Here is a 112986-nt window from a genome sequence, read left to right on the forward strand (position 1 = left end):
CGGCGAGCCGGCCGCCGCGCCCCGGGGTGGAAATGAGGCGCGGCGAGGGCCGCTCAGCTCACTTCGCTGACATCGTGCCGAGACAAGGACAGGGCCAAGGCCTGCGCCGGCTGCGAGGCGTGCTGCGCATGCGTGACGTGCGCCAGGTGCTGCACCGGCTGGACCAGCGACAGCGACGAGGGCAAGGGCGACGGCAGCGGGCCCAGCGCCTGCGGCGCGCGTGACGCCGGGGCGTCGAGCATGATCTGCGCGGCCGGCGTCTCGGCGCGGTTCGAGCGGCTCGACGGCGATTCGATGAACACGCGCGACCAGTCGATCCGCTCGGCCATGTGCAACTGCTTCATCAGCACCGCGTGAATCTGCTCCCAGGCGCCCGCCTGCTGCCAGTCGCGCAGGCGGCGCCAGCAGCTCATGCCCGAGCCATAGCCGAGCTCCTGCGGCAGCTGCCCCCAGGGGATGCCCGATTCGAGCACGAACAGGATCCCCGCCATCACGGAACGGTCGTCCAGCGGCTTGCGGCCCGGGTAGCGCGTGCGGCGCGGCTTGGCCGGCGGCAGCAGGGGCTGGATCATGGACCACAGCGTGTCGTCGAGCATCGGTGTCGTATCGGCAGTCATCTCAACCTCGTCTTCATAGGACGGCGCGGCGGGACTGACCGGCGTCGTCGTTTTATTGGCCCTGGATCGGTGTCGGACAGCCGCCTGGATTCACAATCGACTCGACCGAATACCGCTTTCACGGGACCTATTAAAACGATCCGTCATGCCGTTGTCTGTCCTGTAATTCCGGTCCAGACGGAAGATCGCCGCGCCGCGACCAGCGGCACATGAAGTTGCGACGCAGCAATCCGGTCCCGCGCCGAACGCCTGACGGTCATGTCGGGCTTGCCGATGACGCGCTCCGGGAACGCATTTTGCGACGCAGCATGAGCGATGCTCGGGCCGCCTCCTCCTCAACACGCCGACTTGCCCGCCGTCCCCCTTCCTCGCGCCTTGCCGCCCTTTCGAGCGCGCCGGCCGGTACCCGCGGCGGCTTCCCGACGGCCCAGGCCTCGATCCCGCGCCGCCCGCCGCCCTGCCCTGGCGCCCCGCCGCGCGGCTTCGCGAGGCGAACCGACGCCCGCCGCCCATGCCGGCGCCCCGCGCCCCTGTGCGAAAATGCCTGCATCCCAGCCTGGAGTGCTCATGGCAGCCCCGATCCCCACCGTTTCAGACACGAACGGCGCCGATTGCGCGCGAGAACCCATCCATATCCCCGGCGGCATCCAGCCGCACGGATTCCTGCTGTCGATCGACGCCGAAGGCACGGTCCTGCAGGCCAGCGAGAACGCCGTCGAGCTGGTCGGCGGCGCGCCCGAGGCGCTGCCCGGCCTACCGCTGGCGCGCTTCGTCGGCGAGAGCTGGGCCGCCACCATCGTCGCCGCGCTGCGCGAGCACGACACCAACGGCCTGCCGCTCTACCTGGGCTCGATGGACGATCCGCGCCGCGACGCGCCGCGTAAGTCGCCGTTCGCGATCGTGGTGCACCGCCACGACGACATCTCGATCGTCGAATTCGAGCCGGCACGCGGCACCATCGACGTGTTCTCGTCGATGTACCCGCTGGTGCGCACCTTCATCAACCGCCTGCAGGAAGTGCAGACCACCGCCGACCTGGCCGAGCTGGCCGCCGACGAGGTGCACCGGATCACCGGCTTCGGCCGCACCCTGGTCTACAACTTCGACGACGACGGCAACGGCCACGTGATCGCCGAGCGCATCGATCCCGGCTACGCCTCCTACGCGGACCAGCACTTCCCGGCTTCCGACATTCCCGCCCAGGCCCGCGCGCTCTACATGCGCAACCGGATCCGCCTGATCGCCGACGCCAACTACCGGCCGGTGCGGCTGGTGCCGCCGCGCCATCCCGCCACCCAGCGCCCCACCGACCTGACCTACGCCTCGCTGCGCAGCATCTCGCCGGTGCACGTGCAGTACATGAAGAACATGGGCACGCTGGCCTCGATGTCGATGTCGATCATGGTGAGGGGCAAGCTCTGGGGGCTGATCTCCTGCCACCACGACACGGCGCGCGTGCCGCCCTTCGAGGTGCGCACCGCCTGCGAGCACATCGCCCAGGTGCTGTCGCTGCAGATCGAGGCCAAGGAGGATCACGCCGACGCGGAGCAGCGCCTGCACCTGCGCCAACTGCTGGCACGGCTGCTGGCCTCGATGGCCGACACCGAGAGCTTCGTCGACGCGCTGGCGGCCGATCCGGTCGACCTGCTGCGCCTGACCCACGCCTCGGGCGTGGCGATCGTGTTCGAGGGCCGCGTGGTGCTGGCCGGCGTCACGCCGCCCGAGGCGCAGGTGGGCCAGCTGGTGAAGTGGCTCGACACGCAGATCGAGGAGGTGTTCTGGACCGACAACCTGGCGCGCGACGTGCCGGTGCTGGAGGCCAGTCCGGATTACTCGGGCGCGCTGGCGGTATCGATCTCGCGGCTGTTCCGCAACTACATCGTCTGGTTCCGGCCCGAGATGGTGAAGACCATCAAGTGGGCCGGCGACCCGCGCGAGAAGCTCGCGCCGCTGGCGGACTCGCTCTCGCCGCGCAAGAGCTTCGAGGTCTGGACCGATATCGTGCGCGGCTACTCGCCGCCGTGGCGGCCGGCCGAACGCGAGATCGCGCTGGAGTTCCGCACGGCCTTGCTCGGCATCGTGCTGCGCCGCGCCGAGGAGCTGGCCGAGCTGGCGCTCGAGCTGGGCCGCGCCAACCAGGAGCTGGAGGGCTTCTCCTACACGGTCTCGCACGACCTGCGCGCGCCGCTGCGCCATATCGTCGGCTTCGCCGACCTGCTGCGCGAGATGGAGATGCCTAACCTGTCCGAGCGCGGCCGCCACTTCGTCGAGCGCATCGTCAATTCCGCACGCCTGGGCGGCAAGCTGGTGGACGACCTGCTGGCCTTCTCGCGCATGGGCCGCTCGGCGCTGCGCCCGCAGAAGATCGAGCTGAACGCGATGGTCCAGGCACTGATCGCCGACGAGAGCAAGGAACTCGGCGAGCGCCGCATCGAATGGCAGGTCGGCGAACTCGGCGCGGTGATGGCCGACCCGGTCCTGATCCATCTGGTACTGCGTAACTTGGTCGAGAACGCTGTAAAATTCTCCGCCTCCCGACCCGTGGCGCACATCGAAATCGGACGCCGCGACGGCGAGCGCGAGCTGGCCGGCCAGGACGTGTTCTTCGTGCGCGACGACGGCGTGGGCTTTGACATGCGCTACGTGGACAAATTATTCGGCGTGTTCCAGCGGCTCCATCACGTCGAGGAATTCGACGGCACAGGCATCGGTCTTGCTTCAGTGAAACGGATCGTCGAGCGGCACGGCGGAAAAGTCTGGGCCGAAGGCGGGCTCGACCGCGGCGCGACGATCTGGTTTACGCTGCCGCGCGTGTTCGCCGGGGCGGCGGTGGAACTCGAGGAAAGCTCGAACAGCGCGGCGGCCCGGCTGGAGGCGCTGGCGCCAGGGCGCGGTTCGCGCTCGGTGCCCAAGCAGGCCAAATGAGCCGCCGCATTCATGCGGCACCCGTCGACGACGAAAGAACCGGCAATTCAAGCAATGGAGCGAGTGTGTTAAGACCGATCCTTCTGGTGGAAGACAATCCTGACGACATCGAACTGACCTTGATCGCGCTCGAGAAGACGCGACTGGCGAATCCGGTGGTGTCGGTGCGGGACGGCGAGGAGGCACTCGACTTCCTGCGCCGCCAAGGCAAGTGGGCGGAGCGCGTGGACCAGAATCCGGCGGTGATCCTGCTCGACAAGAAGCTGCCGAAGATCGACGGCCACGAGGTGCTCAAGAGCGTGCGCGCCGACGAAAGCCTGCGCCATATCCCGGTGGTGATGCTGACCTCCTCGCGCGAGGAGAAGGACCTGCTGCGCAGCTACGACCTGGGCGTCAACGCCTATGTCGTGAAGCCGGTCGCGTTCGACGATTTCATGGCCGCGATCAGCGATCTCGGCATGTTCTGGGCGGTGCTGAACGAACCGCCGCCCTACCAGCGCTGAGCACGGGGTACCGAGCCGTGGCGGACACGCCGCCGGCGCCCCGCTCCCAGCCCTCTTGCCCTTGCCCCGCCCTCAGCGATAGACGGGCAGGCGCACCCGGAAGGTCGCGCCGTGGCCTGGGCCCTCGCTCTCCGCGACGATCTCGCCACCCTGCCGCTCCAACAGGTTCCTCGCCAGCCACAGCCCCAGGCCGAGCCCCGCCACGCGTCCCTCGCCATCGGCGGCCGATTGCTGGAAGCGCTCGAACACGCGCTCCAGCATGCTCGGATCGATGCCGCGACCGGTATCGCGCACCACCAGCTCGACCTGCTCGCCGACCGTCTCGATCGATACCTCGATGCTGCCCTGCGGCGTGAACTTCACCGCGTTCGACAGCAGGTTCCAGACGATCTGCTTGATGCGATGCTCGTCGGCCATCACCGGCGCCGGGCGCAGGCGCTCGGCGATCAGCGCCAGGCCCTTGGCCTCGGCGATCACCCGCATGTCCTCGATCACGATGCCGGCCAGCGCGCCCAGGTCGACCGGCCGGGGCAGCACCGAGAGCTTGCCGGTGACGATCGCGCCGCTGTCGAGCAAGTCGTCCACCATGTGGGCGAGCTGGCGCCCGTTGCGGTTGATCACCTCGCCGGCGCGCGTGACCAGGGCCGGCTCGGGCGAGCGGCGCATCAGCTCGCACCAGCTCAGGATCGCGTTGAGCGGCGAGCGCAGCTCGTGGCTGACGGTGGCGATGAAGTGATCCATCGCGGTGGCCAGGCGCTCGCTTTCCTCGCGCGCGCGCTTCTCGGCGGCGGCGGTCGCCTGTGTCTCGAGCTCGGACTGCTTGCGCGCGGTGATGTCGAGCGTGAAGCCGAGCACGCTGCTGAGCGCGCCGCTGGCGTGGTAGCGGCCCACCCCACGCACCAGGATCCAGCGCGCCGTGCCGTCCTGCCAGCCGACCCGGAAATCGACCTCGAACTGGCCGCGCGCGTCCAGCGCCTGCTCCATCGCCTCGCGCAGCCGCGCGCGATCGCCGGGATGGACGATCTCGCCGAACCAAAGCTCGCGCGTGAGCGCCTCGTCGACCGCCAGGCCGAGATTGGTGCGGCACTGGTCGGTGCAGTCGATGCGGCCGCTATGCGGATCGAGCTGCCAGGCGCCGACCTGCGAGAAGGCCATCGCGATCTCGAACTGCTCCTGCTGCTCGCGCAACTGGGCGCGCGCCTCGTCGGCCACCACCTGGCGCAATTGCGCCTGCGAACGCAGCTTGGCGCGCTCGCGCTGGTCGCGTTCGTATTCGGCCACGTGGTCGGTGGCCTCGCTGACCAGGATCGCGATCGCGCCGGCCAGCGTCGGGTCGGCCGAATCGAGCGGGGTGGTCTTGATGCGCCAGTAGCGCGGCATCGGCGCGAGCGCGCCGTCGTCGTGCGCCACCGGCATCTCGTAGCGGAACACCGGCGACCAGGCCGACTCGCGGCGCAGCGGCCCGCGCAGCGCCTCGTCCAGCCATTCGCGGCGCGCCGCGCGCTGGGCCTGGGCACCGAACTGGTTGATGTCCTGCACGCGGATGCCGAGCACCGCCTCGAGCGGCACGTCGAGCAGCTCCAGGTAGCGGCGGTTGGCCAGCAGCACCTCGTGCCGCGCGTTGACGATCAGGTAGGCGTCGGGCAGGCAGTCGAAGACGGCCGCCGCCGCGCGCGTCGCCTCGGAGGCGGCATCGCTCGCGCGCACGACGGGCGAGCCGGCGCGCGACGCGGAGGGGTCGAGGTGGAACTCGTCCATGTCGGGCGGCACGCCTCAGCCGGCCCGGCCGGCGGCGGCCGATCGATCGGCACCGCCCGCGCCGCCGGGCTCGCGGCAGGCACGGGCCAGCGCGACCAAACGGTCGAACGCGTCGACGGCGCCGCGACAGGCGGCGTCGATCTCGTCCGGCCCGATGACCTCGGCCGCCAGGCAGCGCACGAAGGCCTTCCAGCGCGCCGACAGGCCGTTGCGGCCGCTCGCCAGGAAACCGAGCGGATGCGGCGCGAGACGCTCGTGCAGCTGCTGGTACAGCACCGCGCCGCCCATCTGCGAGCCCTCGATCACGTAGCTCGCGCCCCAGCGATAGGCGCGATCGGCATCGGCGGGCCACCACGGCGCGAGCGACGCGGGCCCGGCCGGCACGGCATCGCGCGGCGCGGCGGCCAGGTCGGCGTCGATCAGCGCGCGCCGGTCGACCGGCGGCACGGCCGCCGCGTGCGCGGCGAGGCCGTCGCCGCGTGCGGCCAGCCAGGGCTCGAGCGGCGCCAGCCAGGCACGCAGCACCAGCAGGTGGGAAAGGTAATCGGAAAGCGTGGGGGACGGCGCCGCGAGCGGCATCAGGCCGTGCAGCAGCTCATGCTGCTCGCCGGTGGCCTCGCGCAGCCGCGCCAGCACCGGCGGCGTGGCCTGCGTGGCGGGCGCTGCCGCGCGCCCGGCCATGGAGGTGGACGGCGACGCCTCGTGGGCATCGGCCGGTCGAATCTCGTCCAGCATCGGAATGGGTTCCTCGGTTGGCTCCGCCGCGCGCGGCAGGAAGGCGGCGGATCGTGCCGGAGCGGCGCCGGATCGAGTCGGCACCGCCAGCAGTTCCGCGACTATCGCATGACAGCGGCATCGGCGCACGCATTTTGATGCACTACCCGCCGCTCTCAGCCGGGCACTTCGCCGAGCCGGCGCCGGATCATGCCGTGCAGCGTATCAAAGGACAGCGGCTTGCGCGCGGTCTCGACCTGGTCGCCCGGCGGCACCGGAATCTCGACCGCCGCGCTGCAGAGGATCACCGGGATCCGCCGCCAGCCGTGATCGCTCGCCAGCGCGGCACACAGCTCGGCGCCCGTCATCACCGGCATCATGTAGTCGGTCACGATCAGGTCCGGCATGGTTTCCCTCACGCGGTCGAGCGCGATCGCGCCGTTCGACGCCGTGATCACCGCATAGCCGCACTGCTCCAGCAGCAGACGCCAGACGGTCAGCATGTCGAACTCGTCGTCCACGATCAGGATGGTCTTCATCAGCAGCTAGCCGTCCGTCATCGGCCGATGCAGCATGGTCGTCAGCCCTTGCGCCGACAGCAGCCCCGACGCGCCGATCGCATTCGGCGTGACGTCGAGCCCGTCGGACTTGATGATCAGTTCGCGCAGCGAGGTGTCGTGCGCGCTCTCGCGCTGCTTGACCACCGACACCATGCGACGCAGGCGGCCATCGGCTTCCACGTAGCGCAGCAGGATCAGGTTCTCGGTCAGCGCCGACAGGCGCATGCCCTTGCCGTGCGAGGGATCCGCGTAGAGCGGCAGTTCCTCGGTCAGCATGGTGGTGATGCCCGAGTCGCGCAGCGCATGCGTGAAGGCATTGAGGAACAGCCCGAAACGCGCGGGCCGCAGTGCCGAGTCGCGGAAGCCCTCCATGCCGTCGATCACCAGCCGCGAGGCGCCGAGCCGGCGGATCAGCGCGAGCGTGGTGGCGGCCAGCTCGTCCACCTCGAGCTCGACGGCCGGCTGCCACTGCATGGTGAGACGGCCGTCGGCGAAGCCCTCGCGCAGCCGGATGCCGACCGCCTCGGCCTTGCCGATCAGGCGCTGCGGCGATTCGTAGAAGCCCAGGTAGACCACCTTCTCGCCGCGCGCGATGCCGGCCTGCAGGAACTGCAGCGCGAGCAGGGTCTTGCCAACCCCGGCCGGCCCGATCACGGTGGTGGTCGAGCCGCGCACGAAGCCGCCGCCGATCAGGTGATCGAGGTGCGGCAGGCCGGTGTCGAGCCGCTGGCGCAGGTCGCGCTCGTCCTCGAGGTTGGCGTAGCGCGCCTCCAGGCGCGGGTACATGGCGTGGCCGCTGGCGGTGATGCGGAAGAAGTGCTTGCCGAGCAGATGGTTGCGCGCGCGCATCTTGTGGACCTCGATCTCGCGCGCGCGGCGCATGCCGTCGCTGTAGCGGTTCAGCTCGATCAGGCCGTCCACCAGGGTGTGCTCGGGATGCGGCTCGTTGCCCGACAGCGGCGCGAGCAGCAGCGTGGTGCAGTCCATCGCCGCCACCAGCGCGTTGAGCTCGTGGATGAACTTCGACAGCGAGAGCTCGGTCTCGCTGAATTCGCGCGCGCTGCGGAAGCCGTCGATGATCAATAGGCCCGGGCGGTAATTCGCCAGGCTCGCGGCGATCAGCTTCAGGAAGCCGTCCAGGCCGTCCTTCATCAGCTCGTGGTAGCCGGACACGAACATCATCTGCTGCGCCACGGCGGACTGGTCGAAGAACTCGAGCCCGCGCAGGTGGCCCAGCAGCTTGTCGTGCGATTCGGCGATCAGCGTCATGTAGAGCACGCGCTCGCCCTGGCGCACGCGGTGAAAGCCGATCTGGCTCGACAGGATGGTCTTGCCCGCGCCGGCCATGCCCTCGATCAGGTAGAGGCCGCCGCGGACGAACCCCCCGCCGAGGATCTCGTCGAGACCCGGCACGCCCGTCTCCACGTTGTCGGGCAGCCGCGCTTCGGACGGCGAGCTCGGCTTCGGGTCGGGCGCCGGATGTTGGGGCGCGGAGTCTTCCTGGGTCATGTTCAGTCGTTCAGATGTCGGTGGCCGGTCCCGGCGGACCGGGCGCAATGCCGTCCATGACGGGCGGCTCGGTTTTCGCGATTCTAACGTGAGCGACCGACGGCGCCCCGCATATCGTCACGACAAATCATGGTGAAACGGAGCAAATGCCGGGCCCGCTCGTGGCGGCGAGGAGGAAGGAGGCGGTGGATGCGCGCGGCGCATGCATGGCGACGCGCGGACGGGCCATGGGCGGGCCATATCACACCGCCCGCGCATGCCTTCGAGGCCGTGACGCGACCGAAGGCGCGCGCACCGCCGTGTGCCGGGCACGGCGGGCCGCGAAGGCGCGAGGCTCAGGCGGCGGCCATCACCGCGGCGACCTGCGGCAGCCGGACCATCTTGGTCCAGACCGGCAGCGGCATCGCCTCGATCACCGCGGTGGCCACCGCGCGGGCCGCCTCGATGCTCGGCTCGAGGATGCGCCGCAGGCCGCGCCCGGTCTCGACGTCCGAGACGGTGTAGCGCGGATGGCTGTCCGGCGCGAACAGCGGCGAGCGATGCACGGCCCAGGTCCGGCCGCGACACTCGAAGGGCGTGCCGATGGTCTCGATCCAGCTGCCGTTCAGGGCGAGATGGAAAACGATGCCGTCGACGCGGCGCGGGGCGTCCGGCCGTGGGCCGGACATCGGCGTTTTTTCATACATGGACGAACCTCGAATCGGAAAGCGGTGCAGGGCCGGCCGCGCCCGCGAGCGGGCCGGACGATGCGTTTTTTTCAATGCGATTGCAGAAACCGGGGCACCTCAGGCGGCCTGCGACCGCTGCGCCGGAATCGGCGAGCGCCCGGTGAAGACGTGGTGGTGCAGCTCCGCCTGGGCATCGGCGTAGCGATGCGCGGGCAGCGCGACCAGGCGCGCGTCGTAGTCGGTCACGATGCGCTCCAGGTCGCCGCGCTCGTGCTCGTGCAGCAATACCGGCGCGCCTTCGCTAAGGCGCGCATAACACTGCTCGAGCGTGCGCTCGGCACGCGAGAACAACGCCTGGTCGGCCTCGCCTGCCTGCGACGGCGCGCGCAGCAGGTAGGCGAGCTGGATCGTGCTGAGCAGCAGCGCCAATTGCTCCGGGCTCGCCCGGGCCGCGCGCAGCGAAGCCAGCGCGAGATGGTGGCGCAACTGCATCCGCCGCTGGTAGTCGGCCGGCAGCGGCAGCAATTGCGCCTTGCTCAGTTGACGTCGTTTCATGCCGCCCGCTCCTCAGGCCGCGCGCCGGCCGGGCGCGACCGCCAGCGTGGCGATGCGCGCGGCCAGTGCGATCACCGTGTTGGCCGCGCCGGTCTCGAACGGCGTCAGGCGCAGCCTGGCCGCCTGCAGCTCGGCGATCGACACCAGCCCGTGCACGTTCACGTAGGCGGCCACCACCGCCCACATCTCCGTGTCGGCCCAGGCGTCGGCGGGCAGGTTCAGGGCCATCAGGCCGGCCGCGACCAGCGCGCGGTAGTCGCGCTCCTCGCGCACCGGCGCGATCGAAAGCGGCAGGCTGATCTCGAAGCCGGCGCGCGCGAGCGCCGCCAGCGTGTCTTGTGCGGTCTGGGTCGGAATCATCATCGGATGTCCTGCGGAATCAGGGGAGCCCCGGCCGGGCCGGACGAGGCATCGAAAGTACGGCCGAGGGGCGAGACCACGGCTTCAGGCCGGCGGCCTCACGGTCAGGTACACCCAGCCCAGGTAGGCGCCGGTCGCCCCACCCGTGACCAGCAGCGTGGCCAGCGTCCAGGACACCACCGAGCCGGCGAACCACGCCTGGTAGGCGCCCCAGGCCGACAGCACGTACAGCAGCGCCGCGTAGACCACCGCGCGCATCAGCCGGACCATCGTCTGCGCGCGGCGCACCGGGCCGTCGAGCGGGCTGCGCACCGCCACGCGAAGCGCATCCCACATCGACCAGCAGACCATCGCGAACAGCGCGACGACCACCAACCTGACGAATTGAATCTCGTTCATTGGTCTTTTCCTTGTTGTAAAAATTACAATTCAAGCCAGCACCCTGGTAAATCGGCATGTCGCATGCCGGCTGTCGAAGCGCTTCCCGCTTGGCACGGCGGGCGATCGTCTTCGATCGGCGCAGGGAATGGGCAAGAATCGGGCCAGCCCCGGGGACGGCTCGCTGGCAAGGAAAACGGAGGAGGTCGGCGGCCCGGGCGAGGGAGAACGGCAGGTGAGGAGACGCGCGACGGGCGCCGTCGTCCCGCCCTTGAAAAACCGCTTGCCTGCCGCCGCCGTCAGCACATATGATGCACGTCATATTATGAGCATCATATGAACTCGCCGGATGAACCCGATGAAGAAATCAGCCCATAGCCTGCGCAAGGAAGCCTCGCGCGAGCGGATCCTCGAGGTCGGCAGCCGCGCGGTGCGGCGCGCCGGTTTCCACGGCGTCGGCATCGCGGACGTGATGAAGGAAGCCGGCCTCACCCACGGCGGCTTCTACGCCCACTTCGCCTCGCGCGACGCGCTGCTGTGCGCGGCCGTCGAGCACGCCGCCGCCGACAGCCTGGTGACCATGGACGCGCATGCGGCGCGGCTGGTGGCGGCCGGCCTGAGCCCGTTCCAGGCAATGGTCGAAACCTACCTGTATCCCGGCGTGATTGGCGATCGCGAGCGCGGCTGCGCGATGGCCGCGCTGGCCTCCGAGATACCGGTGCAATCGGACGAAGTGGTGGAGGCCTCGCGCGAGGTGGCGCGCCGGCTCCAGCGCCATGTGCTGCGGGCGCTGCCGCCCGGCTACCCGGACGACACCGCCTGGTCGATCACCGGCACCATGCTCGGCGCGCTGCAACTGGCACGCATGCTCGGCGACAACGAGGAAGGCCGCGCCGTGCTGGCGGCCGCCAAACGCGAACTGCTGGCGCGCTACGCGCCGGCCTGAGCGCCCGCCCCGGCCGGCCTGGATCGCCACCGGGGCTTTTTTCCGATCCGAAATATGACGATCGTCATATCAACTCAAGGCGCGCTGCGCGCAAGGATGCTTCCATGAAACTCGAAGGTTCCGTCGTTTTCATCACCGGGGCGAATCGCGGCCTCGGCCTCGAACTCGCGAAACAGGCGCTGGCGCGCGGCGCCGCCAAGGTCTACGCGGCCGCGCGCGACCCGGCCACGGTGACCCTGCCCGGCGTGATCCCGATCCAGCTCGACGTGACCCGGCCGGAACAGGCCGAGGCCGCCGCGCGGGAATGCGGCGACGTCACCGTGCTGATCAACAACGCCGGGATCGGCCGGCTCGGCAGCCTGCTGTCCGACGAGGGTTTGCCGGTGCTGCGCGAGCAGCTCGAGACCAACCTGATCGGCGTGCTGAACGTGACGCGCGCCTTCGCCGGCGTGCTCGGCCGCAACGGCGGCGGCGCGCTGCTCAACATGCTGTCGATCCTGAGCTGGGCGAACACGCCGATGATCGCCGGCTACGGCGTCAGCAAGGCGGCCGCCTGGTCGCTGACCAATGGCCTGCGCCACGAACTGCGCGCGCAGGGCACCCAGGTCACGGGCTTCCATGCCGGCTACGTCGACACCGACATGATTCGCCAGTTCGACGTGCCGAAGGCGCGCCCCGAGGACGTGATCCGCACCACGCTCGACGCGCTCGAGGCCGGCGAGGAAGAGGTGCTGGTGGACGAGCCGACGCGCCAGGTCAAGCAGGCGTTGTCGGGCGGCGTCTACCTGAAGGACGTGCTGGCCGGCTGATCCGGCGCTTCCGGCACGACCAGCGGCAGGCGTCGGGCGACACCTGCCGCTGCCGGCCATCCGGGCCGGGCGCCGCGCTTGCGCGCCTGCCCCGCCCCATTCTTCCCGGCGCGATATCGAAGCGCGCCAAACCTGCCGCGCCCACCCGGGCGCCCCCGGCCTTCTCCCGCCTTCGCGGCACCCTCGCCGCGCCTTGACGTTTTTTTCACTCCCGCCCCTGGAATATTCGCGTCGATCCGGTGTTACTCCGGATGCGGCCCGCCATGGCGGCGCCGCACACCACACGCGGCACCGACAAAACAACGATATCCACCCCATGAAAGCGATCTATTCGGAACTGAAGCGCGTCCAGATGCGGCCCACCGCGGCGCGCGTGGCGGTTCTCAAGCTGTTCCACGACGAGCCGGCCGCGCACTACACGGTCGACCAAGTGTTCCAGGCGCTCAGCGGCGAGATGAACTACAGCCTGTCGAGCATCTACCGGGCGCTGGCCAACCTGCAGGAAGCCTCGCTGATCGTCGGCTCCTCGGTCGGCTCGGCCAAGCTGGTCTACGAGCTCAATCGCGGCGAGCAGCACATCCACCTGGTCTGCACGCGCTGCGAGACGATCCGCGACCTGCGCGATCCCGAGTTCGAGCGCCAGCAGGCAAGGCTCGCGGCCGCGCACGGCTTCCATTACCAGGCGTATCGGCATGTGCTGTTCGGGGTCTGCGCCGACTGCGAGTCGGCGCCGAACGCTGCCGTGCATTGAGGGGCCGGCCCGGCCTCGCGGGCGGCAACCGGCTCGAGCGCGCCCGCGGCACCAAGGGGCGCCGGGCGTCTCGATCTAGCTGCCGCTCAGGGTACGCAGCTCGCCGCTGAACAAGCCCTTGAGCGTACGCAGCAGCAAGCCGGCGATGACCAGGCTGGTCACGCCCAGCAGCAGCCAGGCGACGCCGTTCGTGAAAGCGCCAGGGCTGGCGCCGGCGTAGCGCAGCGCGCAGATCGCGGAGGCGGCCAGCGGAAAGCTGACCGCCCACCAGGACACGCGAAACGGGCAGCAGGCCGCCAGATGGCGCATCTGCCCGGCCAGCACGGCGAGCATGAACAGGCTCAGCATGTAGAGGGCGGTGGCGAACAGGTCGTGCTGGCCGGTCACGGTCGTGTAGGCCGAGTAACCGACCGCGAACGGCGCGACCAGGATCATCAGCGAAGGACGCATCGCGTCGGGCATCGGCGCCTCGAACAGCAGGCGCGAGAAGATCAGCGTGAACAGCGGGATCGCGAAGAACAGCCCGACCGCCAGGGCGAACACGCCGAGCCCCGAGGCGGCGGGCAGGCCCAGCGCCGGCATCGCCAGCGGCAGGTCGAGCAGCCCGACCACGGGAATGATCCAGGCCGGCGTGGCGTGGGCGGCGTGCTGGCGGTCGCTCATCCAGCGGCCGACGATATGCCAGGCGAACAGCATCATGCCGGCCGCCCCCACCACCCACATGCCGAACGCGAGCGCGCGATCGAGGCGCACCAGCACGATGGGCAGCAGCAAGAGGCTGATCCAGACGGTGCCGAACAAGCTGCCGGCCACCGGATGTCGAAACTCCGTCATCACGGCGGCCCGGGCGCTCAGGCATTTCCAGCCGTAACCGAGCAGCAGCGCGATGAACACCACGATCGCGACGAACCCGACGAGATCGGCGATCGCCCCCGGCACGCCGTACAGGCGGGCGGCCTCGCGCCAGACGACGGCGAGCCCGACCAGGCCCATCACCGAGCCGAACAGGCTCACCGGCAGGTAGTCGAGCTGCGAGGGCGACTTGAGTACCTGGCTTGCTGTGTCTCCCATGGCTTGCCTTTGTCGTATCGAGTGAAGATGCGGGACCGCGCCGGCCTGGCGCGGCCGGCGTCATTCGAACTCTACCGGGGAAGGATGACAGGCGAAACCGTGTCGCGCGGCGCCGGGGCTTCGCTTGGCGCCTCAGGCCTCGTGACCGACCTCGGCCACCAGCATGTAACCCTCGTTGCGTACGGTGCGGATCAGCATGGCGCGGCGGGCATCGTCGCCGAGCGTCTGGCGCAGCCGGCTCACGCACACGTCGATCGAGCGATCGAGCGGCGTGAGCCCCTTGTCGAACACGCGGTCGAGCAGGAATTCGCGCGACAGCGGCCGGTTCGGATGATCGAGCAGGGTGCGCAGGGTGCGGTAGTCCGAGCCGCCGAGCGAGACCACCACGCCCTCGGGCGACAGCAGCTGCTTCATGCGCGTATCGAGCCGCCAGCCGGCGAAGCCGATCCAGGCGCTGGCCTCGCCGCCGCGCGCGCCGCCGCCCGGCACGGCGCGCGTGCGGCGCAGCACCACCTTGATCTTGGCGACCAGCTCGCGCGGGTCGAAGGGCTTGGGCAGGTAGTCGTCGGCGCCCATCTCGAGCCCGAGGATCCGGTCGAGCAGGCCGCCGCGCGCGGACAGGATGATGATCGGCACGCCCTGCTCGCGACGCAGGTCGCGCGTGAGGTCCAGGCCGTCCTCGCCGTCGAGCATCAGGTCCAGCACCACCAGGTCGATGCTGGCGCGCCGCAGGATCTGCTTCATCTGGGCACCGTCGGCGGCCACCTGGACCTGGTAGCCCATCTCGCGCAGGTAGTCCTGCAGCAGTTGCCGGATGTGAGGGTCGTCGTCGACGACCAGGATGTGATCCATCGCCATGTTCGGGGGAAGGCACCTGCTGGAAAAGCGCCGGTATCGCGCCAACGCAATCCATTACAAAAAGGCCCGGCGTCAACACAACGCCATTACAAACGGCCTTTAGAGTCTCGCGCTGTAAATAAAAATCGTTCGTGTTTCGCGAATATATCACGCCATTTTTGCCGCTCGCGAGGCGACAGCGGCGCGTTTCGCGACGCCCGCGCAAGCGGCTCGCGCGGCGGTTCCGACCACGCGGACGAGACGCCCAGGCCGGCACGCGGCCCCCTTTTCCTTCCGACGACAGACATCGATGAAGCAGACGACTTTCGCAGTCGCCGCGTGCGCGGCCCTGAGCACCTGCGGCGCCTATGCGCAGAGCAGCGTTTCGCTGTACGGAGTGATCGACGCCGGGCTGGTCTATACCAGCAACGCGGCCGGCAGCAAGCAGTTCCAGGCCGCCAGCGGCACGGTGACCGGCAGCCACTGGGGCATCGCCGGCCGCGAGGACCTGGGCGGCGGCACTGCGGCGATCTTCGCGCTCGAGAACGGCTTCAGCGTGATGAACGGTTCGCTGCGCCAGGGCGGGCGCCTGTTCGGCTACCAGTCGTGGGCGGGCCTGGCCAATCGCGACGCCGGCACGCTGACGGTGGGCCGCCAGTACGACTCGGTGGTCGACTATCTCGCGCCGCTGAGCTTCACCGGCCATCATCCGGGCGGCAACAACCTGTCGGCGCATCCCTACGACAACGACAACCTGAACAACTCGTTTCGCGTCAACAACGCGATCAAGTACGCGAGCCCGGATTTCCACGGCCTGACGTTCGGCACGCTCTACGCGTTCTCGAACGAGGCCGGCGGTTTCGACGACAACCGGCTCTACAGCGCCGGCGCCTCCTACCACCAGGGGCCGCTGACGGTGGCGGCCGGCTACCTGCAGGCCAACAACGGCGGCAGCGCCAACACCAACGGCGCGATCACGCTGACCGAGCGCAGCTTCGTCGCCGCCCGGCAGCGCACCTACGGCGCGGGGCTGAACTATCGTATGGGGCCGGCCCTGCTGGGCATGGTCTGGACCCGCACGCAACTGGGCGGGCTGAACACCATCAACGGCGCGAACGGCCTGAACCTGGCGCAGAACGGCCAGGGCGCAAGCTTCAGCAACTACGAGCTGAACGCCGGCTACCTGCTGACGCCCTACCTCAACCTGAACGGCGAATACACCTACACGCAGGGCAGCATCTCGAACGCGACGGGCGGCCATCGTCCGCATTGGCACGAGGTGTCGCTGCAGGCCGACTACCTGCTGTCGAAGACCACCGATCTGTATGCCCAGGTCAGCTACCAGCGCATCAGCGCGGACGGCTCGGGCCTGGGCGCCGACGTCAGCGGCCAGACGCCGTCGAGCACCAGCCAGCAGACGGTGGCCGGCATCGGCATGCGCCACAAGTTCTGAACGCGCACCGGGCAAAGAGGGTGCCGGGCACACGAGATGCCCGGCGTCTCAGGTTCCGGCGATGCCGGGCGGCATCGCGCTCGATGGCCGGCTTGGGTCGCCGGCTCTCTTCATGGCCCGCTTTCGCGACCGGCGCGCCTAGCGCCCGGCCGCCGCCACCACGTCCTCGCCCGCCAGCGTCGCGTCGAGCGCGAGCTTCAGGCGCCGCACGCCCTCGCGGATATCGCCGGGCGCGGGCGCCGCGAACGACAGGCGCAGCGCGCAGGGATCGACACCGTCCTCGTAGAACGCGCGCCCCGGCACGAAGATCACGTTCTGCGCGATCGCCTGCTTGAGCAGCGCCGCCGATTCCGCGCCGCCGATGCGCGCCCAGACGAACAAGCCGCCCTCCGGACGATGGAAATCGATCGCGTCGCCCAGCGCGGCCTCCAGCCCGTCGCAGAGCGCATCGCACTTGTCGCGATAGGCCGCGGCGATCACCGGCAGATGCCGCTCCAGCGCGCCCTCGGCCAGGTACTCGGCGGCGATCGCCTGGGTCCACGGCGAGCTGCACAGGTCGACGGTCTGCTTGGCGATGGTGCAGCGCCGGGCGATCTCGGCCGGCGCGACGGTCCAGCCCACCCGCAGCCCCGGCGCGACGATCTTCGACAGGCTGGCGAAATGCACCACCCAGTCGCGCGAGCCCGGCACCTGGTCCGACAGCGCCAGCATCGAGGGCACCGGCTCGCCGGCGAAGCGCAGGTCCGCGTAGGGATCGTCCTCGACGATCACGAAGCGATGCCGCGCCGCCAGCGCGAGCAGCGCCAGGCGCCGTTCGCGCGTGAGCGTGGCGCCGGTCGGGTTGGCGAAGGTCGGCACCGTGTAGAGCAGCTTGGGCCGCGCCACGCGCCCCGAATCGAGCAGTTCGGCCAGCGCCTCGACATCCAGCCCCGCGCCGTCGGTCGGCAGCGTGACGATGCGCGCCTGCGCCAGGCGCAGCGCGGCCAGCGTGGCCGGATAGGCGGGCTGCTCGGTCAGCACCAGATCGCCCGGCGCCACCAGCACGCGCAGCAGCAGGTCGAGCCCCTGCTGCGAGCCGGTGGTCACCACCAGTTCCTCGGGCCGGCAGGACGCGCCGCGCGAGGCCAGCCGCGCGGCCAGCGCCTCCTTCAGCTCGGGCAGCCCGTCGGTGGGCCCGTATTGCAGGCAGCGCACCGGTTTGGCATAGGCACGCTGCGCGGCGCGCTCCAGCCCCTCGGTATCGAACAGCCCGGCGGCCGGATAACCGCCCGCGAACGAGATCATCCCCGGCAGGCCGAGATAGCGGAACAGCTCGCGGATCGGCGAGCCGGCCGGTTCGCGAAACGGGGCGGTGAAGTCATACATGGACGGGCCCTCCCTCAGACCACGTTCTTCTCGACGATCGGCCGATTTTCCAGCACGCGCGTCCAGTCGAGCTCGGACAGATCCAGCGTGGTGTAGCGGCCGTGCAGGATCAGCTCGCTGACGCCGCGCCCGGTGGCCGGCCCCTGCTGCAGCCCGTGGCCGCTGAAGCCGTTGGCGAAGATGCAGTTCTCGACCTCGGGGTGGTAGCCGATGATCGCGTTGTGGTCGAACACGTTGTACTCGTAGTAGCCCGACCAGCAGTTCTCGACGCGCAGCGCCTCGAAACCCGGCACGCGATGCGCGAGCGTCGGCCAGATCACCTCGTCGAACAGCGCGTGGTCGACCTCGTCGAGCGGCAGGTCGTCGGGATCGCGATCGGGCGCGGGCGAGGTGCCGCACAGATAGGTGCGCCCCTCGGGACGGAAGTAGACGCCGCTCGGGTCGATCAGCAGCGGGCAGCGTTCCAGCCGCGCCGGCGAGGACACGTTGAAGATGCTGCGGCGGCGCGCGAACACCGGGATCTCGACGCCGGCCAGCTCGGCGATGCGGCGCGCCCAGGCGCCGGCCGCGTTGACCACGGTATCGCAGGCATGGCGCTCGCCGTCGGCGCTCACCACGTGGGTGATGCGCCGCCCCTCGCGCACCAGGTCCACCGCCTCGCTGGCCAGGTAGCGCGCGCCGAGCGACTGCGCCTTCTTGCGCAGCGCCTGCACCAGCCCGTAGCCGTCGAACCAGCCCTCGCCGCGCTCGCCGTAGCAGCCCGCGGCGAGATCCTCGACGTTGAGCCAGGGAAAGCCGGCGGCCAGCGCCTCGCGCTCCAGGTAGCGGATCTGCGCGCCCTCGGCCAGTTGCAGCGCGTGGTTCTCGCGCAGCGTGGCCTCGCCCGCCGGCGTGGCGAGGAACAGGTAGCCGCCCTCGTGCAGGTCAATCGAGGGCCGCGCGCCGTCGATCGCCAGCCGCTCGCCCAGCTCGCGCAGGAACTCGATGCCGAACAGCGACATGCGGATCGACAGCGGCGTGGAGAACTGCTGGCGGATCGAGGCCGCCGACAGCGCCGAGGACGAGCGCGCGTAGGTCGGATCGCGCTCGATCACGGTCACCGCGACGCTCGGGTCGGCGGCCCGCAGGAAGTACGCGACCGCGCTGCCGATCACGCCGCCGCCGATGATGACGATCCGGGAACTCATGCCGCGCTCCGTTCAGCCGATGTTGAAGTCGATGCCCTGCGCGAGCGGCAGCGCCGACGAGTAGTTGACGGTGTTGGTGGCGCGGCGCATGTAGGCCTTCCACGCATCCGAGCCCGACTCGCGGCCGCCGCCGGTTTCCTTCTCGCCGCCGAAGGCGCCGCCGATCTCGGCGCCGCTCGGCCCGATATTGACGTTGGCGATGCCGCAATCGCTGCCGGCCGAGGACAGGAAGCGCTCGCTCTCGCGCATGTCGGTGGTGAACACGCAGGACGACAGGCCGTGCGAGGCGGCGTTGTTGGCCGCGATCGCGTCCTCGAAGCGCTGGTACTTCAGCACGTAGAGGATCGGCGCGAAGGTTTCGGTCAGCACCACGGCCGTCTGCGCGGGCATCTCGACGATCGCCGGGCGCACGTAGAAGCCGCCCTCGCTGCCCGCCACCGCGTGGCGCTCGCCGCCGGTGACCTTGCCGCCTTCCCGGCGCGCCTGCTCCAGCGCCGACTGCATGCGGTCGAAGGAGCGGCTGTCGATCAGCGGGCCCATCAGGGTGCCGGCTTCCAGCGGGTTGCCGATGCGCACCTTGGCGTACAGCGTCTTGAGCTTCTCGACGGTCTCGTCGTAGATGCTCTCGTGCACGAACAGGCGGCGCAGCGTGGTGCAGCGCTGGCCCGCGGTGCCGACCGCCGAGAACAGGATGCCGCGCAGCGCGAGCTCCATGTTGGCGGTGTTCGAGACGATGCCGGCGTTGTTGCCGCCCAGCTCCAGCAGCGAGCGGCCGAAGCGGCGCGCCACCTCGACGCCGACCGTGCGACCCATCTCGGTGCTGCCGGTGGCGCTGACGATGTTCGAGCGCGGATCGGCCACCAGCTTGGCGCCGATCTCGCGGCCGCCGTTGATCACGGCGGCCAGGCCGGCCGGCGCGTCGCCGAATTCGCGCAGCGCCTCGAGCAGGATCTGGTGGGTGGCCAGCGCGGTGAGCGGGGTCTTCTCGGAAGGCTTCCAGATCACCGCGTTGCCGCACACCAGCGCCAGCGCCGCGTTCCAGGACCACACCGCGGCCGGGAAGTTGAAGGCCGAGATCACCGTGCACACGCCCAGCGGATGCCAGGTCTCGGCCATCCGGTGGCCGGGGCGCTCCGAGGCGATCGTCAAGCCGTAGAGCTGGCGCGACAGGCCGACCGCGAAATCGCAGATGTCGATCATCTCCTGCACCTCGCCCAGCCCTTCCTGCAGGATCTTGCCGGCCTCCAGCGTGATCAGCGCGCCGAGCGCCTGCTTCTTCTCGCGCAGCTTGTTGCCGAGGATCCGCACCAGCTCGCCGCGACGCGGCGCCGGTACTTCGCGCCAGGCCAGGAAGGCCTGCTGGGCGGCGACCAGGGCCGCGTCGACCTCGGCCTCGCCCTGGGTCGCCACGCGGGCGATCAGCTGGCCGTCGATCGGCGAATGCACGGCGAGTTCGCCGCCCTGGACGAGATGGTCGATACCGAGTTCGGAAAGGATGCTTGCTGCGTTCACGTTGCCACCTCTGGATTGGGGAATGCGGAAAAGGGATTCATGGGGCCGCGTCGCCGCGGGCGCGGCGGCCCCTCGACGCGATGGTCGCCGAGCCGCCGGCGCCCGCCGCGCCTCGGACCGAGGCGCGCCATGCGGCGCACCGGATCGTCATCGGCCAGCAGCGTCATTCGACGCTCTGGCGCGTGGTGACGGGTACCCAGGCCGCGCGCTTCACTTCGTAGAGCGTCGAGCTGGGCTGCTTCAGGTCGCCGTTCGGCATGAAGGCGATGGTGCCGGTGATGCCGTCGTAGCGGGTGCTCTTGAGCGCCGCGTTGTAGACCGCCGGCGCGGTGCTGTTGGCCTTCTGCATGGCGCGGATCGCGATCCAGGCGGCGTCGTAGGCGAACGGCGCGTAGGCCAGCATGTCCACGCCGTACTTGCGGCGGAAGTCGGTCGCGAAGGTCTTGCCGCGCGCGAGGCGCTCGAGCGGCTGGCCGTATTCCCAGACCGAGGCGCCCTCGCCGGCCGGGCCCGCCAGCTTGATGAAGTTCGCGTTCATCACGCCGCCGCCGGCCAGGAACTGCGCGCGCATGCCGAGCTGGCGCATCCGCTTGACCAGCATCGCGGCCTGCGCGTCGAGCCCGCCGAAGAACACCAGGTCGGCATTGGTGCTCTTGATGCGGGTAAGCTGGGCGCTGAAGTCGACCGCCTTGTCCGACACGAATTCGCGCGTCACCACCGTGCCGCCGTTGGCCTTGACGGCCTTCTCGAACTGGTCGGCCTCGCCCTGGCCGAAGGCGGTGCGATCGTCGATGATCGCGATGCGTTTTGCCTTGGTGACGACGGCGGCGTATTCGCCCGCGTTGCCGGCGTTCTGGATGTCGTTGGCGATCACGCGATAGACGGTGTCGAGCCCGGCGCGCGTGATGTCGGGATTGGTGGCGGCGGGCGTGAGCATCGGAATGCCGGCCTTCGCGTAGATCTTCGAGGCCGGCAGCGTGGTGCCGGAGTTGAAGTGGCCCACCACCGCGGCCACGTGATCGTCCACCAGTTGCTGGGCGACCTGCACGCCAACGCGCGGGTCGCCCTGGTCGTCCTGCGAATCGACCACGAACTTCACCGGCTTGCCGCCGATCATCGGGTGCCCGGCATTGGCCTCGTCCACCGCCATCCGCACGCCGCTCTCGATGTCCTTGCCGTAGGCGGCGGCGCTGCCGGTCAGCGGGCTGGCCACGCCGATCTTGACGATTTCCTGCGCCAGCGCGGCCCCGGAAGCGCCCGCGGCACAGGCGAGCACGAGGGCGGACAGCACGGCGCGGCGGGCGAATCTCGGCGGGAATCTCATGGGACGCTTCCTTCGGGAACGGGAATCGGGGGCGCCGCCGGGGCGCCGGGGCGCCGGGGCGCAGTCTCGGCGGCGGACTTGCGGGTGCTGCCGGTGAGTCGGGGTCTTCCTGCTTGGGCCCGGCACGCCCGAGGCGTGCCGGCGGAACATGGGTCGATGGTGGCCGGCGCGGCCCGGCGGGCGCGCCGATTGTCGGCAGCCGAAAACGGCGGATCAAACGACTTCCACGCACCACCTCTTGCGCTTTGCTCATCAAGCCCGGCACGGCAAGGCGCGCCGGGCCGCGCGGCCGGCTCAGCAGCCCGCGCTGGCGGTCATCTTGAAGATGCCCTGGGCGTTGCCGGCGTCGAAACGCAGGTCGAGCTTCCATTGGTGCGTCGCGCGGTCGAACTCGCGCTTGCGCGTGATGAATTCGTAGAACGAGCCCGGCACGCTGCGCGAGATGACGCGCCCCTCGGCGGTGCGGAACTGGCGCTCCACGATGTCGGCGCGATAGGCGGTCTGGAACACCCGGCCCGAGCGCGAGCGCTCGACTTCCGGCTTCATGGGCCGGCCCTTGGCCTTCTCGGCCTCGGCCAGCGCGAACACGTCGGCGACGCGGTCGGTGGCGTGGTTGAAGGCATTGCCCTCGGTGGCGATCCAGGCCATCTCGGCCGATTCGGCCAGCATCAGTTCGTAGTCGTCGACGCTCGGCACCTCGTGCTGGCGCGCGAAGGCACCGACGATCGCCGGCAGCAGCCGGTGCGCGGCCTCGAGCGGCAGCGTGCCGTCGCGTTCCAGCTCCCAGAGCAGGCCGAGCGCCTCGGGCGTGAGCGGGTCGCGCGAGGTGCGCAGCACGCGGCTGACCGCCTGCTGGAATTCGGTCGAGAAGCGCTCGGGATGCAGTTCGCTGACGAAGAACTGCGCGATGTCGTCGGGCGCATCCTCGTGGGCGTAGGCGCGGCCGGTCATGCCGAGCTTGTCGAGCGGGTAGCGGCCGTTCAGGCGGAAGCCCAGCGGGCGCAGGATCCGCGCGAAGGCGGCCTCGCCCGGCGGCAGCGCGCCGGTCTCGCTCCAGCGCACGGTGCGCAGCGCGCCATGGTCGAAGAACACCGAGCCGCCGGCCGCGATCGCCTCGCGCGTGTAGTCGCGACCGTTCGGCGAGCGCGCCAGCAGGTCCTCGAACAGCGCCATGTTCATCGCCTGCGCCAGCTCGGCGCGCGTGACCGTGCCGGCTTCCCAGTCCGCCAGCAGCGGCGGCAGGTTCAGCGTGGCGAACAGGGCGTCGGTCTTCTGCTCGCCGAGCAGGGTGGTCAACAGGGCTTGCAGGTTCGAATTGCGCATCGGGGATCTCGTCGGAGTATCTGGGGGCACGGCCTCGCCGCGCGGGTGCGTCATGGGCTGGCTTGCTCCGGACGCATTATTCGAAATGGCCGCGGCCGGCGTAAAGCGAGATAAAATTGCCACTTGATGCGTTTTCGGAATCAACATGCGCAAATTCAAGATCCCGAACATGGGCGCGCTGCTGGCCTTCGAGGCGGCGGCCCGCCACCAGAGCTTCACCTACGCGGCGCGCGAGCTGTTCCTGACGGAAAGCGCGATCTCGCGGCAGATCGCGACGCTGGAGGCCAGCCTCGGCGTGCGCCTGTTCGTGCGCGCCAAGCAGCGCGTGGTGCTCACGCGCGCGGGCCGGCTCTACAGCACCCAGGTGCGGCGCGCGCTGGAGAACCTCGACCGCGACACGCTGTCGATCATCGCGCATGGCAGCGGCGGCAGCTACCTGGAGCTGGCGGTGCTGCCGACCTTCGCCTCGCAGTGGCTGATCCCGCGCCTGAAGGATTTCTACGCGCGATGTCCCGAGGTGCGGGTCAACATGGGCGCGCGCACCGGCATCTTCTCCTTCGAGGAATCGCACTTCGAGGCCGCCATCCATTACGGCAAGCCGACCTGGCCCGGCGCCGCGGCCGACTACCTGTTCGGCGAGGAGGTGGTGCCGGTGTGCGCGCCGGCGCTGCTGGGGAAGGCGGCGCGCAAGCCGCACGAGCTGCTGGCCTATCCGCTGCTGCACTCCACCACGCGGCCCGACGGCTGGTCGCGCTGGTTCGGCGCGCTCGGCGTGGAGGACCACGGCACCATGCAGGGCGATCGCTACGAGCTGCACACCATGCTGATCAGCGCGGCGGCGGCCGGGCTCGGTATCGCGCTGGTGCCGAAGTTCTTCGTCGACGGGCGCGAGGCGCAGCTGGGCGTGGTGGTGCCCTACGCGGTGCCGGCCGCCGCGCGCGAGGCGATGCGCGACGACGCGGCCTATTACCTCGTCTACCCGACCGAGCTGAGCCACAGCAAGCCGCTGGAGGCGTTCCGCGAATGGCTGCTGGGGCAGGCGCGCGAGTATGCCGAGGCGCAGCAATGAAGGGGGGCGATCGGCCGTGATCCTGAATCTTTCCCCGACCACCCTGGACGACGCCGAGGCGCTGGTGGCGATCCGCATCGCGGCGATGCGCGAGAGCCTGGAAGCGCTCGGCCGCTTCGATCCACGGCGGGCGCGCGAGCGCTTCCTGGCCGGCTTCACGCCGGCCGATTGCCGCTTCGTCGAGGCCGACGGCGTGCGCGCCGGCTTCGTGCTGCTGCGTCGCCAGACGCGGCCCTGGCTGCTCGACCACCTCTATATCGAGCCGGCCATGCAGGGCCGGGGCATCGGCGCGGCCGTGCTGGCGGCGATCTTCGCCGAGGCCGACGCGCAAGCCGCGCCGATCCGCGTGGGCGCGCTGCGCGGCAGCGCCTCGAACCGCTTCTACCAGCGGCACGGCTTCGTGCGGACCGACGAGGCCGAATGGGATATCCACTACCTGCGCGAGCCGCGCGACGGCCCGCGCAGCTGATCAGGCCGCCGCCCCCTCCACCACCCGGAACCACGACACGGCCGCGTGCAGGCTCTCGCTCTGCCGCTCCAGCGAGGCCGAGCTGGCCGAGGCCGATTCGACCAGGGCCGCGTTGTGGGCCGTGCTCGCCTCCATCTGCACCACGCTGGCATTGACCAGCTCGATACCCGCCGACTGCTCGCGCGAGGCCAGGCTGATGTCGGCCATGATGGCGTTGACGCTGCGCACCGCGCCGAGGATCTCGTCCATGGTCGCGCCGGCCTGGCCGACCAGCGCGCTGCCCTCGCCGACGTTCGTGCTGGAGGCCGAGATCAGCTCCTTGATCTCCTTGGCCGCCGCGGCCGAGCGCTGCGCGAGCTGGCGCACCTCGCTGGCCACCACCGCGAAGCCGCGGCCCTGGTCGCCGGCGCGGGCCGCCTCGACCGCCGCGTTGAGGGCGAGGATGTTGGTCTGGAACGCGATGCTCTCGATCACCCCGACGATGCCGACGATGCGCGTCGAGCTGTCGGCGATCGCGTCCATGGTGCGCACCACGCGGCGCACCACCTCGCCGCCACGGGTGGCGATCTCGGAGGCGCGCGTGGCCAGCGCGCTGGCGTCGTGCGCGTTGTCGGCGTTCTGGCGCACCGTCGCCGTCAACTGTTCCATGCTGGCCGCGGCCTGCTGCAGCGAGGAGGCCTGCTGGCCCGCGCGCGCCGACAGGTCGCGATTGCCGCCGGCGATGTCGCGCGCGTCGAGCCGGATCGCGTCGGTGCCCTCGCGCACCTTGCCGACCACCCCGGCCACGTGGCCGCGCATCTCGTCGAGCGCGGCCAGCAGCCGGTCCATCTCGTTGCCCCGGCCGATCTCGATGCGCCCGGTCAGGTCGCCCGCCGCGATCCTGGCGAAGTGGCCCACGGCCGCGTCGATCGGCCCGACGATCGCGCGCGCCAGGCCGCGATGCGCGATGAAGCCGGCCACCAGCGCCACCAGCGCGGCGATGCCGAAACCCGCCAGCGTCATGTCGAAGCGCCGCGCGGCCTGCTCGAAGCGGGCGCGCTGGCGCTCGACCTGGAAGGCCTCGAGCGCGGTGAGCGCCTGCTGGTACTCGTCGAACCAGGCGCTGGGCATGTCGCGCTGGGTGCCGAGGAAATCGACCAGGTTGTCGCTGTCGAGCTGCTTGAGGCCCTTGGCGAAGGCCTGCGACAGCAGCCGGTCGCGCCGGGCCAGCATGGTGTCCAGCAAGGTCTTCTCGGCCGCGTCGGGCGCGTGCAGGGCGCGATAGGCGTCGAGCTCGCGATTGCTCTCGTCGAGCAGCGCATGCAGGCGGCGGATTTCGTCGCCGGCCGGCTTGCCCGCGCTGATGATCTGCTCGACGTTGCCCAGGCCCACGCGCAGCATCAGCATGCGCTCGGAGCTGGTCTTGAGGTGCACCACCGAGGCGGTGTCGTCGCGGTACATCGCGTCGAGCGCGCCATTGCTCTTGACGAGCGAGAACGCGGCCGCCGCGATCACCAGCATCAGCAGCGCGGTACAACCGGCAATCGTGGCGGCGAGCCCGCCGCGGATCGTGAGGGTTCGGGACATGGTCGGCATCGAGGAATCGGACGGAACGGCGGCCTGGGCGAGCCGCGAACGCCGGCCGTGCCGGCAACGCGCCTCATGCCGGACTAACGGAATCGCCGATTTTTGACTTTTGCCGCGAAGCGACGGCAACCCGTCCAATTGCGCCATGCGGCGCGCCGCCGGCTTGCCCGGCGCGTGCGCGCCGCCACCTCCGCCACCTCCGCCACCTCCGCCACCTCCGTCACCTCCGCCGCCTCGTGGGGTCGTCGCCTCGCCGTCGGCCGCGAACTCCTCGAGCGAGACGCGGTGAGGCGGGCACGCCGTTTGCCGAACGCGTCGCGCGAGGCGGCACCCCATGCCGTCCGCCCGCGCACGCAATATACGCGCACATATGGCGCCGCATCCACGCAGGACTCGTCGAGCCCGTCGCGGCAAGCCCGGCAGCCGTCGGCCCGCGCTGCGGTGGAAAGCGTCCATGATCGTCGATCGCGCCGGCACGCATTGATGAGTTTTCCTCTACGAGGCTTGAAGCAAATCGGGACGGTCGCGAGGCCGCCAAAGGCGGTTTAATGAGCATCGCGCGCGATCCGTCGTGCGCGCCCCCGCTCCCCTCAATACGCCTCGATACGGTAATCCGCCCATGACCACCGACTCCCGACCGACCGCCCACGACCCCGGCAACGCCGCCGCCCCGGCCGGCGCCGGCGTCCCCGAGCGCCCCGCCATCTCGCGCCGCCGCTTCCTGCAGGCCGGCGCCTCCGGCGTGGCCACCGTCGGCAGCGGCGGCTGGCTCGCCAGCGCGGCCGCCGCCGAGCCCCAGCCGGCCATCGAGACGCCCGCGCCCGCAGCCGCCCCCTCCGAGACGAACGCGCCGAACCTGCGCTTCAGCGTGAACGGCGTGGCGCGCGAGCTGCACGTGGCGCCGAACGCGATCCTGCTCGACGTGCTGCGCGACTCCCTGCAACTGACCGGCACCAAGAAGGGCTGCGACCACGGCCAATGCGGCGCCTGCACGGTGCACGTGAACGGCGTGTCGGTGAATTCCTGCCTGTCGCTCGCGCTGATGCACGAGGGCGACGAGGTGACCACCGTCGAGGGGCTGGAGCGCGACGGACGCCTGCATCCGGTCCAGCAGGCCTTCTGGGAACACGACGCCTACCAGTGCGGCTATTGCACGGCCGGCCAGATGATGAGCGCGGTGGCGGTGCTGCGCGACGCGCGGATCCCCGCCGACGACCATTCGCTGCGCGAGGCGATGAGCGGCAACATCTGCCGCTGCGGCGCCTACCGCAACATCGTGGCGGCGATCCAGGACGCCCGCGCCAAGGGCGGGAGGCAGATCTGATGCGCAACTTCGACTACGTCCGCGCCGACTCGGTCGCCAATGCGATCGCCGCCCGCGCGCAGGAACAGACCGTCTACCTGGCGGGCGGCACCACCCTGCTCGACCTGATGAAGCTCGACGTGATGCGCCCGGCGCGCGTGGTGGACATCCACAAGCTCGCGCTCGACCGCATCGAGGCGCTGCCCGACGGGCGCATGCGGATCGGCGCGATGTTGAGCAACACCGAGCTGGCGCGCGACGAGCGGATCCGCCAGGCCTACCCGGTGCTGTCGCAGGCGCTGCTGTCGGGCGCGAGCACCCAGCTGCGCAACAAGGCGACCACCGCCGGCAACGTGATGCAGCGCGTGCGCTGCGGCTACTTCCGCGACGGCGTCTCGCCCTGCAACAAGCGCGAGCCCGGCTCGGGCTGCGCCGCGATCGGCGGGCTGAACCGCAACGTCCACGCGGTGCTGGGCGGCAGCGAGCATTGCATCGCCGCGCATCCGTCCGACATGTGCGTGGCGATCGCCGCGATCGGCGCGCAAGTCCACGTGCGCGGCCCGCAAGGCGAGCGCGAAATCGACTTCCTCGATTTCCACCTGCTGCCCGGCGCCACGCCCTGGCGCGAGCACGCGCTGGAGGACGGCGAGCTGATCACCCACCTCACGCTCGACGCGCCGCTGGCCGGCGGCCGCGGCGCCTACCTGAAGCTGCGCGACCGCGCCTCCTACCAGTTCGCGCTGGCATCCTGCGCGGCGATCGTGGTGATGAACGGCGGCACCATCGAGCGCGCCCGGCTCGCGCTGGGCGGGGTCGGCACCCGGCCCTGGCGCGCGCATGCCGCCGAGGCTTCGCTGGCCGGCCAGCCGGCCACGCTCGACAGCTTCGCGCGGGCCGCCGCGCTGGCGCTGGAAGGCGCGCGCTCCTACGGCCAGAACGGCTTCAAGATCGCGCTCGGCCAGCAGGCCGTGGTGCGCAACCTGCAGACCCTCACCGCCTGAGCGCGCCATGCCCACCTCGAACCGATTCCCCCTTTCCTCCCGGAGCCCCGCATGAGCGAGACCCTCGTGGGCCAGCCGGTCAAGCGCGTCGATGGGCGCCTGAAACTGACCGGCGCCGCGCGCTACGCGGCCGACCAGCATCCCGCCGGCATGGTGCACGCCTATGGCGTGTTCAGCACCATCGCCAGCGGCCGCATCCAGCACATCGACACGCGCGAGGCGCGGCGCGTGCCGGGCGTGATCGACATCCTCCATCACGAGCATGTGCCGCGCCTGTATCGCCCGAAGAAAAGCCCGATCGCGATCCCGACCATCCTGCGCGCCACCATCACCGACGAATCGCGGCTGCCCTTCGAGGACGCCACCGTCAACTACGCCGGCCAGTTCGTGGCGCTGGTGATCGCCGATACCTTCGAGCATGCGCGCGAGGCCGCGATGCGCGTGGCGGTGAGTTATGCCCAGCAGCCGGCGGTGGCCACGCTCGACCAGGGCCTCGCGCGCAACGGCACGCACGACGGCGGCCGCGGCCATGCTCGCGGCGAGCCGGAACCCGCCTTCGAGGCCGCCGCCTACCGGGTCGACCTCACCTATCGCACGCCCGTCGAGACCCACAACCCGATGGAGCTGCACGCCACCGTGGCCAGTTGGGAAGACGGCCGCCTGCATGTCTACGAGGCCTCGCAGGGCGTGACCGTGCATCGCAACACGCTGGCCAGCGTGTTCGGGCTGACGCCCGAGCAGGTCACCGTGGAGGCGCCCTTCATCGGCTCGGGTTTCGGCGGCAAGCTGTTCATGTGGCCGCATTCGGTGGCGGCCAGCGCCGCCTCGCTGGCGGTGGGCCGCCCCGTCAAGCTGCTGGTGCCGCGCGCGCAGATGTTCACGGCCACCGGCCATCGCCCCGAGACGAAGCAGCGGCTGCGCCTGTCGGCCGACGCCAGCGGCAAGCTCACTTCGCTGCGCCACGAGTCGATCAACAGCACCGCCATGACCGATTCCTTCACCGAGAACTGCGGCGGCGTCTCGCGCGTGCTCTATTCCTGTCCGAACGTGCTGGTGAGCCACCAGACCACGCGCGTCAACCACGGCTGCGCCACCTCGATGCGCGCGCCCGGCGCGGCGCCGGGCCTGTTCGCGCTGGAATCGGCGATCGACGAGCTGGCGCTGGCCGCCGGCCAGGACCCGCTCGCGTTCCGCCTGGCCAACCTCTCGACCCAGGACGAGGCGGCCGGGCTGCCCTGGTCGAGCAACCACCTGCCGGAGGCGATCAACACGGCCGCCGAGCGCTTCGGCTGGGCACGCCGCAACCCGGCAGCCGGCTCGATGCGCGAGGGGCGCGAGCGGATCGGCTATGGCATGGCCGCCTGCAACTGGGAGGCCTACCGCACGCCGGCCGAGGCGCGCGTGCAGCTGGGCAGCGACGGTAGCGCGCTGGTCACCTGCGCGATCCAGGACATCGGCACCGGCACCTACACGATTGCCGCGCAGATCGTCTCGGAGCTGAGCGGCCTGCCGATCGAGCGGATCCAGGTGCGGCTCGGCAGTTCCGCGTTCCCCGCCGCGCCGATGTCGGGCGGCTCCTGGGCCACCGCGAGCGTCTCGCCGGCGATCGCCGAAGCCACCCGCAACGCGATCGCCCAGCTCAAGCAGATTGCCGTGGCCGAGGGCGCGCCGTTCGCCGGCGCCAAGCCCGAGGCGCTGCGCTTCGAGCAGGGCGAGCTGAGCGACGGCAAGCGCCGCGTCGCCTTCGACGCGCTGCTCAAGTCGCGGCGCCTGGCCAACGCGGAAGGTTTCTCCAGCACCTCGGCGGGGCCGGCCGGCAAGTTCTCGTTCCGCTCCTTCGGCGTGCATTTCGTGGAGGTACGCTGGGACCCGGGCATCTCGCACCTGCGGGTGGCGCGCGTGGTCAGCGCGATCGACGTGGGCCGCGTGATGAACCCGCTGACGGCGCGCAACCAGGTGGAAGGCGCGATCGTGATGGGCATCGGCATGGCGCTGCTCGAGGCCACCGAATACGATCCGCGCACCGGCCTGCCCGGCAACAACAACTACGCCGAATACACGGTGCCGGTGCATGCCGACCAGCCCGAGATCGAGGTGATCTTCCTCGATCACCCGGACCTGGCCTTGAACGAATTCGGCGCGCGCGGGGTGGGCGAGATCGGCATCACGGGGCTGGCGGCGGCGGTGGCGAACGCGGTGCATCACGCCACCGGGCAGCGCGTGCGCGAGCTGCCGATCACGCTCGACAAGCTGATCGATCCGGCCGCGCCGGTCTTCGCCTGAGCCGGCGGGCGGCGCGCCTTCAGGCCGGCGAGGTACTGCCCGGCGCCGCCGCCCCCAGCGCCTCGAGCGCGTCGCCGAGCCGCTCGGCGAAAGCCCGCGCCACCGCGCCGAGCGCCTCGCTCTCCAGCGCCGCGATCGCCACGCTGAAACCCTGCGCGGGGCGGAACGGCCGCATCACCAACCCCTCGCCGGCACAGGCGCTCGCGATCAGGCGGCTCACGATGGTCACGCCGATGCCGCGCTGGGCCATCGCGCAGGCGACGCTGACCGAATGCACCTCGGCCGCCACGGCCTGGCTGATACGGGCCTCGCGGAAGGCCGCGTCGACGTTGTGGCGCATCGGGCTCTGCCGCCACAGCAGCACCATCGGCACGCCGTCGAGATCGCGCGGACCGACCATCTCCAGCGCCGCCAGCGCGTGATCGCCCGGCATCACGCAGACCGCCTCGCTGTCGAAGCGGCGCAGCGCCGTCAATCCCGGCATCGGGCTCGGCAGCCGCACGATCGCCAGATCGACCTCGCGGCTGCGCAGCGCCTCCTCGGCCGCCGCGTAGGTGCCGGAAAACACCTCCAGCACCGCCTCGCCATGCTCGGCGTAGAAGCGCCCCAGCACCTCGGGCAGCAGCGACTGCGCCAGCGTGTTCGGCACCATCACGCGCACCAGCTTGCGCTGCGTGCCGGCCAGCCTCAGTTGCTGCGCGTGCCGCTCCAGGTAGCGCGCCGCATCGAGGACCGCGCCCGCGTCCCCCACCAGCGCCTCGGCCTCGCGCGTCGGCGTGAGGCGCCCCTGTTCGCGCTGGAACAGGGTCAGGCCGAGATCCTCCTCCAGTTGGGCGAGCAGCCGGCTGACCGCCGACTGCGACAGGCCGAGCCGCTGCGCGGCGGCCGTGGTGGTGTGCAGCGCCGATACCGCCGCGAATGCTTCGAGCTGTTTCAGGTTCATCGCAGGTTCTGCATAGACGTATGCCGATCGCGCATAGGCTTGCGAGCGCCATATTGACGCCGAATCATCCCATCGACGACCGGCACCGGGAACGGACCGGCCTTCGCATTCTCAACATTCGAGGTTCGACACGCAATGACGGCTTTCATCCTCCGCCGCATCGTCCAGAGCGCCGGCGTGCTGCTGCTCACGTCGGTGCTGGTGTTCTGCGGCGTGTACGCGATCGGCGACCCGATCGCGATCCTGGTCCCGGCCGACGCCAGCCCCGCCGAGATCGCCGAGGCCACGCGCGCGCTGGGCCTGGACCAGCCGCTCTGGCATCAATACCTGCATTTCGTGGCGCGCGCCCTGCATGGCGACCTGGGCCGCTCCTTCGTGTTCGACGAACCCTCGATTCGTCTGATCTTCGAGCGCCTGCCCGCCACCCTCGAACTGGGCTTCGTCGCGCTGGTGCTGGCGCTCGGCATCGGCCTGCCGCTCGGGCTGCTGGCGGGGCTGCGGGCCGGCTCGCGCTTCGACCGCTGCGTGATGTCGGGCTCGATCCTCGGCTTCAGCCTGCCGAACTTCTGGCAGGGCATCATGCTGGTGCTGGTGTTCTCGGTCACGCTCGGCTGGCTGCCCTCGGCCGGCCGCGGCGCGCTGGGCGACTGGTTCGGCATCCATACCAGCCTCGCCACCCGCGACGGCCTGTTGCATCTGCTGCTGCCGGCGCTGAACCTGTCCCTGTTCAAGATGTCGCTGGTCACGCGGCTCACGCGCGCCGGGGTGCGCGAGACGCTGCCGCTCGACTACGTGAAGTTCGCCCGCGCCAAGGGGCTGCCGGCGCGCCGCGTGATCGGCGTGCACGTGCTGAAGAACATCCTGATCCCGATCGTCACCGTGGTGGGCATGGAGCTCGGCTCGCTGATCGCGTTCGCCACCGTCACCGAGACGATCTTCGCCTGGCCCGGGGTCGGCAAGCTGATCATCGACAGCATCACGCGGCTCGACCGGCCGGTGATCGTCGCCTACCTGCTGATCGTGGTGAGCCTGTTTACGCTGCTGAACCTGGCCGTCGACATCATCCAGTCCCTGCTCGATCCGCGCGTGCGGCTGGAGGCGGCATGAGCGCCCGCATGAGCCGCCTTACGCCGTCGAACCCGCGCGCGCGCCGGCTGCCGCGCCTCGACCCGCATACCGCGCTCGGCCGCGTCGCGCGCCGGCTGGCGGGCTCGCCCGGCAACGCCGCCGCGGTGCTGGTGCTGGCCGCCCTGGTCGCGATCGCCCTGCTCGCGCCCTGGATCGCCCCGCAGAACCCCTACGACCTGGCGCAACTGAGCGTGGTCGATGCGCGGCTGCCGCCGCTCGCGCGCGGCGCGAGCGGGCATCTCTACCTGCTCGGCAGCGACGCGCTCGGCCGCGACATGTTGGCGGCCATGATGTACGGGCTGCGCATCAGCCTCGGCGTGGGCCTGGTGGCCGGTGCCTTCGCGATGGCGCTGGGCACCACGCTGGGGCTCTGCGCGGCCTACTTCGGCCGCTTCGTCGACGCGCTGGTGATGCGCACCGTCGACCTGCTGCTCGGCTTCCCGACCATCCTGGTGGCCCTGATGGTGCTGGCCGTGCTGGGCCAGGGCGTCGACAAGGTGGTGCTGGCGCTGGTCACGGTGCAATGGGCCTACTTCGCCCGCACCGTGCGCGCGGTGGCCGCCGTCGAGCGCCGCAAGGAATACATGGAGGCCGCGCGCTGCCTCGGGCTAGGCCATCGCCGCATGCTGTTCGGCCATCTGCTGCCGAACTGCCTGCCGCCGGTGATCGTGATCGCCCTGGTGCAGGTGGCCTCGGCGATCTCGGCCGAGGCCACCCTCAGCTTCCTCGGCATCGGCCTGCCCGTCACGCGTCCCTCGCTCGGCCTGCTGATCGCCAACGGCTTCCAGCAACTGCTGGCCGGCAACTACTGGATCAGCGTGCTGCCCGGCCTGCTGCTGCTCGCGCTGGTGTTCAGCATGAACGTGGTGGGCGACAGCGTGCGCGAAGCCCTCAACCCGCGTCTGCGGAAATAGGATCGACATGACGACGCCCACCCTATCGGTGCAGCATCTGCGCACCCACTTCCTCACCGGCGCCGGCATCGCGCGCGCGGTCGACGACGTCAGCTTCGAGGTCGCGCCGGGCGAGGTGCTCGGCCTGGTCGGCGAGTCCGGCTCCGGCAAGTCGATCACCGGCTTCTCGGTGCTCGGCCTGGTCGATGCGCCGGGCCGCATCGTCGGCGGCAAGGTGCTGTTCAACGGCCGCGACCTCACCACGCTCGACCCCGAGGCGCTGCGCCGGCTGCGGGGCAATCGCATCGCGATGATCTTCCAGGACCCGATGATGACGCTGAACCCGGTGCTGCGCATCGACACGCAGATGATCGAATCGGTGCGCGCGCACGCGCCGGTGTCGAGGGCCGCCGCGCGCGAACGGGCCCGCGAGGCGCTGGCGCGCGTGGGTATCCCCGCGCCCGACGAGCGCCTGTCGGCCTACCCGCATCAATTGTCGGGCGGCATGCGCCAGCGCGTGGCGATCGCCATCGCGCTGCTGCACGAGCCGGAGCTGATCATCGCCGACGAGCCCACCACCGCGCTCGACGTGACGATCCAGGCCCAGATCCTGAACCAGATGCAGCAGCTCTGCGCGCGCACCCGCACCGCGATGGTCTGGGTCAGCCACGACCTGGCCGTGGTCGCCGGGCTGGCCGATCGCATCTGCGTGATGTACGCGGGGCGCATCGTCGAGACCGGCAGCGTCGACGCGATCCTCGACCGCCCGCGCCATCCCTACACGGCCGGCCTGATCGCCTCGCTGCCCGAACAGGCGCGGCGCGGCGAGCCGCTCAAGCCGATCCCCGGCATCGCGCCGAACCTGCTCGCGCTGCCGCCCGGCTGCGCGTTCGCACCCCGCTGCACGCGCGCCACCGAGCAGTGCCGCCGCGTCGAACCGCCGGTCGCCGCCGAACAGGACCACAGCTGGCGATGTTTTCATCCACGCCATGGAGCCCCGCAATGAGCCTCTCCCCCGAATCCAAGCCGCTGCTGGAAGCACGGCAACTGACGCGCCGCTTCAGCCGGCGCACCGGCGCGCTGCAGCGACTCGCCGGCCGGCTCGGCCTGAGGCCCGACACGCCGGTGGTCCATGCCGTCGACGGCGTCGACCTGACGATCCGGCGCGGCGAGATACTGGGCCTGGTCGGCGAATCGGGCTGCGGGAAGTCGACGCTCGGGCGCATGCTGGCCGGCATCGTGCCGCCCTCCGAAGGCAGCATCCGCGTGCACGAGGCGGACGGCGCCGCGCCGCGGGACGGCGCGCGGCGCCTGGCCACCCAGTTGATCTTCCAGGACCCGCTCTCCTCGCTGAACCCGCGCAAGCGCGTGCGCGACATCATCGGCGAGGCGCCGCTGGTGCATGGCCTGGTCGATCGCGCCGGCCAGCAAGCCTACGTGGTCGAGATGATGGAGCGGGTCGGCCTCAACCCCGATTTCCGCGATCGCTTCCCGCACCAGTTCTCGGGCGGCCAGCGCCAGCGCATCGGCATCGGCCGCGCGCTGGCGGTCGATCCGGACTTCCTGATCTGCGACGAGTCGATCGCCGCGCTCGACGTCTCGATCCAGGCGCAGATCATCAACCTGTTCCTGCGCCTGCGCGACGAACTCGGCCTGACCTACCTGTTCATCAGCCACGATCTCGGCGTGGTCGAACACCTGAGCGATCGCGTCGCGATCATGTACCTGGGGCGCGTGGTGGAAACCGCGCCGAGCGTCGAATTGTTCGCGCGTCCGCTTCATCCGTACACCATCGCCCTGCTCGGCCAGGTGCCGCGCCTGTCGAACCGGCGCCAGCGATTCGAGGCGATACGCGGCGAGATTCCCTCGCCGCTCGCGCCGCCCGAAGGCTGCCACTTCCATCCGCGCTGCCCGCATGCGAATGCGCGCTGCCGCAGCGAGCGGCCCATGCTGCGCGAGACCGGCGCCGGGCACTGGAGCGCCTGCCACCTGGTGGAGGCGGCATGATGCGCGCGCGTTTCTCGCGGCACGCGCCGCGCGCGATCGCCGCGGCGCTGGCGGCCGCCTTCGCGATCACCTGCCCGGCCGCGCCCGCCGCCACCGCCGCCGCGCCGATGCGCGAGATCACCCTGGCGCTGGCCTCGGAGCCCGCCTCGCTGGACCCGCTGTTCTCGCGCACGCAGAACAACATGCAGGCAGCCGAGAACATGTTCGAGCGGCTGATCTCGCAGGACGCCAACCTGCAGGTAAGGCCGGGACTCGCGCAATCGTGGCGCAATCTCGACGCCACCACCTGGGAGTTCCACCTGCGCGCGGGCGTGCGTTTCTCCGACGGCTCGCCGCTGAGCGCCGACGACGTCGCCTGGTCGCTGCGACGCGCGGGCCACGTGCCGAACAGCCCCGCGCCGTTCTCGGGCGCGGTGGCCAATATCGCGCGCATCGAGGTGGTCGATCCGCTCACGCTGCGCATCGTGACCAAAACGCCGTCGCCGGCCTTCGTCGAACAGGTCGGGCTGGTCTACATCGAATCGCGCCGCGCCGGCGAAGGCCACCCGAGCGCCGATTATCGCCAGCCCGCGGTGGCGGTCGGCACCGGCCCGTATCGCCTGGTGCGCTGGACGCCCGGCGACCGGCTGGTGCTGGAGCGCAACCCCTATTACTGGGGCAGGCGCCCCGACTTCGATCGCGCCACGCTGCGCTATGTCGCCAACGACGCGGCACGGCTCTCGGCGCTGATCTCGGGATCGGTCGACCTGATCGACAACGTGCCGCCCGTCACGCTCGATCGATTGCGCCATACGCACGGCCTGCAGTTGTTCTCGGGACCCTCGGCGCGCCTGGTCTACCTCGCGCTGGACGGCTCGCGCGCGCAATCGCCGTTCGTGCACGTGGCCGCCGGCACGCAGGCCGCCGCCAATCCGCTGCGCGACGTGCGGGTGCGCGAGGCGATCTCCAAGATGATCGACCGCGACGCGATCGCTCGGCACCTGCTGGGCGGCGCCGCGCTGCCGGCCGCGCAGATCGTGCCGCCCGGCATCGGCGGCTACGACCCGCACCTGGTGCCCGACGCGCCCGATCCCGCGGGTGCGCGAAGGCTGCTGGCCGAGGCGGGCTATCCCCATGGCTTCCGGCTCACGCTGCACTCGTCGAACGACCGCTTCACCAGCGACGGCGATCTCGGCCAGGTGCTCGGCCAGATGCTGGCGCGCGGCGGCATCCAGGTCGACGACGTGATCACCCAGCCCTACAACGTCTATGCCGGCGCCGCCGCGAAACGTGCCTACAGCGCCTTCGTGTTCAGCTTCGGCAATACCACCAGCGACTCGGCGATCGCGCTCACCAACGTGATCGCCAGCCATTCGAGCGCGGCCGGCACCGGCGCCTTCAATCGCACGCGCTACAGCAACCCGCGCGTCGACGCGCTGCTGCAGGCGGCGGCGCGCAGCTTCGACGTCGCCGCGCGCAACCGGCTGCTGGCCGAGGCCGCCGACCTGGCCTTCCGCGACTACGCGATCGTGCCGCTCTACTTTCCCGTCGCCTATTGGGCGGCGCGCGACGACCTGATCTTCCGCCCGAACCAGTCCGAACGCACTTCGCTGCTCTACGTAGAGACCCGACCATGACGTTTCCCGTTTCCCGCCACGCCGCCGATGTTCCGGCACCGACGCCGGCGCGTCCGGCCGCCGTTTTCCACGACGGCCTGCCCGACCTCAGGGTGCCGATGCGCGACGGCGTGCGCCTCGCCACCGACGTGTACTTCCCACCCGGCTATCGCCGGGAAGTCGATCCGCCGCTGCCGACCATCCTCGAACGCACGCCTTATGGCAAGACCGCGATCTCGCGCGCCGAGATCCATCGCGGCGCGCCGCCGATGACGCGCATCGAGGTGGCCCGCTACTTCGCCGCGCGCGGTTATGCGGTGGTGATGCAGGATTGCCGCGGCCGCTACGATTCGGAGGGGCGCTTCGAGAAATACCTGGCCGAAGGCCCCGACGGCTTCGACACGATGGCCTGGATCGCCGCCCAGCCCTGGTCCGATGGCCGGGTCGGCACCATGGGCCTGTCCTATGCCGCGCACACGCAGTTGGCGGCCGCCTGCCTGAACCCGCCCGCGCTGACCTGCATGGCGCTGGACTCGGGCGGCTTCGCGAACGGCTATCACTGCGGCATCCGCCAGGGCGGCGCGTTCGAGCTGAAGCAGGCGACCTGGGCCTTCAACCGTGCCCGCAACAGCGCGGCCGCCGATGCCGACCCCCTGGTGGCCAGCACGTTGGCCGGCCACGACCTGCGCGACTGGTTCGCGCGCATGCCATGGCGCCCCGGCCATTCGCCGCTCGCGCGCGTGCCCGAATACGAGACCTATCTGTTCGAGCAATGGACGCACGACGTCTACGACGATTACTGGCGGCAGCCGGGCATCTGCGCCGAGCACTTCTACGACACGATGCGGCGCGTGCCGGCGATCTGGATGTCGAGCTGGTACGACGCCTATGTGCGCAGCACGCTCGCGAACTTCCAGGCGCTGTCGGACGACCCGGCCGCGCCCGCCTACCTGATCATGGGGCCCTGGCTGCACGGCGACCGCAATGTCCGCTACAGCGGCGATGTCGATTTCGGCGCGCATGCGGCGATCGACGGCGAGCTGGCCGACGACTGGCTGGCGCTGCGCGCGCGCTGGTTCGATCGCTGGCTGAAACCCGCCACCGCCGCGGCACTCACGCCCGATATCGCCGCCGAGCCGGTGGCACGCATCTTCGTGATGGGCGGCGGCAGCGGCCGCCGCAACGCCGAGGGGCGCATGTCGCACGGCGGCCGCTGGATCGGCTCGCCGGCCTGGCCGCTGCCCGGCACGCAGGAGCGCCCCTTCTATCTGTGCGCGGACGGCCGCCTCAGCGACGACCCCGCCGCCGCCCAGGCGCAGCCGACCTCCGTCGCCTACGCCTTCGATCCGGCCCGGCCGGTGCCGACCATCGGCGGCGCGCTGACCTCCGGGGCCCCGGTGTTCGATGGCGGCGCCTTCGATCAGCGCGAGCTGCCCGGATTCTTCGGCGTGCGCGAGCTCGGCATGCCGCTGGCGGCGCGGCCCGACGTGCTGGTGTTCCAGACGCCGCCGCTCGATCACGACCTGGCCGTGATCGGGCCGATCCGGGTGCGGCTGTGGATCTCGAGCGATGCGCCCGACACCGACTTCACCGCCAAGCTGATCGATGTCTGCCCGCCCAACGAAGACTATCCCGACGGTTATGCGATGAACCTGACCGACGGCATCTTCCGCTGCCGCTTCCATGCCTCGTGGGAAGCGCCCGCCACGCTCGAGCCTGGCCGCGTCTACGAGATCGAGATCGAGCCCTTCGCCACCGCGAACCGCTTCGCCCGCGGCCACCGGATCCGCGTCGACATCTCCAGCAGCAACTTCCCGCACTTCGACGTGAACCCGAATAGCGGCGAGGCGCCCGCGCTGGCCCGCGCGCCGCGCGTGGCCGTCAACCGCGTCTGGTTCGGCGCCGGCACGCCCTCGCAGATCGTGCTGCCGATCGTCGATACCGACCGACTCGACGCCCTCGCCCTGCCGCCATACAAGGCAGATAGCAGCCGCGCCTGAGCGGCCGGGCTTTCCACTTCCCCCCGGGCCCAGGCCGCGCGGCACGCGCGGTGCCTGGCGGGAAACCGTCGCCTTTATTTCGCATCACTGATCAATACGAAGAACAAGAGATTTCGTCAACCGTAGTGCCTATTCGTGCAGACAGCAGGGGAACCCACCATGAAAGCAGCAGCATCGCGTACCATCCGCATCGCGGCCGGCAGCGTCGGCATCGGCCTCGCCGCCGGCGCCGCCCAGGCGCAATCGAGCGTCACCTTGTACGGCATCGTCGACGGCGGCTTCACCTACACCAGCAACCAGGGCGGCCACGCCAACTACCAGTCCACCGCGGGCAGCGAGCAAGGCTCGCGCTGGGGTTTGCTGGGCAGCGAGGACCTGGGCGGCGGCAACAAGGCCATCTTCCGCCTCGAGAACGGCTTCAACCTGCAGACCGGCACGGCCAGCGCGAACGGGCGGATCTTCGGTCGCCAGGCCTGGGTCGGCATCGCCACGGCCCGCTACGGCACCCTGACACTGGGCCGCCAATACAACGCCTCGCAGGATTCGCTGGAACCGCTGCAGGTCGCCACCGATACCGTGCAGTACGCGACCCACCCCTTCGATACCGACGACATCAACAACAGCTTCCGCACCGACAACGCGATCAAGTACGTCACGCCCAGCCTCTACGGCCTGCAGATCAACACCATGTACGCGCTGTCGGGCAATGCCGGGGCCTTCACGACCAATCGCTCCTACAGCGTGGGGGCGACCTGGTCGGGCGGCCCGTGGCGGCTCGGCGCCGCCTACGTGGTGCTCGACCACCCGGCCACCGACACCACCGGCGCGATCCCGTCGGACAACTACTTCAGCTTCCTCAAGGGCATCACCTACCAGCGCATCTGGGGAGCGGGCGGGCTCTACGATCTCGGCAACGCCACCTTCGGGCTGCTCTATACCAACACGCGCTTCGAGCTGACGCCGGCCAGCCAGTATCAGACCTACGAGAATGCCGAGGCCAGCCTGCGCTACCGCCTCACGCCGGCCCTGCACGCGGCGATCGCCGAGACCTACACGAACGTGTCCACCAACGGCAAGGTCGGGTCGTGGCACTACTGGCAGACCACGGCGGCGCTGCAGTATTTCCTCTCGAAGCGCACCGATATCTACGTCGACCTGCTCTACCAGCACGCCACCAACGCGCTCGCGCAGATCGAGGGCGCCAGCGGCGCGTCGAGCGGCCCCTCGCAGTTGCTGGTCGTGACCGGCATTCGCCACAAGTTCTGAGCGCTCGGCGGCACGCCTTCAGGCCGGTGTGCCGCCCGTCAGGCCGATCACGAAATCGAGGAAGGCGCGCGTGCGCGCCGGCAGGTGCTGGCGCGACGGGTAATAGGCATACAGCGGGAAACGTTCGTCGGCCCAGTCGGGGAACAGGTTGACCAACTGACCGGCGGCGATCATCGGCTCGACCGCGAAGGCCAGCATCTGCGCCACGCCGAGGCCCGCCACGCAAGCGCGCACATGCGCGGCCGGATCGTTCACGGTGAGCCGGCCGCGCGCCTCCACCACCAGGTGCCGGCGCTTGCGCCGGAACTCCCAGCGATAGGGGCGCCCCGTCTCGGGATTGCGGAACTCGATCACGCGATGGCCCTCGCCGGCCAGGTCCTCGGGCCGCAGCGGCCGGCCGTGGCGCGCCAGGTAGGCGGGCGCGGCCACCGTCACCACGCCGGTGTCGAACAGCTTGCGCGCGACCAGGGTGGAGGCCTTGGGCTCGCCGAACTGGATCGCCAGGTCGAAACCCTCCAGCACCAGGTCGCCGACCGTATCGCGCGCGATGACCTCGACGTCCAGCCCGGGATGCGCGGCCATGAAGCGCTCGAGCGGCGCGCCCAGCACCAGCCCGTAGCAGACCGGATCGAGGTTGACGCGCAGCCGGCCGCGCACCACCGCTGCGTCGCCGGCGGCCGCCGCGGCCGCCTCCTCCAGGCCCGCCAGGTGCGGCATGACCTGCTCGTAGAAACGGCGCCCCTCGTCGGTCAGCGAGACCGAGCGCGTGGTGCGATTAAACAGGCGGATCTTCAAACGCTTCTCGAGCCGGGCGATGGCGCGGCTGACGCCGGGCGGCGTCATGCCGATCACCTCGGAGGCGGCCGCGAAGGTGCCGGTGTCGACCACGGCCGCGAACACGCTGATTCCGCCGGACAGGTTCTCGTGACGCGATGGCATCGGGGTGGACCGGCGCAGGCCGGGCGTGAGGGAGGATGGCGCAAAGGTATCACGAGCCGAAGGCCGCCGATCGATGACGCCGTGTCATCAATGCCCTGACCCGGCGGGCCTGGGTCGCGCGCGAGCGAGCCCGCACAATGCGCCTCATTCCCGGCCGGGCCCGGGTCACCGAGGGGCGCCGGCATCGGCTCGCGCCCCACTGCGAGAAGGAATTCCCCATGTATGCGATCACCGGCATCACCGGCAAGGTGGGCGGCGCGCTCGGCCGCCAGTTGCTGAGCGAGGGCCGCCCGGTGCGGGCCGTGGTGCGCGACGCCGGCCGCGCCGGCGACTGGGCCGCGCGCGGCTGCGAGATCGCCACCGCCGGGATGGACGACGCACCCGCGCTGGCCGCCGCCTTCGAGAACGCGCGCGCGGTGTTCGTGCTGCCGCCGTCCGACTTCGATCCCGAGCCGGGTTTTCCGAAGGCGCGCCGCATCATCGACGCGGTGGTGGCGGCGCTGCGCGCGGCGCGGCCCGAGCGCGTGCTGTGCCTGAGCACCATCGGCGCGCAGGCCGGCGAGATGAACCTGCTCACGCAGCGCGGGCTGATGGAGCAAGCGCTGCGCGAGCTGCCGATGCCGGTCACGCTGCTGCGGCCCGGCTGGTTCATCGAGAACGCCAGCCGCGACATCGAATCGGCGCGCGAGCACGGCCTGATCGCCAGCTTCCTGCAACCGCTGGCGCGCCCCGTGCCGATGAATGCCACCGCCGACGTCGGGCGCGTGGCGGCGCGGCTGATCCAGGAAAGCTGGCAGGGCCTGCGCGTGGTCGAGATGGAAGGGCCGCGCCGCCTGAGCCCGCACGACCTCGCCGCGGCCTTCTCGCGCGTGCTCGGCAAGCCGGTGCAGGCCGAGGCGGTGGACCGGCGTGCCTGGGACACGCTGTTCCGCGCGCAAGGCATGCGCCATCCGCTGCCGCGCATGCGCATGCTCGACGGCTTCAACGAAGGCTGGATCGACTACGAGTGCACCCACGGGCCGATCCTGAAGGGCGAGGTGGAGGTCGACGCGGTGCTGCGCGAGTTGATCGCGCGGGCAGGGTGAGGCGCCGGCAGGGGGCCAGCCGAACGCCTTGACGACGGGTCAGGCCGCTCGATGACCGTGCTGCATCGCCGCCGGCACGGTCGCCGCCGCCTCGGCGCGCTGGACCACGTCGTCCGCCTCCGCCTCCTCCCGCGCCCCTTCCTCCATCAACACCCCCTCCCACTTCGCCACCGCCGCCGAGGCCACCGCGTTGCCGATCACGTTGGTGGCGGTGCGCCCCATGTCGAGGAAGTGATCCACGCCCATCACCAGCAGCAGGCCCGCCTCGGGAATATCGAACTGGCCCAGGGTGGCCGCGATCACCACCAGCGAGGCGCGCGGCACCGCCGCCATGCCCTTGCTGGTCAGCATCAGGATCGCCAGCATCGACACCTGCTGCGCGAAGGACAGGTGCACGCCGTAAGCCTGCGCGATGAACAGCGTGGCGAAGGTGCAATACATCATGGTGCCGTCGAGATTGAAGGAATAGCCGATCGGCAGCACGAAGCTGGCGATGCGCTTGGGCACGCCGAAGCGCTCCAGTTGCTCCAGCGTCTTCGGGTAGGCCGATTCGCTGCTGGCGGTGCTGAAGCCGAGCAGCATCGGCACGCGCATGTGCCGGATCAGCGCGAACACGCGACGGCCCAGCAGGGCCCCGCCGGCCAGCACCAGCAGCAGCCAGAGCAGCAGCAGGCCGCCGTAGAACTCGCCCATGAAGCGTCCGTAGGTGAGCAGCACCGACAAGCCGCGCGAGGACACCACGTTCGCGATCGCGCCGAATACGGCGATCGGCGCCAGCGCCATCACGTAGCCCGTCACCTTCAGCATCACCTGCGCCACCTCGTCGAGCAGGCGCACCACCAGCGCGCCCTTGTCGCCGAGCGCCGTGAGCCCGGCGCTGAAGAACGCGGCGAACACCACGATCTGCAGGATCTCGTTGCCGGACATCGCCTGCACGATGCTGCTCGGCACCAGGTGCGCCACGAACTGGTTCAGCGACAGCGCGCCGGCATTGAGCCCCGAGCTCGCGTTGGCCGGCGGCAGCGGCAGCCCCAGCACGGCGCCGGGCTTCAGCCAGTTCGCCAGGCACGCGCCCAGCACCAGCGACAGGAAACCGGCCGCCATGAACCAGCCGAGCGTGCGCAGGCCGATGCGGCCGGCGGTGCGCACGTCGCCGATGCGGGTGATGCCGGTCACCAGCGTGCAGAACACCAGCGGCGCGATGATCATCTTGATCAGCCGCAGGAACACATCGGCGAGCAGCGAGAAATAGCCGCCGAAGCGAGCGGCCTGGTCGGCCGGCAAACCGGCATGGCAGGCATAACCGGCGGCGATGCCGAGCAGCATGCCGGCCACGATGCGGGCGGTGAGCGGAAACTTCATGAGGAACTCCTGGGCGTTCGCGGGCGAACGCGGGTAGCAAGGCGGCCGGCTCAATGTCCTGAAACGAGCCGCGTGTAGGCGAGACAGGCCACCGCCGCATCCTGCAGCGCGATGCCGACGGCCTTGTAGATGACGATGTCCTCGGCGTCCCCGGCGCGGCGCTCGCCGGCCGCGATCACAGTCGACAGGTCGACCAGCGGCCGGCGCTCGACCAGCTCGCGCGGCGGCAGCAGCAGGTCGCCGGTTTCGAGCGGCGTCTGGCGGGTCCAGTCGACCACCAGCCGCGAGGCGCGTTGCAGCGAGGCATCGTCGATCTCGCGCTGGTCCGGCCGCGTCGCGCCGATGCTGGCGACGAAGGCGCCGGGCCGCAGCCAGTCGCCGCGAAGCACCGGCTCGGATGCGCGCGTGGCGAGCACCACGATGTCCGCCGCGGCGGCTTCGCGCGCCTCGACCACGCGCGTCCCGATCCCGTGGCCGGCGGCGATCTCGTCGGCCAGCGCGCGAGCACTTGCCTCGTCCGGGCTATGGATGCGCAGCTCGCGCAAGCCCGGCCGCGCCGCGAAGGCCAGCGCATGCGCGCGAGCCTGGATGCCGCTGCCGAACAGCCCGAGGCTGGCGCTGCCCGGGCGCGCGAGGTGCTCGGCGGCCAGCAGCGTGGTGGCCGAGGTACGGAAGCCGGTGATCGAATCGCCTTCGAGCAGCGCCACGAGTTCGCCGTCGTCGAGCGAGAACAGCGCGATGTAGAAACGGAAACGGCCGTCGATGGTCGTGTAGAGCTTGCTGGCCGCCAGCCGCGCGGAGCCGAGCATCGCGCTCATCGCGCTGAACTTCAGGTCGGCCAGGCCGATCCGCGCGCGCGGCTGCACGCTGGCGCCGCCGTTCGCCATCTCGAGGTAGGCCCGGCGGATCGCCGCGACCGAGGAAGGGATATCGAGGCAGCCGGCCACCTGGGCATTGGTATAGGTCCTCATGCGCGCGGCTCCAGCGTGGTCGGCTCCACCGCGCCGCTGATCCAGCAGCCCGCCTCGGGATTGCCCGGCTCGCGCAGGGCCACGCCGATGCTCGACGGCCGCCCCATCGCCACGCCCTGGCGGATCGTGATCGCCGTCTCGCCGGCCGGCAGCAGGCCGTGGTGCAGCGCGCCATACAGGCTCGCCGCCGCCGCGATGCCGGTGGCGGCGTCCTCGGGATAACCGGAGCCGCGCGGGAACTGCCGCGCCTGCAGGACCAGCGGCCGGGCCGCTTCGATCGCGAAGGGATAGAGTCCCGTCGATCCGAGCGCGTCGCACAAGGCGCGCACCGCGTCGAGCCTGGGCGCGATCGCATGGAGCCGCTCGACCGAACGGATCGGCACCAGCGTCTTGGTGCGGCTGGTGCGGGCGTTGACGATGCCATGCGGGCCGAGCGCGTCGGCATCGAGGCGCAGCACCTCGCGGATCGCCTCGAGCAGGCCCGCATCCTCGACCGGCTGCACGCTGCCGCGCGGCTGGCTCACGTCGATACGTCGCGCCGCTTCGTCGTAACGCAGCTCGACCACGCCGCTCAGCGTCTCGACGCGGGCCGTCGCGCCGGTCCAGCGGCCGGTCTCGCGCAGCAGCCACATCGCGCCGAGCGTGGCATGCCCGCACATCTCCATCTCGTGCTCGGGCACGAAGAAGCGCAGCCGGCACAGGTTGCGAGGATCCTCAGGCATGCAGACGAAGGCGCTTTCGTGACCATAACGCGCCGCCACCGCCTTCATGGCCTCGGCCGGCAGCGTATCGGCATCGAGCACCACGGGTGCCGGGTTGCCGCCGCCGGCACCGGCCGGGAACACGCTGAGGAAATGCGGCCGCGGATCGCCGCGATCGTTCGCGACGCCCGCCGACGCGAACAGGACTCCAACAAGACTCATGGACTGGCTCCCACGTAAAAGTGGCGCCAGCATGCCGAAGCACAAAAAAACGGTCGCGCCCGATCGGGCCAGGCATCGAGCACGATCGGGCCAGCCGCGCGCCGCGCCTGTCGCGCGGGGGCCGCGCCGCCCCGGCGTTTTCCCTGTGCCGAGCGAGCGGCCCGCTCATTTCACGAATCCGCCGCCGGCTTCGTGCCAGGCGGCCGCGCATCCTCGCGAGCGTTTCAAAAACCTGTTTGGAGCGGGCGCGCGGTTGATTTCCAGGCAGCCCGTCATCCAGAATCCTCGCGACGGGTTCGAGACGCCCGCCCGAGAAGAACCCCATATTCCGGCCAATTCGTTCCCGTTTCGATGCAATCGATCGCTTTGCAGTCCTGTTGAAACTACATAAACGAAACAAACTCACAGAGGGACTTCTCGCATGTCATCCAAACTCTCCCTGGCCGCCGCCGCGGCCGTGTCCTGCCTGCTGGGCCTGGCCGCGTCGCCGGCCAGCGCCGGGCCGGCCACCGTTTCCGATCCGTTCTACACCTATACCGGCAACACGCCCCTGGCATCGATTCCGGCCGGCACGGTGCTCAAGACGCGCGAGGTCACCTATCACGTGGCCGGCATCCCGACCGCGCTGAAGGCCGAGCAATTGCTGTATCGAACCAACAACGCGCAGAACCAGCCGGTGGTCAACGTCACCTCGGTGATCCGCAGCCAGGTCAGCAACGGCCACGCCATCTCCTACCAGTCGGCCTACGACTCGCTGAACCCCTACGACGAACCCTCGCAGGTGATCGCCGGCGATCGCGACATCACCAAGTTCGTCAATCTCGGCACCCTGATCTACAGCGCCGAATCGATCCCGCTCTCGGCGCTGCTGCTGCTCGGCTACAACGTGATCGTGCCCGATACGCAAGGCCAGACCGCCGACTTCGCGGCCGGCCCCGAATACGGCATGACCACGCTCGACTCGATCCGCGCGGCGCTCAATACCTCGTCCACCGGCCTCACGCCCGCGAGCAAGGTGGCGATGATCGGCTATTCCGGCGGCGCGATCGCCACCAACTGGGCCGCGCAACTGGCGCCGAGCTACGCGCCCGACGTCAACAAGCAGCTGGTGGGCGCGGCCGAGGGCGGCGTGCTGGTCGACCCCGCCCACAACCTCAAGTACGTGGACGGCAGCATCGTCTGGGGCGGCGTGGCCGCGGCCGCGCTGGCGGGGCTCTCTAGAGGCTTCGGCTTCGACCTGACGCCCTACCTGAGCGATACCGGCGTGGCCGTGTTCAAGGACATCCAGAGCCAGTCGCTCGCCTACATCCTGCCGAGGTACACGGGCCTGCGCTGGAAGACCCTGTTCAAGCCGCAATACGCGAACGACATCAACAGCATCCCGGTGTACGTGACCTACGCCAACAAGGTGAACGCGGGGCTGGCCCCCTCGCCGACCATCCCGATGTACATCGGCCAGGGCACCATCGGCATCGTGGACGGCACCTTCAGCCTGCAGGTGGGCGACGGCGTGATGCTGGCCCACGACGTGCGCGCCCTGGCGCAGAAGTTCTGCGCGAGCGGCACGCCGGTGGTCCATGTCGAATATCCGCTCGACCATTTCGGCTCGGTCGCGACCTGGGCCGCCGGCATGCTGCCCTGGCTCTACGATCGCTTCGCCGGCAAGCCCGCGCCGAGCACCTGCGCGCTGACGGCCCTGCTGCCGAGCAGCTCGCTGGCGCCGGAAACGCAGCACTGAGCGACGCGGCACGCACGCCGACAACAAAAAAACGCTGTCACCCAGGGGCGATCCGCCGTCGCGGATCGCCTTCTTCATTTTCCGTCACCGTCCCCGTCCGCCCGCTCCGCCGTCACGACCGAATGCCATAATCGAGCCTGCCCGACATTCAAGAAGACGTCCCCGGAGAATTTCCATGCAGAACCTCGACAACCCCTCGCACGACCGCGAGGTCGGCGTCGCCGACGCGACCCAGGACACCACGCGCATCGACGACGTGCGCATCGGCGCGGTGCGCCCGCTGATCTCGCCGGCGCTGCTGCAGGACGAGCTGCCGGTGCCGCAGGCCACGCAAACCCTGGTCGAGGACACCCGCAAGGCGATCAGCGACATCCTGCACGGCCGCGACGACCGCCTGCTGCTGGTGGTGGGCCCCTGCTCGATCCACGATCACGACCAGGCGCTCGACTACGCGCGCCGCCTGAAGGCCGCCGCCGACACGCTGAAGGACGAGCTGCTGATCACCATGCGCGTCTACTTCGAGAAGCCGCGCACCACGGTGGGCTGGAAGGGCTACATCAACGATCCGCGCCTGGACGGCAGCTTCCGCATCAACGAAGGGCTGCGCGCGGCGCGCCACCTGCTGCTCGACATCAACGCGCTGGGCCTGCCGGCCGCCACCGAGTTCCTCGACCTGCTGAGCCCGCAGTACATCGCCGACCTGATCGCGTGGGGCGCGATCGGCGCGCGCACCACCGAGAGCCAGAGCCATCGCCAGCTCGCCTCGGGCCTGAGCTGCCCGATCGGCTTCAAGAACGGCACCGACGGCGGCGTGCAGGTGGCCTCGGACGCGATCGTGGCCGCGGCCTCCAGGCATGCCTTCATGGGGATGACGAAGATGGGCATGGCCGCGATCTTCGAGACGCGCGGCAACGACGACGCGCACGTGATCCTGCGCGGCGGCAAGAACGGCCCGAACTACGACGCCGAACACGTCGAGGCCTGCTGCGCGGTGCTGCGCAAGGCCGGCCTGCGCGAACAGGTGATGGTGGACTGCTCGCACGCGAACTCGAACAAGTCGCACGAGCGGCAGATCGAGGTCGCGCAGGACCTGGCGGGGCAGCTCGCGCGGGGCGAGCAGCGCATCGTCGGCGTGATGGTCGAGAGCCATCTGGAGGCCGGGCGCCAGGACCTGAAGCCGGGCGTGCCGCTCAAGCGCGGCGTGTCGATCACCGACGCCTGCCTGAGCTGGGCGCAAACCGAGCCGGTGCTGGAAGTGCTGGCCGATGCCGTGCGCCGGCGGCGCGCGCATTCGCGCCAGGCCTGAGCGCGGAGGCGGCGGCATGGCGCGGCGGTAGTCGGACGAATCGGCTGCCGCTGGCGCGCTCGCGGTTGCCTGCCGCCGGCCGGCGAGCACCGCGCCGCCAGCCGGCGGCAGGCAGCGGCAAGCAGCGCACCGCCCTGAATTTCGACGCCGGCGCGACGCGCCTTATACTGGCCGCTCGATCCGCGTGCCGGCCCCCGCCGCGCGAAGCATCGCATGGCGTGCGCCGCGCCTGGTCCGGCGCGTCAGGAATCGCATCATGAAGCACTATCCCACCGCCTCCCGTCATCTCTCGGACGACCGCGTCGCCGACGTCCGGCACGTATCGGTCGGCGGCTATCGCACCGAGCCGCACGCGCACGACGAGGAATACATGTTCCTGCTGCCGCGCGCCGGCCAGTTGATCCTCAATGTCGAATCAAACGCGGCGCCGCTGCGCGTCGCGCCGAAATCCTTCGTGGTGGTCCCGCCGCATCGCCTGCACGACACCCACGGCTACCGGCCCCAGCAGGAACACGTGGCGGTCTACGTGGCCCGCGATTTCGTGGCCCATTGCGAGCGCAAGGCGCGGCGCGCGCTGTCCTGCGCGCGGATCTCGGTCTGGTCCGCGCCGCTGCCGCTGCTCGACGCCGTGCGCGTGGCCGCCGGCACCGGCCAGGCCGGCGGCGGCGGCGAGCTGGCCGCCTATCGCGCCGAGCTGGCCGCCCAGATGGCGGCGGCCGCCTGCGTGGAAGCCGGCCTCGCCTCGGCGCCGCTGCCGCCCGGCAGCGCCGACGCGCATCGCGAGCTGGTGCGCGACATCCTTGCCTTCCTCGACGCGACGCTCGACCAGCCGGTCGGGCTCGACCGCATCGCCTACGAGTTCGGGCTGTCGCGCCGCACGCTCACGCGCATCTTCCGCGACACGACCGGCGAATCGGTGGTCGACTACCAGTCGCGCCGACGCGTCGAGCAGGCGCGGGCGCTGCTGCGCGCGCCCAACATGACGGTGGTGGCCGCGGCCGCCGCGGTCGGGCTGGAGTCGCCCTCCTACCTGGCCCGGCTGTTCCGGAAACACGGCTACGCGCCGCCGCGCCGCATCAAGGGTTGAACGCCCGCTTCCCCCGCCGCCCTCGCCGTTTCCTTCAGACGAAATCGCCGCCCGGCGCGGCATCCGTCGCTATTAGCCACGTTTATCGATTCGATAATCGGCAGATAGTTTTCATTATGGCGGCCGCCCTTTAGACTCCGTGAAAACCCTGATCCGCGCGCCGTTCGATCCGGCGCGCTTCGTTTGGACGTGTCCCGCGGTTTCGGCGCGACGCCTCGGCAGACCGATGGCGAAGCCGGCCGCGCTAACCGTCACCTGACCGAGAGGCAAGAGCATGACCGCTTTGTTTACCCCGTTCCGCCTGAAGGACGTCGAGCTGCGCAACCGCATCGCGGTGCCGCCGATGTGCCAGTACAGCGCCGTCGACGGCTTCGTCAACGACTGGCACCTGGCGCACTACACGAGCCTGGCGCGCGGCGGCGCCGGCCTGGTGATCGTCGAGGCCACCGCGGTGTCGCCGGAAGGCCGCATCACGCCGGGCTGCACGGGCCTCTGGGACGATGCGCAGATCACCGGGCTGGCGCGCATCGCAGCCGCGATCAAGGCGGCCGGCGCGGTGCCGGGCATCCAGATCGCGCATGCGGGCCGCAAGGCGAGCGCGAACCGTCCCTGGGAAGGCGACGACCATATCGCCAACGACGCGCCGGGCGGCTGGCAGACCATTTCGCCGTCGGCCTCGGCCTTCGGCAAGCACCTGCCGAAGGTGCCGCAGGCCATGACGCACGAGGACATCGCGCGCGTGCGCGGCGATTTCGCGGCCGCGGCGCGCCGGGCCCGCGAGGCGGGTTTCGAATGGCTGGAGCTGCACTTCGCGCATGGCTACCTGGCGCAGAGCTTCTTCTCGCCGCACGCGAACCAGCGCAGCGACGAATACGGCGGCGACTGGACGCGACGCAGCCGCTTCCTGCTGGAAACGCTGGCCGACGTGCGCGCGGCATGGCCGGAGAACCTGCCTCTGACGGCGCGCTTCGGCGTGATCGAATACGACGGCGACGATGCGGCCACGCTCGATGCGTCGATTCGCCTGGCGGGCGACCTGAAGCGCGGTGGGCTCGACATGCTGAGCGTCAGCGTGGGCTTCTCGACGCCCGACGCGCAGATTCCCTGGGGCCCGGGCTTCCTCGCGCCGATCGCGGCGCAGGTCAAGCAGGCAACCGGGCTGCCGGTCGCCTCGGCCTGGGGCATCGACGATCCGAAGGTGGCCAATCGCACCGTCGAACAAGGCCAGCTCGACCTGGTGATGGTCGGGCGCGCGCACCTGGCCGATCCGCACTGGCCGTATTTCGCGGCCAAGAAGCTGGGCGTGGAGCGGCCCTCGTGGGTACTGCCGGCGCCGTATGCGCATTGGCTGGAGCGTTACGCGGTGGCGACGGGGGATTGAGCGGGCTGGATCGCTTCGGCGGCCGGGATGGCGGAAATATCTTCGCTGCCGTCCCGACCGCCGTCGTGCGCCGCGGCGATCACGATCGCCGCTTTTTCGGCCAGGAACCCACCACCACCGGCGCCGGCAATTGATCGACCGCCGGCGCCTCGATGTCGCGCGCGTGGATCAGCTCGCTATCCTGCTCGGTGATCGCCGGATAGGCCTTGCGCGAGTGGAACAGCTCGACGCGTCGCGGATCGCGCTGCAGATCGAGGTTCAGCGAGAAGGTGTCGAGCTGCGTCGTGCCGGTGATTTCCTTGTCGGGAATCAGCGCGTAGTCGACCGAACCATCGGCATGGCAGGAAACGACACCTCTCGAAACACGCGGGCGCCGCCCCGCCCCATTCCCCCCGGGAATGACTCCTATCACCGCCACCCGTCTTCTTCGCCCGCCCCCGCGCTCGCATCATTCGCTCACCAACCCACCCAACAGGAGCGAATCATGAGCCACTTCCCCGCCTACACCATCGACACCGCCCCGGCCGCTTCCAGGGCCACGCTCGAAGCCACGAAAAAGGCCTTCGGCTTCCTGCCTAACCTGCAGGCGCACATGGCCGAATCCCCCGAACTGCTGGCCGGCTATTCCGCGCTCTGGGACCTGTTCTCGAAGAGCACGCTGACGCCGCAGGAGCAGCAGGTGGTCTACCTCAGCGCGAACTTCGAGAACGACTGCCACTACTGCATGGCGGGCCACAGCACACTGGCGAAGATGGTCGGCATGACGCCCGAATCGATCGCCGCGCTGCGTGCCGGCACCGCCCTGCCCGAGGCGAAGCTGGAGGCGCTGCACCGCTTCGCCACGCTGGTGGTGCGCGAGCGCGGCTTCGTGCCCGAGGCCGACGTCGAAGCCTTCCTGGCCGCCGGCTACACGCGCCAGAACGTGCTCGAGGTGATCCTCGGCGTGGCCACCAAGGTGATGAGCAACTACACGAACCATGTGGTGCACACCGAATACGACGCCTTCATGAAGGGCAACGAGTGGACCAAGCCCGCCCAGGCCGTCGCCGCGTGAGCCGCGAAAAACCATGTAGCAGCCGGCGCACGCAACAGGCAGGCCGCGCCGGCCGACGCGCTCTTTCGATCATTCCCCAGGAGTCCATCATGTCCCTGCAACAGAAACTCGACGCCTTCAAGGCAGACTTCCGCGCCGGCAAGCCGCCCTACAACGCGCCCGCGGAAATCCACCCGATCATGGAGCGCGCCACCGCCGAGCTGATCGCCAGCGGCCAGGCCGGCCGCGCGGTCCAGGCCGGCGATCGCGCGCCGCAATTCACGCTGCGCGACCAGGACGGCAAGCTGGTGTCCTCGGCCGACTTGCTGGCCCAGGGCCCGCTGGTCATCACCTTCTATCGCGGCGTCTGGTGCCCTTACTGCAACCTCGAGCTGCAGGCGCTCGACGCGGCGCTGCCGCAACTGCGCGAATACGGCGCGCGGCTGGTCGCGATCTCGCCGCAGACGCCGGTCAACAGCCGCAAGTCGGTGCGCGACAACCAGCTCGACTTCCCGGTGCTGAGCGACCCGAAGGGCGAGGTCGGCGCCGCCTTCGGCCTGCGCTTCGCACTGCCCGACTATCTCGTCGAGCTCTACAGGAAGCTGAAGAACGACCTGCCGGTGACCAACGACGATCCGTCATGGACGCTGCCGATGCCGGCGCGCTACGTGATCGGCCAGGATGGCGTGGTGCTCTACTCGGAGGTCAATCCCGACTACACGCGTCGTCCCGAGCCGGAAGACCTGTTCCCGGTGCTGGAACGCGCCCGCGCCGCACGCTAAACGCCTATCCTCCCTACATCCCTCACCACTGGAGCCGATTCATGTCACAACGCAGCTTCCTCGTCACCGGCGCCTCGAAGGGCATCGGCCTCGCGTTGAGCCGGCGCCTCGCGCGGGCCGGCCATCGCGTGGTCGGGCTGGCGCGCGGCCAGGCGGCCGATTTCCCCGGCGAACTGATCAGCGTCGATCTCGGCGACGCCGGCGCGACCGATGCCGCGCTGCGCGCGCTGCTCGCGCGCCAGGCCTTCGACGGCGTGGTCAACAACGTGGGGCTGGTGAAGCCGCAGCGGCTCGGCGCGGTCGAGCTCGCGACGCTCGACGAGGTGTTCTCGGTCAACCTGCATCCCGCCGTGCAGACCGTGCAGGCGCTGCTTCCGGGCATGCGCGAGCGCGGCTGGGGGCGGGTGGTCAACGTGTCGAGCCTGACGATCCTCGGCATCGCCGAGCGCACCGCCTACGCGGCGGCCAAGGCGGCCCTGGTCAGCTTCGCGCGCTCCTGGGCGCTCGAGTTGGCCGATACGGGCATCACCGTGAACGCGGTGGCGCCGGGGCCGACCGAGACGGAACTGTTCCGCGCCAACAACCCGCCCGGCAGCGAGGGCGAGCGCCGCTACCTGTCGGGCGTGCCGATGGGCCGCTTCGGCCAAGCCGACGAGATCGCGGCGGCGATCGCCTTCCTGCTGTCCGAGGATGCCGGCTTCATCACCGGCCAGACGCTGTTCGTCGACGGCGGCGCCTCGATCGGCCGGCGCGCGTTCTAGGCGGCGCAGGGAGTCGCGGGGCCGGCTGCGCCGCCGTTCAGCGCGGCGCGACCGGCTCGCCGGCCAGCACTTCCTCGACGAAGGCCACGAAGGCCCGCGCCTTCGAGGTCACCAGCCGGCCCGAGGGAAACACCGCCCAGAGGTCCACCGGCGGCAGCGCCCAATCCGTCAGCACCGCGCGCACGGTGCCGTTCGCCAGCTCGGGCCCGAACATCCATTCCGACGCCACCGCCAGCCCCATGTGGGCGAGCACGGCGGTGCGCATGCCCTCGGCCGCGCTAACCCGCACGCGCCCCGACACGGCCACCGTCACCTCGGTGCCGTCGCGCCGGAACGACCAGGATTCGCCGCCGCCGCGCTGCGAGTAGACGATCGCCTGGTGACGGCTCAGCTCGGCCGGCGTGAGCGGCGTGCCGGCCTCGGCCAGGTACTCGGGCGTGGCCACCACCAGCCGCCGGCTGCTGGCGATCGGATGCGCCGTCATCGAGGAATCGTCGAGCCGCCCCATGCGCAGCGCCACGTCCACGCCTTCTTCCAGCAGGTCGATCGCGCGGTCGTCGAGGATGATGTCGAGCTGCAGGTCGGGATGGCGGTCGACGAAGGTCTTGAGCGCGGGCAGCACGTGCAGCCGCGCGAAGGTCACGGCGGCGCCCACCCGCAGCCGGCCCGACAGCCCCGCCGACGATTCGCGCACCGCCTGCTCGGCCTGGTCGGCCTCCTCGATGGCGAGCCGCGCATGTTCGTAGAAACGCTGGCCGGCGTCGGTCGGCGTCAGGCCGCGCGTCGAGCGCAGCAGCAGCCTCGCGCCCAGATGGGCCTCGAGCTGGGCGACGGACTTCGAGACGGCGGGCTGCCCGAGCTTCAGGCGCCGCGCGGCGGCCGAGAACGAGCCCGCCTCGACCACCGCCACAAAGGTTTCCATCGCTGCCATGCGGTCCATCGTCCCTTCCCCCAATGATTCGAGCCGATGCATCGGCGCCGGGCAGCAGTCTAGCGCGCGTGGGCCGCAGGAAGATATCGCCCGGCTCCCGGCCCACGCGATCGCATGCCGTCGCGCCCCGGTATTTGTCGAGCGCGCGGCGGCCGGCTTATGCCGATTTCGTCAGCGAGGCAGTTCCGGCCAGGACGATGCCGCGCCGCCTGGACCAATCAAGGCAACGCACCGTCCAATCCATTTCATCAGTCGCCGAATTAAAGGAAAATCACCTATGCAGTTGGAATCAAAATCAAATAAATCGAAGGAAAGTCCATCCGCTTAAATCGCGCGCACGCCCGCCGGGCGCGCTCGCACGGATTGCCGGCAAGCCGCGGCGACGGCCGCCCGGCCGGGAACGGTTCCTGAGCCAGACTCATCCCAGCCCCTTTTCAAACCTGCTATTCCTGACAGTGCCGGAACGGCGGGATACCCGACTGATCTCATCAAGTCAGCTATCAAATTGATGTAGATACTGCAATTGGTGTTTATAATCCCAGAATAATTTTTCATTTAGTTGAGCAATTGCCGGAATTGCACCGAGATTTATTCATGCAACGTCAACAAAGCGGCCGTTAGACTCGTCTGCGCATGTCGAGCGACATGCATGCATGAGGCGCAGTCATCCCGCAGGCGAGTCTTCGGATCCGAAACCGCCGCGCGATTTTCGAACCAACGGCCGCGTTTGCTGACTTAAATGTATGGACGGATGGCGTTCGCGCCGCGGGCTTCGGCGGGGTTCCGAAGCCGGGCCGGGCGGCGTCGGCGGGTCGGGAGAGCGGCCCGCGAGGCGCCAGGCAGGATGCCCGGGCCGGATTCGGCCCGGCGGCGGCCGTGACGAAACCGGTGCATCATCGTTGTCAGATTAGTAAGCCGGCGGCCCGAGCGCGCCGGCACTAGGCGAGAGCAATCAACTTACGTCAGAGTCAGAGCCACATGTCGAGCCCGAACAAATACTCCGCGCTGCCGTCCTTGCGGGCCCTACGCTACTTCGTGAGCGTAGGCCGGCACCGCAGCATCAAGACGGCCGCCGAGGAAATCCACGTCACGCCCTCGGCGATCAGCCAGCAGATCGTCAAGCTCGAGGAAGAACTGGGCGTCAGCCTGCTGCAACGTTCGCCGCGCGGCATCGACATCACCCCGCACGGCATCCGCTACCTGCAGGAGCTGCAGCAGGTGTTCGACCTGATCCTGCGCGCCACGGACCGCCTGCGCAGCAACGCCAACCATACCGACATCGTCACGGTCAGCTGCGCGCACAGCTTCGCGATGCAATGGCTGGTGCCGCGCCTGTCGGAGCTCGCGCGCGTGGCGCCCGGCGTCGACCTGCGCATCAGCACCACCAACCGCTACGCGGCCTTCGTCGACGACCAGATCGATTTCGCGGTGCGCCACGGCGCGGGCCGCTACCAGGGCCTCAAGTCCGAGCTGCTGCTCGACGATCCGCTCTACCCGATCTGCAACCCGCGCCTGATCGAGCAGGCCGGGCCGTTCCAGTCCTTCCAGGACCTCGGCCGCGTCACCCTGCTGCACGACGAGCGGCACAAGGAATGGCTGGCCTGGCTCGACCGCTACCAGGTGGGCGGCGTGCGCGGCGATCGCGGCACCATGTTCATCGACTCGAACGGCGTGATCCACGCGGCGCTGGCCTGCCACGGCGTGGCGCTGGCCCGCAAGTCGATCATCGCCTCGGAGCTGGCCGACGGGCGCCTGACAATCCTGTTCGACGCACCGATCACCCCCGAATACGCCTACTACCTGGTCTACCCGGAGCAGACGCTCGACAACCCGAGCGCGCGCGTGTTCCGCCAATGGCTGATGGAAGCGGTGAAGAATCCGCGCCCCGCCGAGCAGCCGGTGGTCCAGCTCAGCGCCGCGGCCGACTGAGGCCGCCGGCACGCGGCATCGTCGGTAGCCGGCCTCGCCGGGACGCCGTGCCAGGCCGGACATCGGGCCGGACGTCAGACCGAACACCAGGCCGCACATCAAGCCGAGCGTTTGCCGGTCAGCACCGACAGCTTGAGCACGCCGCTCGCCAGCATGGTGCCGAGGATCACCACCGCGCAGCCGAGGAACATGGTGGGCGTGATCGCCTCGCCGAGGAACAGCGAGCCCCACACCAGGCCGAAGATCGGCACCAGGAAGGTGACCGAGACCGCGCGCGCCGGCCCGGCGGTCGAGATCAGGTGGAAGTAGATGATGTAGGCGATGCCGGTGCAGGCCACGCCGAGCGCGATCACCGAGCCCCAGGCCAGCGCCGAGACGGGATGCGCGGGCCAGTACAGGAACATGAAGGGCAGCAGCACGATGGCCGCGCCGATCATGCTGCCGGTGGCGATCGCCAGCGAATCGACGCCGACCAGGAATTTCTTGGTGGCGTTGGCCGAGATGCCGTACAACAGGGTCGCGCCGAGCACGGCGAGCGGCGCAATCGCGCCGGCGCCGAACGAGCCGCCGCCCGTCAGGTCCTTCCAGACCAGGATCAGCACCCCCGCGAAACCGATGAACAGGCCCGCCACGCGCAGCCCGCTCAGGCGGTCGCCGATCCACAGGAAGGCGACGATGGCGGCCCACAGCGGCGTGGTCGCGTTGATCACCGAGGTGATCCCGGCCGGCAGCGTCAGCTCGGCATAGGCGAACAGGCAGAACGGCAGCGCCTGATTCAGCACCCCGATCACGAACAGCGGCAGCAGCTTGCCGGACATGCGGTGGAAACCGCGCCGGGAGGCCAGCACGATCGCGAGGAACACCGCCGCGATCAGGATCCGCACCGCCATCAGCGGCACCGGCCCGAACTCGGGCGCGCCGACGCGAATGAACAGGAAGGAGGCGCCCCAGAGGGCGGCGAGCGTCAACAACAGCGTGAAATTACGGGCGTTCATGTCTTGGCTTGGGGAGGGTGGCCGGCAAACGTTTGTGTAGGAAGGAAAATCAGGGCCGTGCCTCGGCGGGTTCGCCGCGAATCCTGGCGGGATCGGTGTTCGCGCCGCAGACGATCACGGCGACGCGCTCGTCGCGCGCCGGCACGTAGCGTCCCGACAGCAGCGCGGCGAAGGCGGTCGCGCCGCCCGGCTCGGCCACCAGCCGCAGCTCGCGCCAGAAGGCGCGCTGCGCGGCGACGATCTCGGCATCCTCGACCGTCAGCATGCGCGCCACGCGCGGCGCGATCACATTGAAGGTATGGCGGCCGGCGCGGCGCGCGCCGAGCGAATCGGCGGCCACGCCGCCGACCGTCACGTCCACCGGCTCACCCGCCTCGAGCGCGGCACCCACCGCGCGCGCCGTGACCGGCTCGACGCCGATCACGCGGGTGGCCGTGCCGGCATACCAGGCGCATACGCCGGCCAGCAGGCTGCCGCCGCCCGCAGCAACCAGCACAGTGTCGGGCGCGCCGGCCTGCTGGTCGAGTTCGAGCGCGACCGTGCCCTGCCCCTCGATCAACTCGGGTTCGTCGAAGGCGTGGATGGACAGCGCGCCGGTCTCGCGCGCATGCCGCTCGCTGGCGGCCAGCGCCTCGCCGTAGTTGGCACCGCTCACCATCACCTCGCCGCCGAGCTCGCGGATCTGCCGCAGCTTTTCCGGCGGCGTCAGCGTCGGCACGAACACCTGGGCGGCAAAGCCGAGCGTGCTGGCCGCATGCGCGACCGCGATGCCGTGGTTGCCGCCCGAAGCCGCCACCACGGTGCGCGAGCCGTTCACGTCGCCGCGCGCGAGCAGGCGATTGAATACGCCGCGCGGCTTGTAGGAGCCGGTGTGCTGGCAGGTCTCGAGCTTCAGCGCGAGGTCGAAATCGAAGCCGAAGCTGCCGGCGGCCAACTGCAGCACCGGCGTGCGCCGCACGCGCGCGGCGATGCGCGCATGGGCGGCCGCGATGCGCGCGCGCCAGTCGCCGAGCGGCGCCGGATCGTAGAGGGCGAGACCTTGGTCCCGCCCGGCGCCACGCTTCATGTCCATCGCCTGCTTCTCCTTGCCCTCAGGCACTTTCGTCGGCCAGCACGCGGCCGGTCACGCCGGCCAGCGCCGCGCGCAGCACGCGCAGGCCGCCGCTCAGCACGGACTCGCGCCAATCGTCGCGCGGCACGTCGAAGAACGCGCGCAGGGCGGCACGCGCCCGCGCGGCGGCCGGCGAATCGCCATAGGGATCGTTGCGCCAGGCCACCGCCTCGGCGCGCAGCGCAGCCACCGCGTCCGGCACCGGGTGGGTGCCGAACTCGAGCGCGATCGAGGTCAGCGAGCGGCCGAACAGCCAGCGCCGCCAGGCATCGTAGAGCGTGCCGTCGAGGTCGTTCGAGACCGCGCCGCCGGCGCGCGGCGCGCCGAGCGCCGGCCCGAACCAGGCCTGGGCGCGCGCCAGCGCGGCCGAGCCCGGCAGGTCGAACGATACCGGCTGCCCCTCGCCGTAAGGCCCGAGCCCGGTGTGCAGGTCGACCAGCGCGATATCGGCGGCATGGCCGAGGTTCTCGCGCACCAGCTCGCCGATCAGCCGCGCGCTCCAGGTCGCCTCGTTGCCGCCGTAGAACAGCCCGTCCGGATGTCGATACTGGCCGCGCGAGAGCGCTTCCTGGAACGCGGCGATACCGTGGCGCCCGGTGAAGTCGCGCAGTGACGCGTCGGCGCGCACGCGCGCCACCGGATCGTCGTCGCCGGTCAGCAGGGCGTCGTGCAGCGCGTCGTAGCCGTCGTTGCTCGGGCGCGCCGCATTCCAGTCGATGAAGTTGCGGTTCAGGTCGACGTTGTCCTCGTTGACGCGCCGATGCCAGGCGAAGCCGAACGGATTGAGCGCATGCACCAGCATCACCGCCGCGTCGCAAGGCAGCTCGCCCGCGTCCTCGCCGGCCAGCCAGGCGCACTGGATCGCCGAGCCCGCGTAACCCTCCACGCCATGCGTGCCCGATACCACCACCAGCACGCGCGAGGCGGCGGCCGGCCCGAGCCAGGCCACGTCGGTGGTCAGCGTGACGCCGTCCGGACCGCGCGCGGGGTTGCGCACCTGGGCGAGCCGCGCGCCGCGACGCGCCGCCGCCTCGCGAAAGCGCGCGCGCGCCGCCTCGTAGCTGTCGGAGAACATCTCGCCGGCCTTCATCACGCCGCCAGTTCGATGCCCGTGGCGCGATGCCAGTCGACCGTCAGGCCGAGCGAGCTCATCTCGCTGTCGAAGCGCGCCACCGCGCGCTCGCGGAAGTCGGGGTAGAGCACGCCGTGACGGATGCCGGTATCGAGCAGCCCGGAGATGTCGCGCCAGAGGTAGGGATGGATATGGTCGCGATACCAGTCGCAATGGACCTGGGCGCGCACGCGCTCCTCCGGGTTCTCCTCGAACATGCGCTCCAGCACCTTCTTGCCAAAGGCGAGATGGGTCGCTTCCTCGCGCGCGATCTGGCGGAACGAGGGGAAGATGTCGGGACGCGTCTCGCTCATCTCGGCCAGTTCCTCCATCGCGAGCACGCCCTCGGCATAGACGTTCAGGCCGATCAGCACCTCGAGCTCGTCATCGCTCTCGAACAGCTTGTCGAAGCGGTTGTCGATGTCCTTCAGGCGATAGCGCTCGATCAGCGCGTCGTCCCATTGCAGGCCCAGGTGGCGCACGCCTTCCTTGAAGAAGTTCGAGTGGGAGACCTCGTCGTGCGCGTGATGCACCAGGTAGAACTTCTCGCGCAGGTCGTCGCGGCGCGGGATCCACTTCGCGCACAGGTCGATGATCTCGAGCTCGGAGAAGTAGAAGTTGACGTTGACCGTCAGGATCAGGTCGAGCAGTTCCTGGCCGCCCTGGTCGAGAATTTTCTTGTAGAGTTCCATGCGTCAATCTCCTTGGCCGCGCTTGAGCAGGTAGCGGGCAAAGCGTGACTTGTCGGCACGCAGCGCCTGGGTGGTGATGTCGAGCAGCGAGCAGAGCAGCGCCACGCTGGGCGTCTCGCTGGCAAGCTCGCTGTCGTGAAACGATGCGCCGAGCCGCTGGGCGCCCATCTGCAGGAAGGCGTGCAGGGGGCTTTCGCGACTGTCGGAAAAGGCGTCGATGACCAGCGTGGTGTTGAAGCCGCCGACCAGGTAGCGCTTGACCACGGCCTTGAACAACAGTCCCGACAGGCCATACGGCGCGCTGTCGAAACGACGCCGGCGCCAGGCGGGATCGACGATCAGCCGCTGCGGCTCGACCAGTTGCGTATAGCGCTTGAGCGGGCCGAGCGGGAAGAACCGCTCGATCGGCAGGCCGACGCGCGAATCGCCCACCACGCGCACCGTCGCGATCATGATTTCCGCCGCGCCGGCGTGCTGCCGGACGAACACCGCCAGATAGTCGCCGCTGGCGTGATAGTCGTCCTCCACGGCATGCACGTCGTCCTCGACCTCGAGCAAGCCGCGCTCGGCGCCGTAGACGCGTTGCCACAAACCACCCACTTCGTGCATCGACTGCGGATCGTCGCGATCCAGCGTGCGTACCGTGAACTGCGGGAAGGCATCGGATGGCGCCAGCCCGGGGGGGGCCCAGGCTGGCGCAAGCGCTTCCACGACGGTCGATTCATCTTCCGGCATAGGCAGTACTCTCGTTTTCCGAGGGCTGGCGCCGCTCGGGTTCTCTCAGGTTCGGAGGCTGGTGCCCCTCGCTCTTGCCGCGGGTTTTGCCCGTCGGCGCTCTCTCAGGTTCAGGGGCTTTTCGCCCTCTCGGGGGCTTTTCGCCCCTCGTTGCTGTCGCGTCGGGATCGTGATCCCTCGGCTTCCTCGGAATGCGGGAGTCATGGCTCCCTGGCTGTTATTCGGTACCACGCAATGGATGCACGGCGATCGCATGCGCTCGCGCTGGGGCCGGCGGCACGTGCCGGCCCGGGTGCCGCGCCGCGATCAGCGGTATTCGACGTAGTGGAGCGAGTCGTCCCACATGCGCTTGTAGAAGGTTCCCGCCACGTAGGAGGCATGTGCCATCCAGCGCACTTCCTCCTCGTTGAGCGGCGAACGATCGATGATGTCCCACAGCTCGACCACGTGTTCCTTGTCGGTCTCGCCGTGCGAGAAGAAGAAGCTCAGGTTCTCGTGCTTGAGCGGCGTCTTTTCCAGCACCAGCTTGCCGAACCAGGCGCCGTAGCGCTGGCCGATCCCTTCCAGCACGATCGAGCTGGCCAGGCGCGTGCCCGGCATATGCAGCGCGTTGTGCACGTTGAAGGCCACGTAGGCCATCGCCGAGGGTTGCGGCAGCAGCGTCTTCGGATCCGGGCCCTGGTAGCCGGTGGAATAGAGATCGTCGAGGATCCACTTGTAGTGCGGGATTTCCTCGTGCGCATGCGCCACCAGGTATTCGCGCAGTTCGGTCAGGCGCGTCGGGCAATTGGCGGCGGCCGCCGCGAACGACATCGAGCCCTGGTAGATCTGGTAGAACAACGTCAGCAGCAGGTGCTGGTAATCGGTCACGCTCCACTTGCCCGCGTCGAGCGCGCTGAACACACGGTTGCCGGCGAATTCCTCGATCGCCCGGTTCGCCGCCTGACGAACCGCCTTGTAATCGACTGACACCAATCGCGACTCCGCTTGCTTGAAGGTTCATCCACCGGCGGGCTGGGGCCCGCGCCGGGCGGCTTTCGTTTCGTCTCGATTGTCAATCGTCTCGCGAATCGAAAAGAATCGGAAGGTCGATTAATAAATCGATATAAATCTGACGTCGGAGGGCAGATTACCAATGCGAAACAAAGGGAACAAGCTAGATTTTTTTCGGCAGCTTTAGATTGGCTAAAGCTCGATTGCCGCGTGCCGGTGCGGCGCCGGCCCGGCACCATACGCCGGAGATGTCCGTCTGGCGGGGCGCGGCGGCCGGCGCACCGGTCAATGGCACCGGTACCGGCGATGGATGCGAAGAATCGGCCTCGAATCCGATTTAATCAATGAATAAGCCGCTTGTTTCAAGCTTGAAAGCTGCGATCGCAGAGAAAGACAAGCGCTGGAATTGGTTTCAGGCCGGATATCATTAAAATATTTTTCGGCATTATGCAAAGAATCGCTTTGATGGCGCAAGTGGCGATCCGCGATTGCCGCGCGGCGAGCATCGACGCCGGCCGGCATTCATCACTTCGAACTGCTGATCCAGCATGCGGGCCGCGCGGCAGCGCTCGATATCGAGGATCGCGAGATGCCGGGCCGGCACGATCGACACCGATCGATCGGCAAGCGCTCGCGAACGAGACGCCGGGCGGGCGGGAAAAATCCGCCCGGGCAGCACGAGGACGACCCGGCGGCCTCGCCTCGTCCATCGCCCCGCCGCTGCCGCGATCGCCTCGATCCGTGCCGCAACCGGCACGCGTCAACCCCGAACGTAATCGTCCGTAATCTGATTCTTTGCTTTTCTCGCGAAAAATTACAGGCTCGATTTGATTCGCGCCCCGGCCTAAACAACTTTCAAAAATCACACCACGATCATTAACAATAGCTTTCCATTTCGACATCTTTCCTCATACTCCACGCCGCGCTCGATCGCCCTGCCCGGCGCCCACCGAGGCGATCGTCCCATGCGACGGCCCCTGGAAATCCGAAAAAACCCCTGGAAATTCAGCATCACCGAGCGTTTTCCGCGCCCGCCACGGTACCCGCGGCCGCCCTCATCGATACCGGAAGCCTCATCGCCACAATGGAAAGCACTTCGTAATAAGCCGCATCTTCACATCATTTCAAACCTTACGATCCATATGATGGTTTTATTGCTTTTTTATTAAAAAATGGCCGAATAGTCAGAATTCCCCGGCGATCCCTGTCACGAAAACGTAAATAGCCCGCTCCAATAATTCGCCCCGACAAAAAGTTCACGGATCGGCTTTCGTGAGAACGCAAGAAGAACTCATCAACCCACAGGGACCCCAAAATGTCGGTTAGTTCAAAGCTACGCATTCCCCTCCTGCTGACCTCGATCGCGGCAGCCAGCATGCTGGTTGCCTGCGGCGGCGACGATGATTCGTCCTCCGCATCGAACGGCAACGGCGGCACCACCACCTCGACCAAGACGCTCACCGGCACCGTGGCCGCCTCGGCCCTCGTGCCGGGCGGCACCACCGGCGACCCGGTCATCAAGGCCGGCTACTACGCCGGCGCCACGGTGTGCCTCGACGTCAACGGCAACGGCAAGTGCGATGGCAGCGACCCGGTCGCCACCACCGACGCCAAGGGCCAGTTCACGCTGAAGGTCGCATCGAACGCCACCGGCCAACTGCTCGCCGACATCAGCACCAAGGCCACCAACACGGCCGCCGGCAGCGCCGTGGCCAGCCACCTGGTGCTGCGCGCCTCCGCCGCCCAGGTCGCCGACCAAGGCGCGAACATCGTCATCAGCCCGATGTCGAGCGAAGTGCAGCGCCTGGTCGAAGCCAACAACAGCAACTACGCCACCGAGAAGGCCAACCTCGCCACGCGCCTGAGCGGCGCCGGCGTGGCCAACGCGGCCTCGTCCGTCACGGTCCCGGCCGCCGACGTGCTCGCCGACGCCGGCAAGCTCTCGGGCGCCGAGCAGGCCGCGATCCTCTACGAGGACAACGCGCTGAGCAACCGCTACACCTACGCGACCACCAAGATCGATCGCGGCGACCTGTACCCGGACAACCTCGCGATTGCCGGCGGCGATCCCTCGCTGGCGAAGCTGCAGGGCATCAGCTCGGCCACGCTCGTGACGCCGACCCAGACGCAGGCGCCGATCACCTTCGCGCAGGCCCAGCAGGCCGCCTTCAACGTGGAAGGCATCCCGCGCTACGACGCCGTGTTCATCCTGATGCTCGAGAACCGCTCGATCGGGACCACCACGGGCGGCACGATCGGTATCGAAGGCTCGGGCGACGCGCCGTACATCGCCGGCAACCTCGACTTCAACACCGGCAAGTGGAACCAGGCGACCACCTACTACTCGACCGGCAACCCGTCCGAGCCGAACTACACGGCACTGGGCGGCGCGGACGACTGGGGCATCACCGACGACAACTGGTGGGGCTGCGGCGTCGACACGTCCTCGCTGACGGACGCCGCGTTCAAGGGCGGCACGGCATCGGACGGCCAGCCGCTGGTGGCGACGCCGGCCGGCACGCCGACCCAGACGAGCGCCTTGTCCAGCTTCGGCACCTGTCCTGCCGGCACGACGACGGCTGCGCACAACATCACGGCACCGAACCTGTTCACGCTGCTGACGAACTCGGGCCTGACCTGGCGTACCTACAGCGAGTCGATGAACCCGGGCCAGGACGTGCGTACCGACAGCATCGCCGACGCGGCGGTGGTGGCCGGCTACAACGGCGCGGCAGGCACCACGACCGCCGGCATCACCAGCCCGGCGATCGCGATGCCGAGCTCGCTGTACAAGACCAAGCACCACCCGGGCATGGCCTACCAGACCGCGCGTTCGCTGCCGGACTTCTTCGCCAGCAACCGCACGCTCTTCGGCACGCAGTACGCCAGCGCGATCCAGAACACCTCGGTGTACCCGGTCCCGCAGAACTACAACTTCGACCAGTTCAGCACCGACCTGGCGAACGGCGACGTGGGCGCGATCAACTTCATCGTGCCCGACCAGTGCGACGACATGCACGGCACGGGCAACGACCCGACCTGCAAGGGCGACAACCTGGTCAAGCGCGGCGACTCGTACGTCCAGCAGGTGGTGAGCAAGATCCAGGCATCGCCGATCTGGAACAACCCGAAGCGCCACGTGGCGATCGTCGTGATGTTCGACGAAGGCGAAGGCAGCTCGACCTCGTGCTGCGGCTGGAACCCGTCGCAGACCAGCAAGGCCGAGCCGCTCACGTTCGCCAACGGCACGTACACGCCGACGGTGACCACGGTCTACAACCACGGCAACCACGGCCACGGCAACTCGATCTTCGGCGTGATCACCAACCATGGTCCGCAGGGTATCCAGGATAGCGACGCGTACAGCCACTTCTCGCTGGTCCGCACGATGCAGGACATGTTCCAGCTCGCCGACCCGGCACCGGGCCAGGAGTTCACCTACCTCGCCCGCGCGAAGTACACGGAGAGCTTCATCGCGCAGAACATCCTGAACCTGCCGGAACTGGCAAGCAGCGCCGATACGCACTTCGACTCGGTCCGTCCGATGAACCATGCGTACATCACGCCTGCCGGCTACACGCAGAAGCTCAATCCGGCCGACATCATCGGCACGCAGGAAGCGAATCGCCAGCCGGGTCCGGACAAGACCCAGACCAACATCTGGGCGATCCAGTAAGTCCCGCGTCCGCGGGGAGGGGCCGGCCCGAACGGGCGGCCCCTCCCCGCTCCGAACGCTTGCGTAGTGAAGCCGGGCAGGCCCTTGGGCACGCCCGGCGATTTCGTTGATGACCCTGTCCGGCCACCCGGCACCGCGCCTCGCGCGACCGGCCGCGCCGAACGACAAACCGAATGCCTGACCAGAAGAAGATAACCGCCATGCGCACGCTATCTCTTGCATTGATCTGTGTACTTACCGCGCTGTTGGCTGCCTGCGGCGACGACTCGTCCGGCGGCGGCGCCTCCGGCTCGTCGGGCGCCTCGGCGCCGGCCGGCGGCAGCAGCGCCGCGGCCTCGACGCTGAGCCCCAAGGCGCAGCTCGGCGAGAAGATCTTCTTCGACAAGACCCTGTCGGGCAACAAGAACATGGCCTGCGCGAGCTGCCACGACCCGGCCTATGCCTACGGGCCGCCGAACAGCCTGTCGGTGCAGCTCGGCTCCGATCCGTCGCAGGCCGGCGTGCGCGCGGTGCCCTCGCTGCGCTACAAGTCGATGACGCCGCCCTACAACGACAATGCCGACAACCCGGACGGCGTCACGCAGAACGCGCCCGGCGGCGGCTTCATGTGGGACGGCCGCGCCACCTCGCTGGCGACCCAGGCGGGCCTGCCCCTGCTGAACCCGATCGAGATGAACAACAGCTCGCCGGACGCGGTGGTGAAGGCCGTGCAGAACGGCGCCTATGCCGCGCTGTTCCAGCAGGTCTACGGCAACGCGGTGTTCGGCGACACCACCAACGCCTTCAACGCGATCGGCGACGCGCTGCAGCAGTACCAGAACGAGGACGAATCCTTCGCGCCCTACTCGAGCAAGTTCGACCTCTACATCGGCAACAAGATCGGCGGCACGCTGACCGCCGCCGAGACGCGCGGCCTGCAACTGTTCAACGACACCAGCAAGGGCGCCGGCTGCGCGGCCTGCCACTACGTGGGCGCGAACTTCAACGGCTCGACCGGGCTGATGACGGACTTCACCTACCAGGCGATCGGCGCGCCGCGCAACGACACCTCGATCCCCGGCAACCCGAATCCGATCCCGGCCGACGCGGACGCGAGCTTCTTCGACATGGGCCTCTGCGGCCCCTACGCGACGCTGCACGTGCCCGGCACGGCATCGAGCGGCGCCGGCCCCGATTCGTTCACCGGCGTGAACGTGCCGGACCCGTATTGCGGCCGCTTCAAGGTGCCGACGCTGCGCAACGTGGCCACCCGCAACGCCTTCTTCCACAACGGCGTGTTCCACTCGCTGGTGCAGGTGGTGAACTTCTACAACACGCGCGATACCAACCCCGAGTACTGGTACCCGGCCACCGGCGGCACCGGCGCGCCCTCCAGCAACCCGAGCTTCGCGCTGCAGCCGACCTACCTCGCCGGCGCCACCGTCAACCGCTTCAACGACCTGCCGGCCGACTATCGCGGCAACATCGACGAGGAGCTGCCGATGGGCCAGGGCCAGACCGACGCGGGCGGCACCACCGCCGCCGACGGCGCCCAGGCGCGTAGCTTCCACTCGGCGCCGCAGCTCTCGCAGAAGGACATCGCCGACCTGGTCTGCTTCATGAAGACGCTCAGCGACGGCTACCAGGCGCCGGCCACCGCGCCGAGCTCCGGCGACTGCGTGAACTGAGCACCTCCTGTCGCCCGGCCCGCCCGCTCGATGCGCGGCGGGCCGGGCCGTTTTTCCCGACTTTCCGAACCGCTTGCCACTCATGATCCAACGTCTTTCCGCCGCCCTGCTCGCCGTGATGCTGTCCACCGCCGTCCACGCCAGCCCCAGCCCCCAGGACGCCAGCCGCGAGAACTTCACGGCCGCCGTCAACGACTTCCTCGCCAAGCGCGGCCACCTCTGCCTGGGCAAGTACGACTGGCCGATCTACGTGACCGACGAGGACAAGGCCGGCCACAGCGCCGATTCGCTGCAACTGCCGGTGCTCGAGAAGCTCGGCATCGTGACGGGCAAGGACATGCTGGTGGACGGCCACGACCAGGGCAAGAAGCTGGTCGCGCATGCACGCCAGTACCAGTTGACGGCCGAAGGCCAGAAGTACTACCTGCACATTCCGGAAGTGACCGCGACCGCGATGACGCGCGTCACGCACCCGGCCGATTTCTGCGTGGCCACGCTCACGCTCGACAAGGTGGTGGGTTGGGAGAAGCCGGTGCAGCGCAACGGCGAGACCATGACCTCGGTGCTCTACACCTACAGGATCGATCCGGCGCCGTTCGCGAAGAACCCGGATTTCCTGCGCGTCTACCCGATGGTGCAGCGCGTGATCGAAGGCCAGGGCACGCAGCAGTTGCGTGAAGGCATGCATCTCACGCCGAAGGGCTGGGTCGCCGACGAGATCTTCCAGCGCTGAAGCCGGCCCCGCGGCGGCGGCAAGGCGGGCCAGCGCGCCCGCCTCCCGCTCCTGCACGCGCGGCCCGAGCCTGCCGCGCGAGGCTGGCGGCGCAGGCGCCGCCTTACTTCATGCCCGGCTCGGCCGCGTCGATGCGGGGCACGAAGCGCCGCGTGCGGATCCACTTGGTGGCCACCCACTTGTCGCCCGAACCGATCGGCGAACTCGCATGCAGCGAGGCCGGGTCGGAACGCCCGCTGCCGTTGCCGTACTCGAAATAGAAGGCCTGGCCGCGCCGCGGCACCACCGAGCAGCCGACCTGCGGAAACAGCGTCTCGCCGCCGCTCTCGACATCGTTCAGGTACATCAGCAGGGTGCCGACGCGCTGCCCGCTGCGCGCGATCGATTCGGCATTGGCCGGGTTGCCCGGCACGAGGTAGTCGACGTGCGGCGTCGATTCGGCGCCGGCCTCGTAATGCAGCATCTGCAGGCCCTCGCCGTTCTCGACCGGGAAGCCGGTCAGCGCGGCGATGCGCTGCTCGATGCGCGAGATCAGCGGAGTTTCGCCGAGGCGGAAGAACATGCCGTCGCTGCTGCGATGGCCGGCCACGATGTTGCGGCCGGTGACCGGATCGACCACCGTCGAGCGGTTCAGGCGCGGGCGCGCCAGCTCGATCAACTGCCTGCATTCGCCCGCGCTGAGGAAACCGTCGAGCAGCACCGCGGCGGGCCGTTGCAGGCGCAACAGCACGCGTGTCTCGTGCTGGCCGAGCCGGATCAGCGGCCCGGCCGGCACCCGTAGCGCGGCGGGCTCGTAGCCGGCCCGCGCGCCGCCCACCTCCAGCTTGTCCGCGGGCAGCGGCGTGCCGTACATCAGCGCGGCGGTGACCGCCTCGACCATCGCGGCCGCCACCTCGGGCGCGCTCTGGTGCCCGACCAGCTCCTTGACGAGCGCCTGCGCGTCGACACCGCGCGTCAGGTTCTGCAGGATCCAGTCGCGCACCGGCGCGGGAAAATCAACCGTGATCGACATCGTCGGAAGGGGCGAGGGCTCGCCCGTAAAAAGTGTCGAGATTACGACAGCTTGTTGTCACGACGATGACGGCGGCACGGCCCGGGCCGCTCAGGCGAAGCGCTTCACTTCCTCGCGCCATTGATGCTGCTGGCGCCAGCCGAGCAGGCGCTTGAGCTTCTCGTTGCTCAGCAGCGTCTCGAACTCGCCGATCGGCCGCTTGACCGGCACGCCGGGGTAATAGCGCTCCAGCAGCACGCGGCTCGGCAGGTCCGAGGACACGTCGTCGGCCGCCACGTTCATGATCTCGAAGCCGAGCCCGTCGGTCTCGATCGCGAGCCGGCAGGCCTCGGCCAGGTCGCGCCCGTCGATATAGCTCCAGGCGATGCGCTTGCGCAGCGCCGGGTCCTTCAGCCAGCCCGGGAATTTCGCGTAGTCCTCGGGGTCGAGCACGTTGCCGATCCGGAAGCAGTAAATGTCGGCGCCGGTGCGTGCCTGGAAGGCCTTGGCGGTCACCTCGTTGACCACCTTCGAGGTCGCGTAGCTGTCCATCGGATCGACGGGGTAATCTTCGTCCAGCGGGAAATAGGCCGGATCGCGGTGGCGATGGGCGAACACCACGCCGTAGGTGGTCTCGCTGGAGGCCAGGATCACCTTGCGGATCCCCAGCTTCGCGGCCGCGTCGAGGATGTTGTAGGTGCCCATCACGTTGATGCGGTACACCTCGTTGTCGGGGGTCACCATGATGCGGGGGATCGCGGCGAAGTGGACGATCGCGTCGATCGGCTTCGGCTCCAGGTCATCGGCGAACTCCACCGGCGCCGTGCTCGAGGCCAGCGCGTTGAACACCTGGCCGGCATCGGTGATGTCGGTGATCAGCGTGCGCGCGGTGCGCTTGGCCATCGGCACGCGATCCAGGTTCATCACCTCATGGCCGTGCTCGACCAGGTTCTCGACCACCCATTTCCCGGCCAGGCCGCTGCCGCCGGTCACTATCACGCGCTTCGTCATCTGATGCTCTCCTTCAGATCGGGGTCACATGGCGAGCGCCCACGCGTTCGCCGCTTCGCCAATCTTAGCGACGGAAGCCGCCGCGAATCTGTGACGTCCGTCATAGCCCGGCCCGGCTTGTCGGGATCGTGCGCGGCCTGGCACGCGTCTGGCGGCGCTCGCCTCCGGGACAACCCCGATCCGCTTGTATGACGGGCGTCACAGTTTCCCGTTCGGACCTGCTCGTATGCTTGCCGCATCGACGAACGACAGCCGTGCACGATCCAGGAGACCCGCGTTGAAAGCCATTCCCAGCCACCTCGACACCCATCGCGAAGCGCGCCTGCCGGCCCTGCTGCGCGCCTGCCTCGGGGTGCGCGAATTCAACATCCTCGCGGTGCTGATCGCGGTCGGCGTGCTGATCAGCCTGTTCTCGCCGTACTTCCTCACCACCAACAACCTGATGGGCGTGTTCCGCTCCTTCTCGCTCACGGCCATCATGGCGATCGGCATGATGCTGGTGATCGTGACGGGCGGCATCGACCTGTCGGTCGGCTCGGTGATGGGGCTGTCCTCGCTGGTCACCGCGCTGGCCTTCCAGCACGGCCTGGGCAGCCTCGCGGCGGTGGCGGCGGGACTGGTGACGGGCATGCTGGCCGGCGCCGTGAACGGCCTGCTGGTGACGCGCATCGAGCTGCCGCCCTTCATCGCCACGCTCGGCACGCTCAGCATCGGCCGCGGCCTGATGTACATCATCACCAAGGGCGTGCCGGTCACGCCGGACGTGCCCGACGGCTTCACCTTCCTCGGCCAGGGCTACCTCGGCTTCATTCCGTTCCCGGTGATCGTGATGGCCGCGCTGGCCGCCTGCTTCGCCGTGATCATGCGCCGGACCCGCTTCGGCCGGCACGTCTACGCCACCGGCGGCAACGAGACGGCCGCGCACCTGAGCGGCGTGCGCACGCGGCGCGTCAAGTTCCTGGTCTACCTGCTGTCGGGCACCATCGCCGCGCTGGCCGGCGTGATCAGCTTCTCGCGCTTCGTGTCGGCCGAGCCGGCCGCCGGCTTCGGCGCCGAGCTCGACGTGATCGCGGCCGCCGCGATCGGCGGCGCCAGCCTGTCGGGCGGCATCGGCAGCGTGGAAGGCGCGGTGATCGGCGCCGCGCTGGCCGGCATCATCGCCAACGGCGTGGTGCTGCTCAACATCGATACCTACGCACAACAAACCATCACCGGCTGCGTGATCCTGATCGCGGTCAGCATCGATATCTGGCGGCTGCGCCGCAAGGCGCGATGAGTTCGGTCGCGCATCCCTGAACGTCCCTTCCCTCCTTCTCGACACACCATGAGCAAATCCGGTCTGCTTCGCACCACCCTGGCCAAGGGCCTGGGCATCCTCCTCGCGGCTTCCGCGCTGGGCGGCCTGGCCGCGCAGGCGGCCGCGGCCAAGGATGCGAAATCCATCTCGATCGCCGTGATCCCGAAGGTCGCCGTGCCCTTCTTCGACGACTGCAACACCGGCGCCAAGGGCGCGGCCGACAAGCTCGGCGTGCAGTACCAGTGGGTGGTGCCGCAGAACACCCAGGGCTCGACCCAGGTGCGCATCATCGAGGACCTGATGGCGCGCCACGTCGACGGCATCGCGATCTCGGTGAACGAGCCGAAGTCGGTCGAGAGCGTGATCCGCCAGGCGCAGCGCAACGGCATCAAGGTGCTGACCTACGATTCGGATTCGCCCAACAGCGGGCGCTCGATGTACATCGGCACCAGCAATGTCGCGGCCGGCGCGACCATGGCGGCCACCATGGCGCGCGCGATCGGCAGCAGCGGCGAGGTGGCGATCATCACCGGCCAGCTCGGCGCCGTGAACCTCAACGAGCGCATCGCCGGCATCAAGCAGGAGTTGGCCAAGTATCCCGGCATCAGGATCGTCGAGACGCAGGGCACCGACGACGATCTCGCGCGCGGCGTCTCGGTGGTCGAGACCACGCTGCGCGCCCATCCGCAGCTGAAAGGCATCTTCGGCGTCAGCCAGGTGGGCGGCCCGGCCGTCGCCAAGGTGCTGGCCACGCGCGAGTTCGGCGCGCAGAAGGGCAAGCTCGAGGTACTGGCCTTCGACGACCTGCCCGATACCGTCAAGGGCGTGAAGGATGGCCTGATCCAGGGGATCATCGTGCAGCGGCCGGTGACCATGGGCCGCCTCGCGGTCGAGCACCTGTATGCGCAGATACAAGGCACCGAGGCCGGCGCCAAGGACATCGACACGGGCGTGACGGTGGTGACCAGGGACAACCTCGGCAGCTACAGCAAATGAGCCCGATGCGAGCTCACGGGCAGCCGGGAAACACGAGGCACGCGGCGCGGGCGGCGGCCCGTGCCCGCCGCGAGCGCCTGGCGCGAGGCAGCCGATGACACCCTACCTCGAAGTCAGCCGGATCTCGAAGACCTTCCCCGGCGTGCGCGCGCTCGACCAGGTGAGCCTGCACGTCTCGCGCGGCGAGGTGCTGGCGCTGGCCGGGGAGAACGGCGCCGGCAAGAGCACCCTGATGAAGATCCTGACCGGCGTGCTGCAGCCCGACGCGGGCGGCACGATCGCCGTCGAGGGCCGCCCGGTGGTGCTGGCCGACAGCCATCATGCGCGCGCGCTGGGCATCGGCATCATCTACCAGGAGCTGTCGGTGGTCGACAACCTGAGCATCGCCGAGAACATCTTCCTCGCCCGCGAACCGCTCAACCGCCTCGGCTTCGTCGATCGCGCGCGCATGAACCGCGAGGCGCGCGAGCTGCTGGCCGGCATCGGCATGACGATCGACCCGCGCCGGCTGGTGGGCGAGCTCAGCGTGGGCCAGAAGCAGATGGTGGAGATCGCCAAGGCCGTGTCCTGCCAGCCCCGCATCCTGATCATGGACGAGCCCACCGCCTCGCTGAGCCATCACGAGACGCGCCTGCTGCTCGAGCTGATCGCCAGGCTGCGCGCGCGGGAGATCGGCGTCGTCTACATCTCGCACCGGCTCGAGGAACTGTTCGAGCTGGCCGATCGCGTCACCGTGCTGCGCGACGGCAGCACGGTGGCCGACGCGCCGATGGCCGCGGTGGACCGGGCCTGGCTGGTGCGCAAGATGGTGGATCGCGAGCTGGACGAGCTCTACGCGAAATCGGCCTCGCACGCGACGCGCGAGGTGGTGCTCGAGGTCGAAGGCCTGTCGATGCGTTCGCGCAAGGGCGCGCCCGGCTGGGTGCGCGACGTGTCGTTTCGCGTGCATCGCGGCGAGATCCTCGGCATCGCCGGGCTGGTGGGCGCCGGGCGCACCGAGATCATGGAGATGATCTTCGGCATGCGCCCCGCCTCGGGCGAGGTTCGCGTGGCGGGCAGGCCCGTCGCGATCCGCGGCCCGCACGACGCGATCGCGCACGGCATCGGCTTCGCCACCGAGGATCGCAAGGGCCAGGGCCTGGTGGCCGGCATGAGCATCCGCGAGAACTTCAGCCTCACGCATCTCGAATCCTATTCGCCCTGGCAGTTCGTCAGGCATGCCGAGGAAGCGCGACGCTGCCGCGAGTTCGTGCGCGAGCTCGGCGTGAAGACGCCGTCGATCGAGCAGAAGGTAATCAACCTGAGCGGCGGCAACCAGCAGAAGGTGGTGCTGGCGAAATGGCTCGCGCGCCAGCCGCGCCTGTTGATCGTCGACGAGCCCACGCGCGGCATCGACATCGGCGCCAAGGCCGAGGTGCACGCCTTGCTGACGCGCCTGGCCGAACAGGGGGTGGCGATCATCGCGATCTCCTCGGACCTGCAGGAAGTGCTGGCCATCAGCGACCGGATCCTGGTGGTGCGCGAAGGCCGCGTGACCGGCGATTTCGCGCGCGACGAGGCCAGCCAGGAACGGGTGATGGCGGCCGCCACGGCCTGAGCCACGCACTCCGCATATCGACCATTCAAGGGAATCGCAGACAACATGACCACCATCGTCGTCATCCACACCGGCCCCGTCACGGTGCAGCCGCTCAAGGACCAGTTCAGGCAGCAGCTTCCCGACGCGCGCATGATCAACATCGTCGACGACAGCCTGCTCAACGACGTGCGCGCCGCCGGCCACCTGACGCCGGCCGTCACCGCGCGCCTCTATACCTACATGGCGAACGCCCAGGCCATGGGCGCCGACTACATCCTGAACGCCTGCTCCTCGGTGGGCGAGGCGGTGGACGTGCTGCGCGGCATGATCGACACGCCGATCGCGAAGATCGACGAGGCGATGGCCGACGAGGCCAGCCGCATCGGGCCGCGCATCGGCGTGCTGGCCACCGTGCCGACCACGCTCGAGCCGACCGTGCGCCTGATCCGCAAGAAGGCGCAGCAGGCCGCGCGCGAGGCGCGGGTGGTGGAACGCGTCGCGGAAGCCGCCTTCGAGGCGCTGCTGGCAGGCGACACCGTGGGCCACGACGCGATCCTCAAGCAGACCATCCTGGAACTGGCCGAGCAGGTGGACGTGATCGTGCTCGCGCAGGTGTCGATGGCGCGGCTGCAGCCTTCGCTCGGCACGCTGCGCGTGCCGGTGCTGTCCAGCGCCGCGAGCGGCGTGGCGGCGCTCAGGCAGGCGCTGGCCGGGCGCGAACGCGCCTCAAGCGTTGGCTGAGGTGGGCTTGATCTCGTCGCGATAGGCCGGCTTCGCCAGCGCGGCGCCGGCCGCGACCGGCGGCATGGCCGGCAGGTCCAGCTCGGGCAGGTGGCGCGAGACGAACAGCGGCGTGAGCACGATCTTGCGCTGGTGCGTGTCGACCAGGCCCTCGGCCTTCAGGTCGCTCAGGTGCCGGTTGACCGACTCGCGCGAGGTGCCGATGAAGTCCGCCAGCTTGTCCTGCGCGATCGGCAGGTCGATCAGCAGCGCGCCGCCGCTGCCCTCGTGGACGAAGGGGCTGCCGATCTGGCCGGCGAACATCGACAGGATGTTGACCAGGCGCTTGCGCACGTCGTGCAGCGAGAGGTTTTCGATCAGGCGCTGCGCCTCCTGCCAGCGCTGGTGGTGGCTGCGCAGCACGAAGCGGCTGATCACCGGGTAGCGATCGAGCAGGTCGCGGAAGTTCGCCTTGTTGATGTAGCAGATCCGGCAATCGGTGAGCGTCTGCGCGTAGTGCGAATAGCCGGCTTCGTTGAGCACGTCGCCGTCGCCGAAGATCATGCCGGCCTTGATGAAGGACAGCGTGATCTCCTGGCCGTCCTCGGTGATGCGGTAGAGCCGCAGGTGGCCGACCTTGAGCAGGTAGACGTAGTCGCTGCGTTCGTCGGGACGATAGACCACGGCGTTCTTGCGCAGCGCCCGATGATCGCTGAACGCGGGCATCACGTCTTCCAGGCAATTCTTTTCAATCAGCGAGAGAAGCTCGCTCTTTCCGACGAACCACATCGCATGTCTCCTTTCATGAGCGTCGTGTTCCCGACGCATGTCCTCATCGAATCCGGCGCGGCCCCGGCAAGCGATCGGGGGGCGGATCGGCGCGCCTCGCACCGGCCGGGCCAGCGGGGCTAGCGTAGCAAGAACAACGGCCCGCGCGCCAGCTTCGCATGAGATCGCAGTCACGCGCGGCGCGGACGGCGCGGGGCGGCGAACTGACAGCCTGTAAGTGTCGGACCACGCTGCCGGGCCATGACGCATGATGCGCCACGCCGCGAATTCCGGCAGGCTCGCCGGATCGCCGCCATGCGGCGCCGCCGGTTCAGGCCGTGCCGCGCGCGTAGCGGCCCAGTCCCTCGGCCAGCGCCGTGAACACCGCCATGCAGCGCGCGCTGCGCCGCAGGTCCTCGTGCATCGCCACCCAGGTGTCCAGCGTCAGCGAGATCGTGCGCGGCAGCAGGCGCACCAGCTCGGGATCGCGCGCGCCCAGCGCCACCTGGCACAGGCCGATGCCGAAGCCGGCGCGGATCGCCGCCAGTTGCGCGAGATCGCTGTCGGTGCGCAGCGCGAAATCCTCACGCGTGAGCGGCGCGATGCGGTGGCTGAGGGAACGCACGAAGGCCGTCTCGCGATCGAAGCCGATCAGCGTGTGGCGCGACAGCTCGGCCATCGTGCGCGGCGTGCCGTGCCGCGCGAGGTAGGCCCGGTGCGCATGCAGGCCGATCTCGATGCTGCCGGCGCGGCGCACCAGCAGCGCGGCCTGCTCCGGCCGGAACATGCGCACGGCGACGTCGGCCTCGCGGTGCAGCAGGTCGTCGACGCGGTTCGACAGCATCAGCTCGATGCGCAGCGCCGGATGCGCCTCGCGCAGCGCGGCCAGCATCGGCGGCAGCACCTCGACGCTCACCACCTCGCTGGCGGTGATCCGCACCGTGCCGCGCACGCCGTCGCCATGGCCGCTCGCGGCACGCCGCAGCGCGGCCGCCGAGGCGGCGATGGCCGCCGCGTGCGGCTGCAGCTCGCGCGCGGCGTCGGTGGGCGCGTAGCCGTCCACCGAGCGCGTGAACAGCGTGAGGCCCAGCGCGGCCTCCAAGCTCTCGACATGGCGGCCGACGGTGGGCTGGGCGAGGCCCATCGCGCGCCCCGCCGCCGACAGCGAGCCGGTGTCGAGCACCTGCAGGAAGCTGCGGTACCACTCCCAGTTGGGCTCGCGGCTTGCCGCCGGGGCCACTTCAGCGTCGCTCATGATATGCATTTATGTATGGATGAGCCACGATATTAGCCAATTTTCATTTAGGCGCGGGAAGACCACACTGCAAGGCATCGAAGGCGGCAGCGGGCCGCCGACAACAAGGAGCCTCGATATGTCGAAAATCGCCCTGTTCGGCGCCGCCGGCGCCATCGGCCAAAGCATCGCCGCCGCGCTGCGCGCCTCGCAACGTCCCTATCGCGTGGTCGGGCGCAACGCGGCGGCCCTGCAAGCCGGCTTCGGCGACGACCCGCTCGCCGAGATCGCCACCTGGGATCCGGATGCGCCGGGCTCGATCGAGGCCGCCGCGGCGGGCATCGACACCCTGGTCTACCTGGTCGGCGTCAATTATTGGCAGTTCGAACTGCACCCGGCCCTGATGCGCAAGACCATCGACGGCGCGGTGGCGGCCGGCGTCAAGCGCATCGTGCTGATCGGCACCGTCTACCCCTATGGACGGGCGCAGGCCAACCCGGTGCGCGAGGATCATCCGCGCGAGCCGCACACGTTCAAGGGCAGGATGCGCAAGGCGCAGGAGGACCTGCTGATGGAGGCGCACGCCGAGGGCCGCATCGAGGCCACCGTGCTGCGCCTGCCGGACTTCTACGGCCCGGGCGTGACGGCCAGCATGCTGCACGGCGCGATCCGCGCGGCCGTCGAGGGCGGCACCGCCGAGCTGCTGGGCCCGCTCGATCGCGACCACGAATTCGTGTTCGTGCCCGACGTGGGGCCGGTGGTGGAACGGCTGCTCGACACGCCCGCCGCCTATGGCCGGATCTGGCACCTGGCCGGCGCGGGTACCACCAGCCAGCGCGTCCTGCTCGACGAGATCGAGCGGCAGACCGGCCGCAAACTGAAGCTGCGCGTGGCGAACAAGACCATGCTGCGCGTGCTGGGGCTGTTCAGCCCGATGATGCGCGAGCTGGTGGAAATGAACTACCTGATGACGGAGCCGTTGATCCTCGACGACACGGCCTTGCAGAAGCTGATCGGGCCGATCCGCAAGACGCCGTATGCCGAGGGGATCCGGCTTTCGCTGGCGGCGCAGGCCGCGCGCGTGGCGGCCTGAAGCCTGCAAGCGCGTGCCTGGAACGGCCGGCACCGGCGCCGGCCGCTGGCGCGCTCACATCTTGCCGATGCCGGCCAGGATCGCCCCTCGCACCTGCTGCAGCGCGGAACGCGCGTTCGCGATCTCGGTATCGCGCGGCTTGTCGCCGGCGCCCTGGGTGATCTGCTTGAGTACCTCGGGATCGATCGCGGCATCGAACATCCGCTTGACGGCCAGTTCCGCGTACAGCTTGGCGTCGGTCACCAGCTTGGCGGCCTGCATCACCAGCTCGTTGCGCTTGGCCTGGTCCTTCTCCGAGCCCAGATCGCGCCGGTGCTCGAGGACGAACACCAGGCTGCTCATCGACTGGGTGAAATCGCGGCTGGCGCGGCCGAAGGCGACCGAATGCGGATCGGAGCCGGTCACGATCCGGCCCCGGTTGACGGTGGTATCGAAGGCGCCGCCCGTCAGGCTGCGCTGCAGGGAGGCGACGCTGGCATGCAGCACGCGCCCCTCGCTGGTATCGCCGATCTTCGAGCGGATCATCATGTCCGCCACGTCCCGGATTGCCTTCAGCAATCCGGCGGCGAACAGGTGGTCGCCACGCTTGCTGGTAGTCATCGCCTCTGCTCTCTCTTCGTTGTTGTCGATGTTGCGGGCTCCCCCGGCGCGCGGTCGCCGGGGCCCCGTTACTGTAGGAGAAAATCGAGCAGGGCGAAAGCGCCGGGCGTCCCGGCTTCAGTCCTTGAGCGTGTCGAGGAAGGCCAGCGTCAGCTGGGCGATCCGGTCGACCTGCTCGTCGGTCGCGAAATGGCCCGCGTCGAGCACGTGGATCTGCGCATCGGGCAGGTCGCGCCGATAGGCCAGCGCGCCCGGCACCAGGAACGAGGGATCGTAGCGGCCCCACATCACCAGGGCAGGCGGCCGGTGCTCGCGCAGCCAGGCCTGCCAGCGCGGGTAGGCGGCGACATTGTTGCGGTAGTCGTAGATCAGGTCGCCCTGGATCTCGCGCTCGCCCGGCTTCGACAGGAAGGCGTATTCGTCGAGCCAGGCCTGCGGATCGTAGCGCTCGGGATGCGGGCTGCCGATGATGTGGCGGTTGCGCGTCAGCACGAAGGAGGTGAAGTTGTCGAGCACCTCGGGATGCGCGTCGCGATCGGCCCAGTAGCCGGCAATCGCCTGCCAGTTCTTGCCGAGCCCTTCCTGGTAGGCATTCGCGTTCTGGATCACCAGGGCCCGCACGCGCTCGGGATGCGCCTCGGCGATGCGAAAGCCCAACGGGCCGCCATAGTCCTGCATCAGCAGCGTGTAGCGGCCGAGCTTGAGTTGTTCGAGCAGGGCATTGGTGGTTTCGGCCAGGTGATCGAATGTATAGGCATAGCGCGACGGCGGCGGCGCATCGCTTTCGCCGAAGCCGGGGTAGTCCGGCGCGATCACGTGGTAGCGCGTCGCCAGCAGCGGGATCAGCGATGCGTATTGCTTCGACGACGACGGATAGCCGTGCAGCATCACGACCACCGGCGCGTCCTTCGGCCCCGCCTCGCGATAGAACACGCCGACGCCGTCCACCTCGGCGCGGTGGTAGGTGGTGGTCGAGGCATCCGAGGGCGTCGTGGCGGGCTCGGCCGAGGCAGCCGAGGTGCCGAGCACGCCGGCCAGTGCACCGGCCGCCAGCATTGCGCCGAGCCGGGCCAGCAGCTTCATCGGCGTTCGATTCTTGTTCATCCATACTCCTAAGCAAATAGATTGCAATCCGGCGGTCCCGAACGTGTCGATCGGATCAGATGCGTGCGTCGGCCACGGCCTTGGTGTCGATGTACTGGCGGAAACGCGCGATCCGGCCGCTCCGCACCGTCCAGACATGCGCGTAACCCGCATCGGCGGTCTTGCCGGTCGCGCCATGCGTGCCGACGAAGCGCCCGATCGACACCACCGTCTCGCCCTCGCTCACGAATTCGGTGGGCGCGATCCGGAAGCTCGACCACTCGGCCATCAGCGGCGCCAGCAACCCCTCGGCCACCGCCTGCGGCCCGCGCTCCTTCACCTGGTAATGCCACATCGTGGTCCATTCGATGTCGTCGGCCATCAGCGCGAGCGCCTGGGGCGCGTCGCCGCGCTCCAGCGCCGCGTAGAAGTTCTGGACGATTTCGACCGGGGTAGTCATGGTGATGTCTGCCTTCTGAAAGTGAGGAAACGAGGGGCGCCCAGCCCGATGCGGGGCGCTTCCCGGGTCATGTCGATCAACCGTGGGCGTAACGTAGCATCGTCATAAGTAACCTGTCAAAGTATATTTTTAAGGTTACAAAATCAAGACGAACGAAGCGGCGACGCGGCCTGGCAGGCAGCTGATATCGATGGGGGGAAGGTGATGAAGCGAACAAGCGCCGGCATGCCGGCGCTTGCAGGTGAAGCGAGGAAGGATGGGGAGCAGGCGCCTTGTCGTGGCGCGCGGAACTATTGGATCGCGTCGGGCTTCACCTCGATCCAGTTGCGATCGGCCGTCACACGCTGCCCGAGCGCCTTCTGCCGTGCCGCCGCTTCCGTCCGCCAGCGACGCATCTCCTTCAGGTTCTTGTCCTTCTTGTCGACCCAGACGCGCACGCCGCCATGTTCGACGTCGGTGGCATTGAGCAGCATGTAGCCATCGGATATCGGCGTATCGCCGGCCACCAGCACCGGCTTCTTCCATTGGTCGATATAACCGACGATCGAGCCGAGCTTGCCCTCGTACCAGGTCATCGGGTTCATCAGGTAGGGGGTGATCACCAGCGAACGGTTGCGCATCTCGTCGTAGTCGCCCTTGCGGATCTGGATTCGCGAGGTGGTCAGCGCCTGCGTTTGCGGATCGCGCAGCAGCGTGGTCACGCCGATCACGTTCTGCGGCTTGACGTTGTAGCCATATTTCGGATCCGCCACCACCATGCGCGTGAGTTCCTCGTGCGCGGCCGTCATCACGTAGACGGTGATGCCGTTCTCGCGCAGCTTGTTGTACAGCTCCTGCATGCCGGTGAAGAAGCGCGGCGGCTCGACCGTGCCCTCCTCCACCTTGTCGCCGCTCCAGTAGCGGATCGGGATCGGCTTGCGCGTGGCCAGCATGGCGTCGATCTGCGTCTTCAGCTCGGCCAGCGACAGCCCCGAGAAGGCCTGGGCGATCCAGGGGTAGCAGACCAGGTCGTCGATCTCGCAGAGCCGGTAGTAGTAGCTGGTCAGCGATTCGCGGTAGTCGGGCGTGTCCTTGAAGGGGATCAGCTTCAGCGAGGGATCGAGCGTCTCGCGCGTGAGCCGCCCGTTCTGCTCCAGGTAGGGGAGCAGCGATTCCTCCAGGTCGTAGCGGTAGGTGGTGTTGTCGGCGTCGAATACCGCGTAGTCGCCGCGATTGGCGTGGGCGGCGATCATCGCGTCGAGCTTGCGCGCCGCCTCGGGCGGCCAGTGCGCCAGGTCGGTGGCGCCCGCCGAGGCGGCGAAGGCGAACAGGGCGAGGCTGGCGGCGGCAAGGCGCCGGACGGATTTCGGCATGGAAGGCTCCTGAGGATCGCTGCGGCAGCGTCGATTGTGCAGACGCCCCGCAATCCGAAACGTCACGAAAACGTCACACACTTGTCTACCTGCGCCATGCCGCCGGCAGGCAGCGACCCGGAGGTCGCGCCGCCGCCTGCCTTAGCGTTTCGCCGCCGCGCCGTCGCCCAGGTCTACCGCATAGGCCAGCGCCAGCTTGCCGAACTTCAGCGCGTGGTTCGCCTGCCGGTCCGAATTCGCCAGCGTGTCGTTGACGGTATGGATATACGGGCTGTCGTTCTGGTCGGCCTCGAACGGGAACGAGGCGCGATAGCCCTGCGCGGTCCACGAGGCATGATCCGAGCACGCATAGCCGCACACCGAGGTTCCCACCGAGAGCTCCGGCAGGTAGGTCTTCGCGAGCGTCTGCAGATAGCTGTTCTGCGCAGCGTTCGTGTAGTCGGTGATCAGGTAGATATCCTTGGCGTCGCCCTTGTAGTTCGTCATGTCGAGCTGCAACACGCCCACCACGTTGACGTTCTGCGCGCGGAACTGCTTCGCGATCTCGTTCGAGCCCAGCAGGCCGGCTTCCTCGGCCGAGTAGCCGATGAACTTGATGGTGCGCTTCGGCTTGTAGTTGTTGGCCAGCATCACGCGCAGCGCCTCGGTCAGGCTGGCGATGCCGGAAGCATCGTCGTCGGCGCCCGGCGCGCGCGTGTTCTCCGAGGTCCGGCCGACCGTCGAATCGAGGTGGCCGCCCAGCACCACCGTGCCCGCCGACGGGTCGCTGCCCTGGATGGTCAGGATCACCGACTTCTGCGCCCACTTGCTGTGCGTGAACTGCTCGACCGTGATGTCGCCGCGCGAGCCGGCCAGTTGCTTCCACTGCTGGGCCAGCCAGTTCGAGGCGGCCACGCCATGCGAGGTGGTGTAGTAGCGATTGGTGAAGTTGGTCGAGAGCGCCGTGATGGTGCTGACGATGTTGCTGGCCTGCAGTTGCTGGACCCATACCGCGATCGGCTGGGCGCTGGCGAGCGCGAAGTCGGCGGCGGCCTCGGCCTGCTTGGCCTGCGGCGCCGGCTGCAGCGCGCGCCGCGCCGCGTCGAAGGAATCGTGCACGATGAAGCCGGGCCCGTGGCCGCGCCCGTGATGCACGGCGTAGGCGAGCTCGCCGAGCACGGCGTCGTCGACGCGCGCGATATGCACGGTCTCCTCGTGCGCGGCGCCGTCGGCGGTCTTGCCGGCGGAAAGCGTGGTGCTGTAGAGCGAGGCCGCGCCGGCATCGAGCTGCCGGAGCTGCTGGAAGGCCGGATCGCCGAGCGTGATCCAGACCGGCGCCGCGTGCGCCGCGGCCGCGAACAGCGCGCCGCACAGCGCGAGCGCCAGGTGTTTCGGTTTCGGTAGAGGCATGGTCGTCCCGTCAAGGGTCATGATGTCGAGAAATCGGCGCGCGCCGCGGGTCGCGCGGCACGCACCGGCCAGGCGATCCTCAGGACTTCTGCGGCACCGTCACGGCGTAGGTGCAACTCTTGTTGTAGGCGTTCGCGATCGCGTTGATCTGCGTGCTGCTGTAGCCGAGCGCCGAGGCCGCCGTGATCACGGCCTGCGCGGCCGCCTTCTGGTTGGTCGAGCCGTTGGTCATCGACAGGCCCTTCAGGAAGGCCTTGTCCATCGCCTGGCCGCCGATCGCGTCGCGCGCCACCAGGTTGCACGAGGCCCAGTACTGGCCGGCCGTGTGGATCTCGGAGCTGCGGATCTGCGCATAGGTGCGGCCGACGTTGTAGTTGGTCACGCGGCCCGGCCAGAATTCGTTGTGGCCGTCCCAGTTGTAGACCCAGTTGTACTGCGCGTCGGACGGGCTCCACTGGTTGAAGTCGCGGCTGTAGCCGGCCGCCAGGTAGTCGCCCACGCCTTCCGACAGGCCTTCCGATTGCGACAGCCCGCCATTGGTGATCCAGTCGTGGATGCCGTGGCCCAGTTCGTGGATCACCACGTCGGCGTCCTCGGCGTCGTCCACGCCGCCCTGGCCGAAGGTCAGCTGGCCGCTGCCCGAGGAATAGGCCGAGTTGTCGTCGCCCGATTCGCCGTGCGGATCGAACTGCACGCCGCCCGTGTACTGGTAGGGCAGCGCCTTGATGCCCAGCGTCTGGTTCACGTAGCGCAGGAAGGTATCGATGTGGTAGTAGGCGTTGACGGCCTCGAAATAGAGGTTGCCGCGCGTGAACTCGAAGGCCGGCGAGGACTGCACGGGGCAGGCGTTGTCGCGCGGCGCATCGAAGTCGACACAGGAGGCGAACGGTCCCGACAGCGAATAGCTCGCGCCCGATTGCTTCAGGTCCTTCAGCGTCACCCGCACGCGCGCGGCGCTCAGCTGGGTGGAATCGGCGTTGTTGTTGTCCTTGTAGCCGGTGCTGCCGTAGCTGCTCTTGGTGGAGGACAGCGGATCGGGGCGGAACACGTAGCCCGAGCCGTCGACGGCGTAGAAGGCCTTGTCCTCGGCGCGCAGCACCTCGCCGCTGGTCGCGTCGATCAGCAGTTCCCAATCGCCCTTCGGGCCGCCGTCGGGCCGGCCGCGCACCTTCCAGGCCGTGTGCGTGCCGGCCGCGTCGCGGAACGCCACCAATTGCGCCTCGGCGTTGCGCAGCTCGCCGATGCCGAGATAGCTGCGTGCGCGATCGAGCGCCTGCTGCTGGTCCACCGCCTGCGTCTTGGACGCCTTGGGCGCCACGCCGCCGATCGCATTGCTGGCGACGTACAGCACGCTGCCGTCCTTGCCGATCGTCACGGCGATCTCGCTGCCGTAGACGGGCAGCCCCGCCGCCACCTGCCGCAGCCGCACCACCGTGAAATCCGGGTCCTGGCGCTGCGACACCAGCTCGAGGCCGGCCAGCGCGGTCGCGTCCAGGCCGAGCTGCCTGGCCTGCGTGGCCAGGAAATCGCGGGCGGTCGCCTCGGGCGTCGAGGCGGTCTTCTTCACGCGGTAAGCCGGATTCGCGAGCGTGACCGACACCGCGCCGGTGCTGCTCGGCGCGGCCTCGCCGCCGGCGGCGGCCCTGGCCACGCCGCGCGTCAGGCTCTCGCGCAGGTTCTCGGCCTGCGGGTTGCCGGTCTTCGACTGTGCCGCGACGCCATGCACCATGCCGAGACCCAGTGCGATGCTCAATGCGAGCGGCAATGCCTTGCGTGCTGTCTGCATGTGTTCACCTCTTGCTACGGTTAGGTTGGAACCGCGCCCGGGGCGGGTCGCGGGTACGGCAGGTACGACCAGGCGCCGCGCGTCGGCACGACGATGCCGTCACGCAGTGCGAGACTGCGATGCCTTGGTTAGTGAAACTAAGTATCTTGCGCGGACCGGGCGCGCGAAGCGGGCGCGCTGGCTACGAGGTGCCGGAAGGCGGCGGGCGGACGGAGGAAACCGGGGATTGGCCGCTTGCTTGCATCGTCATCTGATACCCCTCGATGGATCGAAACGTCGATGGTGCCGCGGCAGCGATGCGTACCGATTGTGTCGGCCGGATTCTCGTGCAGCCCGCGGAAGTGTCGGACATATTACAGAATATTTTCTTGGAGATTGCGAATTATTTTCGATACTTCTTTCGTTGAAATCCTCTATTAACAAAATGACCGCCGCATGCCGATGAAGCGGCATGAAATACCGGCCGCATCGCCTTGTCGCTTATGGCGCGGCAGGAACGAATCCATTCCATTTCGCGTCGATTGCGCTGCCAATGCGGATTCTTTTATTTATGGCAATTGACCACGATTCGATTAAAGATAAACGCGATCATCGACGGCAGGCTGAATGGCGCCGGTAAAGCGGCATCCATCGCGATAGCCGGGCGAACCGGTTCCGGTCGCGGCCCGCGCGAACCCGCGCGTCAGCACTGACACCGATGGAAGCGGTTCCGCCCCGCCCCTACAATGCGCCATGGACATTCGTTACGTGCAGAGCTTCGTCGCGGTGCTGGAATGCGGTTCGATCGCCGAGGCCGCGCGCCGGCTCGACCTGACCGCCACGGCGGTGTCGGCACGCATCCATTCGCTGGAGGAAGCGCTCGGCGCGCAACTGGTGCGCCGCTCGGGGCGACGCGTGGTGCCGACCGCCGAGGGCCTGAAGATCCTCGACAGCGCGCATGCGGTGCTGCGCTCGGTGCGCGACATGCAGGCGGTCGCGCAGGACGGCCGCACCGAGCTCGGCGAACTGCGCGTGGGCGTGTTCGTCTCGGCGATGGTCAGCCTGCTGCCTTCGCTGCTGCAGCGTGTCTACGCGGCTTATCCGGGCTTCCGGATCTTCGTCGAACCCGGCGCCTCGGTGGAGTTGTGCAGGAAGGTGGGCACGGGGGAGCTGGATATCGCGATCGTCGTCGAGCCGCAGTTCACCATCCCCAAGACCTGCGAATGGCGCATCCTCACCGAGGAACCGCTGGTGGTGGTTGCGCCCGCAAGCATGGCGGGGCGCGACGCGCACGAGCTGCTGCGCGCCGAGCCCTTCATCCGCTACGACCGCAGCGTGCTCGGCGGCCAACTGGTCGAGCGCTACCTGCGCGACCACGATCTGCATCCGAGGCAGCGCCTGGAGATCGACGGCCTGTTGGCAATCGCGGCGCTGGTGGACAAGGGACTCGGCGTGTCGTTGCTGCCGGACTGGCCCTCGCTGTGGACCAGCGGCCTGGCGATCGCGCGGATCGCCCTGCCCGATCGCGCGCCGGTCAGGCGCATCGGCATGATCATCGCGCGGCACACGCCGCGCCTGCCGCTCGCGCAGGCCTTCGCGCACGAAGCGGCCGAGTTGTTCAGTCCCGAACGCGACGGCGGTGACTGAGCCGTCGGCATCGACACGCGCGCATCACACCGGCGTCAACGGCGCCTCCCCCGCCAGCACGCGATGCACGTTGTCGAGCATCAGCCGCAGCATGGTGCGGCGCGTCTCGTGCGTGGCCGAACCCGCATGCGGCGCCAGCACCACGTTGGGCATCGACATCAGCGGCGAATCCGCCAGCGGCTCGGCCTCGAACACGTCGAGCGCCGCGCCGCGTATCGTGCCGCGCGCCAGTGCACTGGCCAACGCGGCCTCGTCGACCACCGAGCCGCGCGAGACATTGACAAGGAATCCGTCGGGGCCGAGCTCCTCCAGCACGTCGGCGTCGATCAGGCGACGCGTGGCCGCGCCGCCGGGGCAACTGACGATCAGGATCTCGGCGTGCCGCGCCAGCGCCGCCGCCTCGCGGAAGTGGAGATACGGCACCGGCTTCGGCTCGCGGCCGCAATAGGCGAGTTCGACGCCGAACGGCGGGAGCCGCTTCGCGATCTCCGCGCCGATGCGCCCGAGCCCGACGATGCCGACGCGCTTGCCGGCCAGCCCCGTGGTCAGGGGATAGGCCGCGCGGGTCCAGTCGGAGGAGCGCACGTGGCGGTCCATCGCCGGAATCTCGCGCAGCAGCGCCAGCAGCAGGCCCACCGCCAGCTCCGCGACGGCCGCGTCGAGCACGCCCGGCGTATTGGTGACCACCACGCCATGCTCGCGCGCCGCCGCCAGCGGAATCGCGTCGTAGCCGACGCCCGAGGTGGCGATGATGCGCAGCGCCGGCAGACGCTCGAGCCAGGCCGGCGCGACGGGATACCGGCTGCGCGTGACGATCGCGCGGATCCGGCCGGCCAGCGCCGCGTCGCGCGCCAGGTCCGCCTCGACGTGGCATTGCAGCTCCGCGTCGATCGCCTGCTGCAGCTCGGCCGGGAATTCGCCGATCCGCAGCACATGGGGACGTTCCGGCCGGCTCATCGCGGGTCGCGCTCCTTGGCCCCGGCCTGCAGGCTCGCGGCGCGCAGGAAATCGAAGTCGACGCCTTCGTCGGCCTGCGTGACCGTCTGCAGGAACAGCTTGCGATAACCGCGCTCGGCGCTCGGCCGCTCGATCGGCGTCTCGGCCGCGCGCCGCGCCAGTTCCTGGTCGGATACCAGCACCGACACTTCGCGCCGCGCCACGCTCAGGCGGATCCGGTCGCCGCTGCGCACATGGGCCAGCGGCCCGCCGATCGCCGATTCGGGCGTCACGTGCAGCACGATGGTGCCGAACGCGGTGCCGCTCATGCGGCCGTCCGAGATCCGCACCATGTCCTTCACGCCGGCCCGCGCGAGCTTGCGCGGGATCGGGATGTAGCCGGCCTCGGGCATGCCCGGCGCGCCCAGCGGTCCGATCCGCTTGAGCACCAGCACGTCGTCGGCGCTCACGTCGAGCGCCTCGTCGTCGATCCGCGCCACCAGGTCCTCGATGCTCTCGAACACCACCGCGCGCCCTTCGTGCTCCATCAGCCGCGGATCGGCGGCCGACTGCTTGATGATCGCGCCGCCCGGCGCGAGGTTGCCGCGCAGCACCGCCAGGCCGCCCTGCGGATAGATCGGCCGCGCGAAGGGGCGCACCACGTCCTGCTCGAAGCCTGAGCCGCTCGCCTCGATCCGCTCGCCGAGCGTCTCGCCGGTCACCGTCAGCGCATCGAGGTGCAGCAGCGGCTTGAGCTCGCGCAGCAGCGTGGCCACGCCCCCGGCCTTGTGGAAGTCCTCCATGTAGTGCTGCCCGGTGGGCTTGAGGTCGAGCAGCACCGGCGTCTCGCGGCCCATGCCGTCGAGCGCGTCCAGGTCGATGCGATGGCCCAGGCGCCCGGCGATCGCGGCCAAATGCACGATCGCATTGGTCGAGCCGCCGATCGCCAGCAGCACGCGCAGCGCGTTGTCGAAGGCCTTCGGCGTCAGCACGCGGTCGATGGTGAGCCGCTCGGCCGCCAGCTTCACGGCCGCCGTGCCGGTTTCCTCGGCCGCGCGGATCCGGTCGGCGGTCACCGCGGGCGGCGTGGCCGCGCCGGGCACCGTCATGCCGAGCGCCTCGGCGATGCAGGCCATGGTGCTGGCGGTGCCCATCACCGAGCAGGTGCCCACGCTCGCCACCAGTTGGTTGTTGACGTCGGCCACTTCCGTCTCGTCGATCTCGCTGGCGCGGAACTTCGCCCAGTAGCGGCGGCAATCGGTGCAGGCGCCCACCCGCTCGCCGCGATGCGAGCCGGTCAGCATCGCGCCCGTCACCAGCTGGATCGCCGGGATGCCGGCCGAGGCGGCGCCCATCAGTTGCGCGGGCACGGTCTTGTCGCAGCCGCCGATCAGCACCACCGCGTCCATCGGCTGCGCGCGGATCATCTCCTCGGTGTCCATCGACATCAGGTTGCGCAGGTACATCGAGGTCGGCGAGGCGAAGCTCTCGTGGATCGAGATGGTCGGGAAGTCGACCGGCAGGCCGCCGGCCAGCATCACGCCGCGCTTCACCGCCTCGATCAGCTGGGGCATGTTGCCGTGGCAGGCATTGAAGCCGCTGCCGGTGTTGACGATGCCGATCACGGGACGGTCGAGCGCCTGGTCGGTATAGCCCGCGCCCTTGATGAAGGCCTTGCGCAGGAACAGCGAAAAGCCGGCGTCGCCGTATGAGGTGAGGCCGCGCTTCATGCCGGTGGCTTCGTCGTCGCCTGGATTGCGCTTCGTCTGCTCGGAGGATCGATCGTCCATCATGTATTCCTTGCTGGTGTCGCTGGTGTTGCCTGTGGCGCGGGCCTCGAAGGGCTCGCGCCTCCTTTGGAGTGCTGCGTGTTTCGTTTCGCGCGCTCAGGCCCGCTGCGCGGGCGCCACGCCCGGCATCGCGAAGCCGGCCGCGTCGAGCTCGGCCCGCAACTGCGCGGCGGCCGCCGCGTCGAGGGCCATCAGGGGCGGACGCACGATGCGCCAGCGCTCGGCGCCGCGCCAGTGCGCGAGCGTGGCCTTCATCGCCGGAATCATGGGCCGCGACTGGAAGATCTTGCGGATCGCCGTCACCGCCTGTTGCTGCGCCCGCGCCTCGGCACCGCCATCGCCGCCCAGCGCGCAGAGCCGCGCGATGGCGGCCGGGTTCAGGTTGGCGGTCGCGCTGATGCAGCCCGCGCCGCCGATCGGCAGCGCCGCGCCGAGCAGGGCCTCGCTGGCCGGGAAGATATCCAGGCCGTCGGCCGCGAAGCGCTCGATCATCGCGCGCGTGTTGTCCCAGTCGCCCGAGGAATCCTTCACGCCGGCGATCGTCTTCGGGTAGCGGCGCACCAGTCGCTCGATCAGCGCCGGCGTGATCGGCACGCCCGACAGCGCGGGGATGTGATAGAGGTACAGCGCGAGCCGCGCGTCGCCCACCCGCTCGATCACCTCCGAGTAGTAAGCGAACAGGCCGTCCTCGCCGAGCGGCTTGTAGAAGAACGGCGGCAGCATCAGCACGCCGGCCGCGCCGGCCCGCACCGCGTGCCGCGTAAGCCGCACCGTGTCGGGCAGGGCCGAGGTGCCGGTGCCCGGCATCATCCGCGCGGCGGGCACGCCGGCCGCGAGCAGCGCCTCGGTCAGCTCGATGCGCTCGCCCACCGACAGCGAGTTCGCCTCCGAATTGGTGCCGAAGATCGCCAGGCCCGCGCCGCTCGCGACGAGCCAGCGGCAGTGTTCGACGAAGGCCTCGGCGTCGGGCGCGAGATCCTCGCGAAACGGCGTGAGCACGGGCGCGAGGACGCCGCGCAGGCGAGGGAGGGAAGAAGCGTTCATGCCTGGATTTCCTGGAGATCGGGAACGGGGCCGGCGCGGCGCGGCTGGCGCGATGCTTTCATCGGTTGACGATCCGCGCGGGCAGGAAGACGACGATCAGCAGCGCCGACAGCGTCAGCGTGCCGGCCACCAGATAGAGGCCCGAGGACAGCGTGTGGGTCTGCGTCTTGAGCCAGCCGATCGCGGCGGGGCTGACGAAGCCGGCCAGGTTGCCGGTCGAGTTGATCAACGCGATGCCGGCGGCGGCGCCCGTGCCGCCGAGGAACGAGGTGGGCAGCGCCCAGAACATCGGCAGCGCGCAGATCACGCCGACCGTGGCCAGCGTCAGGCCGATCATCGCCAGCGTCAGCGAGTTGCCGCCGAACGCGCACAGGCAGAAGCCGGCGGCGGCCAGCAGCGCCGGCGCGCCGACGTGCCAGCGGCGCTCGCGGGTGCGATCGGCGTGGCGGCCCACCAGCAGCATCGCCACCAGCGCGCAGGCATAGGGGATCACGGTCAGCAGCCCGACCATGAACGGGTCGGCCACGCCCGAGTTGCGGATGATGGTGGGCTGCCAGAAGCCGATCGCGTAGGAGCCCATCACGATCCCGAACAGGATCAGGCACAGCAGCCAGACGCGCGCCGAGCCGAATACCGCGCCCACCGAGCCGTGCGTGCGCACGGCGGCATCGCTGCCCACCTCGTCGGCGATCACGGCCTTCTCGTGCTCGCTGAGCCACCTGGCCTGCTCGACGCGATCGTCGAGGAAGAAATAGATCACCACGCCCAGCACGATCGCCGGCAGCGCCTCCACCACGAACAGCCACTGCCAGCCGGCGTGGCCGGCCGCGCCGTTGAAGGCATGCATGATGTAGCCCGACAGCGGCCCGCCGACGATGCCCGACACGGGATTGCCGGCCATCAGCACGGCCACCATCTTGCCGCGCCGGTGCGAGGGGAACCAGTAGGTCAGGTAGAGGATCATGCCGGGGAAGAAGCCGGCCTCGGCCACGCCGAGCAGGAAGCGCACCACGTAGAACATGGTGGGCGTGGTGACCCAGGCCGTCACCAGCGAGAGCACCGCCCAGCTCACCATGATCCGCGCAATCCAGCGGCGCGCGCCGAGGCGGTGCAGCAGCAGGTTGCTGGGCACCTCGAAGAAGAAATAGCCGACGAAGAACAGGCCCGCGCCGAAGCCGTACACCGCCTCGCTGAAATGCAGGTCGCCGAGCATCTGCAGCTTCGCGAAACCGACGTTGACGCGATCGAGGTAGGCGACCACGTAGCAGATGAACAGCAGCGGCATGAAGCGCCAGGCTGCCCGCCGGAAGGTCGCGTCGGCGGACGGCCGGGCCGCCCCCATGGGTATCGCGGGGTGAGTCGACATTCGCTTGTCTCCGTGTGCCGGCGCGCGCCCGGTCGAGGCGCGCCGTCTTGCGAGCGCGTCTCTGACGGACGCGCTTCGTCGGTACCTGGATCGGCTCAGGTACGGTCCGCCGGAGCGTGCTGCGGGAATCGCTTGGTTTCCGGCGTTGCAGCGAGTATTGCAAGCTTCACCAGGCGGAAAAAGCAGGGATTGCGTCGTTCAGACCTCAAAATTTTTTCTGTTTGGCGTCGAGGCTCGGAACGTGGACTTCGTGGTTTCGAGGGGAAATGGCACGGCTCGCTCGAGTCAATCGGCCAGCATGACGAATCCAGAACAAGCACATCGCGATCGGAATCCGGCTCAGCCCTCCGCCCCCATCTCCAACACCTCCCCCAGCTCCCGCTCGATCGCGCGGCACCCGCGCTCGCGCCATTGCGCGCTCGAGATCTTCCCCGTCACCGCGCCGACGAAGCGCGTGCCGGCCGCCGCCGCGGCCTGCTGGTCGGCCGTGTGATCGCCGACGTAGAGCGCCTCGTCGGCCTTCACGCCGAGCAGGTCCAGCGCTTTGAGCAAGCCTTCGGGATCGGGCTTGTGCCGGCCGACATCCTCGTGGCCGACGATCACCGTCACCAGTTGGGCGAGATCGAGATGGCGCAGGATCTGCTCGATCCGGTAGCGGTACTTGGTCGAGACGATCGCGACCGGGATCCGCCGCGCATGCAGCTCGGCCAGCAGCGCGACCGCGTCCGGGTAGAAGCGCGTCATGCCCACCATCACCCGGTCGGCATGCGCGACGAAGCGGGTCCGGTAGCTGGCGGCCAACGCCGCATCCTCGTTGCCGCTCAGGAATGCGAAGGTCTGCTCGAGCGTCAGCCCGATCGAGTCCTCGATGCGCTCGCGCGGGGGCACCGCCTGCCCCATGTCGCCGAGCGCGGCGGCGGCGCAGAAACAGATCGCATCGCTCGAATCGGCGAGCGTCAGGTCGAAGTCGAACAGGTAGGCGCGGGGGGAAAAGGACATGGTCGGACCGGGCAAAAAGGGCTTTCGATCATAACGGATCGCGCCGCGCGACGCCGCTTCGCGTCGTCCCCGCCAAGCTCGGGCACGGCGCCGACGCGGCGCGCGTTTGTCGCCTACAATGCCCCAAGCTTCGCCGCCTCGCGCCCGCTCCGGGTGCGCCGGTTTCCTCCATCCACGCCCCGTCGCCTCACAGGTATGACCCAGCCCACCCCCGCCCCGCTGTCGCGCAGTACCGATCCCGAATTCTTCGCCCTCCTGGCCGACAGCTATCGCCGCCTGCTCGGCAAGCCGCTGGTGCCCGACAGCGTGCCCGCCGAGGCACGCGCGGCCTGGCTCTACGAAAGCGCCCCATTCGGCATCCTCGCGCACAACACCGAGGCCGATCCGGTGTTCGTCTACGGCAACCAGCGCGCGCAGGCCATCTTCGGCTACGACTGGCAGGAGCTGACCTCGCTGCCCTCGCGCCTGTCGGCCGAGGCGCCCGAGCGCAGCGAGCGCCAGGCCTTCCTCGACCAGGTGGGCGCGCACGGTTATGTCGACAACTATCGCGGCATCCGCATCGCCAAGTCGGGCGAGCGCTTCTGGATCGAGGGCGTGACGGTCTGGCAACTGAGCGATGCCGACGGCACCTGGCGCGGGCAGGCCGCGCTGCTGCCGAACGTGACGCCGATCGAGGCCGCGGGCTGAACCTCGCCCGGCGCCGCCGGGCCGCCTGTCGATCGACGGAATAAGCGCGCCCCGCCGGGCGTTCTGCCTCTGAACGGAGCGTCATCCCCGACGTCTCCCCCGCTTCGGAGCGCAGTTTGATGAAACCTACGCGCAGCACCGCCCGCCGCCGGCTCGCCGGCGCCCTGCTCGGCGCCTGCCTGGCCGGCACGATGGCCCTGCTCGCCAGCCTGCCGGCCGGCGCCGAGCCGGCCACCCACCTGAGCGACGTCGAGCGCAATTACCGCCGCCTGCTCGAGGTGCTGCAGCACAGCCCCGCCGCGCTGTCCGACCCGGCCCAGCGCACCGAGCTCACGCGCGCCTCGGCGCTGTTCCTCGCCGCGCTCAAGCGCGACGGCAGCGCCCGCGACGCGCTGGTCACCGACACCCGCAACATCGTCGCCTCGCTCGGCGACGGCAGCTTCAGCGCGGCCGGCAGCATTCGCGCGCTGCAACGCGACGCGGCCGCCGGCAACGCGCTGCAATCGGGCCCCTGGGACCCGAGCACGCTGCCCGGCGCGTCGATCGCGGCACCGATCGGCATCAACCTGGTGCAGAAGCACGAGGGCGACTGCGTCGGCATCTCGGTGGTCAAGGCCTTCTCGACCACGCCGACCGGCAAGGACATCCTGCATCGCGCCGTGCGCCAGCTCGGCCGCGACCGCTACAGCGTCAGCCTGCCCGGCGATCCGTCGCGCACCTACACGCTCGCGGCCGACAGCCTCGACCAATACGGCACCGGCGATCCGGCGGCGGCCGCCATCGTCGGCGCGATGTTCCAGTATTTCCATCTCGACCCGGCCAAGGGCTCGCTGCCGACCAACAAGGTGATGGCGGTGCTGGCCGGCGGCTACGGCACGCATGCGCGCCTGGCAGATCGCGACAGCAGCAGCCAGGACATCGTCGGCTTCCTCGGCCAGCACGCCGACGAGCTCGGCTCGCGCGTGGCGATGGTGTTCGGCGGCAAGCCCGACCGGCACGGCGACTGGTCCAAGGGCGACGGCCATGCCTTCGCGGTGATCCGCGTCGACGTGCCCGGCAACATGGTCTATTACACCAACCCGTGGAACGAGTCGGTGGTCAGGAAGATCGCGCTGTCCGATCTCGCCAGCCAGGCGGCAGGCACCTCGGCCGACTTCGAGTTCGTGCGCTTCTAGGCCGTCGCGGCGGCTTCAGACACGGGCTTCATACCCAGGCTTCACACAGGCTTCAGAGCGAGCCCGGCCACCGGTCCGGGATTTCAGTGCCGAAGGCGTGCCACGCCTTCGGCTTTTTTTCGTCGGCGTCGCGGCGAGATCGAACGTCGAACGCCCGAACTCGCTCAGGCGGCGGCCCGCTCCCGCACGCGATAGACGCAGCGCCGCGCGCCCGCCGGCACGTGCTCGACGCGCTCGATCGAGGCCGCGTCGCCGAGCATCTCGCGAAAGATCTCCAGCTCCGAGCGGCAGAACCCCTGGCAGGCGGTGGCCGCCGCGCAGATCGGACAATGGTTTTCGATCAGCAGCCAGCCGTCGCCGTCCTCGGCGCGCGCCCATTCCGCGAAATACCCCTCGCGATCGCGCAGCTCGGCCAGCTTCGCGAGGCGCGCCTCGAGCCCGGTCACGCCCGCCAGCGCGCGCGCATAACTCTCGCGCGTCTCGGCCTCGCGCGCGCGGATCAGCAGGTCGAGCGTGGGCTCGCCCAGCGTGCCGCGGATGATGCGGATCAGGTCGACCGTCATGTCCGCATGCGCGTCGGGGAAATGCCCGTGCCCGAGCGCCGTGAGCCGCCAGACCCGCGCCGGCCGCCCGACGCCCTGCGGCATGTTCTCGGCCGCCACCAGGCCCTCCGCCTCCAGCTTCTTCAACTGCTGCCGCGCGGCCTCCGAGGTGGTGCCGAGGCAGGCACCCAGCTCGGCCGATTGCTGCGGGCCGCGGCGTTTCAATACGTTCAGCACGCGCTCGGAAACAGGCAGCGCGGGCTGCGGAAAGGATTCGTCCATCGATCGCTTGTCAATCAGGGAGCTTGTTCAAAACAGGGAAACAATCGGAGCCAGCGCAATATTCACCCGAATAAAACAAGGGAATTCTTGACTAACTGACCCACCAAGGCAAATCATGTGCGCGATTCTTACAAAATGCCTGGGAGATTGTCATGCCCCGTTCCCTTCTATTTCCGGTTCTCCATCGTCCAGCCCGGCGGCCCGCGCGATGAGCCCGGCCACCACCACCTCCTCCTGGGGCGAGCTGCTGTCCGGCCGCAACGGCCTGCGCTCGATCGCGCTGGCCGGCGGCGTCGCACTGCACGCGATCAACATCTACCTCGCCACCACCATCCTGCCTTCGGTCGTGCACGAGATCGGCGGCCTCGAGTACTACGCCTGGAACACCACCTTGTTCATGGCGGCCTCGATCGTCGGCGCGCCCTTGTCGACCAACCTGCTGGCCCGGGTCGGGCCGCGCGCCGCGTACCTGGTCGCGCTGGCGGTGTTCTGCGCCGGCACGCTGGCCTGCGCGGCCGCGCGCGACATGCCCTGGATGCTGGCCGGGCGCGTGGCGCAGGGTTTCGGCGGCGGGATCCTGGTCGCGCTCAGCTACGCGCTGATCCGCATCGTGTTCGCGCCGCGGCTCTGGTCGCGCGGCATGGGCATGGTGTCGGGCATGTGGGGCATCGCCACGCTCTGCGGCCCGGCGATCGGCGGCCTGTTCGCCGAATCGGGCCACTGGCGGCTGGCCTTCCTCGCCCTGCTGCCGATCGCGGCCCTGCTGGCCCTGATCGTGATCACGCAACTGCCGGCACGACAGACGCAACGCGTCCCGGCCGCGCCCGCCGCGCTCGGCCGGATCCTGCTGCTGGCCGCCTCGGTGCTGGTGGTGTCGGTGGCGAGCCTGTCGCGCAGCGCCGCGGCGAACGTGGCCGGCATCGCCGTCGGCGTCGCGCTCACGCTCTGGATCGCGCGCCTGGAGCGCGACCCGCGCGTGAGACTGCTGCCGAGCGGCGCCTATTCGCTGCGCCAGCCGCTCGGCGCGATCTACGCCTGCATGAGCCTGCTCGGGATCGGCGTGACCACCGAGATCTTCGTGCCGTATTTCCTGCAGACGATCCATGCCCAGCCGCCGCTGCTGGCCGGCTACCTGAGCGCCCTGATGGCGGCCGGCTGGTCGATCGGCTCGCTGGTCGGCTCGGGCCGCGGCCCGCGCGCGGCGCGCGTGCTGATGCGCGGCGGGCCGGTGCTGGTCGCGCTGGCCTTGCTCGCGCTCGCGCTGCTGATGCCGGTGCCGGGCCTGCTGGCCGCCGGCGCGGGTATGGCGGCGCTGTGCGGCGCGCTGGTGGCGGTCGGGCTCGGCGTCGGGATGGGCTGGCCGCATCTGCTCACGCAGGTGCTGACGCGCGCGCCCGCCGGCCAGGAAGACCTCGCTTCCGCCTCGCTCACCACGGTCCAGCTTTACGCGACGGCGATCGGCTCGGCGCTGGCCGGGCTGGTCGCGAATCTCGGCGGCTTCACCGAGCCGGGTGGCCTGGACGGCGCACGGCAGGCGGCTGCCTGGCTGTTCGCGGTATTCGCGATCGCGCCGCTGCTGGCCGCGATCCTGGTGCGACGCGTATCGGGGGCGCCGCCGGCGGCAGTGGCCGCGCCCGTGGCGGCGGCCTCGACGTCGACCGAGGACGCTTAGGTCGAGGCCGGCGACGAGGGCGCCGGCGCTGCCGCCGTGGGCACTGCCGCACCGGCGGACGAGGGCGCAGCAGCAGCCGCAGGCGCCACCGTACTGGTGGACGACGGCGCCGCCGCCGCCGCGGGAACCGCCACACCGGCAGACGACGGCGCAGCAGCCGCCGCGGGCACCGCCGCACCGGCGGACGATAGCGCAGCAACAGCAGCCGCAGGCGCCACCGCACCGGCGGACGACGGCGCCGCCATCGCCGCAGCCGGTGCAACGGCAGCGGCAGCCACCGCACCACCACCGAGAGCCATGAGGGCAGCAGCGGCAGGGTTCGCAACGGGGGCCGGCGGCGCCACTACCGCCACCGCCGCCCCGGCAGTCACCGCCGCCGGATACGCCGGCCGCATCGCGATCGCCAGCGGAAACCCGCTGACTTCGTGCATGCCGTGATCCACATAGACCTGGTCCGGTTCGCTCGACGGCTGCGCGTTGGTGATCAGCCCCGAGCGCGCATAAACGCCGCCACCCACGCCGTGGAACGGCCCCGGCGGCACGCGCGGGAAGCCGAGCTGCTGCGCCGTGTAGAGGAAGTCGCTGACGTTGGTGTCGCCGATCGGCGAGCCGGCACGCTCGGAGAACTTCGCGTCCCAGATCGCGGTCACCTGCCCGAAGGCCGGCGTCGCATCGCCGGTCTTTTCCGTGATCGAGATATCGGGCGCGCGCAGCTTGCCGTAGCGGTCGCTGATCTTGATGCCGGGGTTGAGATCGTATTCGTGCGCGCCGCCGGCCTTCGGCGTGATCCTCGCGTAGGAAAAATTGCACTTGAGCGCCGGCCCCTTGGGCCACACCGCCTTCTTCTTGCGCGTTACCACCTCGAGCTCGTGACCGGCCTCGAGCTCGGCGCACAGGTTCAGGAAACACAGGAATTCGAAGACATAGGAATCCTGGTCCGTGTCCACCGCCGCGTGGGTGCTCCAGACAGCGGCATCCGCGAGCGTGTGTTTGACGGCGCGCAGGTGTTTCAGCAGATCGATTCGTTTCATCGTGCGGCGAAGGTCCGTTCGAAGCTCAGTTCGCTGGTGCGATTGCCGTCGCTGGAGACGAAGGCCATCAGCTGCGTGAGAAAACCGCCGTCGACCGAGCCGAGGTCGATGTCGAGATAGCTCGGCGGCAGCCGCTGCAGATCGTCCAGCGACTCGAGCACGATCCGGTTCGGGTTCGCGGCGTCATCGGGCAGCGGCTCGAGCTCGGCAAACAGCGCCTCGAAGGCGCGCAGTTGGCGGCCCGCCGATGCGCTGCCGCGCGTGTCCTCGTCGGCGAAATGCACGGCGTCGAAGGTGCCGATGCGCTCGGCGGCGCGCAGTTTCCGCCATTGCGCATTGGCCTCCACCAGCATCTCGCCGACCGGCAGGATGCGCGCCTCGACGAAGCCGATCAGCCGTTCGAGCCTCGCCCGGTAGCTGGCCTGCCGGGACGGGTTCAATGCCTCGCGATGGTCGAACTCGATGCGCGTGCGCGCCGGCAAGGCGTAATAGAGCGAATAAAAGGCCGTGCGCGAGACGAAGATGCGATTGTTGAGCAGCACGTCGGCGTCGACCTGGGGAATCTCGCGGAACGGAAAGCGGAAATGCCGTTCCGGCACCTCCAGGCGCTTGACGAAGCTGAGGCTGTAGAGGAAATCGTCGAGTTCGAGCGGATGGTCCAGCCCCAGCTTGCGCCCGAGTTCGAAGCGATAGCGATAGACCTTGCCCTCATCCTCGATCGGCAACTGATAGCCCAGCGCGAAGTCTTCCGGCAGCTCCGGCGCCGCGTCGCGCTCCTTCATCTCCACGGCCTCGACCACATAGAGCATCGGCTCGATATGGCCCATGCCGTTGCCGAGAAACAAGGCGTCGCCGACGGCAATACGCACGCGGCGACGCGATTCGATTCCCAAGCTGTCGTCGCCGAATCGGATCGATTCGGCCTTCCCGTTGATCAGCCAGAATTTCATTGGCCCGTTGGTCGTTTGAATTGTGATGGTTCCTGCTTCGAACCCCGGGCCGTGCCTTCAACCTCGACCGTCCCACGGTTCCCCCGTGGGACGGCATGATACAGCGGCGGCGCTCGCTTGGCCCAAGCCGGCACGCGCCCGCCGCCCGCCCTCAGGCGCCGAACGCCGCCTTGGCCAGCAAGCCGGCCGCCACCAGCGTCAGCACCACGGCGAAACCCGTCTGCACATGGCGCGCCGCGAGCCGCCGCGAAGCCAGGCGCCCCGCCACCATTCCGGCCGCCGTGGTCGCGCTGAACCAGAGCGCCACCTCCACCGGCACCGGCGTGCCATGCGCGATCGTCGAGGCGATGCCGCCCGTGCCCACCAGCGCGATCACCATCAGCGAGGTGGCGACCACGCCGTGCATCGGCACGTCGGTCAGCTTGCGCAGCATCGGCACGATGATGAAGCCGCCGCCCACGCCGAGCAGGCCCGTCATCAGGCCGGTGACGGCGCCGGTGCCCGCCAGCGCGGCGGCGGTGGCCGGCGTCCAGGCCAGGCGCCCGGTGTCGGGGTTCATATGGCCGACGCACAGCGGCGAATGATCGACCGCCTCGGCGCGGCCGGCGCGCACCTGCCGCCAGAGCCGCGCCGCCACCACCAGCATCACCACCGCGAACAGCGCCAGCAGCAGCCGCTGGGGCAGCGCCTGCGCCGCGCGCACGCCCAGCGAGGTGGCCGGCACGCCGGCGGCGGCCATCAGCAGCGCCGCGCGGTAGCGCACCAGCCGGCGCCGGAACGCTTCCAGCGCGCCGATGGCGGCGCTGCCCGCCACCGCGATCAGGGCCACCGGCGTGGCCTGCTGGATGGTCCAGCCGAGCCCGGCCACCAGGGCCGGCACCGCGAGGATGCCGCCGCCCGCGCCGGTCAGGCCGAGCACCGCGCCCACCAGCGCGCCGAGGATCAGGGCGATGGTCATCCGCGCCCTCCCGCCAGGGAATCGGATGCAGCGGCTGGAAAGCGGGATCGGCCTGGCGACAAGCCGGGGAGACGAGAAAGGATGGAACGATCGGGCAAGACGGACCTCGGGGAATCGATCGCCCGCGCTGACGCGGGCACATGAACTGCGCTCCCCTACACAAGTCGCGTGCCAGATGTGCCGCGCCGCCCGGGCCTGTCGCAAGCCCTTGATTTTGTTAATCGCGCCGGGCCGCGCCGGCGCGGCCGCCGGGCGAAAACCGCCAGCCGGGCCGCATCGTGGCAGTCGATGGCAGTGCTGGCAGTCGCGCCGGCCGAGGCCTCCCGGCGCCTGTCGGCGTTTCACCGCGCTCAACGCCGCGCGCGAATCCTGTCGTTTCTGGCTGGGCATTCCCCCGTATTGACCTGCGGCCCGACTTAATGAAAATGGAAGCATTCATCCGCCAGGAGAGGCGATGCGTAGCGTTTTCATTTCCCACGATGCAAACCGCGCGACGAGCACGCCGATGGCGTGCGGCCTGTCTCCGACCTGTCCCTCCTTGCCCTTCCCCGCGTTTGCCGCGGTCGATTTTTTTTCGCACCGCAACCTGAGTGCTCCTGACGATCGACGCGGGCCGCCCACGGCGGCGCTGTCGCGTCATGCTGCAAACGCACGTAACCGCATCTTCGCCGCCCCGGCGATGCCGATTCGGGGCCAGACATCCGGCGTGCCCGAGAGACGCGCCGGCCTCCTCCATCCCGCGACCGCCGCCGGCGGCCGACCATAACGATTCCTACGAACGGAGCCCACGATCATGACTGCGACCACCTTCGACTCGAAGTCCGTCACCGACACCGATGGCTGGTTCATCCGCTATTGCGAGCGCGGGCGAATCTCCGACTCGGTGATCCGCGGCGGCATCAGCGCGCTGCTGTGGCAGAAGCTGCGCGCCGAGCACGTCGACGACGACGTGGCGCGCATCGACGCGCTGAACGCCTTCGTCGAGGAACTGAACCGCGCCCCGCTGATCGCCGACGCGCAGACCACCAGCCGCGAACTGCACGACATGCCGGCCAGCTTCTTCGAGGCCTATCTGGGCCCGCGCATGAAGCAGTCCTGCTGCTACTTCCCGCAGGGCGAGGACACGCTCGCGCATGCCGAGGACGCGATGCTCGAGTTGTATGGCGAGCGCGCCGAGCTGGTGGACGGCCAGCGCATCCTCGATATCGGCTGCGGCTGGGGCGCGCAATCGCTGTGGCTGGCCGAGCGCTATCGCCAGTCGCAGGTGGTCGGGCTCACCAACTCGGCGCGGCAACGCGAATTCATCGAGCAGCGCGCCGCCGCGCGCGGCATCACCAACCTGAAGATCGTCATCGGGGACGTGGCCACCTATGAATTCGCCGCCGGCGACGCCGGCTTCGACCGCGTGCTGTCGATCGAGAACTTCGAGCACATGAAGAACTATCGCGCGCTGCTCGCGAAGATCTCGCACTGGATGAGCGACGACGGCAAGCTGTTCGTACACCTGTTCGCGCACCGCCTGATCGCGTATCACTTCACGGCGCAGGACGGCAACGACTGGATGTCGCGACACTTCTTCGGCGGCGGCACCATGCCCTCGGCCGACCTGCTGCTGCGCTTCCAGGATCACCTGCGCGTCGAGAAGCAATGGTGGCTCGACGGCACGCACTACCAGCGCACCGCCAACCACTGGCTGGCCTCGCTCGACGCGGCCCACGAGCAGGTGCTGCCGATCCTGCGCGAGACCTTTGGCGAGGACGACGCGCCGATCGTGTTCCAGCGCTGGCGCATGTTCTACATGGCGGTGGCCGGGCTGTTCGGTTATCGGCACGGCCGCGAATGGGGCGTCGCGCACTACCTGTTCGACAAGCGTTCGGCCAGCGGCGCGCAGGCCTGAGCCGGCCCGCATCGCCCCTACAACGACAAAGCCGCGTGGGCCTTTCGGTCCACGCGGCTTTGTCATTGCGGGCCCGTGCATCGTGCACGGGCCCTTCCTCTTTAACGCGTCCTCGCTCAGCGCGCGGCGCCGGCGGTTGCCCGCGCATCGGCCTGGCGGCGGCGATACGCCGTGTCGCGCGTGGCCAGCCAGTAGTACAGCGGCGAGGTCAGCACCAGCCCGATCACCCAGGACAGGTCCGCGCCGTCCAGGTAACCCGGCACCGGGCCCGCGTACATCGGCGTGTTCATGAACGGGATCTGCACCAGGATGCCCACCGCGTAGGCGATCAGCGCCTGCGGGTTGAAGCGGCCGTAGATGCCGCCGTCCACGCGGAAGATCGACTGGATGTCGTAGTCGCCCTTGTGGATCACGTAGAAGTCGATCAGGTTGATCGCCGTCCAGGGCACCAGCACCACCAGCAGCGCGAGCACCAGGTCCACCAGGCTCGACACGAAGTTGGTCGACACGCCGATCGCGAAGTAGCAGCAGGCGGCCAGGATCACGATCGAGAACACGGCGCGCGCGCGGGCGGTGGGAATCCAGCGCCAGGCGAAGGTCTGGATCGAGGTGATCGAGGACAGCACCGCGCCGTACAGGTTCAGCGCGTTGTGGCTGATCACGCTGAGCAGGAACAGCACCAGCATCAGCGAACCGAACGGGCCGGTGGCCTGCTTGACGGCGTCCATCGTGTCGACGCCCGGCGCCACGGCCAGCACCGCGACCGCGCCGAACACGAAGGCCAGCGACGAGCCGATGGTGCAGCCCAGGTAGGTGGCCCAGAAGGTCGAGGACACCTTCACGTCGGCCGGCAGGTAGCGCGAATAGTCGGAGACGTAGGGGGCGAAGGCGATCTGCCAGAGCGCCGAGAGCGACACGGTGGCCAGCCAGCCGGCGAAGTTGAAGCCGCCGCGCGTCAGGAAATCGGCGGTGCCGACGTGCGTGAAGATGTACCAGAAGCCCACCACTATGCCGATGCCCAGCACCCAGGTGCCGATCCGGTTGAGGATGTGGATGAAGCGATAGCCGATGATGCCGATCAGGCCCGAGCCCAGCGCGCCGATCACGATGCCCACCGGCAGCGGCACCGCCGAGGAGATGCCGTGCAGCGACTTGCCGGCCAGCACGATGTTCGAGGCGAAGAAGCCGACGTACATCACGCCTGCGATCACGGTGACCAGCAGCGCGCCCCAGGAGCCGAACTGCGCGCGGCTCTGGATCATCTGCGGGATGCCCATCTGCGGGCCCTGCGCCGAGTGCAGCGCCATCAGCACGCCGCCCACCGCCTGGCCGACGATGATCGCGACGATGCCCCACAACAGGTTCAGGTGGAAGATCTGCACGCCGAGCGCGCCGGTCACGATCGGCAGCGGCGCGATATTGCCGCCGAACCAGAGCGTGAACAGGTCGCGCACCTTGCCGTGGCGGTCCTCGGGCGGCACGTAGCCGATCGTGTGTTTCTCAATCAACGGGGACGCATTGCGCTCCGGGGTGCTCACGATGGTGTCTCCTTGCGTGCGCGGGCAACCGCGCTGGTCCGGTCCAGGGCTCGCCCGGACCCCTGCGATCATCAGCCGGCATCGCTGCCGCCACCCTGCCCCGAATCCGTTCCTGTTTCGATATCCGAATCAATTTCGAATGCGCGGCGAGCTTGGCGCCGGTGCCGCGGCAAGCCCTTCCGGGCCGGCCCGCTTTGATGTGAGGCAAATTTAGCGAAGCCGAAAAGAAATGAGAAATATCGTTTTAGTGTGTCTTGCAAAGCTTTTTGCTATGTCCGGAAGTGAAACAGTTCCGGCACGAAAGCGGTGCGCGCATGCACCGATTCGGGGGCGGGGCGGGAGGGGATGGAGACGGGAGCGGAACCTCTCCCAGATACGGTTTTGGCGATTTCGAGCCGGTTTTCGCGGATTTCCGCTGGAAAACACGGCTCGAATCATCGATATCGAATCGACGACGCAACAGTCTTACATTTCGTCAGGAGGCGGATGTCGTCAGTCGCGGCTTGATTCGCGCCCCCGTCGCCCGGCCAGCGCATCACGCATGATGCGCTCGATCGCGCCGCTCAGCCCGGCGCGCATGGCGAGCCGCAGCAGGCGCCCCGGACGCAGCACCAGCGCGCCGGCGAGCAGGACGGCAACGGTCGCCACGGCCGCGCCGTCGATGCCGGAGCGCCTGACGACGGGGCTCGCGGTGCGACCGCCCGGCGGCAGGCGCCGCGCGGCGGCGATCTTGTCGTTGGCTTGCAGGAGGCTGGCGCGGGATCGCGCCATGTCGACGAGCAGGGCCTCGCGACGGGCCAGCGGACGGCTTTCGGAATCGGATCGGGATGTCATCGCAGGCTCTCCCGAATCGCCTCGATGTCGCGCTGCCAGGTGTCCTGGAGCGCCTGGAAGGTGCCGGCCGCATCGCGCCGGCGCACCGCCACGAACGCGCCCAGGCCCACCAGCACCCAGAAGCCGGCCACCGCCCAGGTGGTTTCGATCAGATAGGGCGTGCTCGCCGCGCTCACGATCACGGCCACGCAGACGAAGGCCAGCCCGAACATCGCGCTGAGCCCCAGCAGCGAATAAAGCATCAGGTCGCGCAGGAGCCGCTGCCGGGCGATCTCCAGTTCGACGGCCGCGAGGTTCGCGTAGTCGCTCAGGCGCGACGCGGAGAATCGCGCCACGTTCTGCCATTTCCTCAAGCTGGAAAACATCGACTCCCTCCCTGATGAAGTCGCCCGCCGGCAACGTCCGCCGGCGGGCGGGTCAGCGTCAGACGCGGGCCGCTTCCCGATCCGGATTGCTGCGGCATCCGGCGAAACCGGCCAGCCCCGAGACGATCATACCCAGCAGCAGCAGCGCCGCCCCGGCCCAGGCCGCCTGGCTGACCTTCCTGGCCGCGACCTCGCCGGCCTCGCGGGCCCGCTGCTCGGCCTGCTGCTTCAAGGCCTGGTATTTCGCGACCGCCTGGTCATAGGCCTGCACGTAATTGTCGGCGATCTGCTCGGCTTGCGCCCGGCTCTTCCCGGTGCGCGCCATGATCAGGTTGACGAGCGCGGTCTTGTCGGCGGCATTCAAGGCCGGATTGGCACGCTGCCGCAGGCTGGCGAACCAGGCGCTCAATTCGTCGGGGGCCTGCTGCGGATTGGCCGCGGCATCGCTGGCCGCCGCCTTGCCGTCGTTCATCGCCTCGCGGGCGCCCTGCTTCAGGTTCGACGGGTCGAGCTCCGGCTTGCCGGTCTGGCGCAGCAGGGTATCCAGGCGGCCCTGCCAGTTCGCGAAATCGAACGAATCGCCGTTCTTGTGCAAGGCACCGGCCACCCCCGAGGCCAGCCCCGGCGCGGCAGCCGCCACGCCCTGCCCGGCCAGCGACAGGCCTGCCTTCGCCAGGCCCGAGGCCGCGCCGATCGCGCTGCCGGCCAGGCCCGCGAGCAGGTAGACCGTGACCAGGATCGAGACCGATCCGCTGAGCACCCCGTGCAGGGCGCCGCGCCGGATCGCCGAGCGGCCGGCGAAGAACGCGCCCACCGCCAGCGAGATCAGGGTGGACACACCCAGCCAGATGCCGGCGCCGGTACCGAAGCCGGCGAACGGATCGCGCTGGCCGAGCGGGTCGAAGCTGCCGGCGCCCAGCGCCGTGCCCAGCACCCCCAGAAACAGATAGGTCATCGAGGCCAGCAGCACCCCGGCGAACACGGCGCCCCAGGAAATTCGCGTCGCGGAGACGGCGACCACGGGGTCGCCCGGCGAGAGATATCGGCTCATGTCAGTTCCTTGCTTGTTATCGATGTTCCTCCCCGGCATCGTGGCCGGGAGCTGTGCGGACAGACTGCAACGGCGGTCGGACCATTGCGCGGCCGCCGGGTCATGCCCGGGGGCTCGCGCAGGCGGCGCGTCAGCGGCGCGACCAGAGTGCGCCGATCACGAAGCTCAGGGCGGCCACCGTCGCCAGCGCGGCGAGCGGCTGGCTGGCAGTCACGTCGCGCAACTGGTCGAGCGCGCCGCCATAGGACTCCTGCATCCGGCCCGCGACCTGGCGCGCGCGTCCCTCGAATTGCGTGCCGCGATCGCCGATCACGTCGCCGACCGCTTCCTGGACCTTGCCGGCGAGGTTTTGGGCACGGCCTTCGGTCTTTTCGAACATGGTGTCTCTCCTGGTCAAGATGAACGACCCGCCGGTCGTCGGCATGGATGCCCCTGGCCGGCTTGCGAGACCGACGGGCGCGGGGCGCGTGCCCCGCTCGGTCGCGCCGGCCGGCATGGGCCGGATCGCGAATCCGATGCCGGCCACTTTAGCGAGGCACGGATCGGCCCGTCTCCGTAGAAATTGACCAGTTGGACTAGTATGTTTGGCCTATCCAGCCTGCCTCGCGCGAGGCAGGCTGGAACGCCTGCCAGCCGGCCAGAGCACCGTGTTTCGGGCGTGTCCGGGGCGCGCGGCCGCCTGCCTGGTGACGCCACGGTATGAATGCACTACCCCACCCGGTGCATCCGTCCCTTGCATGGCGACCGCCCGCCGGCGAAGATTCCGCAGGCACGCCGCCGCCCGGGCAACCCGCCCGAGCCACGCCGGAACGACCCGGCACGTCATCCGGAACACCAGCCATGAACGAAGCCGTTAACGAAGAGCAGGCGCTCAAATCGCATACCGACCGGCGCCAGTTGCACCAGATCATCGCCGGGCTCACCGAGGGCGTGATCCTGGTCGAGCCGGACCAGCGCATCGTCTGGGCCAACGACGCCGCGCTGGAGATGCACGGGGTACACACGCTCGACGAACTCGGCGCGAACGTCACCGAATACCGCGAGCGCTTCCGGCTGCGCTACCGGAACAATCATCCGGTGCAAGCAGGCCATTACCCGATGGACCGCGTGATCTCCGGCGAGGAATTCAGCGACGTGACCGTGGAAGTGTTCCGCGCCGACGACGAGGAGCAGAGCTGGGTGCACCGGATCCGCAGCCTGGTGCTGACCAACTCGGCGGGCGAGCCCGATTGCCTCGCGCTGGTGCTGCACGACGCCACCGAGCTGGCCAGCGCGGAGCAGCGCTTCGAGCGGACCTTCAACGCGAATCCGGCGCCCGCCGTGATCTGCCGGCTCAGCGACATCCGCTACGTCAAGGTCAACCAGGGTTTTCTCGACATGACGGGCTACCAGCGCGACGACGTGCTCGATCGCACCGTCTACGAGGTCGACGTGCTGGAGAACGCCGAGCGCCGCGAACTGGCGATCGAGCGCCTCGGCGAGGGTGCGACCATCCCGCAGATGGAAGCCGTGCTCAAGCTGCCGCAAGGCGGCACCAAGGCGGTGGTGGTGGCCGGGCAGCCGATCGACATCGGCGAGGAGCCCTGCATGCTGTTCACCTTCATGGACCTCGAACCACGCAAGCAGGCCGAGCACGCCTTGCGGCAGAGCGAGGAGCGCTTCGCCAAGGCGTTCCGCGTCGCGCCCGTGGCCACCGCGATCGTCACCGCCGAGCGCTTCGAGATGCTCGACGTGAACGACGCCTTCATCGCGCTGACCGGTTATCCGCTCGACGAGATCCGCGGCAAGTCGGTCTCGAGCATCGGCCTGTGGGTGGACGTGGACGCCTTCGGGCATGCCGCCGCCCTGCTCACGCGCGACAGCCGGCTGCTGAACGTCGACATCCAGATCCGCAGCCATGACGGCGAGGTGCGCGACTGCCTGATCTCCGCCGATTCGGTCAGCATCCACGATCAGGACTGCATCCTGTTCGCCCTGCTCGACATCAGCGATCGCAAGCGCAGCGAGACGGAAATGGTGCTGGCCATCGAGACGGCGATGCAGGACGCGTCCTGGTTCAGCCGCATGCTGATCGAGAAGCTCGCCAACGTGCGCCGCACCAACTCGCCCGATGCCGGCGCCCAGTTGTCGGACCTGACGGGGCGCGAGCGCGAGGTGTTCGACCTGCTGTGCCGCGGCCTGGCCGACAAGGAGATCGCAATCAAGCTGAATTTGTCGCCCAATACGGTGCGCAACCACGTGGCGACGATCTACGGCAAGCTGGACGTGCACAGCCGAACGGAAGCCATCGTCTGGGCGCGCGAGCGGGGCTTCTTCGGGGACGGCGAGGCGCCGCCGGCGCGCGGTGCACGGGCCAAGCCCGGCGCCTGAGCGCGGCAGGCTTCGCGCCCTTGCCTCGGTATTCCCCTTTTCCCCTGGAGCACACATGAAAGCTGGAATTCTCGGTACTTATGGAAGCTGGGCTCTTTTCATCGCGGCCGTCGCGGTGCTGGCCGGATGCGCCGCGCTCGCCGGCGGCCCCAAGGGCAACGCGAAGGTGCCCGAGCCAGCCAAGGAAGTCGAACTCGAGCGCTACCTGGGGCGCTGGTTCGAGCTGGCGCGCTACGAGAACCGTTTCGAGCGCGGCTGCGAAGGCGTCACCGCCGACTATTCGCTGCGGGCCGACGGCCTGATCGAGGTGCGCAACGCCTGCCGGCAAGGCGCGCCCGACGGGCCGGCGCGCGAATCGCTGGGCCGTGCCAAGCGGGTTCCCGACAGCCGGGGCGCGAAGCTGAAAGTGTCGTTCTGGGGACCGTTCTACGTCGGCAACTACTGGGTGCTCGATCACGCCGACGACTACACCTGGTCGATCGTCGGCGAACCTTCGGGCCGCTTCCTCTGGATCCTGACGCGCGAGGCGCGTCCTTCGGCCCAGCTCCGGCGCATGCTGTTCGAGCGCGCCGCCGCCCTGGGCTACGACACCTCGCGGCTGCGGCCGACCGCCCAGTAGCCTCGCCGGGCCCAGGCGGCGACGCCAGGAAATAAAAATTATGTTCGCGGGATAGGATAAATATCGGCTGGCGGCCCGCACGCGGGCGCCCGTCATGCGGTAAGGTGCCGACTGGATCGGCGCAGCAGCAGGGGTACCCGTGGCCTTCTATACACTGAGACAACTGAAGTATTTCGTGACGACGGTCGAGGCCGGCAGCGTGGCCGAGGCCTCGCGCCAGCTCTTCATCGCCCAGCCCTCGATCTCGAACGCGATCAAGGGCCTGGAGGAGAGCTTCGGCGTGAAGCTCTTCATCCGCCACCATGCGCAGGGCGTGTCGCTCACGCCGAGCGGCACGCGCTTCTATCGCAAGGCCCAGGAACTGCTGCGCATGGCGCACGAGTTCGAGCAGAACGCGCTGGCCGACAACGACGTGGTGACGGGGCAGATCGACATCGGCTGCTTCGAGACCGTGGCGCCCCTGTACCTGCCGCAACTGATCGCGGGCTTTCGCGAGCTGTACCCCGGCGTCAACATCCGGATCCGCGACGGCGAGCAGCAGGAGCTGGTGCAAGGGCTCACCGCCGGCACCTTCGATGTCGCCTTCCTCTACGACCACGAACTCGACGGCACCATCGAGACCGAGCCGCTGATGCCGGCGCAGAAGCCCTATGTGCTGCTGCCCGAGAATCATCGCTTCGCCGGGCAGTCGCAGGTGTCGCTGCGCGACCTCAGCGTCGAGCCGATGATCCTGCTCGACGTGCAGCCGAGCCGTACCTACTTCGTGAGCCTGTTCCATGCGCTCGGCCTCACGCCCAACATCGTGTTCGGCTCGCCCTCGATCGAGATGGTGCGCGGCATGGTCGGCCAGGGCTTCGGCTTCTCGCTGCTGGTCACGCGCCCGCATTCGGAATGCACCTACGACGGCAAGAAGGTGGTGACGATCGACATCAGCGAACCGGTGGCGCGCTCGGGGCTGGTGAGCGCGCGTCTCAAGCGCGGACAGTTGACCAAGCCGGCGCAGTTGTTCGTGGATTTCTGCCGGGAAAGGTTGACGGAGTTGAGTTCGGTGTCGCGGGGGTGAGGGCGCGGTAACAAGTGCGGCACCGGCGTCGACCAGCTCGACGTGCAGCGACAAGCCATGGTATCCGGCGCCGCCGCCATTGTCAGGCCGCCTTGCCGACAAGGACCAACTTGTGGTTGATGAACTCCCTGATTCCGAGTTCGGACAGTTCTCGACCATAGCCGGAGCGCTTCACGCCGCCAAAGGGCAGCTCGGGCGCGGAGCTCGTCATCGTGTTGATCCACACCGCGCCGGTTTCGATCCGCGCTCCCACCCGTTTCGCGCGATCGATGTCGGTCGAGAAGATCGAGCTCGCGAGGCCGTATCGTGAGTCGTTGGCCAGCGCGACCGCTTCCTCGTCGCCATTCACAACGTAGATCTGGGCGACCGGTCCAAAAAATTCTTCGAAATAGGCCGGGTTGTCGCGGCGCACCCCGGTCAGGATCGTCGGCTCATAGAAGGCGCCCGGCCCCGACACGGCGCGACCACCCAGGTGGACGCGAGCGCCGTGTGCGACGGCACGTTCGACCTGGCCGGCGAGATTGTCGCGAGCCGCGATCGACGAAAGCGGCCCGAGCGTCGTCCTTTCATCCATGGGGTCGCCTATCACGACCCGCTCGAACGCCTCGGTGAATTTCGCCAGAAACGCCGGCGCGACCTTTGCATCCACGATGAAGCGTTTGGCGGCCATGCAGGAATGACCAGGCAGCACGGGCCAGAAAAGCGATCGCTTCGAGGCTGCACGAAATCGATCAGCCATTGTTCGAGATTGGGGAATTTCGAAACGACACACCGTTGCTTAGGATGGCATCGAGTCGCGGCGTAGCGACGAACACGATCGCCTGGCGTCACTGCGCAGGACGACTTGCGTTCATCCATCGCGGTTCATCAGGCACGCAGGTGCCGCGCCCTCGAAATCGAGTTGAAGGAGCAACCCATGACAACCACAAACATCACCTTGATCGGCGGCCCGACCGTGGTGATCGAAATCGGCGGATTTCGCCTGCTGACCGATCCGACATTCGATCCCCCGGGGATCTACAACCCCTACAAGGACAAGCCGATCGAATTTCACAAAACCACCGGCCCCGCACTGTCGCCCGAGCAAATCGGTCGAGTCGACGCGATCCTGCTCAGCCACGATCACCACTTCGACAATCTGGACAACGCCGGGCGCGCCATGCTCCCGTCCGTCGAGGTCGCTTACACGACCCAGTCCGGCGAGCAGCGCCTGCAAGGCAACGCTGTCGGCCTCGCCCCGCACGAAACGACCAAGCTGCACGGTCCGGACGGTCAGAGCCTTTACATCACTGGCACCCCGGCCCGCCATGGGCCAGTCGGCATCGAGCCGCTTTCCGGCGATGTCATTGGCTTCCTGATCGGCGAGAACGAACCCGGCGACGCCATCTACGTGACCGGAGACACGGTCTGGTATGAGGGCACGGCCGATATCGCCAAGCGATATTCCCCGAAGCTGGTCATCCTGTTTACCGGCGCCGCCGAACCTCGCGGCCGATTTCAAATGACCATGGACAGCAACGACGCGCTCGCGGCCGCGCATGCGTTTCCGAATGCGTCGATTCTCGCGGTCCACAACGAAGGCTGGCGGCACAACACGGAAAACGCCGACGAACTCGCGGCGGTGTTCCAGGCGCTCGGTGTCGGCACCCGTCTCACCGCGCTCGAGCGCGGCAAGCCCACCCGATTCGAGTGGTGAACGCAGGCAACGCACCGAAACATTTTCCTGATTCCAGCAGAGGTCAACTTGAACGAAGGCATCGAAAACAAAGTCGTCTTGATCATCGGCGGCGCAGGCGGCATCGGCGCGGCGTCGGCACGGCTACTCGCATCCCGGGGCGCCCGCATGGCGATCGCCGACCTGCACGAGGCGCGGCTCGCCGCGGTCGTCGAATCGATCGCCGAGGCCGGCGGGGATGTCAAGGGATATCGCGTCGACGCCACCGACAGGGACCAGGTCAAGACGATGGTCGACTCGGTGGTCGCCGACTTCGGCAGGCTGGACGTGCTGGTGGGCTGCGCCGGCGTCATGTACATCAGGCCGATGGCGGAGTTGAACACCGCCGAGTGGGAGACCACCATCGACCTCAACATCAAGTCGGTACTCTGGGGCATCGCCGCGGCGCTGCCGGTCTTTCAAGCGCAGCAGTCCGGCCATTTCATCAACATGGGATCGGTGGCCGGCGTCAAGGTGTTCTCGCCGGGCGGCGCGGTCCATTCCGGCTCGAAATTCGCGGTCCGAGCCATTTCGGAGGGGCTGAGATCGGAAGTCGGCGAGGCGATTCGCGTGACCACCATCTCGCCGGGCGCGGTGGACAGCGGCATGCAGAACAAAACCACCGGCAGCGAGTCCAGCCGCATCATCGAGCTGTACAGGAAAGCCATTCCCGTCGGCGCGGTGGCGAACGCGATTGCTTACGTGATCGAACAACCGGCCAATGTCGACGTCAACGAGATCGTCATTCGCCCTACTTCGCAGGTGCAATAGGTCGGCCGCTGCGAATTTTGCTGCCGGTCAGCATGCCGCCCAAGCAAGTTTCAGGCGTGGGTCGACCAAGGCAGACGGCCCGCATTTGCATGCGGGCCGTTCGTCGTTTCAGACCGTCGTCAGGTGCTCGACCAAACGGGCCAGCATCGCGTCGCAGCGCTGCAGCTGCTCGAGGCTGACGAACTCGTCGGGTTTGTGCCCCTGGTCCATGCTGCCGGGGCCGCAAACCACGGTCGGGATCCCGGCGCGCTCGAACAGGCCGCCCTCGGTGCCGAACGCCACCGTGCCGAACTCGGTCGAGCCCGACAGCAGCGCCAGCAGTTGCGCGGCCTCGCTGGCCGGCGGGGTCGCCAGCCCCGGATACGCGCTCAGCGGCTGGAAGCGGATATCCGTATCGGGCTGCACCGCCTGCATCCTCGGCAGCAGCTCGGCGTCGGCATAGGCACGCAGATCGTCGGCCACTTCCTGCGCGTCGTAGTCGGGCAGCGCACGCACCTCGAAGTCGAACTCGCATTCGGCCGGCACGATGTTCAGCGCGCGGCCGCCCTTGATCACGCCCGTCTGCACGGTCGAGAACGGCGGATCGAAACGCGCGTCGTGATGCTCGGGCTCGGCCAGGCGACGACCGATCTCGCCGAGCTGGCCGATCAGCCGGGCCGCGTATTCGATCGCGTTGACGCCATACGGCGCATAGGCGGAATGGCAGGCGGCGCCCTTCACGTGGCAGCGCATCGCCAGCTTGCCCTTGTGGCCCAGCA

102 protein-coding genes and 1 pseudogene (1 of these 103 cut by a window edge) are annotated in these 112986 nt (G+C 69.3%); 45 read left to right on the forward strand and 58 right to left on the reverse strand.

All coding sequences use genetic code 11. The features are described from left to right. Positions 1 to 272 precede the first annotated feature (272 nt). A pseudogene (locus BM43_RS42210) lies at positions 273 to 617 on the reverse strand (transposase); the annotation flags it as partial. 567 nt (positions 618 to 1184) lie between these two features. On the opposite strand from BM43_RS42210, the gene BM43_RS11285 reads away from it, so the two are divergent. Together BM43_RS11285 and BM43_RS11290 are read left to right on the forward strand one after the other, a co-directional pair. Further along, positions 1185 to 3542 carry an ATP-binding protein gene (locus tag BM43_RS11285; RefSeq protein WP_036055526.1) on the forward strand — a complete coding sequence of 786 codons (2358 nt, stop codon included), beginning with the start codon at positions 1185 to 1187 and terminating at the stop codon, positions 3540 to 3542. A gap of 65 nt (positions 3543 to 3607) precedes the next feature. Further along, the gene (locus BM43_RS11290) at positions 3608 to 4045 is read left to right on the forward strand and encodes a response regulator (RefSeq protein WP_013691213.1); all 438 of its coding nucleotides are present in this window, start codon (positions 3608 to 3610) and stop codon (positions 4043 to 4045) included. Positions 4046 to 4117: 72 nt separating this feature from the next. Here BM43_RS11290 and BM43_RS11295 read toward each other — a convergent pair whose 3' ends face one another. From BM43_RS11295 to BM43_RS11330, 8 genes are all read right to left on the reverse strand, one after another. Continuing rightward, complete coding sequence (locus BM43_RS11295) at positions 4118 to 5803, reverse strand: sensor histidine kinase (protein ID WP_226284742.1); 1686 nt, start codon at positions 5801 to 5803, stop codon at positions 4118 to 4120. Between the two features lie 15 nt (positions 5804 to 5818). Beyond that, positions 5819 to 6538: a biliverdin-producing heme oxygenase gene (locus BM43_RS11300; RefSeq protein WP_063769138.1), complete on the reverse strand. Its 720-nt coding sequence runs from the start codon at positions 6536 to 6538 to the stop codon at positions 5819 to 5821. A 155-nt stretch (positions 6539 to 6693) separates the two neighbouring features. Further along, on the reverse strand, positions 6694 to 7056 hold the full coding sequence (locus BM43_RS11305) for a response regulator (protein ID WP_036055523.1): 363 nt from the start codon (positions 7054 to 7056) through the stop codon (positions 6694 to 6696). Positions 7057 to 7062: 6 nt separating this feature from the next. Next, complete coding sequence (locus tag BM43_RS11310; protein WP_036055522.1) at positions 7063 to 8586, reverse strand: ATPase domain-containing protein; 1524 nt, start codon at positions 8584 to 8586, stop codon at positions 7063 to 7065. Between the two features lie 335 nt (positions 8587 to 8921). After that, on the reverse strand, positions 8922 to 9254 hold the full coding sequence (locus BM43_RS11315; protein WP_226284743.1) for a hypothetical protein: 333 nt from the start codon (positions 9252 to 9254) through the stop codon (positions 8922 to 8924). A 117-nt stretch (positions 9255 to 9371) separates the two neighbouring features. Next, complete coding sequence (locus BM43_RS11320; protein WP_036055521.1) at positions 9372 to 9809, reverse strand: hypothetical protein; 438 nt, start codon at positions 9807 to 9809, stop codon at positions 9372 to 9374. Between the two features lie 12 nt (positions 9810 to 9821). Beyond that, a complete protein-coding gene (locus BM43_RS11325) occupies positions 9822 to 10172 on the reverse strand; it encodes a hypothetical protein (protein WP_230676404.1) in 351 nt (116 codons plus the stop codon). Positions 10173 to 10253: 81 nt separating this feature from the next. Continuing rightward, positions 10254 to 10568, reverse strand: coding sequence for a hypothetical protein (locus tag BM43_RS11330; RefSeq protein WP_017919560.1), 315 nt, complete (start codon positions 10566 to 10568; stop codon positions 10254 to 10256). 328 nt (positions 10569 to 10896) lie between these two features. On the opposite strand from BM43_RS11330, the gene BM43_RS11335 reads away from it, so the two are divergent. The 3 genes from BM43_RS11335 (at position 10897) to BM43_RS11345 (ending at position 13053) form a co-directional block, all read left to right on the forward strand. Beyond that, positions 10897 to 11493, forward strand: coding sequence for a TetR/AcrR family transcriptional regulator (locus tag BM43_RS11335; protein ID WP_036055520.1), 597 nt, complete (start codon positions 10897 to 10899; stop codon positions 11491 to 11493). A 104-nt stretch (positions 11494 to 11597) separates the two neighbouring features. After that, positions 11598 to 12302: an SDR family oxidoreductase gene (locus tag BM43_RS11340; protein ID WP_036034367.1), complete on the forward strand. Its 705-nt coding sequence runs from the start codon at positions 11598 to 11600 to the stop codon at positions 12300 to 12302. A gap of 316 nt (positions 12303 to 12618) precedes the next feature. Beyond that, positions 12619 to 13053: a Fur family transcriptional regulator gene (locus tag BM43_RS11345; protein WP_036055519.1), complete on the forward strand. Its 435-nt coding sequence runs from the start codon at positions 12619 to 12621 to the stop codon at positions 13051 to 13053. Positions 13054 to 13128: 75 nt separating this feature from the next. Here BM43_RS11345 and BM43_RS11350 read toward each other — a convergent pair whose 3' ends face one another. Then, positions 13129 to 14124, reverse strand: coding sequence for an SLAC1 anion channel family protein (locus BM43_RS11350; protein ID WP_036055518.1), 996 nt, complete (start codon positions 14122 to 14124; stop codon positions 13129 to 13131). Between the two features lie 132 nt (positions 14125 to 14256). Then, positions 14257 to 14976, reverse strand: coding sequence for a response regulator (locus BM43_RS11355; RefSeq protein ID WP_036055517.1), 720 nt, complete (start codon positions 14974 to 14976; stop codon positions 14257 to 14259). A gap of 295 nt (positions 14977 to 15271) precedes the next feature. Between BM43_RS11355 and BM43_RS11360 the strand changes: the two genes are divergently transcribed. Then, complete coding sequence (locus tag BM43_RS11360) at positions 15272 to 16414, forward strand: porin (RefSeq protein WP_036055516.1); 1143 nt, start codon at positions 15272 to 15274, stop codon at positions 16412 to 16414. A gap of 138 nt (positions 16415 to 16552) precedes the next feature. Here BM43_RS11360 and BM43_RS11365 read toward each other — a convergent pair whose 3' ends face one another. The 6 genes from BM43_RS11365 to BM43_RS11385 form a co-directional block, all read right to left on the reverse strand. Continuing rightward, positions 16553 to 17779, reverse strand: a complete 1227-nt coding sequence (locus tag BM43_RS11365; RefSeq protein WP_036055515.1) for an aminotransferase-like domain-containing protein — start codon at positions 17777 to 17779, stop codon at positions 16553 to 16555. 14 nt (positions 17780 to 17793) lie between these two features. After that, the gene (locus BM43_RS11370) at positions 17794 to 18966 is read right to left on the reverse strand and encodes an NAD(P)/FAD-dependent oxidoreductase (RefSeq protein ID WP_036055514.1); all 1173 of its coding nucleotides are present in this window, start codon (positions 18964 to 18966) and stop codon (positions 17794 to 17796) included. Between the two features lie 12 nt (positions 18967 to 18978). Further along, positions 18979 to 20478, reverse strand: coding sequence for an L-piperidine-6-carboxylate dehydrogenase (amaB, locus tag BM43_RS11375; RefSeq protein ID WP_036055513.1), 1500 nt, complete (start codon positions 20476 to 20478; stop codon positions 18979 to 18981). Then, positions 20475 to 20645, reverse strand: coding sequence for a hypothetical protein (locus tag BM43_RS41325; protein WP_155296503.1), 171 nt, complete (start codon positions 20643 to 20645; stop codon positions 20475 to 20477). The genes amaB and BM43_RS41325 overlap by 4 nt, the downstream gene beginning before the upstream one ends. Then, a complete protein-coding gene (locus BM43_RS11380; RefSeq protein WP_036055512.1) occupies positions 20642 to 21802 on the reverse strand; it encodes a branched-chain amino acid ABC transporter substrate-binding protein in 1161 nt (386 codons plus the stop codon). Before BM43_RS11380 ends, BM43_RS41325 begins: the two co-directional genes overlap by 4 nt. A gap of 294 nt (positions 21803 to 22096) precedes the next feature. Further along, positions 22097 to 23125, reverse strand: coding sequence for a DUF1338 domain-containing protein (locus BM43_RS11385; protein WP_036055511.1), 1029 nt, complete (start codon positions 23123 to 23125; stop codon positions 22097 to 22099). Positions 23126 to 23270: 145 nt separating this feature from the next. Between BM43_RS11385 and BM43_RS11390 the strand changes: the two genes are divergently transcribed. Next, positions 23271 to 24194 (forward strand): LysR substrate-binding domain-containing protein, encoded by a 924-nt coding sequence (locus tag BM43_RS11390; protein WP_036055510.1) that lies wholly within the window; start codon positions 23271 to 23273, stop codon positions 24192 to 24194. After that, complete coding sequence (locus tag BM43_RS11395) at positions 24175 to 24663, forward strand: GNAT family N-acetyltransferase (protein ID WP_017919569.1); 489 nt, start codon at positions 24175 to 24177, stop codon at positions 24661 to 24663. The genes BM43_RS11390 and BM43_RS11395 overlap by 20 nt, the downstream gene beginning before the upstream one ends. Here BM43_RS11395 and BM43_RS11400 read toward each other — a convergent pair whose 3' ends face one another. After that, positions 24664 to 26229 carry a methyl-accepting chemotaxis protein gene (locus tag BM43_RS11400; protein WP_036055509.1) on the reverse strand — a complete coding sequence of 522 codons (1566 nt, stop codon included), beginning with the start codon at positions 26227 to 26229 and terminating at the stop codon, positions 24664 to 24666. A gap of 619 nt (positions 26230 to 26848) precedes the next feature. On the opposite strand from BM43_RS11400, the gene BM43_RS11405 reads away from it, so the two are divergent. Genes BM43_RS11405 through BM43_RS11415 form a run of 3 tightly spaced genes read left to right on the forward strand, consistent with a single transcriptional unit; the run spans position 26849 to position 30816 of the window. Further along, positions 26849 to 27553, forward strand: coding sequence for a (2Fe-2S)-binding protein (locus BM43_RS11405; protein ID WP_036055508.1), 705 nt, complete (start codon positions 26849 to 26851; stop codon positions 27551 to 27553). Next, positions 27553 to 28533, forward strand: coding sequence for an FAD binding domain-containing protein (locus tag BM43_RS11410; protein ID WP_017920413.1), 981 nt, complete (start codon positions 27553 to 27555; stop codon positions 28531 to 28533). Before BM43_RS11405 ends, BM43_RS11410 begins: the two co-directional genes overlap by 1 nt. A 51-nt stretch (positions 28534 to 28584) precedes the next feature. Next, positions 28585 to 30816 (forward strand): xanthine dehydrogenase family protein molybdopterin-binding subunit, encoded by a 2232-nt coding sequence (locus BM43_RS11415; RefSeq protein WP_036055507.1) that lies wholly within the window; start codon positions 28585 to 28587, stop codon positions 30814 to 30816. A gap of 19 nt (positions 30817 to 30835) precedes the next feature. On the opposite strand, the gene BM43_RS11420 is transcribed toward BM43_RS11415, so the two are convergent. Continuing rightward, positions 30836 to 31759, reverse strand: coding sequence for a LysR family transcriptional regulator (locus BM43_RS11420; RefSeq protein ID WP_036055506.1), 924 nt, complete (start codon positions 31757 to 31759; stop codon positions 30836 to 30838). A gap of 135 nt (positions 31760 to 31894) precedes the next feature. Between BM43_RS11420 and BM43_RS11425 the strand changes: the two genes are divergently transcribed. From BM43_RS11425 to BM43_RS11455, 7 genes are all read left to right on the forward strand, one after another. Beyond that, positions 31895 to 32866: an ABC transporter permease gene (locus BM43_RS11425; protein ID WP_036032903.1), complete on the forward strand. Its 972-nt coding sequence runs from the start codon at positions 31895 to 31897 to the stop codon at positions 32864 to 32866. A gap of 8 nt (positions 32867 to 32874) precedes the next feature. Next, complete coding sequence (locus BM43_RS11430; RefSeq protein WP_036032928.1) at positions 32875 to 33801, forward strand: ABC transporter permease; 927 nt, start codon at positions 32875 to 32877, stop codon at positions 33799 to 33801. 7 nt (positions 33802 to 33808) lie between these two features. Then, positions 33809 to 34786 (forward strand): ABC transporter ATP-binding protein, encoded by a 978-nt coding sequence (locus BM43_RS11435; protein WP_036055505.1) that lies wholly within the window; start codon positions 33809 to 33811, stop codon positions 34784 to 34786. Further along, entirely contained in the window at positions 34783 to 35787 is a 1005-nt protein-coding gene (locus BM43_RS11440; RefSeq protein WP_036055504.1) for an ABC transporter ATP-binding protein, read from the forward strand. The genes BM43_RS11435 and BM43_RS11440 overlap by 4 nt, the downstream gene beginning before the upstream one ends. Further along, positions 35784 to 37403: an ABC transporter substrate-binding protein gene (locus BM43_RS11445; protein ID WP_311133308.1), complete on the forward strand. Its 1620-nt coding sequence runs from the start codon at positions 35784 to 35786 to the stop codon at positions 37401 to 37403. Before BM43_RS11440 ends, BM43_RS11445 begins: the two co-directional genes overlap by 4 nt. Further along, the gene (locus BM43_RS11450) at positions 37400 to 39382 is read left to right on the forward strand and encodes a CocE/NonD family hydrolase (RefSeq protein ID WP_036055503.1); all 1983 of its coding nucleotides are present in this window, start codon (positions 37400 to 37402) and stop codon (positions 39380 to 39382) included. The genes BM43_RS11445 and BM43_RS11450 overlap by 4 nt, the downstream gene beginning before the upstream one ends. A 159-nt stretch (positions 39383 to 39541) precedes the next feature. Further along, entirely contained in the window at positions 39542 to 40648 is a 1107-nt protein-coding gene (locus BM43_RS11455; RefSeq protein WP_036055502.1) for a porin, read from the forward strand. Between the two features lie 18 nt (positions 40649 to 40666). Here BM43_RS11455 and BM43_RS11460 read toward each other — a convergent pair whose 3' ends face one another. Beyond that, entirely contained in the window at positions 40667 to 41587 is a 921-nt protein-coding gene (locus BM43_RS11460; RefSeq protein WP_025097803.1) for a LysR family transcriptional regulator, read from the reverse strand. A gap of 218 nt (positions 41588 to 41805) precedes the next feature. On the opposite strand from BM43_RS11460, the gene BM43_RS11465 reads away from it, so the two are divergent. After that, positions 41806 to 42672, forward strand: coding sequence for an NmrA family NAD(P)-binding protein (locus BM43_RS11465; RefSeq protein ID WP_036055501.1), 867 nt, complete (start codon positions 41806 to 41808; stop codon positions 42670 to 42672). A gap of 39 nt (positions 42673 to 42711) precedes the next feature. Here the strand turns inward: BM43_RS11465 and BM43_RS11470 are convergent, their stop codons facing one another. Genes BM43_RS11470 through BM43_RS11480 form a run of 3 tightly spaced genes read right to left on the reverse strand, consistent with a single transcriptional unit; the run spans position 42712 to position 45928 of the window. Then, positions 42712 to 44034: a dicarboxylate/amino acid:cation symporter gene (locus BM43_RS11470; protein WP_036055500.1), complete on the reverse strand. Its 1323-nt coding sequence runs from the start codon at positions 44032 to 44034 to the stop codon at positions 42712 to 42714. A gap of 50 nt (positions 44035 to 44084) precedes the next feature. Further along, the gene (locus BM43_RS11475) at positions 44085 to 45005 is read right to left on the reverse strand and encodes an ornithine cyclodeaminase family protein (protein WP_036055499.1); all 921 of its coding nucleotides are present in this window, start codon (positions 45003 to 45005) and stop codon (positions 44085 to 44087) included. After that, positions 45002 to 45928 carry a PhzF family phenazine biosynthesis protein gene (locus BM43_RS11480; protein WP_080741978.1) on the reverse strand — a complete coding sequence of 309 codons (927 nt, stop codon included), beginning with the start codon at positions 45926 to 45928 and terminating at the stop codon, positions 45002 to 45004. Before BM43_RS11480 ends, BM43_RS11475 begins: the two co-directional genes overlap by 4 nt. Before the next feature lie 421 nt (positions 45929 to 46349). Here BM43_RS11480 and BM43_RS11485 point away from each other — a divergent pair, with 421 nt between their 5' ends. The 4 genes from BM43_RS11485 to BM43_RS11500 all read left to right on the forward strand — a co-directional run bounded on the left by BM43_RS11485 (position 46350) and on the right by BM43_RS11500 (position 51440). After that, positions 46350 to 47666 (forward strand): lipase family protein, encoded by a 1317-nt coding sequence (locus tag BM43_RS11485; protein WP_036055498.1) that lies wholly within the window; start codon positions 46350 to 46352, stop codon positions 47664 to 47666. A 175-nt stretch (positions 47667 to 47841) separates the two neighbouring features. Further along, complete coding sequence (locus tag BM43_RS11490; protein WP_036055497.1) at positions 47842 to 48972, forward strand: 3-deoxy-7-phosphoheptulonate synthase; 1131 nt, start codon at positions 47842 to 47844, stop codon at positions 48970 to 48972. Positions 48973 to 49228: 256 nt separating this feature from the next. Beyond that, a complete protein-coding gene (locus BM43_RS11495) occupies positions 49229 to 50059 on the forward strand; it encodes an AraC family transcriptional regulator (RefSeq protein ID WP_036055496.1) in 831 nt (276 codons plus the stop codon). Between the two features lie 274 nt (positions 50060 to 50333). Continuing rightward, a complete protein-coding gene (locus BM43_RS11500) occupies positions 50334 to 51440 on the forward strand; it encodes an NADH:flavin oxidoreductase/NADH oxidase (protein ID WP_036055495.1) in 1107 nt (368 codons plus the stop codon). Between the two features lie 79 nt (positions 51441 to 51519). On the opposite strand, the gene BM43_RS11505 is transcribed toward BM43_RS11500, so the two are convergent. Beyond that, positions 51520 to 51852, reverse strand: coding sequence for a hypothetical protein (locus tag BM43_RS11505; protein WP_226284750.1), 333 nt, complete (start codon positions 51850 to 51852; stop codon positions 51520 to 51522). Positions 51853 to 51924: 72 nt separating this feature from the next. Between BM43_RS11505 and BM43_RS11510 the strand changes: the two genes are divergently transcribed. From BM43_RS11510 to BM43_RS11520, 3 genes are all read left to right on the forward strand, one after another. Next, entirely contained in the window at positions 51925 to 52494 is a 570-nt protein-coding gene (locus tag BM43_RS11510) for a carboxymuconolactone decarboxylase family protein (RefSeq protein ID WP_013691246.1), read from the forward strand. A gap of 89 nt (positions 52495 to 52583) precedes the next feature. Next, complete coding sequence (locus BM43_RS11515; RefSeq protein WP_036055493.1) at positions 52584 to 53255, forward strand: peroxiredoxin-like family protein; 672 nt, start codon at positions 52584 to 52586, stop codon at positions 53253 to 53255. Positions 53256 to 53296: 41 nt separating this feature from the next. Then, complete coding sequence (locus BM43_RS11520) at positions 53297 to 54016, forward strand: SDR family oxidoreductase (protein ID WP_013691248.1); 720 nt, start codon at positions 53297 to 53299, stop codon at positions 54014 to 54016. Between the two features lie 37 nt (positions 54017 to 54053). On the opposite strand, the gene BM43_RS11525 is transcribed toward BM43_RS11520, so the two are convergent. Then, complete coding sequence (locus tag BM43_RS11525) at positions 54054 to 54956, reverse strand: LysR family transcriptional regulator (RefSeq protein ID WP_036055492.1); 903 nt, start codon at positions 54954 to 54956, stop codon at positions 54054 to 54056. Positions 54957 to 55925: 969 nt separating this feature from the next. Between BM43_RS11525 and gcvA the strand changes: the two genes are divergently transcribed. Continuing rightward, on the forward strand, positions 55926 to 56876 hold the full coding sequence (gene gcvA, locus BM43_RS11530; protein WP_036040293.1) for a transcriptional regulator GcvA: 951 nt from the start codon (positions 55926 to 55928) through the stop codon (positions 56874 to 56876). Between the two features lie 98 nt (positions 56877 to 56974). On the opposite strand, the gene BM43_RS11535 is transcribed toward gcvA, so the two are convergent. The 7 genes from BM43_RS11535 to BM43_RS40315 all read right to left on the reverse strand — a co-directional run bounded on the left by BM43_RS11535 (position 56975) and on the right by BM43_RS40315 (position 63415). Then, the gene (locus tag BM43_RS11535) at positions 56975 to 57871 is read right to left on the reverse strand and encodes a DMT family transporter (RefSeq protein ID WP_013691251.1); all 897 of its coding nucleotides are present in this window, start codon (positions 57869 to 57871) and stop codon (positions 56975 to 56977) included. Between the two features lie 49 nt (positions 57872 to 57920). Then, on the reverse strand, positions 57921 to 58943 hold the full coding sequence (locus BM43_RS11540; protein WP_036055491.1) for a threonine/serine dehydratase: 1023 nt from the start codon (positions 58941 to 58943) through the stop codon (positions 57921 to 57923). Positions 58944 to 58962: 19 nt separating this feature from the next. Then, positions 58963 to 60072, reverse strand: coding sequence for a DUF2817 domain-containing protein (locus BM43_RS11545; RefSeq protein WP_230676465.1), 1110 nt, complete (start codon positions 60070 to 60072; stop codon positions 58963 to 58965). Beyond that, on the reverse strand, positions 60072 to 60785 hold the full coding sequence (locus tag BM43_RS11550; RefSeq protein ID WP_025097820.1) for a hypothetical protein: 714 nt from the start codon (positions 60783 to 60785) through the stop codon (positions 60072 to 60074). The genes BM43_RS11545 and BM43_RS11550 overlap by 1 nt, the downstream gene beginning before the upstream one ends. Positions 60786 to 60788: 3 nt before the next feature. Continuing rightward, a complete protein-coding gene (locus BM43_RS11555; protein WP_036055490.1) occupies positions 60789 to 61520 on the reverse strand; it encodes an N-acyl amino acid synthase FeeM domain-containing protein in 732 nt (243 codons plus the stop codon). Positions 61521 to 61826: 306 nt separating this feature from the next. After that, the gene (locus BM43_RS11560) at positions 61827 to 62492 is read right to left on the reverse strand and encodes an iron-containing redox enzyme family protein (RefSeq protein ID WP_226284752.1); all 666 of its coding nucleotides are present in this window, start codon (positions 62490 to 62492) and stop codon (positions 61827 to 61829) included. A 383-nt stretch (positions 62493 to 62875) separates the two neighbouring features. Then, on the reverse strand, positions 62876 to 63415 hold the full coding sequence (locus tag BM43_RS40315; RefSeq protein ID WP_144417647.1) for a hypothetical protein: 540 nt from the start codon (positions 63413 to 63415) through the stop codon (positions 62876 to 62878). Positions 63416 to 63828: 413 nt separating this feature from the next. Between BM43_RS40315 and BM43_RS11565 the strand changes: the two genes are divergently transcribed. From BM43_RS11565 to BM43_RS11575, 3 genes are all read left to right on the forward strand, one after another. Further along, the gene (locus BM43_RS11565) at positions 63829 to 66189 is read left to right on the forward strand and encodes an alkaline phosphatase family protein (protein ID WP_036055488.1); all 2361 of its coding nucleotides are present in this window, start codon (positions 63829 to 63831) and stop codon (positions 66187 to 66189) included. 200 nt (positions 66190 to 66389) lie between these two features. Beyond that, complete coding sequence (locus BM43_RS11570) at positions 66390 to 67856, forward strand: cytochrome-c peroxidase (protein ID WP_036055487.1); 1467 nt, start codon at positions 66390 to 66392, stop codon at positions 67854 to 67856. 82 nt (positions 67857 to 67938) lie between these two features. Continuing rightward, positions 67939 to 68589 carry a hypothetical protein gene (locus BM43_RS11575; protein ID WP_013691259.1) on the forward strand — a complete coding sequence of 217 codons (651 nt, stop codon included), beginning with the start codon at positions 67939 to 67941 and terminating at the stop codon, positions 68587 to 68589. A gap of 103 nt (positions 68590 to 68692) precedes the next feature. Here the strand turns inward: BM43_RS11575 and BM43_RS11580 are convergent, their stop codons facing one another. After that, positions 68693 to 69601: a 2OG-Fe(II) oxygenase gene (locus BM43_RS11580; RefSeq protein ID WP_013691260.1), complete on the reverse strand. Its 909-nt coding sequence runs from the start codon at positions 69599 to 69601 to the stop codon at positions 68693 to 68695. A 90-nt stretch (positions 69602 to 69691) separates the two neighbouring features. After that, positions 69692 to 70591, reverse strand: a complete 900-nt coding sequence (locus BM43_RS11585) for an NAD-dependent epimerase/dehydratase family protein (protein ID WP_036055486.1) — start codon at positions 70589 to 70591, stop codon at positions 69692 to 69694. A gap of 277 nt (positions 70592 to 70868) precedes the next feature. Here BM43_RS11585 and BM43_RS11590 point away from each other — a divergent pair, with 277 nt between their 5' ends. The 4 genes from BM43_RS11590 (at position 70869) to BM43_RS11605 (ending at position 75204) form a co-directional block, all read left to right on the forward strand. Next, complete coding sequence (locus tag BM43_RS11590) at positions 70869 to 71867, forward strand: ABC transporter permease (protein WP_013691262.1); 999 nt, start codon at positions 70869 to 70871, stop codon at positions 71865 to 71867. Between the two features lie 48 nt (positions 71868 to 71915). After that, positions 71916 to 72884, forward strand: coding sequence for a sugar-binding protein (locus BM43_RS11595; RefSeq protein WP_172535059.1), 969 nt, complete (start codon positions 71916 to 71918; stop codon positions 72882 to 72884). 94 nt (positions 72885 to 72978) lie between these two features. Continuing rightward, entirely contained in the window at positions 72979 to 74481 is a 1503-nt protein-coding gene (locus BM43_RS11600) for a sugar ABC transporter ATP-binding protein (protein WP_036055485.1), read from the forward strand. A 45-nt stretch (positions 74482 to 74526) separates the two neighbouring features. Further along, positions 74527 to 75204, forward strand: a complete 678-nt coding sequence (locus BM43_RS11605) for an aspartate/glutamate racemase family protein (RefSeq protein WP_036055484.1) — start codon at positions 74527 to 74529, stop codon at positions 75202 to 75204. Here BM43_RS11605 and BM43_RS11610 read toward each other — a convergent pair. Beyond that, the gene (locus tag BM43_RS11610; RefSeq protein ID WP_013691266.1) at positions 75190 to 75972 is read right to left on the reverse strand and encodes a Crp/Fnr family transcriptional regulator; all 783 of its coding nucleotides are present in this window, start codon (positions 75970 to 75972) and stop codon (positions 75190 to 75192) included. The genes BM43_RS11605 and BM43_RS11610 overlap by 15 nt on opposite strands. 310 nt (positions 75973 to 76282) lie before the next feature. Then, entirely contained in the window at positions 76283 to 77215 is a 933-nt protein-coding gene (locus BM43_RS11615) for a LysR family transcriptional regulator (RefSeq protein ID WP_042284029.1), read from the reverse strand. Positions 77216 to 77324: 109 nt separating this feature from the next. Between BM43_RS11615 and BM43_RS11620 the strand changes: the two genes are divergently transcribed. Continuing rightward, the gene (locus BM43_RS11620; RefSeq protein ID WP_036055483.1) at positions 77325 to 78278 is read left to right on the forward strand and encodes an NAD-dependent epimerase/dehydratase family protein; all 954 of its coding nucleotides are present in this window, start codon (positions 77325 to 77327) and stop codon (positions 78276 to 78278) included. A gap of 54 nt (positions 78279 to 78332) precedes the next feature. On the opposite strand, the gene BM43_RS11625 is transcribed toward BM43_RS11620, so the two are convergent. The 6 genes from BM43_RS11625 to BM43_RS11650 all read right to left on the reverse strand — a co-directional run bounded on the left by BM43_RS11625 (position 78333) and on the right by BM43_RS11650 (position 84948). Next, positions 78333 to 78878, reverse strand: a complete 546-nt coding sequence (locus tag BM43_RS11625) for a hypothetical protein (RefSeq protein WP_036055482.1) — start codon at positions 78876 to 78878, stop codon at positions 78333 to 78335. Positions 78879 to 78995: 117 nt separating this feature from the next. Beyond that, complete coding sequence (locus tag BM43_RS11630; RefSeq protein ID WP_080741977.1) at positions 78996 to 79982, reverse strand: alpha/beta fold hydrolase; 987 nt, start codon at positions 79980 to 79982, stop codon at positions 78996 to 78998. A 55-nt stretch (positions 79983 to 80037) separates the two neighbouring features. After that, on the reverse strand, positions 80038 to 80421 hold the full coding sequence (locus BM43_RS11635; protein WP_052409094.1) for a nuclear transport factor 2 family protein: 384 nt from the start codon (positions 80419 to 80421) through the stop codon (positions 80038 to 80040). Between the two features lie 290 nt (positions 80422 to 80711). Then, positions 80712 to 81773, reverse strand: a complete 1062-nt coding sequence (locus BM43_RS11640; protein WP_025097835.1) for an HAD family hydrolase — start codon at positions 81771 to 81773, stop codon at positions 80712 to 80714. Between the two features lie 141 nt (positions 81774 to 81914). Beyond that, positions 81915 to 83162: a M20/M25/M40 family metallo-hydrolase gene (locus BM43_RS11645; RefSeq protein ID WP_036055479.1), complete on the reverse strand. Its 1248-nt coding sequence runs from the start codon at positions 83160 to 83162 to the stop codon at positions 81915 to 81917. A gap of 79 nt (positions 83163 to 83241) precedes the next feature. Beyond that, positions 83242 to 84948 (reverse strand): M36 family metallopeptidase, encoded by a 1707-nt coding sequence (locus BM43_RS11650; protein WP_036055478.1) that lies wholly within the window; start codon positions 84946 to 84948, stop codon positions 83242 to 83244. Between the two features lie 732 nt (positions 84949 to 85680). On the opposite strand from BM43_RS11650, the gene BM43_RS11655 reads away from it, so the two are divergent. Continuing rightward, positions 85681 to 86574: a LysR family transcriptional regulator gene (locus tag BM43_RS11655; protein WP_013691274.1), complete on the forward strand. Its 894-nt coding sequence runs from the start codon at positions 85681 to 85683 to the stop codon at positions 86572 to 86574. Between the two features lie 24 nt (positions 86575 to 86598). On the opposite strand, the gene BM43_RS11660 is transcribed toward BM43_RS11655, so the two are convergent. The 5 genes from BM43_RS11660 to BM43_RS11680 form a co-directional block, all read right to left on the reverse strand. Then, positions 86599 to 87531: a 2-hydroxyacid dehydrogenase gene (locus BM43_RS11660; protein ID WP_045577450.1), complete on the reverse strand. Its 933-nt coding sequence runs from the start codon at positions 87529 to 87531 to the stop codon at positions 86599 to 86601. Next, positions 87528 to 89300, reverse strand: a complete 1773-nt coding sequence (locus BM43_RS11665) for an IlvD/Edd family dehydratase (RefSeq protein WP_017919548.1) — start codon at positions 89298 to 89300, stop codon at positions 87528 to 87530. The genes BM43_RS11660 and BM43_RS11665 overlap by 4 nt, the downstream gene beginning before the upstream one ends. A 96-nt stretch (positions 89301 to 89396) precedes the next feature. Further along, positions 89397 to 90344 (reverse strand): dihydrodipicolinate synthase family protein, encoded by a 948-nt coding sequence (locus tag BM43_RS11670; protein ID WP_036055475.1) that lies wholly within the window; start codon positions 90342 to 90344, stop codon positions 89397 to 89399. Between the two features lie 58 nt (positions 90345 to 90402). Beyond that, positions 90403 to 91710, reverse strand: coding sequence for an MFS transporter (locus BM43_RS11675; protein WP_036055474.1), 1308 nt, complete (start codon positions 91708 to 91710; stop codon positions 90403 to 90405). Between the two features lie 339 nt (positions 91711 to 92049). Continuing rightward, positions 92050 to 92709 (reverse strand): HAD family hydrolase, encoded by a 660-nt coding sequence (locus BM43_RS11680; RefSeq protein ID WP_036055473.1) that lies wholly within the window; start codon positions 92707 to 92709, stop codon positions 92050 to 92052. 219 nt (positions 92710 to 92928) lie between these two features. Here BM43_RS11680 and BM43_RS11685 point away from each other — a divergent pair, with 219 nt between their 5' ends. Both BM43_RS11685 and BM43_RS11690 read left to right on the forward strand, forming a co-directional pair. Beyond that, the gene (locus BM43_RS11685; protein WP_172535065.1) at positions 92929 to 93396 is read left to right on the forward strand and encodes an MEKHLA domain-containing protein; all 468 of its coding nucleotides are present in this window, start codon (positions 92929 to 92931) and stop codon (positions 93394 to 93396) included. Positions 93397 to 93515: 119 nt separating this feature from the next. Beyond that, positions 93516 to 94571, forward strand: coding sequence for a hypothetical protein (locus tag BM43_RS11690; protein ID WP_088555591.1), 1056 nt, complete (start codon positions 93516 to 93518; stop codon positions 94569 to 94571). A gap of 164 nt (positions 94572 to 94735) precedes the next feature. On the opposite strand, the gene BM43_RS11695 is transcribed toward BM43_RS11690, so the two are convergent. Next, the gene (locus tag BM43_RS11695) at positions 94736 to 95395 is read right to left on the reverse strand and encodes a helix-turn-helix transcriptional regulator (protein WP_036055471.1); all 660 of its coding nucleotides are present in this window, start codon (positions 95393 to 95395) and stop codon (positions 94736 to 94738) included. 208 nt (positions 95396 to 95603) lie between these two features. Between BM43_RS11695 and BM43_RS11700 the strand changes: the two genes are divergently transcribed. After that, entirely contained in the window at positions 95604 to 97067 is a 1464-nt protein-coding gene (locus BM43_RS11700) for an MFS transporter (RefSeq protein WP_036055470.1), read from the forward strand. On the opposite strand, the gene BM43_RS37495 is transcribed toward BM43_RS11700, so the two are convergent. The 3 genes from BM43_RS37495 to BM43_RS11715 all read right to left on the reverse strand — a co-directional run bounded on the left by BM43_RS37495 (position 97064) and on the right by BM43_RS11715 (position 100006). Further along, positions 97064 to 98098, reverse strand: coding sequence for a hypothetical protein (locus BM43_RS37495; RefSeq protein WP_052409093.1), 1035 nt, complete (start codon positions 98096 to 98098; stop codon positions 97064 to 97066). The two genes, BM43_RS11700 and BM43_RS37495, sit on opposite strands and share 4 nt — an antisense overlap. Then, the gene (locus BM43_RS11710) at positions 98095 to 99048 is read right to left on the reverse strand and encodes a hypothetical protein (RefSeq protein ID WP_036055469.1); all 954 of its coding nucleotides are present in this window, start codon (positions 99046 to 99048) and stop codon (positions 98095 to 98097) included. The genes BM43_RS37495 and BM43_RS11710 overlap by 4 nt, the downstream gene beginning before the upstream one ends. Positions 99049 to 99199: 151 nt before the next feature. Further along, the gene (locus tag BM43_RS11715) at positions 99200 to 100006 is read right to left on the reverse strand and encodes a sulfite exporter TauE/SafE family protein (protein WP_013691283.1); all 807 of its coding nucleotides are present in this window, start codon (positions 100004 to 100006) and stop codon (positions 99200 to 99202) included. 793 nt (positions 100007 to 100799) lie between these two features. On the opposite strand from BM43_RS11715, the gene BM43_RS11720 reads away from it, so the two are divergent. Next, positions 100800 to 101903 carry an SAM-dependent methyltransferase gene (locus BM43_RS11720; RefSeq protein WP_013691284.1) on the forward strand — a complete coding sequence of 368 codons (1104 nt, stop codon included), beginning with the start codon at positions 100800 to 100802 and terminating at the stop codon, positions 101901 to 101903. Between the two features lie 116 nt (positions 101904 to 102019). Here BM43_RS11720 and BM43_RS11725 read toward each other — a convergent pair whose 3' ends face one another. The 5 genes from BM43_RS11725 to BM43_RS11745 form a co-directional block, all read right to left on the reverse strand. After that, a complete protein-coding gene (locus BM43_RS11725) occupies positions 102020 to 103441 on the reverse strand; it encodes a purine-cytosine permease family protein (RefSeq protein ID WP_088555590.1) in 1422 nt (473 codons plus the stop codon). A gap of 492 nt (positions 103442 to 103933) precedes the next feature. Beyond that, the gene (locus tag BM43_RS11730) at positions 103934 to 104275 is read right to left on the reverse strand and encodes a hypothetical protein (protein WP_036055468.1); all 342 of its coding nucleotides are present in this window, start codon (positions 104273 to 104275) and stop codon (positions 103934 to 103936) included. Next, positions 104272 to 104610: a phage holin family protein gene (locus tag BM43_RS11735; protein ID WP_226284759.1), complete on the reverse strand. Its 339-nt coding sequence runs from the start codon at positions 104608 to 104610 to the stop codon at positions 104272 to 104274. Before BM43_RS11735 ends, BM43_RS11730 begins: the two co-directional genes overlap by 4 nt. Positions 104611 to 104698: 88 nt before the next feature. Further along, on the reverse strand, positions 104699 to 105691 hold the full coding sequence (locus BM43_RS11740; RefSeq protein ID WP_042284019.1) for a YrzE family protein: 993 nt from the start codon (positions 105689 to 105691) through the stop codon (positions 104699 to 104701). Between the two features lie 130 nt (positions 105692 to 105821). Further along, on the reverse strand, positions 105822 to 106070 hold the full coding sequence (locus BM43_RS11745; protein ID WP_013691289.1) for a CsbD family protein: 249 nt from the start codon (positions 106068 to 106070) through the stop codon (positions 105822 to 105824). Between the two features lie 461 nt (positions 106071 to 106531). Between BM43_RS11745 and BM43_RS11750 the strand changes: the two genes are divergently transcribed. The 3 genes from BM43_RS11750 (at position 106532) to BM43_RS11760 (ending at position 109743) form a co-directional block, all read left to right on the forward strand. Further along, complete coding sequence (locus tag BM43_RS11750) at positions 106532 to 108061, forward strand: helix-turn-helix transcriptional regulator (RefSeq protein WP_036055466.1); 1530 nt, start codon at positions 106532 to 106534, stop codon at positions 108059 to 108061. 55 nt (positions 108062 to 108116) lie between these two features. After that, positions 108117 to 108680: a lipocalin family protein gene (locus BM43_RS11755; protein ID WP_036055465.1), complete on the forward strand. Its 564-nt coding sequence runs from the start codon at positions 108117 to 108119 to the stop codon at positions 108678 to 108680. A gap of 139 nt (positions 108681 to 108819) precedes the next feature. Further along, entirely contained in the window at positions 108820 to 109743 is a 924-nt protein-coding gene (locus tag BM43_RS11760; protein ID WP_036055464.1) for a LysR family transcriptional regulator, read from the forward strand. Between the two features lie 82 nt (positions 109744 to 109825). Here the strand turns inward: BM43_RS11760 and BM43_RS11765 are convergent, their stop codons facing one another. After that, complete coding sequence (locus tag BM43_RS11765) at positions 109826 to 110482, reverse strand: aldehyde dehydrogenase family protein (RefSeq protein WP_080741976.1); 657 nt, start codon at positions 110480 to 110482, stop codon at positions 109826 to 109828. Between the two features lie 177 nt (positions 110483 to 110659). Here BM43_RS11765 and BM43_RS11770 point away from each other — a divergent pair, with 177 nt between their 5' ends. Continuing rightward, positions 110660 to 111439 (forward strand): MBL fold metallo-hydrolase, encoded by a 780-nt coding sequence (locus BM43_RS11770; RefSeq protein ID WP_036055463.1) that lies wholly within the window; start codon positions 110660 to 110662, stop codon positions 111437 to 111439. A gap of 48 nt (positions 111440 to 111487) precedes the next feature. Then, positions 111488 to 112228, forward strand: a complete 741-nt coding sequence (locus BM43_RS11775) for an SDR family oxidoreductase (protein WP_036055462.1) — start codon at positions 111488 to 111490, stop codon at positions 112226 to 112228. 108 nt (positions 112229 to 112336) lie between these two features. Here BM43_RS11775 and argE read toward each other — a convergent pair whose 3' ends face one another. Beyond that, positions 112337 to 112986, reverse strand: the 3' portion of a protein-coding gene (argE, locus tag BM43_RS11780; RefSeq protein ID WP_230676403.1) for an acetylornithine deacetylase. 547 nt of this gene lie beyond the right edge of the window; only the last 650 of its 1197 coding nucleotides appear in the window; its start codon lies beyond the right edge, outside the window; its stop codon occupies positions 112337 to 112339.

The organism is Burkholderia gladioli, from assembly GCF_000959725.1.
Classification (GTDB): Bacteria; Pseudomonadota; Gammaproteobacteria; order Burkholderiales; family Burkholderiaceae; genus Burkholderia; species Burkholderia gladioli.

Bases quoted from the DNA above. Each gene is read 5' to 3' on its own strand.
- BM43_RS11480 (WP_080741978.1), bottom strand. From the start codon at position 45,928: ATGAGTCTTGTTGGAGTCCTGTTCGCGTCGGCGGGCGTCGCGAACGAT.
- BM43_RS11370 (WP_036055514.1), bottom strand. From the start codon at position 18,966: ATGAGTTCCCGGATCGTCATCATCGGCGGCGGCGTGATCGGCAGCGCG.
- BM43_RS11585 (WP_036055486.1), bottom strand. From the start codon at position 70,591: ATGACGAAGCGCGTGATAGTGACCGGCGGCAGCGGCCTGGCCGGGAAA.
- BM43_RS11330 (WP_017919560.1), bottom strand. From the start codon at position 10,568: ATGAACGAGATTCAATTCGTCAGGTTGGTGGTCGTCGCGCTGTTCGCG.
- BM43_RS11420 (WP_036055506.1), bottom strand. From the start codon at position 31,759: ATGAACCTGAAACAGCTCGAAGCATTCGCGGCGGTATCGGCGCTGCAC.
- BM43_RS11620 (WP_036055483.1), top strand. From the start codon at position 77,325: ATGTCGAAAATCGCCCTGTTCGGCGCCGCCGGCGCCATCGGCCAAAGC.
- BM43_RS11655 (WP_013691274.1), top strand. From the start codon at position 85,681: ATGGACATTCGTTACGTGCAGAGCTTCGTCGCGGTGCTGGAATGCGGT.
- BM43_RS11715 (WP_013691283.1), bottom strand. From the start codon at position 100,006: ATGACCATCGCCCTGATCCTCGGCGCGCTGGTGGGCGCGGTGCTCGGC.
- BM43_RS11335 (WP_036055520.1), top strand. From the start codon at position 10,897: ATGAACCCGATGAAGAAATCAGCCCATAGCCTGCGCAAGGAAGCCTCG.
- BM43_RS11770 (WP_036055463.1), top strand. From the start codon at position 110,660: ATGACAACCACAAACATCACCTTGATCGGCGGCCCGACCGTGGTGATC.
- BM43_RS11700 (WP_036055470.1), top strand. From the start codon at position 95,604: ATGAGCCCGGCCACCACCACCTCCTCCTGGGGCGAGCTGCTGTCCGGC.
- BM43_RS11385 (WP_036055511.1), bottom strand. From the start codon at position 23,125: ATGCGCAATTCGAACCTGCAAGCCCTGTTGACCACCCTGCTCGGCGAG.
- BM43_RS11400 (WP_036055509.1), bottom strand. From the start codon at position 26,229: ATGTCCCGAACCCTCACGATCCGCGGCGGGCTCGCCGCCACGATTGCC.
- BM43_RS11525 (WP_036055492.1), bottom strand. From the start codon at position 54,956: ATGGACCGCATGGCAGCGATGGAAACCTTTGTGGCGGTGGTCGAGGCG.
- BM43_RS11380 (WP_036055512.1), bottom strand. From the start codon at position 21,802: ATGAGATTCCCGCCGAGATTCGCCCGCCGCGCCGTGCTGTCCGCCCTC.
- BM43_RS11755 (WP_036055465.1), top strand. From the start codon at position 108,117: ATGAAAGCTGGAATTCTCGGTACTTATGGAAGCTGGGCTCTTTTCATC.
- BM43_RS11440 (WP_036055504.1), top strand. From the start codon at position 34,783: ATGAGCCTCTCCCCCGAATCCAAGCCGCTGCTGGAAGCACGGCAACTG.
- BM43_RS11610 (WP_013691266.1), bottom strand. From the start codon at position 75,972: ATGTGGTTCGTCGGAAAGAGCGAGCTTCTCTCGCTGATTGAAAAGAAT.
- BM43_RS11600 (WP_036055485.1), top strand. From the start codon at position 72,979: ATGACACCCTACCTCGAAGTCAGCCGGATCTCGAAGACCTTCCCCGGC.
- BM43_RS11340 (WP_036034367.1), top strand. From the start codon at position 11,598: ATGAAACTCGAAGGTTCCGTCGTTTTCATCACCGGGGCGAATCGCGGC.
- BM43_RS11645 (WP_036055479.1), bottom strand. From the start codon at position 83,162: ATGCCTCTACCGAAACCGAAACACCTGGCGCTCGCGCTGTGCGGCGCG.
- BM43_RS11660 (WP_045577450.1), bottom strand. From the start codon at position 87,531: ATGAGCCGGCCGGAACGTCCCCATGTGCTGCGGATCGGCGAATTCCCG.
- BM43_RS11315 (WP_226284743.1), bottom strand. From the start codon at position 9,254: ATGTCCGGCCCACGGCCGGACGCCCCGCGCCGCGTCGACGGCATCGTT.
- BM43_RS11285 (WP_036055526.1), top strand. From the start codon at position 1,185: ATGGCAGCCCCGATCCCCACCGTTTCAGACACGAACGGCGCCGATTGC.
- BM43_RS11355 (WP_036055517.1), bottom strand. From the start codon at position 14,976: ATGGATCACATCCTGGTCGTCGACGACGACCCTCACATCCGGCAACTG.
- BM43_RS11475 (WP_036055499.1), bottom strand. From the start codon at position 45,005: ATGAGGACCTATACCAATGCCCAGGTGGCCGGCTGCCTCGATATCCCT.
- BM43_RS11305 (WP_036055523.1), bottom strand. From the start codon at position 7,056: ATGAAGACCATCCTGATCGTGGACGACGAGTTCGACATGCTGACCGTC.
- BM43_RS11410 (WP_017920413.1), top strand. From the start codon at position 27,553: ATGCGCAACTTCGACTACGTCCGCGCCGACTCGGTCGCCAATGCGATC.
- BM43_RS11550 (WP_025097820.1), bottom strand. From the start codon at position 60,785: ATGGAACTCTACAAGAAAATTCTCGACCAGGGCGGCCAGGAACTGCTC.
- BM43_RS11575 (WP_013691259.1), top strand. From the start codon at position 67,939: ATGATCCAACGTCTTTCCGCCGCCCTGCTCGCCGTGATGCTGTCCACC.
- BM43_RS11460 (WP_025097803.1), bottom strand. From the start codon at position 41,587: ATGCCATCGCGTCACGAGAACCTGTCCGGCGGAATCAGCGTGTTCGCG.
- BM43_RS11605 (WP_036055484.1), top strand. From the start codon at position 74,527: ATGACCACCATCGTCGTCATCCACACCGGCCCCGTCACGGTGCAGCCG.
- BM43_RS11630 (WP_080741977.1), bottom strand. From the start codon at position 79,982: ATGAACAAGAATCGAACGCCGATGAAGCTGCTGGCCCGGCTCGGCGCA.
- BM43_RS11540 (WP_036055491.1), bottom strand. From the start codon at position 58,943: ATGGACATGAAGCGTGGCGCCGGGCGGGACCAAGGTCTCGCCCTCTAC.
- BM43_RS11640 (WP_025097835.1), bottom strand. From the start codon at position 81,773: ATGCCGAAATCCGTCCGGCGCCTTGCCGCCGCCAGCCTCGCCCTGTTC.
- BM43_RS11365 (WP_036055515.1), bottom strand. From the start codon at position 17,779: ATGTATGACTTCACCGCCCCGTTTCGCGAACCGGCCGGCTCGCCGATC.
- BM43_RS11500 (WP_036055495.1), top strand. From the start codon at position 50,334: ATGACCGCTTTGTTTACCCCGTTCCGCCTGAAGGACGTCGAGCTGCGC.
- BM43_RS11555 (WP_036055490.1), bottom strand. From the start codon at position 61,520: ATGCCGGAAGATGAATCGACCGTCGTGGAAGCGCTTGCGCCAGCCTGG.
- BM43_RS11765 (WP_080741976.1), bottom strand. From the start codon at position 110,482: ATGGCTGATCGATTTCGTGCAGCCTCGAAGCGATCGCTTTTCTGGCCC.
- BM43_RS11510 (WP_013691246.1), top strand. From the start codon at position 51,925: ATGAGCCACTTCCCCGCCTACACCATCGACACCGCCCCGGCCGCTTCC.
- BM43_RS11295 (WP_226284742.1), bottom strand. From the start codon at position 5,803: ATGGACGAGTTCCACCTCGACCCCTCCGCGTCGCGCGCCGGCTCGCCC.
- BM43_RS11580 (WP_013691260.1), bottom strand. From the start codon at position 69,601: ATGTCGATCACGGTTGATTTTCCCGCGCCGGTGCGCGACTGGATCCTG.
- BM43_RS11415 (WP_036055507.1), top strand. From the start codon at position 28,585: ATGAGCGAGACCCTCGTGGGCCAGCCGGTCAAGCGCGTCGATGGGCGC.
- BM43_RS11360 (WP_036055516.1), top strand. From the start codon at position 15,272: ATGAAGCAGACGACTTTCGCAGTCGCCGCGTGCGCGGCCCTGAGCACC.
- BM43_RS11310 (WP_036055522.1), bottom strand. From the start codon at position 8,586: ATGACCCAGGAAGACTCCGCGCCCCAACATCCGGCGCCCGACCCGAAG.
- BM43_RS11595 (WP_172535059.1), top strand. From the start codon at position 71,916: ATGAGCAAATCCGGTCTGCTTCGCACCACCCTGGCCAAGGGCCTGGGC.
- BM43_RS11565 (WP_036055488.1), top strand. From the start codon at position 63,829: ATGTCGGTTAGTTCAAAGCTACGCATTCCCCTCCTGCTGACCTCGATC.
- BM43_RS11635 (WP_052409094.1), bottom strand. From the start codon at position 80,421: ATGACTACCCCGGTCGAAATCGTCCAGAACTTCTACGCGGCGCTGGAG.
- BM43_RS11300 (WP_063769138.1), bottom strand. From the start codon at position 6,538: ATGCTGGACGAGATTCGACCGGCCGATGCCCACGAGGCGTCGCCGTCC.
- BM43_RS11680 (WP_036055473.1), bottom strand. From the start codon at position 92,709: ATGTCCTTTTCCCCCCGCGCCTACCTGTTCGACTTCGACCTGACGCTC.
- BM43_RS11350 (WP_036055518.1), bottom strand. From the start codon at position 14,124: ATGGGAGACACAGCAAGCCAGGTACTCAAGTCGCCCTCGCAGCTCGAC.
- BM43_RS11465 (WP_036055501.1), top strand. From the start codon at position 41,806: ATGTATGCGATCACCGGCATCACCGGCAAGGTGGGCGGCGCGCTCGGC.
- BM43_RS11515 (WP_036055493.1), top strand. From the start codon at position 52,584: ATGTCCCTGCAACAGAAACTCGACGCCTTCAAGGCAGACTTCCGCGCC.
- BM43_RS11425 (WP_036032903.1), top strand. From the start codon at position 31,895: ATGACGGCTTTCATCCTCCGCCGCATCGTCCAGAGCGCCGGCGTGCTG.
- BM43_RS11495 (WP_036055496.1), top strand. From the start codon at position 49,229: ATGAAGCACTATCCCACCGCCTCCCGTCATCTCTCGGACGACCGCGTC.
- BM43_RS11455 (WP_036055502.1), top strand. From the start codon at position 39,542: ATGAAAGCAGCAGCATCGCGTACCATCCGCATCGCGGCCGGCAGCGTC.
- BM43_RS11690 (WP_088555591.1), top strand. From the start codon at position 93,516: ATGAAACCTACGCGCAGCACCGCCCGCCGCCGGCTCGCCGGCGCCCTG.
- BM43_RS11710 (WP_036055469.1), bottom strand. From the start codon at position 99,048: ATGAAATTCTGGCTGATCAACGGGAAGGCCGAATCGATCCGATTCGGC.
- BM43_RS11345 (WP_036055519.1), top strand. From the start codon at position 12,619: ATGAAAGCGATCTATTCGGAACTGAAGCGCGTCCAGATGCGGCCCACC.
- gcvA (WP_036040293.1), top strand. From the start codon at position 55,926: ATGTCGAGCCCGAACAAATACTCCGCGCTGCCGTCCTTGCGGGCCCTA.
- BM43_RS11745 (WP_013691289.1), bottom strand. From the start codon at position 106,070: ATGTTCGAAAAGACCGAAGGCCGTGCCCAAAACCTCGCCGGCAAGGTC.
- BM43_RS11615 (WP_042284029.1), bottom strand. From the start codon at position 77,215: ATGCATATCATGAGCGACGCTGAAGTGGCCCCGGCGGCAAGCCGCGAG.
- BM43_RS11490 (WP_036055497.1), top strand. From the start codon at position 47,842: ATGCAGAACCTCGACAACCCCTCGCACGACCGCGAGGTCGGCGTCGCC.
- BM43_RS11520 (WP_013691248.1), top strand. From the start codon at position 53,297: ATGTCACAACGCAGCTTCCTCGTCACCGGCGCCTCGAAGGGCATCGGC.
- BM43_RS11470 (WP_036055500.1), bottom strand. From the start codon at position 44,034: ATGAAGTTTCCGCTCACCGCCCGCATCGTGGCCGGCATGCTGCTCGGC.
- BM43_RS11320 (WP_036055521.1), bottom strand. From the start codon at position 9,809: ATGAAACGACGTCAACTGAGCAAGGCGCAATTGCTGCCGCTGCCGGCC.
- BM43_RS11325 (WP_230676404.1), bottom strand. From the start codon at position 10,172: ATGATGATTCCGACCCAGACCGCACAAGACACGCTGGCGGCGCTCGCG.
- BM43_RS11665 (WP_017919548.1), bottom strand. From the start codon at position 89,300: ATGGACGATCGATCCTCCGAGCAGACGAAGCGCAATCCAGGCGACGAC.
- BM43_RS11430 (WP_036032928.1), top strand. From the start codon at position 32,875: ATGAGCCGCCTTACGCCGTCGAACCCGCGCGCGCGCCGGCTGCCGCGC.
- BM43_RS37495 (WP_052409093.1), bottom strand. From the start codon at position 98,098: ATGAAACGAATCGATCTGCTGAAACACCTGCGCGCCGTCAAACACACG.
- BM43_RS11650 (WP_036055478.1), bottom strand. From the start codon at position 84,948: ATGCAGACAGCACGCAAGGCATTGCCGCTCGCATTGAGCATCGCACTG.
- BM43_RS11570 (WP_036055487.1), top strand. From the start codon at position 66,390: ATGCGCACGCTATCTCTTGCATTGATCTGTGTACTTACCGCGCTGTTG.
- BM43_RS11670 (WP_036055475.1), bottom strand. From the start codon at position 90,344: ATGAACGCTTCTTCCCTCCCTCGCCTGCGCGGCGTCCTCGCGCCCGTG.
- BM43_RS11730 (WP_036055468.1), bottom strand. From the start codon at position 104,275: ATGACATCCCGATCCGATTCCGAAAGCCGTCCGCTGGCCCGTCGCGAG.
- BM43_RS11740 (WP_042284019.1), bottom strand. From the start codon at position 105,691: ATGAGCCGATATCTCTCGCCGGGCGACCCCGTGGTCGCCGTCTCCGCG.
- BM43_RS11485 (WP_036055498.1), top strand. From the start codon at position 46,350: ATGTCATCCAAACTCTCCCTGGCCGCCGCCGCGGCCGTGTCCTGCCTG.
- BM43_RS40315 (WP_144417647.1), bottom strand. From the start codon at position 63,415: ATGTCGAAATGGAAAGCTATTGTTAATGATCGTGGTGTGATTTTTGAA.
- BM43_RS11695 (WP_036055471.1), bottom strand. From the start codon at position 95,395: ATGGACGAATCCTTTCCGCAGCCCGCGCTGCCTGTTTCCGAGCGCGTG.
- BM43_RS41325 (WP_155296503.1), bottom strand. From the start codon at position 20,645: ATGACGCTGCTGGCCGATGACGATCCGGTGCGCCGCATGGCGCGCCTC.
- BM43_RS11545 (WP_230676465.1), bottom strand. From the start codon at position 60,072: ATGAAGGCCGGCGAGATGTTCTCCGACAGCTACGAGGCGGCGCGCGCG.
- BM43_RS11625 (WP_036055482.1), bottom strand. From the start codon at position 78,878: ATGACTACCAGCAAGCGTGGCGACCACCTGTTCGCCGCCGGATTGCTG.
- BM43_RS11390 (WP_036055510.1), top strand. From the start codon at position 23,271: ATGCGCAAATTCAAGATCCCGAACATGGGCGCGCTGCTGGCCTTCGAG.
- BM43_RS11435 (WP_036055505.1), top strand. From the start codon at position 33,809: ATGACGACGCCCACCCTATCGGTGCAGCATCTGCGCACCCACTTCCTC.
- BM43_RS11535 (WP_013691251.1), bottom strand. From the start codon at position 57,871: ATGAACGCCCGTAATTTCACGCTGTTGTTGACGCTCGCCGCCCTCTGG.
- BM43_RS11445 (WP_311133308.1), top strand. From the start codon at position 35,784: ATGATGCGCGCGCGTTTCTCGCGGCACGCGCCGCGCGCGATCGCCGCG.
- BM43_RS11395 (WP_017919569.1), top strand. From the start codon at position 24,175: ATGCCGAGGCGCAGCAATGAAGGGGGGCGATCGGCCGTGATCCTGAAT.
- BM43_RS11450 (WP_036055503.1), top strand. From the start codon at position 37,400: ATGACGTTTCCCGTTTCCCGCCACGCCGCCGATGTTCCGGCACCGACG.
- BM43_RS11750 (WP_036055466.1), top strand. From the start codon at position 106,532: ATGAACGAAGCCGTTAACGAAGAGCAGGCGCTCAAATCGCATACCGAC.
- BM43_RS11405 (WP_036055508.1), top strand. From the start codon at position 26,849: ATGACCACCGACTCCCGACCGACCGCCCACGACCCCGGCAACGCCGCC.
- BM43_RS11675 (WP_036055474.1), bottom strand. From the start codon at position 91,710: ATGTCGACTCACCCCGCGATACCCATGGGGGCGGCCCGGCCGTCCGCC.
- BM43_RS11720 (WP_013691284.1), top strand. From the start codon at position 100,800: ATGACTGCGACCACCTTCGACTCGAAGTCCGTCACCGACACCGATGGC.